The following is a 115,343-nucleotide window of genomic DNA, read 5'->3' as shown; positions in this document are numbered from 1 at the left end:
TCGTCGCCACCCGCGACATGGCCGACACCGTCCCGCCCGTCCAGGCGGTCTTCTGGCGCTGGACCATCGCCCTGCTCGCCGTCGCCCCGCTCGCCGCCCGCCCCTTCTGGCGGCAGCGCGCCCTCCTCCGCCGCCACCTCGGCTACACCGCCCTCGCCTCGCTCTTCGGCGTCGCCCTCTACAACACCCTCGTCCACCAGGCCGGCCTCACCACCTCCGCCACCAACATGGGCATGATCATGGCCGCCTCCCCGGTGATCATGGCGGTCTACGCCCGGCTCGGCGGCGAACGCCTCGGCGCCCGCCGCCTCCTCGGCCTGGCGACCGCCGTCCTCGGCGTGCTCCTCCTCGTCGGCAAGGGCTCCCTCGCGCTCGACCTCTCCGCCGGCGACCTCTGGATGTTCGCGGCCGCCCTCTCCTTCGCCTCGTACAGCGCCCTCCTCAAGCGCAGGCCCCCGGAGATCGACGGACTCGCCTTCCTCTTCACCACCTTCGTGCTCGGCGCGCTGATGCTCGCCCCCGCCTACGCCGTCTCCCTCGCCGTCCAGGGCGGCTTCCCCGCCACCCCCGGCACCGTCGGCCCCCTCCTCTACCTCGGGGTGTTCTCCTCCGCCGTCGCCTTCTTCTCCTGGAACAAGGCGATCTCCCTCGTCGGCGCCGCCCGCGCCGGAGTCGTCTACTACCTCCAGCCCGTCTGCGTCGCCCTCCTCTCGTACGCCCTCCTCGGCGAGGAACTCGGCCTCGCCGGCGGCGCCAGCATGGCCCTCATCCTCGGCGGGGTGGCGCTCGGTTCGGCCCGGTGACCGGGGGCGGATAGGTTGCGCCCATGACCGAGTGGGACATCAAGAAGCTGCACATCCTGCGCACCCTGCGCGACCGGGGCACCGTCACCGCCACCGCCGAGACGCTGCTCATGACCCCCTCGGCCGTCTCCCAGCAGCTCACCAACCTCGCCAGGCAGCTCGGCGTGCCGCTCCTGGAGGCCCACGGGCGGCGCGTCCGGCTCACCGACGCCGCCCACCTCGTCCTGCGCCACGCCGAGGCCGTCTTCGCCCAGCTGGAGCGCGCCGACGCCGAACTCGACGGCTATCTGCGCGGCGAGGCCGGCCAGGTCCGGGTCGCGGCCTTCTCCACCTCCGTGCCCGCGCTCCTCGTCCCCGCCGTACGCCGGCTCCGCACCGCCCACCCCGGGCTCGCCGTCCGGATCCGGGAGGCCGAGGCGGCGGAGGCGTACGAACTGCTCACCGCGGGCGAGGTCGACCTCGCCCTCTCGCTCGCAGCCCACGCGCCCACCGCGCGCGACCCCAAGTACACCCGGCTGCCGCTGCTCGCCGACCCCCTCGACGTCGCCCTGCCGGCTGGTCACCCGCTCGCCGACGCCCCCGGCCTCCGCCTCGCCGACCTCGCCGCCGAACCGTGGATCTTCGGCGGCTCCGGCCCCTGGTCCGAGATCACCACCGCCGCCTGCGAGGCCGCCGGCTTCGTGCCCGAGCAGGCCCACAGCGCCTCGGGCTGGACCGCGATCCTCGCCATGGTCGAGGCGGGACTCGGCATCGCCCTCGTGCCCCGGATGGCCTCCGCCGACCGGCGCGGCGGCACCGGGGTCGTCATGCGGGTGCTCTCCGCCGACCAGCCGCGCCGCCACGTCGTCGCGGCCGTCCGGCGCGGGGCCGAGGACGGACCCGCGGTCGCGCGGGTGCTCGCCGCGCTCCGCGAGGAGGCCGCCGCCCGCCGGACCGTTCAGCGGAACTGAACGACATCGTCGAAAACATTCGATGGACCCCGGGCCTCCGGCGCGCGACAGTCGAAGCATGACCGGAACCGAGGACATCCAGGACCCGCACGCCAACGACGCCGCCCCCTACGGCGGAGGCGACCCGTACGCCGACTACCGCACCGGCGACTTCCCCTTCACCGAACTGGTCGACCTCGCCGACCGCCGCCTCGGCGCCGGCGTCGTCGCCGCCAACGACGAGTTCTTCGCCGAGCGCGAGAACCTCCTCGTCCGCGAGCGGGCCGTCTTCGACCCGGAGCACTTCGGCCACAAGGGCAAGATCATGGACGGCTGGGAGACCCGCCGCCGCCGCGGCGCCGACGCCGAGAACGTCTTCCCGGCCCCCGAGGACCACGACTGGGCCATCGTCCGCCTCGGCGCCCCCGGCGTGATCCGCGGGATCATCGTCGACACCGCCCACTTCCGTGGCAACTACCCGCAGCGCGTCAGCATCCAGGCCACCTCCGTCGAAGGCTCCCCGAGCCCCGAGGACCTGCTCGACGCCACGTGGGAGGAACTCGTCCCGCCGACGCCCGTGCGCGGCCACGCCGCCAACGGCTTCGAGATCACCGCCGAGCGCCGCTACACCCACCTGCGGCTCTGCCAGCACCCCGACGGCGGCATCGCCCGCCTCCGCGTCCACGGCGAGGTCGTCCCCGACCCCGAGTGGCTCGAACTGCTCGGCACCCTCGACCTGATCTCCGTACTGAACGGCGGTTCGTACGAGGACGCGTCGGACAAGTTCTACTCCTCGCCGACCCAGATCATCCTGCCCGGCACCTCCCGCAAGATGGACGACGGCTGGGAGAACCGCCGCCGCCGCGTCCGGGGCACCAACGACTGGGTGCGATTCCGGCTCGCCGCGCAGGGCGCCGTCCGCGCCGTCGAGATCGACACCGCCTACCTCAAGGGCAACTCGGCGGGCTGGATCGCCCTCCAGGGCCGCAACGGCGAGACGGGCGAGTGGTTCGAGATCATCCCCCGGACCAAGCTCCAGCCCGACACCCTGCACCGCTTCAAGCTGCCTGCCCAGGCCGTCGTCACCCACGTCCGCCTCGACGCCTTCCCCGACGGCGGCGTCGCCCGGATGCGCCTCCACGGGGAACTGACGGAGCAGGGCGCGGCCGACCTGCGCGCCCGGTTCACGGCACTCGGCGGCTGAACCCGGCCGCCTCGCCGGATCGCCGGTACGCCGAAGGGGCCCCGGACCGACACGGTCCGGGGCCCCTTCCTCCCTACGGGGTGCGCTACTTCGCCGCGGCCGCGTCCGCGGCCTGTGCGCGCAGGGCGCGCTCGACGCCCGCGCGGCTCTCCGTCACCAGGCGCCGAAGCGCCGGGGCCGGGTTGTGCTCGGCGATCCACGCGTCCGTCGCGTCCAGGGTCTCCTGCGAGACCTGGAGGCTCGGGTAGAGACCGACCACGATCTGCTGGACGATCTCGTGGCTGCGGGTCTCCGAGACGCGCTTGATCGACGCGAAGTACTTCGCCGTGTACGGGTGGAGCAGTTCACGCTGGTCGGGCTGGACGAAGCCGCCGATGACGGCCTCCTGCACCGCGTTCGCCAGCTTGTCGTCCTCGACGACCGCGGCCCACGCCGCCTCCTTCGCCGTCGGCGTCGGAACGGCCGCGCGCGCGGTCGCCGAGTGCCGCTCGCCCGCCGCCGTGCGGTCGCGCTCCAGCTCGGCGGCGATCTCCGCCTCGCCGAAGCGGCCGGTCGCCGCGAGCCGCTGGACGAACGCCCAGCGCAGCTCGGTGTCGACGGCCAGGCCCTCGATCACCACGGAGCCGTCGAGCAGCCCGGCGAGCACGTCGAGCTCCGCGTCCGTGCGGGCGGTCGCCGAGAAGGCCCGCGCCCACGCCAGCTGGTGGTCGCCGCCCCCCTCGGCGGCACGCAGCTGCTCCTGGGCGAAGGTGCCCCAGCGGGCCAGGCCCTCGGCGCGCCACTCCGGCGCCGCGTACAGCTCCAGGGCGGCCTTGACCTGGCCCTGGAGCGACTGCACCACGCCGATGTCGGACTCCTTGGCGATGCCCGAGAGCACCAGCTCCAGGTAGTCGCGGGTGGCCAGCTCGCCGTCGCGGGTCATGTCCCAGGCCGAGGCCCAGCACAGGGCGCGCGGCAGCGACTCGGCGAAGTCGCCGAGGTGCGCGGTGACGTTCTGCAGCGACACCTCGTCGAGGCGGACCTTGGCGTACGACAGGTCGTCGTCGTTCAGCAGGACGACCGCTGGGCGGGACTTGCCGATCAGCGCCGGCACCGCGGTCAGCTCGGCCGCCTCGATGTCCAGCTCCAGGCGCTCGCCGCGGACCAGCTTGCCGGCGGCGTCGAGGTCGTAGAAGCCGATCGCGATGCGGTGCGGGCGGAGCACGGCCTCGCCCTTGGCGCCGGCGGGCAGCGCCGGGGCCTCCTGGCGCACCGCGAAGGCGGTGATCGAGCCGTTCTCGTCGGTCTCGATCTCCGGGCGCAGGATGTTGATGCCGGCCGTCTCCAGCCACGCCTTCGACCAGGTCTTCAGGTCGCGCCCGGAGGTCTCCTCCAGGGCGCCGAGCAGGTCGCCGAGGCGGGTGTTGCCGAAGGCGTGGCGCTGGAAGTACGCCTGCACGCCCTTGAAGAACTCGTCCTGGCCGACGTAGGCGACGAGCTGCTTGAGGACCGAGGCGCCCTTGGCGTACGTGATGCCGTCGAAGTTGACGAGCACGTCCTCCAGGTCGTTGATCTCGGCCATGATCGGGTGCGTCGACGGCAGCTGGTCCTGGCGGTAGGCCCAGGTCTTCTCCGCGTTGGCGAAGGTGGTCCAGGCGTTCGGCCAGCGGGTGCCCGTCACCGACGCCTGGCAGGCGACCGAGGTGTAGGTGGCGAACGACTCGTTCAGCCACAGGTCGTTCCACCACTCCATGGTCACGAGGTCGCCGAACCACATGTGGGCCAGCTCGTGGAGGATGGTCTCGGCGCGGCGCTCGTAGGCCGCGTCCGTCACCTTCGAGCGGAAGACGTACTGGTCGCGGATGGTGACCGCGCCCGCGTTCTCCATCGCGCCCGCGTTGAACTCCGGCACGAACAGCTGGTCGTACTTGGCGAAGGGGTAGGCGTAGGCGAACTTCTCCTGGAACCAGTCGAAGCCCTGCCGGGTCACGTCGAAGATGTGGTCCGCGTCGAGGAACTCGGCCAGCGACGGACGGCAGTAGATGCCCAGCGGCACGACCTGCCCGTCCGGGCCCTCGTACGTCGAGTGCACCGCGTGGTACGGGCCGACGATCAGGGCGGTGATGTACGAGGAGATCCGCGGGGTCGGCTCGAAGGCCCACACCCCGTCCTTCGGCTCCGGGGTCGGCGAGTTGGAGATGACGCTCCAGCCCTCCGGCGCCTTCACGGTGAACTGGAAGGTCGCCTTCAGGTCGGGCTGCTCGAACGAGGCGAAGACCCGGCGCGCGTCCGGCACCTCGAACTGGGTGTACAGGTACGCCTGGCCGTCGACCGGGTCGACGAAGCGGTGCAGGCCCTCACCGGTGTTGGTGTACGCGCAGTCCGCGACCACCCGCAGCTCGTTGCGGCCCTGCTTGAGGCGGGGCAGCGCGATCCGCGAGTCGCGGAAGACGGCGGCGACGTCGAGGGAGTGCCCGTTGAGCACGGCCTCGTGCACGGCGGGGGCGACGAGGTCGATGAAGCTCTCGGCGCCCTCCTCGGCGGAATCGAAGCGGACGGTGGTGACGGACCGGTAGGTGCCGCCCTCCTGCGCACCGGTGAGGTCCAGTTCGACCTCGTACGCGTCCACGGTCAGCAGCGCCGCCCGCTGCTGGGCCTCTTCACGGGTCAGGTTCGTACCAGGCACCCGGTCAACTCCTCGGTTTCGTGACGTTTGGGCCATCCTTCCACGGGGCGTGGCGGAGACGCACGGCACATTTCCCAGGGCGAACACGCAAGAACGGCGGCCGTCCACCCGGACGGCCGCCGTTCCTCGCGCGGGGGCTGGGTCAGCCCTTGAGTTCGGCCGCCACGAGCTCCGCGATCTGCACCGCGTTGAGCGCGGCGCCCTTGCGGAGGTTGTCGTTGGAGAGGAAGAGCGCGAGGCCGTTGTCGACCGTCTCGTCGACGCGGATGCGGCCCACGTACGAGGCGTCCTTGCCGGCCGCCTGGAGCGGCGTCGGGATCTCGGAGAGCTCGACGCCCTCGGCGTCCTTCAGCAGCTCGTAGGCGCGCTCGACGCTGATCGGGCGGTCGAAGCGGGCGTTCACCTGGAGCGAGTGGCCGGAGAAGACCGGGACGCGGACACAGGTGCCCGAGACCTTCAGCTCCGGGATCTCCAGGATCTTGCGGGACTCGTGGCGGAGCTTCTGCTCCTCGTCGGTCTCGAAGGAGCCGTCGTCGACGATCGAGCCGGCCAGCGGGACCACGTTGAAGGCGATCGGGCGCTTGTAGACGGCGGGCTCGGGGAACTCGACGGCCTCGCCGTCGAAGGCCAGCCGGTCGGCCTGCTCGGCCACCGCGCACGCCTGGCCGCGCAGCTCGGCGACACCGGCCACGCCCGAGCCGGAGACGGCCTGGTAGGTGGTGGCGACCAGCGCGGTGAGGCCGGCCTCCTGGTGGAGCGGCCTGAGGACCGGCATGGCGGCCATCGTGGTGCAGTTCGGGTTGGCGATGATGCCCTTGGGGCGGTCCTTGATCGCGTGCGGGTTGACCTCGGACACGACGAGGGGGACCTCGGGGTCGCGGCGCCAGGCGGAGGAGTTGTCGATCACGACGGCGCCCTGGGAGGCGACCTTCTCGGCGAGGGCCTTGGAGGTGGCGCCGCCGGCGGAGAAGAGCACGATGTCCAGGCCGGTGTAGTCGGCCGTCGAGGCGTCCTCGACGGTGACGCCGTCCACGACCGTGCCGGCGGACCGGGCGGAGGCGAAGAGCCGCAGCTCGTCGACCGGGAAGTTCCGCTCGGCCAGGATCTTGCGCATGACTGTGCCGACCTGACCGGTGGCTCCGACGATTCCGACCTTCACGGGGACTCCTCCATACGTGTGTGCAGGTGCTGCCGCCCCCCATGATGCGTGCCGCCTGCCGTTCCTTGTCCAATCCATTGTCCGAGGGGCGGGACGAAGGGTGAACGTTTCGGAGGGCCGACGCGTCGAAGGGGGACCGGACGAGGGAAGGGGGCGGGGTGGAGCAGATGGACGCGGCACTGGTGGACCGGGTGCGGGCGGTCCTGGCGCTGGGCGGGGTGCCGTACGCGGAACTCCAGGACGGCGTGCAGCAGGTGGGCCTGCGGCTGCTGGAGGCCCGGGCGAAGGGGGACCCGCCGCGCTCCCCGGCCGCCTGGTGCGCGGTGGTCGCCACCAGGGTGGCCGCCGACTGGCACCGGGCCCGCCGCCGCGACGAGCGCCTGACCGCGCTGCCGGCGTTTCGTTGTGGGCAATCGTTCCGCAGGGCGGAACGGGTGGGCACAACGGAACGGCACCGTTGCGGGTGTCTCCGCTCCCGGGCCTGGACCCGCACCCGTACGGCGCTGTACAAGGGGTGCGGGTTCAGGCTCGGAAAGCCGGGGCCCGGCACGAGGCGCCGTCCCTGTGCCCACCCGTCCCGCCCTGCGGGACGCCTGCCCACAGGAACGGAGGGCCCGCGTGCCCACAGGGACGGAAGGGCGCGCCCGCGCGGACGTGGCCCTGATCCGCGAGCAGCTGGGCGTCCTGGCGACCGCCCTGACGGCGGAGCCCGTATCCCCGGCGCCGGTCGTACGGCCCCGGCGGCGGGGCCGGACCGTGGCCTGGGTGCTCGCCGCCTGCGTGGCGCTCGGCGTGCTCGGGACCGGCGGCGCCTGGCTCGCCGCGCGGCCCTGGACGCCGGCCGACGGCGGCGTGATCGACGCCAAGCTCACCCCGGGCGGGATCGCGGCCTGCGCCACGGACGTCGCCGAGGGGACGGTCGCGCGGGTCGAGCCTCTTCCGGGGGAGGGGGAGTACCGGGTGGTGCTGCGGGTGGAGCGCACGTACAAGCCGGCCGCCGGCGGCCCGGGAGAGCTGGCCTTCACGGGCGTGGCGGCCGACGACTCGTTCTACCGCCCCGGGACGCGGATGCTGGTCGTCGTCTCCCGCTTCCCGGACGAGCCGGCGCTCACCTTCCGCCAGGACATGGAGCCGCCCGGTGACCTGGGCGAGGACGTCGGTCCGGTCCGCGACGAGCTGGAGTACGGGCGGAAGTGGACCGCGAAGGCCCTCTCGGAGGGGGTCGCGGAGTGCCCGGGCCGGGGCTGAACGCGCAAGGGGCGGGCGCCCGTACGGACGCCCGCCCCTCTTCGTGCCGGGGTGTTACGGGGTGACGCTGCCGATCAGGACGCTGCCGGTGCCGGCGACGGTGCCGCGGGCGTTGAGGAGCTGGACCTGGCCGAAGAACTGGCGTCCCTCGGGGGCCGGGCCGCCGACGACGACCTCGGCCGCGACCTCGGTGCTCGCGCCGTTGGCGAGCGGGTAGGTCTTGGCCTCGTCGACCTTCACGGTGCCGAGCGACGGGGAGAAGTACACGTCCTTGTAGTCGTAGGTCGTGCCGCCCTCCGCGTGGACCGCGTAGCCGTCGACGACGACGCTGTAGGTGCCGGCCGCCGGCTTGACGAGGGAGACGGACTCCTCCGAGTCGCCGTCGGCGGACTGGCCGACCTGCTTGCCGTTCAGCAGCACGGTCAGGTCGAGGTCGGCGGCCTTGTCGGAGGTGTTGCCGATCGCGATGTCGAGGCGCTCGACGCCCTCACCGATGGTGAGGGTCTTCGTCTGCTGCTCGTGGTGCCGGATGGTCGGGGTCTCGACCTTGGCCGAGCCGAGCGAGCCGCCCTTCAGCTTGCCGTCGAGGCCGGCGAAGCCGTTGGTGACGGTCCACTCGACGGCGGCCGGGGTGCCGACCTTCGCCTCGGCGACCGTCTGGACGGCCGGGTCGAAGGAGGCGCCGAGCACGGCGACGTCCAGCTTGAACGGGTTGTCGAGGTCCGGCGAGGTGCGGCGCGCCTCGACCTCGATCTCCCAGACGCCGGGCTGCGGGTTGGTGTACGACCGCAGGTCGGGGCGGCAGGTGTTCGCCGGGTTGTAGTGCGGGTAGCAGCCCGTGGTGGCGGTCGGGTCGACCGGGACGCCGTACGGGTGGATGGCGATGAAGCGGGTCTGGCTCTTCGCCTTCAGGCCGCCGATCGCCACCTCCAGGGAGGTCGCGCCCTGCGGCACGGTCACGAAGTACGACTTCGTGCTGTTGCGCTGGACCGAGCCGGCGGTCGAGAAGGAGTAGCCGGGGGCGACCAGGTCGCTCGCGACGACCGAGGTGGCCATGATCTGCTTGTCGACGCCCTCGGTGCGCTCGTCGTCGGCCTCCAGGAGCACGCTGTGCACACCGGCGGTGGTCGGACGGGCCTCCAGCTTGACGGTGACCGGCTTGTTCAGCGGCAGGTCGATCTCGTCGTCGCCGAGGATCCGGAAGGTGCCGTCGTTGTACTTGAGGTCCAGCTCGTGCTCGATGGCACGGTCCGGGCCGCTGGTGCGGGTGACGGTGACGTCGTAGACCTTCTTCTGGCCGACCTTGAGGCCGCCCTCGCGGTCGTACACACCGGTGCCGGTGTGCGGGGCCGGGAAGATCACGGTGTCGACCGGGGCCTCGACCTTGTAGGAGTGGGCGGTGGCCCCGTCCTTGATCGAGTCCCACGCCTCGACGACGTCGACGAGACCGGCGCCCTGCTCGTGCGCCGCGACACCCGGGATCCGCTTGGCGGTCGAGGTGAGGGCGGTGCGGAGGGTCAGCGGGGAGAGCTCGATGCCGCGCTGCTTGGCGGCGGAGAGCAGCAGCGCGCTCGCGCCGGCGACCTGCGGGGACGACATCGAGGTGCCGTTGAGCATGCCGTAGCCGGCGGGCAGCGCGTAGCCGGCCTCGGCGACGCCGGAGCCGGCCTGCCAGGTCGGGATGGTGTTCACGGCCGAGCCCGGGCCGGTGACCAGCGGGGCGGCGCCGCCGTCCTCACGCGGACCGCGCGAGGAGAACGGGAACATGGCGTACTTCTTCTCGACGGCCGAGCCGTAGTTGGCGGCCCAGGTCGACTGGGAGACCGCCGCGCCGACCGAGAGGACCTTCTCGGCCAGGCCGGGGTCGCCGATCGTGTTGGTGCCCGGGCCGGAGTTGCCGGCCGAGATCACCAGCTGCACGCCGTACTCGTCGATGAGACGGGTGTAGAGGCGGGCGCGGACGTTGTCGCCGTCGTTCAGCGCGGGCAGGCCGCCGATCGACATGTTGACGATGTCGACGCCGCGGTTGACGACGAGGTCGACCATGCCCTCGGTGAGGGCGACGTTGGTGCAGCCGCCGGTCCAGGTGCAGGCGCGCGAGGAGACGATCTTCGCGCCGGGCGCGGCGCCGTTCATCTTCCCGCCGAAGAGGCCCTTGGCGGCGGTGATGCCGGCGACGTGGGTGCCGTGCGAGGACTCGACGATGCCGATGTTGACGAAGTCGCGCTTCTGGCCGACCCAGGTGCCGCCCAGCGGGTCCATCGGGACGTCCTTGCGGATCTCCACGACGAACGGGGTGCGCTCGGCGACCTCGGTGGCCGGGTCGTCGGTACCGAAGTAGCCGATGCCGTACCCGTCCTTGTACGGCTTCATCGGCTCGTTGTCCGTGAAGTCGTTGTCCTGGTCGGTGTCGACGCGGACGGTGCCGGCGGCGGGGTCGTACAGCATGCCGAAGACGTCGGTGGTGTCGCCGTCGCGGTTGATGTCACCGGCCGGGTCGCCGCCCGCGGTGACCGACTCGCTGAAGCGGCTCCACTGGTAGGAGCCCTCGGGCGCCTTCCAGGACTGCGTGGCGGCGGTGAAGACCGGGCCCGCGACCGGGGTGATCTGGGCGCGCCACGTGCCGTCGCCCTCGGTGAGCGGGTCGGTGGCGGTCACCCAGTCGACGATCTTGCGCTCGCCGGTGGTGGTCTTCTGCAGGGCCGGGTGGCCCAGGTCGACGCCCGAGTCGAGGATGCCGATGGTCACGCCGCGGCCGTCGGCGCGCGGGTGGTCCTCGACGAACTCGACGGCGCCCGTCTCGTGGGACGGGTTGTACGGGTTCTTCGCCGGGGTGTACTTCGACGGCGCCGGGTACGTCCGGGTCACCGTGGTGCCCTCGACGGCGCCGGGGACACCGGCGTCGGGGCGCGGGTCGTCCAGCTCGATCTCGGCCTGGAGGTCGACCGACTGGACGGCGGAGAGCTTGGTGGCCGCCTTGATGGCGGCGTCGGCCTTGCCGGTCGGCAGGGTCGCGCGGACGTAGCCGAGCTCGTCGTTGCGGTTGCCGACCGAGGCGCCGGGGACGGCGTCGAGCTGGCCGGCTACCTGCTCGGTCGCGCCGGGCGCGGTGGCGACGAGGATGGTGACGTGCGACTCGCCGGCGGCCTCGGCCTCGGAGAGGCGCTGCGCGTCGATGGCGCCGAGCTTGTCGGCGGGCTCCGCGGTCTTCACCGGGGGAGTGGTGGCCGCCGGGTCGTCGGCGGCCAGGACCGGGGCGGCACCGGCCGCGACGAGCGCGGTCACCAGGCCGGCGGCGGCGGCGATCCGCGCCGCCCGTCCGGTCCCGGTCGAGCGCCCGGGTATGGAGCTCTGGGTTTCGGGGGTGGTCATTTACATCCCTGTTGTGAAAGGAGAGAGTCCGGATTCCGGTACCGGATGACCGCTCAGCCTTTCGCAAGTGACAGGGTTTTGTGGAGAGTTCCTGGAGGCCATGTTGTGTCCATGGCGTACATCCGCCACGGCGCGTCCTCCGCCACAGAGCACGAATCGCCCTCAATGAGGGCGATTCGGCGGGTGGTTGTCGGCTCTCACTGCTCCTTGGCGCGGGCGTAGTGCCGGGACGCCTTCGCGCGGTTGCCGCAGGTCGCCATCGAGTGCCAGCGCCGGGTGCCGTTCCGTGAGGTGTCCAGGAAGTGCAGGATGCACGCCTCGTGCGCGCAGACCCTGATCCGGTCCGGCACGGTCCGCAGCAGGTCCAGGTGGTCACGGGCGGCCGTCCATCCCGGCCCCCACGCCGGGTCGGCGAACTCGGCGCGCTCGCCGGGCCCGTCGGCGGTGAGCTCCACGCGGATCCGGCCGTGCTCCAGGACGGCGTCGACCCGGGCGGTCGCGTCCGGGTCCCCGGGCCGGTCGACCAGCGCCTTCAGTGCCTCGCGGGCGGTGCGGGTGTGCCGGAGCGTGTCCTCGTCGGCGGCGAACCGCCCGTCGAGCCCGTTGGCGGCGAGCCAGACCGCGAGCCCCTCGGTGTCGGCGAGGAGGTCCCGCGGCTCCCCCTCGCTCATCCACCGGGTGTTGAGCAGGTCCAGGGAGAGGGGTTCGCCGGTCAGTGGCCGCGGGTCGGTGACGGTCATGACGGGCATCCTCCTCGACCCCCGGGGCGATCTAACCCCTTAAGCGTACGTGACGGGTTGCGCCCCGAGAGTTCTAACCTCTAAAGTCGAGTTAAGCGGTTAGCCCGAAGGGGGCGACCGAAGACGAGGGGACCGTCATGTCCGCGATCGGCACGCTGAACACGGCACACATCGGCATCAACGTCACCGACCTGGACCGCTCGCTCCGCTTCTACGGGGAGGTCCTGGGCTTCGAGGTCATCGGCTCCGGCGACGCCGACGGCCGCCGCTACGCCTTCCTGGGCCAGGGCGGCCGGCTCACGCTCACCCTCTGGCAGCAGGCCGAGGGCGGGTACGAGGCGAACCGCGCCGGCCTCCACCACCTGGCCTTCGAGGCCGAGTCCATCGAGAAGGTCCGCGAGGCGGAGACCGCCCTCAAGGCCGAGGGCGTCGCCTTCGCCTACGACGGCGTCGTCGCCCTCGGCGAAGGCGCCACGGCCGCCGGCATCTTCTTCCACGACCCCGACGGCACGCGCCTGGAGATCAACGTCCCCAAGGGCGCGGAGGGCGCCCCGGCCCCCAGCGCCACGGCCCCGACCTGCGGCTTCTTCTAGCCACTCGGCGCCCGGCGCCCGGCGCCCGGAGCCCCGCGCTCGGAGTCCGCGCCCGGAGTCCGGCGCTCGGAGTCCGCGCCCGGAGTCCGGCGCTCGGAGTCCGCGCCCGGAGTCCGGCGCTCGGAGCCCGCGCCCGGAGTCCGGCGCCCGCACCCGGAGCCCGCGCACCACGCGCCCCGCGCCCGCCGCGCGCACCCCGCGCCCGCACCCACCTGGAGCCCGCCATGAGCAGCACCGCCTACCACCACGGCTCGCTCGCCGTGCAGCAGAAGCTCGGCGTCCAGGAGGCCGCCGCCCACATCGCCCCCAGCGTCCGTCCCGGCATCCGTCCGGTCGCCGCCGCCTTCCTGGAGCTCCAGCCCATGCTGGTGCTGGGGGCGGCGGCCCCGGACGGGCGCGTCTGGGCGAGCCTGCTGGCCGGCGCGCCCGGCTTCGCCCGCGCGACCGACCCGCACACCGTCTCCGTCGCGGCGGCGCTCCGTCCCGACGACCCGCTCGCGGAGGCCCTGACCGCCGAGGCCCCGGTCGGCACCCTCGCCCTGGACCCCCGCACCCGCCGCCGCATGCGCCTCAACGGCACCGCCCGCCCCAGCGCCCGCGGCCTGCTGATCGAGGCGGAGCAGGTCTTCGCCAACTGCCCCAAGTACCTCCAGAAGCGCGAGCTGTACGCCCCCGATCCCGCGGGGCCCGGCCGGGCGCCCGCCCACCGGGGCGACGCCCTCACCGAGGACCAGCTCGCCGCCGTCCGCGCGGCCGACACCTTCTTCGTCGCCACTGTCGGACCGGACGGCGCCGACGCCAGCCACCGCGGCGGCAACCCCGGCTTCGTCCACACCGAGGGCCCCCGCGAACTCCTCTGGCGGGACTACCCCGGCAACGCGATGTTCCTCACACTCGGCAACCTGGAGACCGACGAAAGGGCGGGTCTCCTCTTCCTGGACTGGGAGAAGGGCACGACCCTCCAGCTCAGCGGCCGGGCGGAAACGGTATACCGTTTGGAGGAGCGGTACGTCCGCTTCCGGGTCGACAGCGTCGTCGAGACCCCGGCCGCCAGCCCCCTGCGCTGGTCCGCGCCGGAATACTCCCCGGCCAATCCGACCACCCCCTGATCGCGCACCCCGCCGCCCGCACGCGGACTCCCGATCCCCGATCCCGAGGAACCCGTGACCACTGCCGCCCGGACGATCGAGGCCACCACGCCCGCGCCGTCCACGCCCGCACCCGCCCCTGCACCCGCCGCCGCCCCCGCCCCCGTACGCCGCCCCGGGCCCCCGCCCCGGCCCCGCCCGCTCGCGGTCCTCGTCGCCACCGGCACCAGCACCGCCGCCCTCCTCCTGCTCGTCGCCCTCGGCACCGTGCTGCACCACCCGCTGCTCATCCCGCCGCTCGCCGCGAGCATGGCGCTGGTCGCCGCCTCCCCGGACCTGCCGCTCTCCCAGCCGCGGTCGGTCGTCGGCGGGCAACTCCTCTCCGCCCTGACCGGCTTCGCCGTCCTCGCGGTCGCGGGCCCCGGCCTGTGGAGCGCGGCCGTCGCCGGCGGCCTGGCCCTCGGCGCGATGATGCTCGCCCGCGCCCCGCACTCCCCGGCCGCCGCCACCGCCGTGATCGTCGCCCTCGGCAGCCCGCCGTTCTGGACCTTCACCGGCCTGCTGCTCGCCTCCTGCGCGCTGCTCGTCGCCGCCGGCCTGCTCATGGCCAAGGCCACCCGCCGTACGTACCCCGTGTACTGGATCTAAGACGTGGTCCGCGATTCACCAAAGGGTGGGCTGCGGACTGCACGCGGTGCGGCACGTCCGACCATGACACGAGTGGAAGAACGGTCGGACAATCTTCTGACCCACCGCCGACGCACCCGAGTGAAAGCGGCATCCTGCTTCCCTGCGGGCCCCTAGCCTGCTGCCCATGAAGCAGGAGCTGCGGGTGGCGGCCTACGCCGTAGTCGTCCGGGACCATCGGATACTGCTCGCCCGCTGGGTGGCCAAGGACGGCACCAAGCGGTGGACCCTGCCCGGGGGCGGCATGGACCACGGGGAGGAACCCGTCGGGACCGTCGTCCGCGAGGTCGAGGAGGAGACCGGGTACGCGGTCGAGCCGACCGCCCTCCTCGGCATCGACTCGATCATGCGCCAGTGGATCGCCCGCATCGGCGCGCCCGGCTCCTTCCAGGGGCTCCGGATCCTCTACGAGGCCCGGATCACCGGCGGCGAACTCCGCAGCGAGACCGGCGGTTCCACCGACCTCGCGGCCTGGCACCCGCTGGACTCCGTGCCGGACCTGCCCCGGGTCGAACTCGTCGACATCGGCCTCGACCTGTGGCGGGAACGGCCCCCCGTGGGCCGCTCCCGCCTCACGGGTCCGGCGAACGGCTGAAAAGGGCTCAACCGTCCCGCGGGCGCTCAACCCTTCCGCACCCCCCGTGGTCCTCCCCGCCGACCGCACGTCCGGATCACCGGATCACCACGGAAACAGGGGAACCCGCATGGCCACCGCCCGCACCGCCCGTACCGTCGTCGCCACGGCCCTCGCCGCAGGCCTCACCGTCACCGCGCTCGCCGCCCCCGCCCTCGCGGCGGGCCCCGCCGCGCCCGCGGCCCCGGCGAAGAAGGACCACGCCGCCACCCAGGCGGCCCTCCAGGCCAACGTCGATGCCGGCGTGCCCGGCGCCGTCGCCCAGGCCCGCGTCGACGGCCGTTCCTGGACCGGCACGGCCGGCGAGCGCGGCGGCGACGACCGGTACCGCGTCGGCTCCATCACCAAGACCTTCGTCGCCACCGTCCTCCTCCAGCTCCAGGCCGAGGGCCGCATCGACCTCGACGACCCGGTCGAGAAGTGGCTCCCCGGCCTCGTCCGCGGCAACGGCCACGACGGCCGGAAGATCACCGTCCGCCAGCTCCTCAACCACACCAGCGGCGTCTACAGCTACACCGAGGACCCCGCCTTCCAGCAGAAGGTCTTCGGGGCCGGCTTCCTGGAGCACCGCTACGACACCTGGAACCCGCGCGACCTCGTCGCCGTCGCCACCGGCCACGCCCCCGAGTTCGCCCCCGGCACCTCCTGGCGCTACTCCAACACCAACTTCGTCCTCGCCGGGCTCGTCATCGAGGAGGTCACCGGCCGCCCCTACGGCAAGGCCGTCGAGAACCGGATCATCAAGCCCCTCAAGCTCCGCGCCACCAGCGTCCCCGGCACCCGGGTGAACGTCCCCCGGCCCAGCAGCCGCGCCTACTCCACCCTCGCCCCGGAGAAGACGGCCCCCGTCCACGACGTCACCGAGCTCAACCCCTCCCTCGCCCACGCCGCCGGCGAGATGATCTCCGACTCGGCCGACCTCCAGACCTTCTACCGCGCCCTCCTCAAGGGCCGGCTCCTGCCCAAGGCCGAGCTGCGCGAACTCACCACCACCGTGCCGGTCTCCGCCGAGTACCCCGACTTCCGCTACGGCCTCGGCATCTCCTGGCAGAAGCTGAGCTGCGGCACCGAGGTCTGGGGCCACGGCGGCGGCATCCACGGCTCGCTGTCGGAGGCGTACACCACCCGCGACGGCCGGCACACCCTCGCCGCCAACATCAACGCCGACTGGACCGGCGACACCCAGGCCGTCATCGACGCCGAGTTCTGCGGCACGGTCCCGGCGAAGAAGTAGCGCTCACCGGGGCAGGACGACGACGTACGCGGCGGGCTGCCGCTCCGCCGCGGCCATCAGGGCCGTACGGACCACGGTGGCCTGCTGGTCCATCGCCTCGCGCAGCTTGCGCGGGGTCAGGTGGACCACCGTGATGCCGAGCCGCTCCAGGTGCTCCCGCTTGCGGGTGTACTCGGACCACAGCGCGTCCTCGTCCTGCCGCGGCGCCCGGGTGTCCAGCTCCACCGCCACCGCCTGGTCAGGCCAGTAGGCGTCCACCCCGCCGAGGTGCGGGCCGCCCGGCAGCCGCAGGTCCACGTTCCACACCGGGTCCGGCAGCGCGAAGTCCCGCACCATCTCGTACAGCCGCTCCTCCGACAGCGCCCGCCCCTCCACGAGGAGCGAGTCCACCGCGTCCACCACGTGCGACCGGGTCAGCAGCCGCAGCCGGCTCAACTCCCGGACCAGGACGGGCGGTTCGCAGTGGCCGCCGCGCACCGCCTCGGTGAGCAGACGGCGGACGCCCTCCGCGTCCTGCATCCCCGAGACCGCGTCGGCCAGCGCCCGGGCGACCGGTGCCACCGGCAGCCCGTCCAGCTCCACCGGCTCCGGGGACTCCGGCGCCCGCACCACCCGTACGAAGCCGGTCGACCGCAGCCGCCGGGTGCGGCCCACCAGGACGTCGATCCGCTCCAGGGCGGCCGGCGGGGGAGCGGAGGAGAAGCCGTGCAGGGCGAGCGCGGCGAGCCCGGTGAGCATCGCGCCCGGGCCGTACAGGGGCGCCTCGCCGTCCCTGCGGGTGTAGAGCAGCGCGGCCCGCAGCCGGTCGTCGCTGGTCGGCGCGCCGGGGTGGAGCAGGAAGACGCCGGGCAGCAGCTGCTGCCAGTCGCCGCCGGCCGCGACCCGTCCGGCGACCTCGGCGGCGGGCACGCCCATGGCCCGCAACTGGCCGGTGGAGGCGAGTCGTCGGGCGATGCCCGCGGGGGAGGCGAGGGGGCGGGGGCTGATGGGGGTGTCGTGGTTCATGCCGGGGGTCTTCCGCACCCCGGCCCGGCCCTAACGGCCTGTTACAAGGCGGTGGCCGAACCCGGACAAGCCCGCACTAAAGTACGCGCGTTCGACTGCCGAGAGAGACCCGCGCGGGAGGGTCCGCAAACGCCCGGACCCTCCCGCCGGTGGCGGCTCAGTCCTCCAGCGCGTCGCACTCCTGCGCCCGCAGCGCGCGCGCCAGGTCGTCGCGGGACTCCAGGACGAGCCGGCGGAGCGCCGGAGCCGCGTCCGCGTGCTCCGCCAGCCAGGCGTCGGTGGCCGCCAGGGTCTCCGGACGGTCCTGGTGGGCCGGGAAGAGCCCGCGCACCACGTCCATGCCGATCTGGATCGACCGCTCGGACCAGATCCGCTCGATCACCGCGAAGTACTTCTCCGCGTACGGGGCGGTCAGCTCGCGCTGCGAGGGCTGCGCGAAACCGCCGATGACCGCGCCGACCAGCGCGTTCGACAGCGTGTCCGACTCGACGACCTGCGCCCAGGCCTGCGCCTTGACGGCCGCCGACGGCCGGGCGGCAAGGAGGCGCACCTGGTGGCGCTTGCCGCTGGCGGTGTCGTCCCTGGCCAGCTCCTCGTCGATGCGGGTCTCGTCGGCCCGGCCGTACTCGGCGAGCGGGGAGAGCAGCGCCCAGCGCAGCTCCTGGTCGACGTCGAGGCCGTCGATCCGGGCGGTGCCGGCGAGCAGCCCCTCCAGGAGCTGGAGGTCCGCGTCGGAGGAGGCGGTCGCGGCGAGGAAGCGGGCCCAGGTCAGCTGGTGCTCGCTGCCGGGCTCGGCGAGCCGCAGCTCGCGCAGCCCGCCCTCGGCGAGCCGCCGCCCGCCCTCCGCGCGCCACGCGGGGGCCGCGTAGTGGGTGACGGCGGTCCGCGCCCAGGCGTGCAGCATCTGGAGGACGCCGATGTCGGTCTCGCGGCCGGCGAAGGCGAGCACGGCGGCGACGAAGTCGCGGGCCGGCATCAGCCCGTCCCGGGTCAGGTTCCACAGCGCCGACCAGCACAGGGCGCGGGCCAGCGGGTCGGTGACGGAGCCGAGGTGCTCGCGGAGGGTGTCGAGGGAGCGCTCGTCGAAGCGGACCTTGCAGTAGGTGAGGTCGTCGTCGTTGACGAGGATCAGGTCCGGCTGCTCGCTGCCGGCCAGCTCGGCGACGACCGTGCGCGGTCCGGCGACGTCCGTCTCCATGCGCGCGTACCGCACGAGAGCGCCCTCGGTGAGCCGGTAGAGGCCGACCGCGATCCGGTGCGGGCGCAGCTCGTCGCCCTCCTGGAGGACGGCGAGCTCGGTGATCCGGCCCTCGGCGTCGTAGGTGACCTCGGGGGCGAGGACGTTGACGCCGGAGGTCTGGAGCCAGGACTTCGACCAGGCCTTCATGTCGCGGCCCGAGGTCTCCTCCAGCACGGACAGCAGGTCGTGCAGGCGGGTGTTGCCGTAGGCGTGGCGCTTGAAGTAGCGGCGGGAGCCCTCCAGGAAGGCGTCCCGGCCCGCGTAGGCGACGAGCTGCTTGAGGACGGAGGCGCCCTTGGCGTAGGTGATGCCGTCGAAGTTGAGCTTGGCGTCCTCCAGGTCGCGGATGTCGGCCGTGACCGGGTGGGTGGAGGGCAGCTGGTCGGCGCGGTAGGCCCACGCCTTGCGGTTGTTGGCGAAGGTGACCCAGCTGTCGGTGAAGCGGGTGGCCTCGGCGAGCGAGAAGGAGCCCATGAAGTCGGCGAAGGACTCCTTCAGCCACAGGTCGTCCCACCAGACCATGGTGACGAGGTCGCCGAACCACATGTGGGCCATCTCGTGCAGGATCGTGTTGGCGCGCCGCTCGTACGCCGCCCGCGTGACCTTGCCGCGGTAGATGTACTCCTCGGTGAAGGTGACCATGCCGGGGTTCTCCATGGCGCCGAGGTTGTACTCGGGCACGAAGGCCTGGTCGTACTTGCCGAAGGGGTACGGGTAGTCGAAGTTGTCGTGGAAGAAGTCGAAGCCCTGCTTGGTGATCAGGAAGACGTCGTCCGCGTCGAAGTGCTTCGCGAGCCCCTTGCGGCACATCGCGCCGAGCGGGATCTCGACGTCGCCGCGCCGGTAGGTGTCGGTGACGTAGTGGTACGGGCCGGCCACGACGCAGGTGATGTACGTGGAGATCGGCGCGGTCTCCGCGAAGCGCCACACACCGTCGGCGCCCCGCTCGCCGGCGCCGTTGCTCCACACCGTCCACGCGTCGGGCGCGGTCACCTCGAAGCGGTACGGCGCCTTCAGGTCGGGCTGCTCGAAGTTGGCGTAGACCCGTCGGGCGTCGGCCGGCTCGTACTGGGTGTACAGGTACACCTCGCCGTCCTCGGGGTCGACGAAGCGGTGCATGCCCTCGCCGGTGCGGCTGTAGGCGCACTGCGCGTCGACGACCAGGACGTTCTCGTCGGCCAGGCCGTCCAGGGCGATCCGGGCCCCGTCGAAGACGGCCGCCGGGTCGAGCTCCCGCCCGTTGAGGGTGACGGAGGTGACCGACGGCGCGACCAGGTCGGCGAAGGTCGTGTCGCCGTCGCCGGTGCGGCGGAAGCGGATCGTCGTCACCGAGCGGAAGGTGCGTACCGCCTCCGTGGACTCGCCGACCGCCGAGCGCAGGTCGAGGGCGACCTCGTAGCCGTCGACGGACAGCAGCGCCGCCCGCTCGTGGGCCTCGTCGCGGGACAGGTTCTCACCGGGCACGGTCACTCCTTCGTGGCGTGTTCGAAACAGCACCGATCCTCCCATGCGCACCTTTCACCGGGCGCACGGGAATGCCGACACGGTCCGTCGGTGTTGCGCCAAGTCGGTGCACATCCCCCCTTTCCGCCGCCCCGAGGAGTGACATGTCCGAGAGCAGGACCACCGCAGAGTTCTTCTTCGACCCGCTGTGCCCCTGGGCGTGGATGACCTCCCGGTGGATGCTGGAGGTGGAGAAGGTCCGCCCGGTGGACGTGCGCTGGAAGGTGATGAGCCTCGCGGTCCTGAACGAGGACCGCCTGGACGAGGTCCCCGCCGAGTACCGGGAGATGCTGGAGACCAAGGCCTGGGGCCCGGTCCGCGTGGTCATAGCGGCCCAGCGGCTGCACGGCGACGAGGTCGTCGGCAAGCTCTACACCGCGCTCGGCACCCGCTTCCACAACAACGGCGAGGGCCCCACCCGCGAGGCCGTCGTCGGAGCGCTGCGCGACGCCGGTCTCCCCGAGGACCTGGCGGAGTACGCCGACAAGGACACGTACGACACCGAGCTGCGCGCCTCCCACGCGGAGGGCATCGGGAAGGTCGGCCAGGACGTCGGCACCCCGGTGATCGCGGTGCCCGGCCCGGACGGCGACGAGGTCGCCTTCTTCGGCCCGGTCGTCACCCCCACCCCGCGCGGCGAGGCGGCGGCCCGGCTCTGGGACGGCACGCTGCTCGTGGCGTCCACCCCGGGCTTCTACGAGATCAAGCGCACGCGGACGGCGGCGCCGAGCTTCGAGTAGCCGCCCCGGCCGGCCGCCCCGTCCGGCCACCCCGCCCGGTCACCCGCGCATGGAAGGGCCCCCGCGATTCACGTCATCGCGGGGGCCCTTCTTTCATCCGCCTGCCCGGTGAAGGTTGAGAAGACGATCACGAGCAGGACGAGCGGGGGGTCGGGACGAGCGGGGTCAGAACGAGATCAGCGGAACGCTGGCCTTCGCGGCCTGGTAGCGCTTGTTCACGTCCTGCCAGTTGACGACCTGCCACATGGCGTCGATGAAGTCGACCTTCTGGTTCTTGTACTGGAGGTAGAAGGCGTGCTCCCAGGCGTCGAAGACCAGCACCGGGATCGAGCCCTGGCCGACGTTGCCCTGGTGGTCGTAGACCTGCTCGACGATGAGGCGGCCGCTGACCGGCTCGTAGGCGAGGACGCCCCAGCCGGAGCCCTGGGTGGTCGCCGAGGCCTTGGTCAGCTGGGCCTTGAACTTCGCGAAGGAGCCGAAGGACTCGGTGATCGCGTCGGCGAGCTCGCCCACGCCGTCGGCCGCGAGCGGCTCGCCGCCGCCCTCGCCGCCCTTCGGGCTCGCCATGTTGTTCCAGTAGATGGAGTGGAGGATGTGGCCGGAGAGGTGGAACGCGAGGTTCTTCTCCAGGCCGTTGACCGCTCCCCACTGGTCCTTGTCGCGGGCCTCCTCCAGCTGCTCCAGGGTGTCGTTCGCGCCCTTGACGTAGGCGGCGTGGTGCTTGTCGTGGTGCAGTTCGATGATCTGCGGATTGATCACCGGTTCCAGCGCCGCGTAGTCGTACGGCAGCTCCGGAAGTGTGTAGATCGCCATGTGTGCCAAGCCCTTCGACCGACTTCTTATTGCAACCTCTATGCAAGTGCAGGCTAACAGCACCTGCGGGAGAAGTTGATCAGTCCTTGGTCGTAGTCCCACCGTCCGTTGCCGTCCGCTGCCGTCCGCTTCCGTCCGCCGCGCGCCCGACTGCTTCCGCGCGCTCCGCCGATCGGCGGACACCGCCGCTGTTCCCGGCCCGTTCAAGATCCATAACGTGCGGGCATGAAGCTCCCCCTGAGACTCGCCGCCGCCGGCGCCCTCGTCGCCCTGCTCGCGGGCACCGCCCAGGCCGCCGCCCCCTGGCGCCAGGCCGGCGCCGACGCCCGGAGCGGCGTCAGCGGCCTCGCCGCCGAGGGCGCCGGTACCGGCACCGCCCTCGTCGTCCACGACAACAAGCGCCCCGGGCAGCCGCGCCTCTCCCGGCTCGCGTACGGCACCGACCCCGTCACCGTCACCCCGCTGGTCTGGGACGGGGCCGAACCCGTCGACCTGGAGGCCGTCGAGGCGATCCCCGGGATGCCGGGGGAGTACCTCGCCGTCGCCGCGCGCGGGATCGTCTACCGGCTGAGGGTCGCGGGCACCACGGCGACGGTCGTCGAGTACACCCCGCTGCCGGCGATCGGCGAGGGCGACGACGTCGAGGGCTTCGCACTGGTCGCCCGCGACGGCCGGTTCGCCGCCCTGTGGGCCGACCGCGGCGAGGGCGAGAGCCGGCCCGCCACGCTCTACGCCGCCCCGCTCGCCTTCGCCGCCTGGGGCGAGCCGAGGTTCGGCGCCGTCTCCCGGCGCCCCTTCACCGCCCCGTACCCCACGGACGCGGGGACGCGGCACGTCTCCGACATCTCCGTCACCGACTCCGGCCGGATCCTGGTGGGTTCGGCGGCGGACGCCGGCGACGACGGCCCCTTCGACTCCGCCGTCACCGACGCCGGACAGGTCGTCCTCACCGCCACCGGCCGGGTGCGGATCTCCCTCACCGCCCGGCCGGTCCCGCTCGGCACCTTCCCCGGCCACAAGGTCGAGGCCGTCGAGTGCCTCCCCGGCACCGGCGACGCGCTCCTCGGCACGGACGACGAGAACCGGGGCGGGTACGTCCGCACCGCGCCCTACTGCGGCGGCTGACCCGGCCCCGTACGCGCGAACGCCCCGCCGGGTCCGTGCCCGGCGGGGCGTTCGTACGAGGAGCGGCGGAGGGCTCAGACCTTCTCGGCCTCGGCCCCGACCGCCTTCTCGCGCGACTTCTGGAGCGCGAAGCCGACGACCGCGAGGCAGAGCGTCAGCGCGCCCGTCGCGTACAGCTGGATCCGGGTGCCCTCCTCACGGGCCATCAGGAAGAAGATCGCGGCCATGCCGGCCAGCGCCACCCAGGTCAGCACCGGGAAGGCCCACATCCGCACGACCAGCTTCTCCGGCTCCTCGCGCTCGGTGCGGCGGCGCAGCACCAGCTGGGAGGCGGCGATGAAGAACCAGACGACGAGGATGATCGCGCCGATCGTGTTGAGCAGCCAGACGAAGGCCTTGTCCGGCGACCAGTAGCTCAGCAGCACGGCGCCGAAGCCGACGACCGAGGAGAGCAGGACGGCCGGGCGCGGCACGCCGCCGGAGGTGCGGCCCAGCACCTGCGGGCCCTGGCCGCGGCCGATCAGCGAGCGGGCCATGCGGGAGGCGCCGTAGATGTTGGCGTTCATCGCGGAGAGCAGGGCGACGAGCACGACCACGTTCATGATCTGGCCGGCGGCCGGGATGCCCAGGTGGTCGAGGGTGGCGACGTACGGGCCCTTCTCGACGACCGCCTGGTCGTCCCAGGGGACGAGGGTGACGATGACCGCCATCGAGCCGATGTAGAAGAGCGCGATGCGCCACATCGCCGTGCGGACCGCCTTGGCGACGCCCTGCACGGGGTGCTCGGACTCGGCCGCCGCGATGGTGACCGTCTCCAGGCCGCCGTAGGCGAAGACGGAGGCGAGCAGGCCGATGATCAGACCCTCGGAGCCGTGCGGGAAGAAGCCGCCGTCACCGGTGAGGTTGGCGGTGCCGGGGGCGTCCGAGCCGGGCAGGACGCCGGCGATGGCGAGCACGCCGATGCCGAGGAAGAGGACGATCGCGCCGACCTTCAGCGCGGCGAACCAGAACTCGAACTCGCCGAAGTTCTTCACCGCGGCGAGGTTGGTGCCGCAGAAGACCAGCATGAAGAGCGCCACCCAGGCCCACTCGGGGGTGCCCGGGAACCAGCCGGTCATGATGTTGGCGGCGCCGATGCCCTCCAGGCCGACGGCGACGCAGAGCAGGAACCAGAAGGCCCAGCCGGCGGTGAAGCCGGCCCAGGGGCCGAAGGCGCGCTCGGCGTGGACGGAGAAGGAGCCGGAGGCGGGGTTGGCCGCCGACATCTCGCCGAGCATCCGCATCACCAGCATGACGAGCACGCCGGAGATCGCGTAGGCGACGACGATCGAGGGGCCGGCGGCGGCGATGCCGGCGCCGGAGCCGACGAAGAGGCCGGCGCCGATGACGCCGCCGAGGGCGATCATCGACAGATGGCGCTGCTTGAGGCCGTGGGAGAGGCCCTCGGCGGGAGCGGCGGCGCCGCCCTCGCGGTCGGCCTGCGCGGGCGCGGTGGTCCGGGACATGGGCAACCCTGTTCATCAGCTGAGACGGGGAGGGAAGCCCACAGTCTGGGTGTCCGCACCGCTCAGAGGGAACCGATGTCCGCTATACGGTCACGACCTTCACACAAGGTGAAGATTCAGTTCCGTTTCGTCGCGGCCGCGCGGGCCCCCCGCGACGCCCGGACCTCCCTCAGCCACGCGACGAGCAGCACCAGGGCCGTCGCCCCCGCCGACCACAGCACCTGCGGCCGCGCCCCGTCGTCGGTCAGCATCAGGACGAGGACCGCGCCCATCGCCGCCAGCGCCGTCCACGTCAGCCACGGGAAGCCCCACATCCGCAGCGTCAGCGTCTCCGGGGCCTCCCGCTCGATCCTCGGCCGCAGCCGCAGCTGCGACACCGCGATCAGCGCCCACACGAAGAGCAGCACCGCGCCGACCGCGTTGAGCATGTAGAGGAAGACGGAATCCGGCCACTTCAGATTCAGCAGCACGGAGACGAAGCCGAAGGCCACCGAGGCGAGCACCGCGCGCCGCGGCACCCCTCCCGCCGACACCTTCAGCAGCCCCTTCGGCGCCTCGCCGCGCTCGGCCAGCGAGAACACCATCCGGGAGGAGCCGTACAGATTGGCGTTGAGCGCCGAGAGCAGCGCCACGAAGACCACCACGTTCATGATCTGGCCCGCGCCCGGCACCCCGATCGCGTCGAGCACCGCCACGTACGGCGACTCGCCCGGCACCATCGACGTCCACGGCAGCAGGGTCACGATCACCAGCATCGAGCCCACGTAGAAGAGGAGGATCCGCCACACGGCGCTGCGCACCGCCCGCGCCACGTTCCGCGCCGGGTCCTCCGACTCGGCTGCGGCGATGGTGACGACCTCCAGGCCGCCGAAGGCGAAGACCACGGCGAGCACCCCGGAGATCACTCCGGACCAGCCGTTCGGCAGGAAGCCGCCCTGCCCGGTCAGGTTCGCGAGCCCCACCGGATCCGTGTCGGGGAGCCACCCGACGATCGCGAGCGTGCCGAGGGCCAGGAAGAGCACGATCGCGCCGACCTTCAGCGCGGCGAACCAGAACTCGAACTCGCCGAAGTTCTTCACCGCCGCCAGGTTGGCCAGCGTGAAGACGACCATGAAGAGCAGTACCCAGCCCCACTGCGGCACCCCCGGCACCCAGCCGTGCGCGATCCGCGCCGCGCCCGTCGCCTCCACGGCGAGGACGACCACCAGCAGGAACCAGTACAGCCACCCCACCGAGAACCCGGCCCAGCGGCCGAGGGCCCGCTCCGCGTGCACCGAGAACGCGCCGGACGCCGGCATCGCCGCCGACATCTCGCCCAGCATCCGCATCACCAGCATCGCGAGCGCGCCCGCGATCAGGTACGAGAGCACGATGCCGGGCCCGGCGACCGCGATGCCCGCGCCCGAGCCGACGAAGAGACCGGCGCCGATGACCCCGCCGAGCCCGAGCATCGTCAGATGACGCTGCTTCAGGCCGTGCGAGAGCGGCTCCGGTTCGGTGAGCGGGGTGGGCGGTGCGGCGTCGCGCATGGTGGGGGCTCGCGCTCTGGGAGAAGGACGGTGTGCGGGGGGAGCCTCGGTCGGGCTTTATGGAGACCCCACAGTCTCCCTGTTGACACGCTCCTGACGCAAAAGGGACCAGAAGTTGTCTTGCGCCAGTGACAAGCATCACGTGGCGTGTGCTGCCCTCCCGGCTCTTTGTCGGAAACCGATGAAGCCCCGGCCCGAGGCTTTGTCGGCGGCTGACGGTGATCGGCCGTTCACTCCTGGCATAGCGTCGATGAGTCCTGACACCCTCACCCCCGCGGAGTACCGATGAGCACCGCCGCCGCCCCCGTCCGCACCCTCCGTGCGGGCACCGTCCTGGCCGACCTCCTCCCGGCGAGCCGCGTCCGCGACGTCGCCCTCGTCGTCGGCGGCGCCGCCCTCACCGGCCTGGCCGCGCAGCTCACCGTCCCGGTGCCCGGCTCGCCGGTCCCGGTCTCCGGCCAGACCTTCGCCGCCCTGCTCGTCGGCACCGCCCTCGGCGCCCGCCGCGGCTTCCTCTCCCTCGCCCTGTACGCCGTCGTCGGCATGGCCGGTGTCCCGTGGTTCGCGGAGGCGGGCTCCGGCTACGCGATGCCGTCCTTCGGCTACATCCTCGGCATGCTGCTCGCCGCCACCGTCGTCGGCGCCCTCGCCCGCCGGGGCGCCGACCGCTCGGTCCTGCGCACCGCCGGCACCATGGTCCTCGGCTCGGCGATCATCTACGCGGTCGGCGTGCCCTACCTGGCCCTCGCCACCGGCATGAGCCTCGGCCAGGCGGTCGCCGCCGGCCTGACGCCCTTCCTCATCGGCGACGCCCTCAAGGCCGCCCTCGCCATGGGCGCCCTCCCGGCCGCCTGGAAGCTGCTCGGCCGCAAGGGCTGACACCCCCGGAGCCGTACGTACGCGAAGGGCCCGCCGCTCCTCCCCGGAGCGGCGGGCCCTTTCCCGTGCGGGCGCGACTAGTCGCGGGCGGCGGCGGTCTTCTTGACCCGCTCGCGGACCAGCGCGATCGCCAGCACCAGGGCGGCCACCAGCAGCGAGAGCACGACCTGCTCCCGGGCGCTGCCGCCGTCGTAGATCATGTAGCCGAGGACGAAGACGATCATGCCGATCGTCGCCCAGGTCAGGTACGGGAAGAGCCACATCCGCACGACCAGCTTCTCCGGCGACTCGCGCAGGATGATCCCGCGCATCCGCAGCTGGGTCACGCAGATGACCAGCCAGACGAAGAGCGCCACCGCGCCGGAGGAGTTCAGCAGGAAGGCGAAGACGGTGTCCGGCCACTGGTAGTTGAAGAAGACCGCGACGAAGCCGAAGACGACCGAGGAGAGGATCGCGGCCTTCGGCACGCCCCGCTTGTCGACCTTGGCGAAGCCCTTCGGCGCGTCCCCGCGCCGACCGAGCGAGAAGGCCATCCGGGAGGCGGTGTAGAGGCCCGAGTTGAGGCAGGACAGCACGGCGGTCAGGACGATCACGTTCATGATCTGGCCGGCCGCGGGGATGCCGATGGAGTCGAGGGCGGCGACGTACGAGCCCTTCTCCACGATCGACGGGTCGTTCCACGGCAGCAGCGTCAGGACGACGAAGATCGAGCCCAGGTAGAAGACGCCGATCCGCCAGATCACGCTGTTGGTCGCCTTGGTCACGGCCCGCTGCGGGTCCTCCGACTCACCGGCCGCGAGGGTCACGATCTCGCTGCCCATGAAGGAGAAGACCACCATCAGCACGCCGGTGAGGATCGCGCCCGCGCCCATCGGCATGAACCCGCCCGCGTCGGTGAGGTGCGCGAAGCCCGCGCCCGGGTTGTCCGAGCCCGGCAGCACGCCGAAGACGGCGAGCAGGCCGATCACCACGAAGGCGCCGATGGCGACGACCTTGATGCCGGCGAACCAGAACTCGAACTCGCCGTACGAGGCGACCGAGGCCAGGTTCGTCGCGGTGAGCACCACCATCACGATCAGCGCCCAGGCCCACTGGGGAACCGCCGGGATCCAGCTCTCCAGGATGACCGCGCCCGCGGTCGCCTCGACGGCCAGCACGACCACCCAGAAGAACCAGTACAGCCAGCCGATGGTGAATCCGGCCCAGCGGCCGAGCGCCTGGTCGGCGTAGGCGGAGAAAGAGCCGGAGGACGGCCGCGCGGCGGCCATCTCGCCCAGCATGCGCATCACGAACACGACCATGGCGCCGACGAGCGCGTACGAGAGGAGGATCGCGGGGCCGGCCGCGGCGATGCCGGAGCCGGAGCCGACGAAGAGGCCGGCGCCGATGACGCCGCCGATCGCGATCATCGACAGATGGCGGTTCTTGAGCCCGGCCTTGAGGCCGTCGGACTGCGGGGTCTCACCGGGGTCGCCGGTGGTGCCGCCTTCCTTGGCGAGGGTCGGCTGCGTGTTCATGAACGCTTCCTTCGAGTGTGGGGGTGGCTCGGGTCGCGAGCCTGAGATATGAAACCCGGCGACCGGCCGGTACGGAAGCTTTGACTCCGGATCGTGATTCAGGACATATTCGGGTCATAAGGTCCAGACCAGCCGGGACGGAGGTCCGTGACCCGCCGGGACCAAGGTCCCGACCCCGCTGACCCCTGCCCCGTCCCGGCCGTGCCACACTCGAAGCCATGCGCGTCTACATCGGTTCCGACCACGCCGGCTACGAACTCAAGACCCACCTCGTGGAGTGGCTCACGGCCCACGGCCACGAGCCCGTCGACTGCGGCCCCCACATCTACGACGCCCTCGACGACTACCCGCCGTTCTGCCTGCGCGCCGCCGAGAAGACGGCCGCCGACGCGGACAGCCTGGGCATCGTCATCGGCGGCTCCGGCAACGGCGAGCAGATCGCCGCCAACAAGGTCAAGGGCGTCCGTGCCGCCCTCGCCTGGAGCGAGCAGACCGCCGCCCTCGGCCGCGAGCACAACAACGCCAACGTGGTCGCGGTCGGCGCCCGCATGCACACCGAGGAGGAGGCGACCAAGTTCGTCGAGATCTTCCTCGCCACCCCGTACTCCGGCGACGAGCGCCACACCCGCCGCATCGAGATGCTGAGCGCGTACGAGACCGAGGGCGTCATGCCCCCGATCCCGGCCCACCACCCGCAGCAGGGCTGAGCCCGCGCCCGTCCGTGCCGCCGGCCGAACCCGGCGGCACGGCCGCGCCGTTCCGTCACCCAGGAGAACCGCCGTGCCCGAAGGGCATACGATCCACCGCCTCGCCCAGGACCACCGGGAGCGCTTCGGCGGCCGGCCCGTCCGCGCGAGCAGCCCGCAGGGCAAGTTCTCCGACTCCGCCGCCCTCCTCGACGGCTCCGTCCTGGAGACCACCGAGGCCCACGGCAAGCACCTCTTCCTCGGCTTCCCGCGCGACGAGTGGATCCACATCCACCTCGGCCTCTTCGGCAAGGTGAACTTCGGCGACGCCCCCGCGCCCCCGCCCACCGACACGGTCCGCCTGCGGCTCGCGAACCCGGAGTCGTACGTCGACCTCCGCGGCCCCACCACCTGCGCGCTCATCACCGACGCCGAGAAGCGGGCGATCCACGCCCGCCTGGGCCCGGACCCGCTGCGGGACGGGGACGACCCCGACACGGCGTGGCGCCGCGTCGCCAGGTCCCGCACCACGATCGCCGCCCTGCTCATGGACCAGAAGGTCATCGCGGGCGTCGGCAACGTCTACCGCGCCGAGGTCCTCTTCCGCCACGGCATCGACCCCTACCGCGCGGGCAAGGACCTGACGGCGGGGGAGTGGACCGCGATCTGGCAGGACCTGGCCGCCCTCATGCGCGAAGGCGTCCGCCACAACCGCATCGACACGGTCCGCCCGGAACACACCCCCGAGGCGATGAACCGCCCCCCGAGGGTCGACGACCACGGCGGCGAGGTCTACGTCTACCGCCGCGCGAACCAGCCCTGCCACCTCTGCGGCACCGGGATCCGCACGGCCGACCTGGCGGCGAGGAACCTCTTCTGGTGCCCCACCTGCCAGCCCGCGGGGCGCGCCTAGGAGCCGTGCGGCAATCAGGGCGCGCCCGGACCCCGTGCGGCAATCAGGGCGCGCCTAGAAGCCGTGCGGCAGCCACGGCGCGACGCCGGACCCGAACGCGAGCGACGCCTCCGCGAGGGAGCCGTCCCGCAGTTCGGTGACGCGCCCGGCGAGGGCGAGCGAGGCCAGCGACGTACCGCCCAGATACGCCGCCCCCAACTCCCGCGCGGACAGCGCGAGATCAGCCGCGTCCGACGTCCGCGTGCAGGTCGCCCCCTTCGCGTCCCCCGACAGCCGCCACCGCCCCGCGTTCCACGGACAGAACGCGTCCTCGACCTCGAACACCACGTCCACCGGCGCCCGGTACGTCCGCGCCTCCAGCGCCGCCCCCACGTCCACGAGCCGCGCGAACAGCTGCTCCCGCACGGTCGGTTCGCAGCGCCGGACGTCGGAGACCAGGTGCAGCAACGCCGAGTCCACCGGCGCGCTGTTCACCCGCACCTTCGACGTCAGGTCGACCGAGCAGAGGTACCGCCACAGCGCCGCCTCCGCCGCCGGGTCGAGCCCGTACAGCTCGTGCGCCGTCACCGCGCCGTCCGCGCCGGCCCAGCCCCACTCCGCCTTGATCGCGTAGAGGGCGTACCCGACGACCTCCCCGTCCCGCTCCGCCAGCACGCACAGCCTCGGCGAGGCGCCCTCCCTCGACCCCGGCGGGTCGAGCAGCGGCAGCCGCTCCCAGCCGGGCCGGCGGGCCAGCATCCCGGGCCGGCGCGGCACCATCCGCGCGTACACCGACTCCACCACCGCCGAGGCCTCCGCGAGCGGCACCATCCGCAGCGTCACCGCGTCCGTCCCGGCCGGCACGGAGAGCCGCACCCGCGTGGTGTCGATGACGGCCCGCTGCGCCCAGCTCGCCGCCGCGTACCCGAACCGGCCGTAGATCGCGGCCTCCGAGGCGGTGAGCACGGCCAGCGGCTCGCCCAGCTCCCGCACGTCGTCGAGCTGCCGGCGCATCATCGAGGTCAGGATCCCGCGCCGCCGATGCGTTCCGGCCACGCTCACCATCGTCACGCCCGCCGCCGGCACCGAGGCCCCGCCGGGCACGGTCACCCGGAACGAGAACGCCCCCGCCGTCGCCACCGGCGCGCCGCCGTCCCAGACCGCCAGCGAGCGCCCGCACTCGGTGAGGTCCTGCCACAGCGCCCGCTCCTCCGGCTCCTCCGGCACGCCCCCGAAGGCGAGCTCCAGCGTCGCGAACCAGCGATCCCACTCCGAAGGGTCGAGCACCCGCATCTCAGTCGTCATATGCCATCGATATCAGCGGTCTCTGCCCGAGGCGACCCGATTTCACGCACCTTGTCACGGGGGTACCCCTGCACGGGACCGGCCGGGGTGGATAGGGTCCAGGCCAATGGGTGACGGCACGGCGATCGACACGTACGCGGCCCGGCTGCGCAGGCGCGCCCGCCGGGCCCGCGTCGCGCTGCGCCGGACCGGGGTCGACTACTTCCGCGGCGGCGCCTCCGACCGCCTCGCCCTGGCCGGGCTGCTCCTCACCATCCCCGCCATCGTCTGCGGCACCGTCCTCGACCCGGTCTGGTGCTCGCCCACCGCCCTCGTCCTGCCGATCGTGGCCGGCGGGCTGCTGCTGCGCCCCGCCAGCCTCCTCGGCCTGTACGCGGCGTCCGCCGGCGGCCTGATCGTCGAGTCCGCCATCCTCGGCCCGTACGGCGAGGGTCCCGCCCGCGTCACCCCGGGCACCGTCCTCGTGGTCGCCGCCTGCGGCCTCTTCGGGCTGCTCATCGCCCAGTTCCGGGCCCGCGTCGGGGTGCCCTGGCGGCGCGGCGGCACGATGCTCTTCGACCTGCGCGAACGGCTCCGCGTACAGAGCGCGCTGCCGCGGCTGCCGCGCGGCTGGCACCGCGAGATGGCGCTGCGCCCGGCCGGCGGCCAGTCCTTCTCCGGCGACTTCGTCGTCGCCGCCCGCACCCACGGCGGCCGCACCCTGGAGGTCGTCCTCACCGACGTCTCCGGCAAGGGCATGGACGCGGCCTCCCGCTCCCTGCTGCTCTCCGGCGCCTTCGGCGGCCTCCTCGGCTCGCTCCCGCCGCACGGCTTCCTGCCCGCCGCCAACGGCTACCTGCTCCGGCAGAACTGGGACGAGGGCTTCGCCACCTCCATCCACCTCGTCCTCGACCTGGACTCCGGCGACTACGAGCTCTTCTCCGCCGGCCACCTGCCCGCGCTCCAGCTCCACGCCGGCACCGGCCGCTGGGAGGAGAAGGACGGCGACGGACCCCTCCTCGGCGTCTACGACGGCGCGGAGTTCCACCCGGTCAAGGGAACCCTGCACCAGGGCGACGTCCTGATGCTCTTCACCGACGGCCTGGTCGAGGCCGCGGACCGCGACCTCGCCGAGGGCATCGACCGCCTCACCGGCGAGGCCGACCGCTGTGTTCCGGCCGGTTTCGAGGGCGTCGCCTGGCACCTCATCGAGGCGGTGGCCAAGGACGTCAACGACGACCGCGCCCTCCTCATCCTCTCCCGCCCGGCCTGAACCTTCCGGCCCCGCCCGGCGTCCCACGATTCGTCACCCGCCGTCGGGGGCAACGGGGTTGGTGGCACGATAGAGGCGCGGGGGTGTCCGGATATACACCCCGGGGCCAGGCGGGACCGACCTAGGGTGTGATCAGTTGTGGCGATATCGCTGTCCGTGGTGCTGTTGTTGGGAATCGTCCTCGTGGTGCTGATCCGCGGAGGCAGCCTCAAGGGAGGCCCCGCCGTGATCGCCGTCCTCTTCGGCTTCTTCCTCGCCTCCACGGGCATGGCCGACGACATCGAACGCTTCCTGAACTCCGTGACCCAGACGATCAGCGCCATCAGGTTCTGACGGAAAACGGCTCCGGGCCCGGTTCCTCGTCGAGGAACCGGGCCCGGAGCCGTACACAGAGCGGGCGACGGGAATCGAACCCGCGTAGCTAGTTTGGAAGACTAGGGCTCTACCATTGAGCTACGCCCGCACAGCACGCGCCGCAGGTCGGAACCAGGGCGGCACGGGAAGCATCGTAGCCGGTCCGGAGCCGTCCGTGCACGCCCTTGAAAACGGGGGACGTCACAGCGTCCGCGTGCATGTACCCTACGTGTCGCACCGACGGGGTGTGGCGCAGCTTGGTAGCGCGTCCGCTTTGGGAGCGGAAGGCCGTGGGTTCAAATCCCGCCACCCCGACCAGCATGATCCGCGCCTCGCGCACCCGGGGCTCCGACCTCGCGGGTTCTTGATCACGTTGTGGGCCCCATCCCACGTGCGGTTACTATGCAAGCTGCGTGCCCGTGTGTCTTTCTGACCGGGCCCATCGGCCGGAACCGCATCGCGCGGCCCGTCCGGAATCCAGGAATCAGCCACCAAGGAGACCGAACCGTGAAGAGCGCCGTGGAGACCCTGAACCCGACCCGGGTTCGGCTCACTGTCGAGGTGCCCTTCGAGGAGCTCAAGGACAGCCTCGACGCGGCGTACAAGAAGATCAACCAGCAGGTCACGGTCAAGGGCTTCCGCAAGGGCAAGATCCCCGCGCGCGTCATCGACCAGCGCTTCGGCCGTGGCGCCGTGCTGGAGGAGGCCGTCAACGACGCGCTCCCGAAGTTCTACAACGAGGCCGTGACCGAGGCCGAGGTCAACCCGCTGGGTCAGCCCGAGGTCGACATCACGGAGCTGAAGGACGGCGAGCTGCTCTCCTTCACCGCCGAGGTCGACGTCCGCCCGACCATCGAGATCCCGGACTACTCCGGCATCGAGGTCGAGGTCGACGCCATCGAGGTCACCGACGAGGACATCGAGAAGTCCGTGGAGCAGCTCCGCGAGCGCTTCGCCTCGACGAACCCGGTCGAGCGCGCCGCCGTCGAGGGTGACGTCGTCACCGTCGACCTGACCGCCAAGGTCGACGGCGAGGTGCTGCCCGACGGCATCGCCGACGGTGTCTCGTACACCATCGGCTCCGGCGAGCTGCTCGACGGCATCGACGCCGCCGTCACCGGCCTGGAGGCCGGCGGCGAGGCCACCTTCACCTCCGAGCTGAAGGGCGGCTCGGCCGCGGGCAAGGAGGCCGAGGTCACCGTCAAGGTCACCGCCGTCGCCGCCCGTGAGCTCCCCGAGCTCGACGACGAGTTCGCGCAGATGGCCTCGGAGTTCGACACCCTCGACGAGCTCAAGGCCGACAGCCGCAAGCGCCTCGAGAACATGAAGCAGTTCGACCAGGCCACCCAGGCCCAGGAGCGCGTCCTGGAGAAGTTCCTGGAGCTGGCGGAGATCCCCGTCCCCGAGAAGCTGCTCGAGGACGAGGTCAACACCCGCAAGCACAACCTGGAGCACCACCAGCTCGGCCAGATGGGCCTGAGCCTGGAGAAGTACCTGGAGCTCCAGGGCAAGACGGTCGAGGAGTTCGAGGCCGAGACCAAGGAGCAGGCGGTCAAGGGCATCAAGACCCAGTTCCTCCTCGACGAGCTGGTCTCCAAGGAGGAGCTGAACGTCGAGCAGGAGGAGCTCACCGAGCACCTCTTCCGCCGTGCCGCCTCCTCCGGCATGTCCCCCGACCAGTTCGCCCAGGCCGTCGTCCAGGGCGGCCAGGTGCCGATGCTGGTCGGCGAGGTCGCCCGCGGCAAGGCCCTCGCGGTCGTCGTCGAGGCCGCCAAGGTCGTCGACACCAACGGTGAGGTCGTCGACCTCTCCGACGACGAGGACGAGGACGAGGTCGAGGCCGCCGCCGAGACGGTCGAGGCCGTCACCGGCGAGGCCGAGGTCGCCGAGGAGAAGTAGGCCCCACCAGGCCGACGCCGGGGCCCCGCCCCGCGCGCTCCGTACCGCGCCACGGGCCCGGACGCACAGCAGTGCGTCCGGGCCCGTGGACGTACGCGGGCTCTTTATGCGCCGCCAACTACCTTGCGCTCCCAGCGAACAGTTCGGGAACCGGGATGGCGTTGTCCTACCTGCGCGTTAGGGTCCATGGATACGGGGGCACTGCCCTCTGAACGAGACGCTGAGACGGCCCGGGGCCGTCGGAGACGAGCAGGTGGATACGTGACGAATCTGAAGCCTTACGCCGCGGGTGAGCCGTCCATCGGTGGCGGCCTCGGCGACCATGTCTACAACCGGCTGCTCGGCGAGCGCATCATCTTCCTCGGCCAGCAGGTCGACGACGAGATCGCCAACAAGATCACCGCCCAGATGCTCCTCCTGGCCGCCGACCCGGAGAAGGACATCTTCCTCTACATCAACAGCCCCGGTGGCTCGGTGACGGCCGGCATGGCCGTCTACGACACCATGCAGTACATCCCCAACGACGTCGTGACCATCGGTATGGGCATGGCGGCCTCGATGGGCCAGTTCCTGCTCACCGGCGGCACCCCCGGCAAGCGCTTCGCGCTGCCGAACACCGACATCCTGATGCACCAGGGCTCCGCCGGCATCGGCGGCACCGCCTCCGACATCAAGATCCAGGCCGAGTACCTCCTTCGCACGAAGAAGCGTATGGCCGAGATCACCGCGCACCACTCCGGCCAGACCGTCGAGGCGATCATCCGCGACGGCGACCGTGACCGCTGGTTCACCGCGGAGGAGGCCAAGGAGTACGGCCTCATCGACGACATCATCACGCACGCCGCGGGTGTTCCGGGCGGCGGCGGCACGGGCGCCTGAGCGTCCCAGGCCCGCCGAAGAGACCCAGCCCCCCGCCGAACGCCACCAGGACGGTGAACACCCACATGCAGAACAACCTCTCCCCGAGCGGCCTGTACACCGGCGCGCCGATGGACAACCGCTACGTCGTGCCCCGCTTCGTCGAGCGCACCTCGCAGGGCGTGCGCGAGTACGACCCGTACGCGAAGCTCTTCGAGGAGCGCGTGATCTTCCTCGGCGTGCAGATCGACGACGCCTCGGCCAACGACGTCATGGCGCAGCTGCTGTGCCTGGAGTCGATGGACCCGGACCGGGACATCTCCATCTACATCAACAGCCCCGGCGGCTCCTTCACGGCGCTCACGGCCATCTACGACACGATGCAGTTCGTGAAGCCGGACATCCAGACGGTCTGCATGGGCCAGGCGGCCTCCGCCGCGGCCGTGCTGCTCGCCGCCGGCACCCCCGGCAAGCGGATGGCCCTGCCGAACGCCCGTGTGCTGATCCACCAGCCCTCCGGCGGCACCGGCCGCGAGCAGCTCTCCGACCTGGAGATCGCGGCCAAGGAGATCCTGCGCATGCGTGACCAGCTGGAGACCATGCTGGCCAAGCACTCCACGACGCCGATCGAGAAGATCCGCGACGACATCGAGCGCGACAAGATCCTGACGGCCGAGGACGCCCTCGCGTACGGCCTGATCGACCAGATCGTCTCGACCCGCAAGAGCACGGCCGCCGCGGCGCACTGACGCCCGACCTTCCCTCGGCACGGTCCACGCGGCTCGTGTGGCCGAATCACGACCATGTGAACCGTGCCAAGGGGGGCCCGAACGGGGGGCCCGGCAAGGTACCGTCGAATATGAGGCACCAGGAGTCGCTGAACCAAGCGCTCCCAGGCGAAGGGGAAGCACCTCGTGGCACGCATCGGTGATGGCGGCGATCTGCTCAAGTGCTCGTTCTGCGGAAAGAGCCAGAAGCAGGTGAAGAAGCTCATCGCGGGACCCGGTGTGTACATCTGCGACGAGTGCATCGACCTCTGCAACGAGATCATCGAGGAGGAACTCGCGGAGACGAGCGAGGTGCGCTGGGAAGAACTTCCCAAGCCCCGCGAGATCTACGAGTTCCTCGAGGGTTACGTCGTCGGCCAGGAGCCGGCGAAGAAGGCCCTCTCGGTCGCTGTGTACAACCACTACAAGCGCGTCCAGGCCGGCGAGAACGGCGGCGCGCAGGGCCGTGACGACGCCATCGAACTGGCCAAGTCCAACATCCTGCTGCTGGGCCCCACGGGCTCCGGCAAGACGCTCCTGGCCCAGACGCTGGCCCGGATGCTCAACGTCCCGTTCGCCATCGCCGACGCGACGGCGCTGACGGAGGCCGGCTACGTCGGCGAGGACGTCGAGAACATCCTGCTCAAGCTGATCCAGGCCGCGGACTACGACGTCAAGAAGGCCGAGACCGGCATCATCTACATCGACGAGATCGACAAGGTCGCCCGTAAGAGCGAAAACCCGTCGATCACGCGCGACGTCTCCGGCGAGGGCGTGCAGCAGGCCCTCCTGAAGATCCTGGAGGGCACCACGGCCTCCGTCCCGCCGCAGGGCGGCCGGAAGCACCCGCACCAGGAGTTCATCCAGATCGACACGACGAACGTGCTCTTCATCGTGGGCGGCGCCTTCGCCGGCCTGGAGAAGATCATCGAGTCGCGGGCGGGCGCCAAGGGCATCGGCTTCGGGGCGACCATCCGCTCCAAGCGCGAGATCGAGGCGAGCGACCAGTTCCAGGAGGTCATGCCGGAGGACCTGGTGAAGTTCGGGATGATCCCCGAGTTCATCGGCCGTCTCCCCGTCATCACCTCGGTCCACAACCTGGACCGCGAGGCCCTCCTGAAGATCCTCGTCGAGCCGCGCAACGCACTGGTGAAGCAGTACCAGCGCCTCTTCGAACTCGACGGCGTGGAGCTGGACTTCGACCGCCCGGCCCTGGAGGCCATCGCCGACCAGGCCATCCTCCGCGGCACCGGCGCGCGCGGCCTGCGCGCCATCATGGAGGAGGTCCTCCAGTCGGTGATGTACGAGGTCCCGTCCCGCAAGGACGTCGCCCGCGTCGTCATCACCGCCGACGTCGTCCGCGACAACGTCAACCCGACCCTGGTCCCCAGGATCGTCAAGAACGACGGCCGCCACGAGAAGTCGGCGTAACCGCCGCACCACGCCGAAGGGGCGCCCCACCGGAATCCCGGCGGGGCGCCCCTTCGCGTTGCGCCGTGCGCGTCAGATCTTGACGCGGACTTCCTTGCGGAGCTTGGCGGCGATGGCGGCGACCTCTTCGGGCGTGCCGGCCTTGCCGGTCATCAGGTCGGCCAGATTGAAGTGCATCACGTAGCCGACGGTGCTGTGGTCGCCCCAGAGGCAGACGGGCATCGTCAGTTCCTTGGGGCCGAGGCCGCCGGAATCGGCACCCGTCGGGGCCTTGACCTCCTGGCACTTCAGCACGGCGCCGTCGAAGCCCTCGGGGGTGTACGGCTTGGGCTCGCCGACGAGCTCGCCCTTCTCCTTCTCGTCCTTCTCCGCCTCGGCCTCGGCCTTCATGTTGGCGAAGATGGCGTCGACGGTCTTCTCCGGGTCCTCGATCTCGCCGTACACGCCGCCGAACTGGAGCATCTTGCCGGCGAGCGGGTTCGACTTGTCCTCGACCTTCCAGGAGCCGTTGACCTCCTGAGGGTTCTTGACGCCGTACTTCGCGGCGTCCTTGACGAGGTCGTCGTTGCCCGAGCCGCCCCCGCTGGAGGCGTCCTTCTTGTACTCGGTCAGCACCGTCTCCGGCGTGACCAGCTTGTGGGGGCCGTCGTTCGCGACGTCGGCGCCGCCACCGCCGCCGATCAGGAAGTACGCGCCGACCGCGATCGCCGCGACGACGGCGACCGCGCCGATGACGATCGGGGTCTTGGACTTCTTCGGGGCCGGCGGGTGGGGCACGTAGCCGCCGGGGCCCTGGGGGGCGCCGTACTGCGGCTGCTGGCCGTACGGGTTCGCCTGCTGCTGGGGGTAGCCGTACGGCTGCTGCTGCGGCGGCACGCCCTGGGGGGCCTGCTGGGGGTAGCCGTAACCGGGCTGACCCTGCGGCTGGCCGTACGGGCCGGGCTGCTGGCCGTAGGGCCCGGGCTGCTGGGGCTGCTGGCCCCCGTACGGACCCGGCTGGTTGTAGCTCATCGACTGCTTCCCCTCACAGGACGTTTATGCGTAGCGAACATCCTGGCGGAAAGCTTTCGGCGATGGGGCGGCGGGGGGCACACCGTTACCGAACCATCGCGTTTCGGGACTCGACCCTCACCCCCCTAAACTGGGCCCGTGACCGAGAACACTCAGCAGCAGACAGCGCCCACCACCGAACTGCCGACCCAGTACACGCCGGCCGAGGTAGAGGGGCCGCTGTACGAGCGCTGGGTAGAGCGCGGGTACTTCGAGGCGGACGCGAAGAGCGACAAGCCGCCGTACACCATCGTCATCCCGCCGCCGAACGTCACCGGCGCCCTGCACCTGGGCCACGCCTTCCAGGTGACGCTGATGGACGCCCTGACCCGCCGCAAGCGCATGCAGGGCTTCGAGACGCTCTGGCTGCCGGGCATGGACCACGCCGGCATCGCGACCCAGAACAAGGTCGAGCAGCAGCTCGCCGAGGAGGGCAAGTCCCGCCACGACCTGGGCCGCGAGGCGTTCGTCGAGCGCGTCTGGCAGTGGAAGGAGGAGTACGGCGGCCGGATCCTCGGCCAGCTGCGCCGCCTCGGTGCCGGCCTCGACTGGTCGCGCGAGCGCTTCACCATGGACGAGGGCCTGTCCAAGGCCGTCCAGAAGATCTTCAAGGACCTCTACGAGGACGGTCTGATCTACCGCGCCGAGCGCATCATCAACTGGTGCCCGCGCTGTCTGACGGCCCTCTCCGACATCGAGGTCGAGTACCAGGAGGACGCCGGCGAGCTGGTCTCCATCCGGTACGGCGAGGGCGAGGACAGCCTGGTCGTCGCCACCACCCGCGCCGAGACGATGCTCGGCGACACCGCCGTCGCCGTCCACCCGGAGGACGAGCGGTACAAGCACCTGGTCGGCAAGCGGATCAAGCTGCCGCTGACCGACCGCACGATCCCGGTCGTCGCCGACGAGCACGTCGACCCGGAGTTCGGCACCGGCGCCGTCAAGGTGACCCCCGCACACGACCCGAACGACTTCGCCATCGGCCAGCGCCACGACCTGCCGACGCTGACGGTCATGGACGAGCACGGCATCATCACCGTCCACGGCCCCTTCCTCGGCCTGGACCGCTTCGAGGCCCGCTCGGCGATCGTCGGCGCGCTCAAGGAGCAGGGCCGGATCGTCGCCGAGAAGCGCCCGTACATGCACTCCGTCGGCCACTGCTCGCGCTGCAAGACGACCGTCGAGCCGCGCCTGTCGATGCAGTGGTGGGTCAAGGTCGGCCCGCTGGCGCAGGCCGCCGGCGACGCCGTCCGCGACGGCTCTGTCGACATCCACCCGAAGGAGCTCTCCAAGCGCTACTTCGACTGGGTCGACAACATGCACGACTGGTGCATCTCGCGCCAGCTGTGGTGGGGCCACCGCATCCCGATCTGGTACGGCCCCGAGGGCCAGGTCGTCTGCGTCGGACCCGACGACGAGGCGCCGACGGGCGAGGGCTGGACGCAGGACCCGGACGTCCTCGACACCTGGTTCTCCTCCGGCCTGTGGCCGTTCTCCACGCTCGGCTGGCCGGAGAAGACCCCGGACCTGGCGAAGTTCTACTCGACCGACGTCCTGCTCACCGGCCACGACATCATCTTCTTCTGGGTCGCCCGGATGATGATGTTCGGCCTGTACTCGATGGACGGCCAGGTCCCGTTCAAGACGGTCGCGCTCACCGGTCTCGTCCGCGACGAGTTCGGCAAGAAGATGTCGAAGTCGAACCCGAACGCGGTCGACCCGATCACCTGGATGGACGCGTACGGCTCCGACGCCGTCCGCTTCACCCTGGCCAACGGCGCCACCCCGGGTGCCGACGTCCCGATCGGCGAGGACTGGGTCAAGGCCTCCCGGAACTTCGCCAACAAGATCTGGAACGCGACCCGCTTCGCGCTGATGAACGGCGCCACGATCGAGGGTCCGCTGCCGGACGTCTCCGAGCTGTCGGCGACCGACCGCTGGATCCTGTCCCGTCTCAACGAGACGGTCGCGCGGGTCGACGCGTACTACGACGACTTCCAGTTCGCGAAGCTGAGCGAGTCGCTTTACCACTTCGCGTGGGACGAGGTCTTCGCCTGGTACGTCGAGCTGTCGAAGACGACCTTCTTCGCGGGCGGCGAGGGCGCCAAGGTCTCCGGCCGCGTCCTCGGCGAGGTGCTGGACGTCATGCTGCGCCTGCTGCACCCGATCGTCCCCTTCGTCACCGACACCCTGTGGACCACCCTCACCGGCGGGGAGTCCCTCGTCGTCGCGGAGTGGCCGAAGGACAGTGGCTTCCGCGACGAGGCGGCCGAGCAGGAGATCGAGCTGGTCCAGCGGCTCGTCACCGAGGTCCGCCGCTTCCGCAAGGAGCAGGGCCTGCAGGACGCCCAGAAGGTCCCGGCCCGTCTGGACCTGAGCGGTACGGCGCTGGCCGCGCACGAGGCGGCCATCCGCCAGATCCTGCGCCTCCAGCCGGAGGGCGACGCCTTCGAGGCGACCGCCTCCCTGCCGGTCGCCGGCTGCACCGTCTCGCTCGACCTCTCCGGCACCATCGACGTCGCCGCCGAGCGCAAGCGGCTCGCGAAGGACCTGGCCGCCGCCGAGAAGGAGAAGGCGCAGGCCGTGGCGAAGCTCGGCAACGAGGCCTTCCTCGCCAAGGCGCCCGACAACGTCGTGGACAAGATCAAGGGCCGCCTCGCCAAGGCGGACGAGGACATCGCCCGCATCCAGGCGCAGCTGGAGAAGCTGCCGCAGGCGTAGCGCGTACGGAGGAAGGGCCCGGAACCGTCACGGTTCCGGGCCCTTCCGCGTGCCGGGGAGCGTCAGGACTCCGTCGCCACCGGGCCGACGCCCGCCGTCTCCGCGTTGCGGCGGGTCTTGGCCCAGCCGGTGCGGCCGCGCAGGAGGCGGACGAAGCCGCGGGCCGAGACGAGGAACAGGTGGTAGGCGTAGAGCCAGAGGGCGAGGCCCCACAGGACGCCCTTGACGCGGGAGCGGTCGTCGGCGAACTCGCGGCGGTAGACCGGGCCCCAGAGCACGAAGGGGACGATCGACAGCAGGGCGAGGCCGAGGGCGAGGGGCCAGGCGGCGAGGACGACCTCGGCCGCGCTGCCGCCGGCGAGGAGCGCGACCAGCATGACGGCGGTCAGCAGCAGCGTCGCCAGGTGCGCGAGCGGCTGGAAGAAGGTGTAGAGGGACTCCAGGACGCCGCGGGCCCGGTAGTGCCGGGAGGAGACGATCCGGCCGGTGTAGCGGACGCAGGAGATGTTGCCCTGCGCCCAGCGGGTGCGCTGGGTGAGGAAGCGGCGGGTGTACGGCAGCGCCTCCTGGCTCACCCAGGTGTCGTGGACGTGGGTGACCCGGTAGCCGGCGAGCCGCATGTGCAGGCCGAGTTCGTAGTCCTCCAGGAGCGCGTCCCGCTGCCAGGGGCGGCGTTCGGCGGCGGCGATCCGGTCGAGCGCGGTGAGGCGGGTGAACTGGCCGTTGCCGCCGAGACCGGCCGAGCCGGTACGCACCCGCAGCAGCTGCATGGCCGTGTTGGAGACGGCGAACTCCGCGTCCTGCATGCGGATCAGGAGGCGCGCGTAGGCGTTGGCGAGCCGGCCGCGGTCGGCCAGCGGGCGCTCGTCGTCGACGTTCCGCATCCGGACGCCGATCTGCACGCCGCCCATGTCGGGGTCGCCGAAGGCGCGGGGGCCGCTGACGAGGGCGAGCGCGTCGGGCGAGACCTGCCCGTCGGCGTCGACGACGCAGACGATCACCCGGGCGCGGTCGGTGCCGGCCGGCAGGTGTCCGTTCAGCGCGTCGTAGGCGGCGTTGAGCGCCGCGCCCTTGCCGACGCGGGCGTCGGGGCGGTGGCGGGAGACCAGGTGGACGCGCGGGTCGCGGGCGCGCATCGAGGTGACGATCGGGGCGGTCAGGTCGTCGCTGGCGTCGTCGATGACCCACACGTGCCCGGCGGGGAAGTCGGCGCGCAGCCGGGCGACGGTGGTGGCGATCACCGCCTCCTCGTCGCGGCAGGGCACGAAGAAGTGCCAGTCGTACGCGCCGGGTTCGCCCGGCTCGGTGGGCCGGCGGCGGGCGTACGCGTGCCGGGCCCCCGCCCAGTACACGAGGAAGCCGCCGAGGAGGAGGAACGGGAAGACGTAGAGGAGGAGCGGGAGGCTCATGGGGACGGACTCCGGTGGGTCGGCAGGAGGTCGGGTGGGTCAGGCGGCCATCGCGTGGTCCGGGGCGCGGAGCGCGCGCTCCTTCGCGAGGTGCGCGGTGAGCTCCGCGATCCGGTGCGACGCGGTGCCGTCGCCGTACGGGCTGGGCAGCGCGGCGAGCCGGCGCAGGCCGGGCGGCCCCTCGTCGAGGCGGCGGCGGACGGCGGCGCCGATCGGCGGGCCGGGGGCGACGAGTTCGGCGAAGTCGGCCATGGCCTCGGGGCGTTCGGTGGAGCGGCGGACGACGACCAGCGGGCGGCCGAGGACCGTGGTCTCCTCCTGGACGCCGCCGGAGTCGGAGACGAGGACGGCCGCGTGCCGGGCGAGGGCCAGGAAGGTGCCGTAGCCGGCGGGCGGGAGGACGGTGACGCCGTCGAGGAGTCCGCCCAGTCCGGCCGCGTCGATCCGGGCCCGGGTGCGGGGGTGCAGCGGGAGGACCACCGGGAGCCGGTCCGCGAGGGCGGCGAGCTCGGTGAGGACGGCGCGCAGGGCCGCGTGGTCGTCGGTGTTCTCGGGGCGGTGCACGGTGGCCAGGACGTAGCCGTCGGCGGGCAGCCCGTGCGCGGCGAGCAGCCGGGCCCGCTCCCCGGCCGGCGGCAGGTGGTCGCGTACGGCTTCGACGACGGGGTTGCCGGTGACGGCGATCCGCTCCTCGGGGAGGCCCTCGGCGAGCAGCAGCGCGCGGTTGTCGGGGGTGGCGGCGCACAGCAGGTCGGCGAGGCGGTCGATGAGGACCCGGTTGTGCTCCTCGGGCATGGCCCGGTCGTGGCTGCGGAGCCCGGCCTCGACGTGGACGAGCGGAAGGTCGCGGGCGTTGGCGGCGAGGGCGCCGGCGAGGGCGGCGTTGGTGTCGCCCTGGACGATCACCGCGAGCGGCGGTTCGGCCTCGAAGAGCTCGTCGAGGGCGCCGAGCGCGGCGGAGACCTGGACGGCCCGGGGGCGGCCGCCGACGCCGGTGAGGTACTCCGGCTCGGGCAGGCCCAGCTCGGCCAGGAAGCCGCCCGACAGCTCCTCGTCGTAGTGCTGTCCGGTGTGGACGACCCGGGCGGCGGGGCCGAGGATCCGGATGAGCTCGGCGAGCTTGACCAGCTCGGGGCGGGTGCCGAGGACGAGGGCGACGCTGCGGGCGGGAAGGGTGTGCATGGCCTCGACGGTGGCCGGGGCCGGTGGCGGGGGGCGGTGGCGGATGGTTGCCGGACGGTTGCTCCGGCCGCCGCGGGCGGTTTCGTGACGGTGGGCCCGGGACCTTGGTCCCGGGCCCGGGTGTTCTCCGTCACCCGGAGTGGTAGCGGTAGCCGAGGCCGCGGACGGACTCGATCGGGTCGCGGGAGTGCGGCCCGCCCGCGTACCGCAGCTTCCGGCGCAGCCGCAGCACCCCGAACTTCACCCGGTCGCGGCCGACGGCGGAGGCGTCGTCCCACACCTGGTCGAGCAGCTGCTCCGTGGTGACGACCCGGCCGCGGTTGCGGACCAGGAGCTGCAGCAGGCGGTACTCGATGTCGCTGAGCCGGATCTCGCCGCCCAGCCAGAGCGCGGAGCGGCGCTCGGGCACCAGGCGCAGGTCCTCCTCGACGGTCTCGCCGGCCCAGGTGCCGGGCCCGGCGCGCCGGAGCAGGGCCTCGACGCGGGCGAGCAGCTCGGCCTGGGCGAACGGTTTCACCAGGTAGTCGTCGGCGCCGGAGCGCAGCCCCCTGACCCGGTCGTCGAGCTCGCCGAGGCCGGAGAGGACGAGGACCGGCAGATCGCTCATGTCCCGGGTGCGGTCGAGCACCTCCCAGCCGTCGAGGCCGGGCAGGACCAGGTCGAGCACCATCAGCGCGGGCCGCTCGGCGAAGAGCAGCCGCAGCGCCTCCCGGCCGTCGGCGGCGAGGGAGACGTCGTGGCCGCCGCGGGTGAGCAGCACGCGCAGCGCGAGGGCGAGGTCGGGGTCGTCCTCGACGACGAGGAGCCGGGTCACGGGCCCGGGTCCCGGCCGTCCGCCGCGCCGGGCAGCGGGAGGCGGAGGGTGAAGACGGCGCCGGGGCCGTCGGGGCGGTCGTGGACGGTGAGGGTGCCACCGTGCAGCCGGACCGCCTCCCGGGCGCCCGCCAGGCCGAGGCCGGTGCCGGGGTAGCCGCCGCGCCGGGCGTTGGGGGCGCGGACGTACGGGGTGAAGACCTCCTCCTGGTACTCCAGCGGGACGCCGATCCCGGTGTCCCTCACCTGGACGGTCCAGTGGCCGTCCGCCGGCCGCGCGGCCAGCTCCACCCGCCCGTCGGCGGGGGTGAACCGCAGCGCGTTGGCGACCAGCTCCTCCAGGGCGCCGGTGAGCAGCCAGCCGTCGGCGAGCAGCGGGGGACCGCCGGCCGGGGCGTCGACGGTGAGGTACGGCCCCGCTCCGCCGGTCCGCTGGAGCGCTTCCAGGGCCACCCGCTCGACCAGCTCGGGGACGAGGACCCGGCCGCGCCGGGGCTCGGCGCGGCGCGGGTCCGGCGGGTCCTCGCCGGCGGCCCGGGGGAGGTCGGCGGCGATCGAGGTCATCCGGCGGGCGTTGCGCAGGATCGCCTCCAGGTAGGAGGTCCGCTCCGGGTCGAGCGGGCCGCTCGCCGGGTCCAGGAGGAGCTCGGCGAAGCTGACGACGGTGGCGAGCGGGGTGCGCAGCTCGTGCAGGGCGCGGCCGGCGAAGGCGGTCCGCTCGTCGGTGAGCTCCGCGAGCCGGCGGACGCGCCGGTCGAGGTCGTCGCGGGCCTCGTGCTGCCGGGTGACGTCCTCGATCAGCAGCAGGTGCGCGGAGGGCGGCCGGCCGGGGGCGCCGACGGGGGAGCGGCGGCGGCGCAGGATCCGCCCGTCCGCCAGGTGGTGGTCGGCGATCCGGGTGACGGGTCCGTGGGGGAGGGCGTCGGCGAGGAAGCGCTCGCGCTCCGCCGGACCCGCGAGGAGCGCGGCCACGTGGTCGAGGAGCCGCTCGCGGCCCCCGGGGCCGGTCGGGTCGAGGTCGTCCGGCACGTGGAGCAGGGTCCGGAAGCGCCGGTTGACCCGGAGGATCCGCCGGTCGGCCGCGACGAGCGCGGCGGCCTGCGGCAGCGCGTCGAGCAGCTCGGCGGCCGGTGGTTCCATGGCCGCCGGGTCCGTGGCGGCAGGGGTGTCGGGCACGCTCCGAGTCAAACAGGAATGCGGATGAAGTGCCTGATCTCACAGCAGACGGGACTTCAGGTCCACGGCGTCGGGACCAAGGACCCTGGATGATGGAGGCATGTTCCACCTTCCCGCCGTCCCCGCGCTGCGCCGCCACGTGGACCGGTGGGGCGGCTCGCCGCAGGCCCTCGACGTCGTCGCCGCGCTGAGCGCCTTCGCGCTGATGCTCCTGGACGTGCCGGGTCTCGCCCGGGCGGACAACTCCCTCACCGGCGTCACCGCCACCCTGGTCCTCGCCGCCGGCGCCGCGACCCTGCTGCTGCGCAGGCGGGCGCCCTGGGTGCCGTACCTCGTGGCGCTCGGCCTGATGGGCTGGCTCCACGAGGTGACCATGATCCAGTTCGCGCTGTACTCGCTCGGCCGCTTCCGGGGCCGGCGGGTCGCGATCGGCGCGACCCTGCTGTACATCGCGGTGGCGTACGGGTACTTCCAGGCCGCGCCCGGCTGGTCGGGCCTGCACCACGGCGAGACGCTCAGCGACTTCCTCAGCCTCGTCGTCCCGATCGGCGTGCTCGCGGCGGGCGTCGGCATCGCCGCCCACCGCCACGACCTGGTCCGTGCCCTGGAGGCCCAGCGGCGCGAGGCCGCGGCCCGGCAGGCCGTCCAGGAGGAGCGGATCCAGGTCGGCCGGGACGTCCACGACCTGGTCGGCCGCGAGCTGACCGTCCTCGCGGTGCGGGCCGAGGTGCTCGCCGTACGGGCCCGGGGCGACGCCCACCAGAAGGACTTCGAGGAGCTCGCCGACACCGCCCGGCGCGCCCACCTCATGCTGAACGAGACGCTCGTGCGGCGCGCCGGCGGGGAGGGTGCCACGCCGGGCCTGGAGGGGCTCGCGGACCTCGCCGCGGAGAGCGAGCGGATGGGCAGCCCGGTGGAGCTGGACGTGGCCGAGGAGGTGAAGGCGCTCTCGCCGCTGCGGCAGACCGCGGTGTACCGGGTGGTGCAGGAGTGCCTCACGAACGCGGCGAAGCACGCCCCGGGCCTGCCGGTCCGGGTCGCGATCGGCGTCGCGGGGCCCGACCTGTGGATCGAGGTCCGCAACCCCCTCCCCGGGACCCCGCCCGACCGCGCCCCGGTCTCCACCGGGACGGGCCTGGTCTCGATGGACGAACGGGTCGCCAGCATGGGCGGAACCCTCACGGCCGGCGCGACGGGCACCGGCTACGAGGTCCGCGCCACCCTCCCCTCGGGCCTGCCGGGCTGAGGCGGTCCGGTCGGGCGCCGCCCGGACGCGCCGCCCGGACGCGCCGCCCGGACGCGCCGCCCGGACGCGGCGGACGGTGCGCGGCGGACGGTGCGCGCGGCCCGTACGCGGCGGGCGGTCCGAGGCGGTCCGGAGGTCTCGACAGGGGTGGGTCCACGGTCCTGTCGGTGAGGCTCCGTAGACTTGACCCCGTGAGTGACCCGAGCGACCCGCGCGACTTTGCCGACGAGCCCGCCGACGACATCGACGACGACTTCGACGACCTCGTCGGCGAAGCCACCGACCTTCCCCAAGATCTCGACTCCGCTCGGTCAGGGGAGACCCCTACCCCCGACCTGGCGGTGATCGAGGCCGGCAGCCGCACCCTGCGCGCCGTGGCCGGTCCGCCGCAGGGCGACCCCGTGCCGACCCGCCCCGAGGACCCGGAGCTGGACAAGGCGCTGCGCGAGGTCGAGACCGAGCTCTCGACCCGCTGGGGCGAGACCAAGCTGGACCCCTCGGTGCAGCGGATCGCGGCCCTGATGGACGTGCTGGGCGAGCCGCAGCGCGCGTACCCGTCGATCCACATCACGGGGACCAACGGCAAGACCTCCACCGCCCGCATGATCGAGTCCCTGCTCGCCGCCTTCGAGCTGCGCACCGGCCGCTACACCTCGCCGCACGTGCAGACCATCACCGAGCGGATCAGCCTGGACGGCGCCCCGATCTCCGCCGAGCGGTTCATCGAGACGTACCAGGACGTCAAGCCGTACGTGGAGCTGGTCGACGCCCGGGAGGAGTACCGCCTCTCCTTCTTCGAGGTCCTCACCGCCATGGCGTACGCGGCCTTCGCCGACGCCCCGGTCGACGCGGCCGTCGTCGAGGTCGGCATGGGCGGCACCTGGGACGCGACCAACGTGATCGACGGCTCCGTCGCCGTCGTCACCCCGATCGACCTCGACCACACCGACCGGCTCGGCGAGACCACCGGCGAGATCGCCGGCGAGAAGTCCGGGATCATCAAGCAGGGCGCGACCGTCATCCTGGCCCAGCAGCCGGTGGACGCCGCCCAGGTGCTCCTGAAGAAGGCCGTCGACGTCGACGCGACCGTGGCCCGCGAGGGCATGGAGTTCGGCGTGGTCTCCCGCGAGGTGGCCGTCGGCGGCCAGCTGCTGACCCTGCGCGGTCTCGGCGGCGAGTACGACGGCATCTTCCTGCCCCTGCACGGCGCCCACCAGGCGCACAACGCGGCCGTGGCGCTCGCCGCCGTCGAGGCCTTCTTCGGCATCGGCGCCGAGCACGCCCGCACCCTCGACGTCGAGACCGTCCGGCGCGCCTTCGCCCGGACGGCCTCGCCGGGCCGCCTCGAAGTCGTCCGCTCCTCCCCGACGGTCATCCTCGACGCCGCGCACAACCCGCACGGCGCCCGCGCCTCCGCCGAGGCCGTCTCCGAGGCCTTCGGCTTCTCCCGGCTCATCGGCGTCGTCTCCACCAGTGGCGAGAAGGACGCCCGCGGGCTCCTGGAGGCCTTCGAGCCGATCTTCGCCGAGGTCGTCGTCACCCAGAACTCCACCTCCCGCGCCACCGACGTCGACGCGCTCGCCGCGGTCGCCGTCGAGGTCTTCGGCGAGGACCGGGTCGTCGTCGAGCCGCGGCTGCCCGACGCCCTGGAGACGGCGATCACGCTCGCCGAGGAAGAGGCCGAGTACGGCGGCGCCGGCGTGCTGGTGACCGGTTCGATCTTCACGGTCGGCGACGCCCGGCTGCTGCTCAAGAGGGGCTGACCCGGAATGCGCACGCTCTGCTCCTCCACTCTCATCGGCGAGTTCTTCGTCATCGGCTTCGCCGGTCTCGTCGCCATGAAGGACGACTCCCTCGCCACCTCCACCGTCTGGTGGGTGTGCGGTGTCGCCATGGCCCTCTCGGTGCTGCTCTGCGGGATGATCACCCGTCCCGGTGGCGTCCAGCTCGGCTGGGCGCTCCAGATCGGGCTGGTCCTCAGCGGCTTCTTCGTCCCCGTCATGTACTTCCTCGGGGCCGTCTTCGCCGTGCTGTGGTGGTGTTCGGTGCACTACGGGCGCAAGGTGGACGAGATCAAGGCCCGCTGGGCCGCCTCGAACGCCACGGCCCAGGGCTCCGCAGGGCCTGACGCTGCGTGACGGAGGGCGGTGCGGGCCCTGTAGATTCAGAGGCCCGCACATCCCTCCCGAAGGAGTTCCCCCCGTGAGCCAGCGCACGCTCGTCCTGCTCAAGCCCGACGCGGTCCGCCGCGGCCTCGTCGGCGAGATCATCGGCCGCATCGAGCGCAAGGCCGGCTGGACCCTCGCGGCCCTGGAACTGCGCGAGCTGGACCAGGAGACGCTGGAGCAGCACTACGGCGAGCACAAGGGCAAGCCCTTCTACGAGCCGCTGATGGGCTTCATGTCCTCCGGTCCGGTCGTCGCGCTCGTCGTCGAGGGCGAGCGGGTCATCGAGGGCGTCCGCCAGCTGGCCGGCCCGACCGACCCGATCGCCGCCGCGCCGGGCTCCATCCGCGGCGACTACGGCACCATCGTCCGCGAGAACCTCATCCACGCCTCGGACTCCGAGGAGTCCGCCGCGCGCGAGCTGAAGATCTTCTTCCCCGGCCTCGTCTGAGGCCCGGGCCCGCCCGCCGGCTGACCCCCCGTCAGCCGAACGGAGCCGCTTGTGGGGCGACCGAAGGAATTCGGTCGCCCCCAGGCATATCAACGCCAATCCCGGGAACGGATCGCCGCGTCCTACCGTCACCTAGTACAGAGGTGGGCCAGCGCGCGCCATCCGCGTGAGCGGCACTACGATGAAAACTCTTCGCCGCACCACCCTCAGCCATGGGAAACAAGGGGAACTTCATGTCGTTCATCGGCCGTGACATGGCTGTCGACCTCGGGACCGCCAACACGCTGGTGTACGTCAGGGGTCGAGGCATCGTCCTCAACGAGCCGTCCGTCGTCGCGATCAACACCAACACCGGCGGAATCCTCGCGGTGGGTGCCGAGGCGAAGAAGATGATCGGCAGGACCCCCGGCAACATCGTCGCCGTCCGCCCTCTGAAGGACGGCGTCATCGCCGACTTCGAGATCACCGAGCGGATGCTCCGCTACTTCATCCTCAAGATCCACAAGCGGCGCTACCTCGCCCGCCCCCGGGTCGTGGTCTGCGTGCCCTCCGGCATCACCGGCGTCGAGCGCCGCGCCGTCATCGAGGCCTCCACCCAGGCCGGCGCCCGCCAGGTGCACATCATCGAGGAGCCCATGGCCGCCGCCATCGGTTCCGGCCTCCCCGTCCACGAGGCCACCGGCAACATGGTCGTCGACATCGGCGGCGGCACCACCGAGGTCGCGGTCATCTCCCTCGGAGGAATCGTCACGGCACAGTCCATCCGGGTCGCCGGCGACGAGCTGGACAACGCGATCATCCAGCACATCAAGAAGGAGTACTCGCTCCTCCTCGGCGAGCGCACCGCCGAACAGATCAAGATCACCATCGGTTCGGCCTACGACCTGGAGCAGGACGAGCACACCGAGATCCGCGGCCGCGACCTCGTCTCGGGCCTTCCCAAGACCGTCGTCATCTCGGCCGCCGAGGTCCGCAAGGCCATCGAGGAGCCGGTCAACGCGATCGTCGACGCGGTGAAGACCACCCTCGACAAGTGCCCGCCGGAGCTCTCCGGTGACGTCATGGACCGCGGCATCGTTCTCACCGGTGGCGGCGCCCTGCTGCGCGGCCTCGACGAGCGGCTGCGCCGCGAGACGGGCATGCCGATCCACATCGCCGAGGACCCGCTGGACTCGGTGGCCCTCGGATCCGGCAAGTGCGTCGAGGAGTTCGAGGCCCTGCAGCAGGTCCTGGACGCCCAGCCGCGCCGCTGAACCACCGGCCGGGCGTGAGCCCGTACGGTACGAACATCTGCACAACGAACCACGAGGAAGGGCACGGCCGCCGCACGTGAGGGACACACGAGAGAGCCGGCTGCTCCTGGTGCTGCTGGTCGCCATCGCGTTCGCGCTGATCACGGTGGACATCCGCGGCGGCCAGGAGTCGCCGGTCGACGGCGCCCGGCAGGCCGCCGCCGCCGTCTTCGGCCCGGTAGAGAACGGAGTCGCGGCGGCGGTCGACCCGATCGGCAACGCCATAGGCGCCGTCCGCGACTCCGGCGAGCGCAACACCCGCATCGCCGCCCTGGAGAAGGAGAACGCCGAGCTCAAGGCCGAGCTCGGCAGCGACGACCGCAACCGCAACCGGGTGCGCGAGCTCGACTCCCTGCTCAAGACCGCCGGCGCCGGCCAGTACGGCATCAAGGGCGCCCAGGTCATCGCCATAGGGTCGGCCCAGGGCTTCTCCTGGACCGTCACCATCGACGTCGGCGCCCGCGACGGCATCCAGCGCGACATGACCGTCCTCAACGGCGCCGGACTCGTCGGCCGCGTCACCACCGTCGGCCCGACGACCTCCACGGTCCTGCTGGCCAACGACCCCGACTTCACGGTCGGCACCCGCATGGAGAAGAGCGACGAACTCGGCTTCGCCACCGGCCAGGGCGACCGCCCGCTGCTCGTCCAGCTCCTCAACGGCAAGGCCAAGGTGAAGCCGGGCGACCGCCTCGTCACCTTCGGCTCGGCCGGCAACCGGCCCTTCGTGCCGGGCGTGCCGGTCGGCGAGATCGTCCGCGTCGACCCGATGGGCGGCGGACTGACCCGCAACGTCTACGTCCGCCCGTACGTCGGCTTCAGCAAGCTCGACATCGTCGGCGTCGTCGTCCAGGCCCCCCGCTCCGACCCGCGCGACACGGTGCTGCCGCAGAAGCCCAAGCCCGCGCCGACCGTCACCGTCACGGTCACCGCGAAGCCGCCGGCCGAGGGCGAGCAGGCCCAGGGGGAGAAGGCCGACCAGCCGCTCGGGAACGAGGCGCAGGACCAGAACCAGGGCCAGGACCAGAACCAGGGCCAGGACCAGGCGCAGAACCAGGACCAGGCGCAGAACCAGGATCAGGCGCAGGATCCGGCACAGGCTCAGAACCCGGACGACCAGGGGGACGCGACACCGTGAAGTTCAACCGCATCCTCCTCTCCGCGACCCTGATCGTGGTCGCCCTCGTCGTCCAGGTCTCCGTCCTCGCCCGGCTCCAGCTCCCCGGCGCCGTCCCGGACCTCGTCCTCCTCACCGTCGTCGCCCTCGCGCTCGTGCACGGGCCCGTGACCGGCTCGCTCGTCGGCTTCTCCGCCGGCCTCCTCGCCGACCTGGCCCCGCCCGCCGACCACGCCGCCGGCCGCTACGCCCTCGTGCTCTGCGTCGTCGGCTACCTGGTCGGCCTCGTCCGGCCCGAGAACGGCCGCTTCACCTCCGCCGTCGGTCCGATGGCCGCCGTCGTCGGCGCGGCCGTCGGCTCCACCCTGCTCTACGCGGGTGTCGGCGCCCTCGTCGGCGACACCGCCGCCCGTCACGTCGGCCTCGGCTCCCTGCTCTTCACCGCCGTCCTCTACGACCTGCTGCTGGCCCCCTTCACGGTGCCGCTCGTCATGGCCCTGGCCCGGCGCGCCGAGAACGACCCGGTCGCCGACGCCACGGGGACGGGCGCGGGCGACGTCGCCTCCGGCTGGCTCTCCTCCGGCACCGGCCTGAGGATCGGCACCCAGCGCGGCGGCCTGCGCGTCAAGGCCGCCCGTACCCGCGCCGGCCGCGCCGGACGCATCAAGGGAGTCAAGCGACTGTGACCGAGGGGGCAACGGCAGCATGAGCAACATCCCCGAGACCGGCAGGACCCCCCGGGTCCAGACCCGGCTCGTCGTCATCCAGGTCCTCGTCTTCTCGCTGCTGCTCACCCTGGGCGGCCGGCTCTGGTACCTCCAGATCCGCAACGGCAAGGAGTACGCCGACGAGGCCAAGAGCAACAACATCCAGCAGGTCGTCACCCCGGCCGTCCGCGGCTCCATCCTCGACGCCCGCGGCGTCCCGCTCGCCGACAACGAGACCCGGCTCGTGGTCTCCGCCTCGCGCACCGAGCTGATGAAGATGAAGGACGACGGCAAGGCCGTGCTCACCCGGCTCGCCGGGGTCCTGGGCATGAAGCCCGAGGACGTCGCCAACAAGATCCGGCTCTGCGACTCCAAGACGCCCAAGCCCTGCTGGAACGGCTCGCCCTACCAGCCGATCCCGGTCACCGACGAGGCCACCGTCCAGCAGGCGCTCACCATCCGCGAGAGCACCGAGGACTTCCCCGGCATCACCGCCGAGCTCACCGCCGTCCGCCGCTACCCGGCCCCCGGCAAGGCCCGTACCGCCCAGGTGCTCGGCTACCTCTCGCCGGTCACCGACGACGAGATCACCAAGGCCAAGGACACCGACTCCCCGTTCCTCCGCTCCGACCAGGTCGGCCGCTCGGGCATCGAGCGCACCTACGACAAGGAGCTGCGCGGCAAGGCCGGCGTGACCCGGTACGAGGTCGACAACCTCGGCCGCGTCATGGGCCAGACCAAGTCCGACCCGGGCGTGGCCGGTTCCACCCTCGTCACCAGCATCGACGCCCGCGTGCAGGCCGTCGCCGAGTACGAGCTCGCGCAGGCGATGAAGACCGTCCGCGGCGAGACCGACAAGATCACCGGCCGCAAGTACGAGGCCGACTCCGGCGCCGTCGTCGTCATGGAGACCAAGACCGGCCGGGTCGTCGCCATGGCCTCCCAGCCCGACTACGACCCCAACGTCTGGATCGGCGGCATCTCCGCCACCGACTACGCCGCCCTCACCAGCAAGAAGTCCAACTACCCGCTGCTCAACCGCGGTATCCAGGGCCAGGCCCCGGCCGGCTCCATCTTCAAGGTGATCTCCGCGAGCGCCGCCGTCCGGGCCGGATACGACTTCAACGACAAGTACAACTGCAGCGCCTCCTACAGCCTCGGCAGCCGCAGCTTCGCCAACTTCGAGTCCCAGGGGCACGGCCCCATCACCCTCGGCGACGCCCTCAAGTTCTCCTGCAACACCGTCTTCTACGCCCTCGGCCACAAGGAGTGGCAGAAGGACGGCGGCATCACGGCGAACAAGGACTCCAAGGACTGGTTCTACGTGACCGCCCGCGACTTCGGCCTCGGCTCGGAGACCGGCGTCGACCTGCCCAACGAGGTCAAGGGCCGGATCCCGGACCGCCAGTGGAAGCAGGCGTTCTGGGAGGCCAACAAGGACGCCTGGTGCAAGCAGGGCAAGAAGGGCGGCAGCTACGTCGAGCAGATCGCGTACGAGAACTGCCTCGAAGGCAACCAGCTGAAGGCCTACGACAGCATCAACTTCGCGATCGGGCAGGGCGACGTCCTCGTCACCCCCATCCAGATGGCCACCATCTACGCGGCCATCAGCAACGGCGGCACCCTCTACGACCCCTCCGTCGGCAAGGCGGTCATCAGCCCCGACGGCAAGCAGGTCCGCGAGATCGCGCCCAAGGCCCACGGCAAGCTGCCGGTCGGCGCCGAGACCATCCGCGACCTCGACAAGGGCCTGCGCTCGGTCGTCGAGCCCGGCGGCACCGCCGCCTGGCGCTTCGGCGGCTGGCCCCAGGACAAGATCCCGATGCGCGCCAAGACCGGCACCGCCCAGGTCTACGGCAAGCAGACCACCTCCTGGCTCGCGACCTACACCGACGACTTCACCATCGTCATGACCATCTCCCAGGGCGGCACCGGCTCCGGCGCCTCCGGCCCCGCCGTCCGCAACATCTACGACGCCCTCTACGGCCTCGACGACGCGGGCAACCAGAACCTCAAGCGCGCCCTGCTGCCCACGCCGCAGAAGACGCTGCCGAAGGTCGACGCCGACGGCACCATCGACGCCCCGACGATCAAGGCGTACGACCCCAAGTCCCAGCTGGTCGACCCGGCCGAGCAGAACGGCGCCGCGCCGCCGCCGCTCGCCGGCACGCCCGCCAACAGGAGGGACTGACCCGGTGCCCCAGCGCAAGAGATTCTTCGTCTCCCGGTACGCCCCCGAGCGTGGCGCGGTCGCCCGGCTGACCGCGCGCGACTCGGTGCTGCGCCGGCTCGACTGGCCGATCCTCCTGTCGGCCCTGGCGCTCTCCCTGATCGGCTCGCTGCTGGTCTGGTCGGCGACCCGGGGCCGTACCGAGCTGAACAACGGGGACCCGTACTACTTCCTCTTCCGGCACCTGCTCAACACCGGCATCGGCGTGGCGCTGATGATCGGCACCATCTGGCTCGGCCACCGCACCCTGCGCGGGGCCGTCCCGGTCCTCTACGGCCTGTCGATCGTGCTGATCCTCGCCGTCCTCACCCCGCTCGGCGCCACCATCAACGGCGCGCACGCGTGGATCGTGGTCGGCGGCGGCTTCTCGCTGCAGCCCAGCGAGTTCGTGAAGATCACCATCATCCTGGTGATGGCGATGCTGCTGGCCTCGAAGGTGGACGCCGGCGACCAGCTCCACCCGGACCACGGCACCGTCGCCAAGTCCCTGGTGCTCGCGGCCCTCCCCATGGGCATCATCATGCTCATGCCCGACCTGGGCTCGGTCATGGTGATGATCGTGATCGTGCTCGGCGTCCTGCTCGCCTCCGGCGCCTCCAACCGCTGGGTCCTCGGCCTCATCGGCTCCGGCATCGCCGGCGCGGTCCTCGTCACCACCCTCGGCATGCTCGACGAGTACCAGATCAACCGCTTCGCCGCCTTCGCCAACCCCGACCTCGACCCCTCCGGCGTCGGCTACAACACCAACCAGGCCCGCATCGCCATCGGCTCCGGCGGCCTCAAGGGCGCCGGCCTCTTCAACGGCCACCAGACCAGCGGCCAGTTCGTCCCCGAACAGCAGACCGACTTCGTCTTCACCGTCGCCGGCGAGGAGCTGGGCTTCATCGGCTCCGGCTTCATCCTGCTGCTGCTCGGCGTCATCCTGTGGCGGGCCTGCCGGATCGCCCGCGAGACCACGGAGCTGTACGGCACCGTCGTCGCGGCCGGCATCATCGCCTGGTTCGCCTTCCAGGCCTTCGAGAACATCGGCATGAACCTCGGCATCATGCCCGTCGCCGGCCTCCCGCTGCCCTTCGTCTCCTACGGCGGCTCCTCCATGTTCGCCGTCTGGGTCGCCATCGGACTCCTCCAGTCGATCCGGGTGCAACGGCCGATGACCGCCTGACGTCCGGCCGCCCCGGGGGCTAGATTCGACCTATGGCCGAGACCAAGCGCGAGATCGAGCGGAAGTACGAAGCCACCGCGGACACCCGGCTGCCGGACCTCACCCGCGCGGCCGGGGTCGCGTCCGTGACGGCCGAGGGCGTCACCGAACTCGACGCCGTCTACTACGACACGGCCGACCTCCGGCTCGCCGCCGACTCCCTCACCCTCCGGCGCCGCACCGGCGGCAAGGACGCCGGCTGGCACCTCAAGTTCCCGGTCGCCGTCGGCGTCCGCGACGAGATCAGGGCCCCGCTCACGGAGACGCTCCCGCACTCCCTGGCGGGGCTCCTGCGCTCCCGCGTCCGCCACTCCGGGGTCGTCCCCGTCGTCCGCCTCCGCTCCTCCCGCGACGTGCGGCACCTCAGGGACGAGGACGGCACGATCCTCGCCGAGCTCTCCGTGGACACCGTCCGCGCCGACCGCCTCCTCGCCGGCGGCGGGACCGCCGCCTGGACCGAGATCGAGGTCGAGCTCGCGGACGACGCCGACCCGGCGGTCCTCGACGCCGTCGAGAAGCGGCTGGGGAAGGCCGGCATCCACCCCTCCGACGCCCCCTCCAAACTGGCCCGCGCCCTCAGCGAGACCGGCCTGGAACCCGAGCGGCCCGCGGCGGCGGACGCCGACGGCACGGCGCGCGCCGCCGTCCTCGCGTACGTACGGGAGCACGTCGAGGCCCTCGTCCGCCTCGACCCCGCCGTCCGCCGCGACCTGCCCGACGCCGTCCACCAGCTCAGAGTCGCCTGCCGGCGGCTGCGCAGCGCCTTCAAGACCTACCGCAAGGTCCTCGACCGCGACGTCACCGACCCGATCGGCGACGAGCTGAAGTGGCTCGCCGGCGAGCTCGGCCACGCCCGCGACCAGGAGGTGCTGGCCGCCCGGCTCGGCGACGCCCTCGACGGCCTCGCCCGCGAACACGTCCGCGGCCCGGTCCGCGGCCGGCTGCGCACCTGGGACCGGACCCGCACCGCCGGCTCCCGCCACCGCGCCCTCGACGCCCTCGACTCGCCCCGCCACCTCGCCCTCCTCGACGCCCTCGACGGACTCCTCGCGGACCCGCCGCTGAAGCCGGCCGCCCGCAGGAAGGCCGCGAAGGTGCTGCCGAAGGCGATCCGGCGCGACTACCGGCGGCTCGCAGGGCGGATCGGCCCCGCCCTCGACCTCGACCCCGGCCACGACCGCGACCTCGCCCTCCACGAGGCCCGCAAGGCCGCCAAACGGGCCCGGTACGCCGCCGACGCGGCCGTGCCGACCCTCGGCAGGTCCGCGAAACGGTTCGCCAAGAGGATGAAGTCCGTCCAGTCCCTCCTCGGCGACCACCAGGACGCCGTCGTCGCCCGCGCGGCCCTGCTCGACCTCGCCGCCGAGGCGGAGGAGGCCCGCGAACCCTCCTTCACCTGGGGCGTCCTGTACGCGAGGCAGGAAGCGGCCGCGGCGGCCCAGGAGCGGGAACTGCCGGGCGTGTGGGAGCGGGCCTCGGCCCGGGATCTCCGCGCGGCGCTGAGCCGCTGAGCACCGGGGTACGCTTGAGAGTCGCCCCCCTGCCAGCTCACGAAGGTTCGAGATGTCTGCTGCCGAGTCTGTCTTCCCGCAGCTCGAAGCTCTGCTCCCGCACGTGCAGAAGCCGATCCAGTACGTCGGTGGAGAGCTGAACTCCACGGTCAAGCCGTGGGAGAGCGCCGACGTCCGCTGGGCTCTGATGTACCCGGACGCGTACGAGGTCGGTCTGCCCAACCAGGGCGTCATGATCCTCTACGAGGTGCTGAACGAGCGCGAGGGCGTCCTCGCCGAGCGCACCTACAGCGTGTGGCCGGACCTCGAAGAGCTGATGCGCGAGCACAAGGTGCCGCAGTTCACGGTCGACAGCCACCGCCCGGTCGGTGCCTTCGACGTGTTCGGCCTGTCCTTCTCCACGGAGCTGGGCTACACCAACATGCTCACCGCCCTCGACCTGGCGGGCATCCCGCTGGAGTCGAAGGACCGCACCGTCGACCACCCCATCGTGCTCGCCGGCGGCCACGCCGCCTTCAACCCCGAGCCGATCGCGGACTTCATCGACGCGGCGATCATCGGCGACGGCGAGCAGGCCGTCCTCGACATGACCGAGATCATCCGCCAGTGGAAGGCCGAGGGGCGTCCCGGCGGCCGCGAGGAGGTCCTCCTCCGCCTCGCCAAGACCGGCTCGGTCTACATCCCGGCGTTCTACGACGTCGAGTACCTGCCGGACGGCCGCATCGGCCGCGTCGTCCCCAACCGCTCCGGCGTGCCGTGGCGCGTGTCCAAGCACACCGTCATGGACCTCGACGAGTGGCCGTACCCCAAGCAGCCCCTCGTGCCGCTCGCGGAGACCGTCCACGAGCGCATGTCCGTCGAGATCTTCCGCGGCTGCACCCGCGGCTGCCGCTTCTGCCAGGCCGGCATGATCACGCGCCCCGTGCGGGAGCGAAGCATCACCGGCATCGGCGAGATGGTGGAGAAGGGCCTCAAGGCGACGGGCTTCGAGGAGGTCGGCCTCCTCTCGCTCTCCTCCGCCGACCACACCGAGATCGGCGAGATCGCGAAGGGCCTCGCGGACCGCTACACCGAGGACAAGGTGGGCCTGTCCCTCCCCTCGACCCGCGTCGACGCGTTCAACGTCGACCTGGCCAACGAGCTGACCCGCAACGGCCGCCGCTCGGGCCTCACCTTCGCCCCCGAGGGCGGCTCCGAGCGCATGCGCAAGGTCATCAACAAGATGGTCTCGGAGGAGGACCTGATCCGAACCGTCGCCACCGCGTACGGCAACGGCTGGCGTCAGGTGAAGCTGTACTTCATGTGCGGCCTGCCCACCGAGACCGACGAGGACGTCCTCCAGATCGCCGACATGGCGATCAACGTCATCGCCAAGGGCCGCGAGGTCTCCGGCCAGAACGACATCCGCTGCACCGTCTCCATCGGCGGCTTCGTCCCGAAGCCGCACACCCCCTTCCAGTGGGCCCCGCAGCTGTCGGCCGAGGAGACGGACGCCCGCCTCCTGAAGCTCCGCGACAAGATCCGCGGCGACAAGAAGTACGGCCGCTCGATCGGCTTCCGCTACCACGACGGCAAGCCCGGCATCGTCGAGGGCCTGCTCTCCCGCGGCGACCGCCGCATCGGCGCCGTCATCCGCGCGGTCTACGAGGACGGCGGCCGCTTCGACGGCTGGCGCGAGCACTTCTCGTACGACCGCTGGATGGAGTGCGCGGAGAAGACCCTCCCCGAGTACGGCGTGGACGTCGCCTGGTACACCACCCGCGAGCGCTCCTACGAGGAGGTCCTGCCCTGGGACCACCTGGACTCCGGCCTCGACAAGGACTGGCTGTGGGAGGACTGGCAGGACGCCCTCGACGAGACCGAGGTCGAGGACTGCCGCTGGACCCCGTGCTTCGACTGCGGCGTCTGCCCGCAGATGGACACCCACATCCAGATCGGCCCGACCGGCAAGAAGCTGCTGCCGCTCAGCGTCGTGAAGTAGCCCGCGTCCGGCGCGGGTAACGCCTTGGTGACGGCCCGGCGAAGGGGAAACCCTCCGCCGGGCCGTCGTCGTCCATCTGGGCATGAACACGGAAAACCCGGGCTGTCTCACGGGAGTGGCACGCGCCGTCGCCCTCGTGATCGTCCTGCCCTTCCGGCTGCTCTGGGACGCCCTCGCCTGGTGCGGGCGGCAGCTCTGGCGCCGGCTCCTCGCCCCGATCGGCCGAGTCCTCGGATGGCTGCTCCACCACCTCCTCGTCATTCCCCTCCGGTGGCTGTGGGAATGGGTCCTCGCCCCGATCGGCCGAGCCCTGGGGTGGCTGCTCCACCACCTCCTCGTCGTCCCCCTCCGGTGGCTCTGGGAAGGGGTGGTCGTCCCGGTCGGCAAGGCCCTGTGGTGGGTCATCGACCTGCTGCTCGTCACCCCGCTCACCTGGCTCTGGCGGTACGTGCTCGGCCCCGTCTGCCGCGTCGTCGGCGCCGCCCTCGCCTGGGCCTGGCGCGTCGCCGGCGAGATCTCCCGGGCCGTCGGCCGCGCCCTCCGCTGGGTGCTGTGGAACGCCATCGGCCGGCCCCTCGCCTGGGTGTACCGGGTGGTCCTCACCCCCGTCGGCCACTGGCTGCGCCGCTTCGTGTGGGAGCCCGTCGCCACCGTCGCCCGGGCCGTGCGCGCCGCCGCCCGCGAGGTCCGGACGGCGCTCTTCGGCGGAGCCCGCTGAACCGCCGCCGACCCCGCCGGGGAACCCGAGGTGGCCCGGGCGCGTACTCTGGGTAGTACAAGGAACGTCCCCGGCGCGGCGCCCGCCCCCGAGATCTCCCCGCTCCGAGCGGGGGTGGTCCGGGCGGGAGCCCACGGGACGTCCGAGAGCTTCCGGGCGGAGCGCCACCCGCGCCCGCCCCGCACCGAGGAGAAGAACCACTGGGCAAGCGACAGCCCGAAGGCCCGCCGCCCGCACCGGCGGTGCAGCGCATCCGTCTGCGCTACACCAAGCGCGGCCGCCTCCGGTTCACCAGCCACCGCGACTTCCAGCGCGCCTTCGAGCGCGCCCTGCGACGCGCCGAGGTGCCCATGGCGTACTCGGCCGGATTCACCCCGCACCCCAAGGTGTCGTACGCCAACGCCGCCCCCACGGGTACGGGCTCCGAGGCCGAGTTCCTGGAGATCGCCCTCACCGAGCACCGCGACCCCGAGACCCTGCGGGTCCTGCTCGACGAGTCCCTCCCGGCCGGCCTCGACATCACCGACGCCGTGGAGGCCCGCACCTCCGGCCTCGCCGACCGGCTCACCGCCTCCGTGTGGGAGCTCCGGCTCGACGGCGTCCCCGTCGACGACGCCCGGAAGGCCGTCGAGGCCTTCCTCGCGGCCGAGACGGTCGAGGTCCAGCGCAAGACCAAGAACGGCATCCGCACCTTCGACACCCGCTCCGCCGTCGCCGAGCTCGTCGCGGACCGTCCCCAGGGCGATCCCCAGGGTGATAGGCCCGCCGACGATGCCTGTGCGATACTGCGGCTGGTCGTTCGGCACGTGACACCCGCCGTGCGACCCGACGACGTCCTGTCCGGTCTCCGAGCTGTGGCCGACCTGGCGCCGCCGGTCCCCGCAGCGGTGACCAGGCTGGCGCAGGGGCTCTTCGACGAGGAGTCCGGCACGGTGACCGACCCGCTCGCGCCCGACCGCGAGGCAGTCAAGGCCGCAGCAACCACGGCCGCCGCGACCGCCCCGGCGACGGCGCCGGAGGCAGGCCCCGCGTAGGGGACGGAGTCGAGCGCAGCCCTGGCACTCGGGAGCCACCTGGGTCGGGCAGCGCACTGACCAGGAGACTTTCGCCAGGCCGTACGCATCGGGCGTACGGAACCGGCGAGCCAGACATTCAGCTCCCGTGCGGCGCCCGCGCCCCGGACGGCGGCACCGCGCACGACGCGCGTCCGTGCCGCCCATCCGGAATCCGACGCGGCGCCCGGGAGCGTGACGGGAGAACCGCCCGCATGCTCGAAAACACCAACGAGACCGCCGAGAACAACGACAACGCCCCCGGCGACAAGCTGCCGCCGCGCCGCCGGCGCCGCGCCGCCTCCCGGCCCGCCGGTCCGCCGGTGACCGCCGCCGGCGAGACCGCCGAGGCCGCCGAGGTCGTCGAGACCACCCCGGCCCCGGTCGCCGAGACCCCGGCCGCCGAGCCGGAGGCCGCCCCGGCCCGCACCCGCCGCCGCGCCACCCGCAAGACGGCCGCGCCCGCGCCGGTCGCCGAGGAGCCCGCCGCCGAGGCCGAGCCCGAGGCCGCCGTGGAGGCGCCCGCCGAGCCGGTCGTCGAGGCCGCTCCGGCGCGTACCCGCCGCCGCGCCACCCGCAAGGCCACCGCGCCGGTGACCTCCACCGCCCCGGCCGAGGAGGCCGCCGCGGAGGAGCCCGCCGCCGAGGCCCCGGCCGCCGAGCCGGTCGCGGAGGCCGCTCCGGCGCGTACCCGCCGCCGCGCCACCCGCAAGGCCACCGCGCCGGTCACCGCCCCGGCCGAGGCCGAGGAGCCCGCCGCCGAGGCCGAGCCCGAGGCCGCCGCGGAGGCGCCCGCCGAGCCGGTCGTCGAGGCCGCCCCGGCCCGCACCCGCCGCCGGGCCACCCGCCGCGCCGCCGCGCCCGAGACCACGGTCACCCCGGACGTCGCGGCCGAGCTCGCCGCGCCCACCTCCGGCGAGTCCCTGCCCGCCGACACCGTCGAGGAGATCGCCTCCCACGGTGCCGACGTCGCCGCCGCCGAGACCGCCGCCACCCGCGGCCGCGGCCGCCGCCGGGTCAGCGCCCCGCAGTTCACCTCCGAGCCGGCCACGGCCGAGGAGGCCCCGCGTCACCGTCGCGCCGAGCGCCCGGCCGTCGCCGTCTTCCAGGCCCCGGTCTTCGCCGAGCCGATGTTCCAGACGCCGGAGACCGCCGCGTTCGCCGCCGCCGTCGCTGCCGAGACCGAGGTCGAGGAGGAGGAGCCGGAGGAGACCGTCGTCGAGACGGTCGAGGCCGTCGAGCCCGCCGAGACCGAGCGCGCCGAGACCGGCTCGCGCCGTCGCCGTCGCCGCCGCGGTGAGCCCGTCGCCGTCGAGCCCGTCCCGTCGACCGTCGCCGACGAGCCCGAGGTCGAGCACGTCGCCGACGAGGCCGAGGCGGAGGAGGCCGAGGAGGCGGAGGAAGCCGACGAGTACGGCGACCGTCCGTCCCGCCGCCGCCGTCGTGGCGGCCGTCGTCGTCGCCGCGGCGAGTCCGCCGAGGCGGAGGACGCCGAGGAGACCGAGGACGCCGACGAGCTCCACGGCGAGGACGAGGCCGGTGCCGAGGAGGGCGAGGAGGGCGACGACGAGTCCGGCTTCGGCGGCTCCAGCAGCTCCCGCCGCCGTCGCCGTCGCCGTCGCCGCAGCGGTGACGCCGCCGGCGAGGCCGAGACCACCGAAGAGGACGGCGTCCGCACGGTCGTCAAGGTCCGCGAGCCCCGTCCGGCCCGCGAGAAGGCCGAGCCGTCCGACGAGGTGCAGTCCATCAAGGGCTCCACCCGACTGGAGGCCAAGAAGCAGCGCCGCCGCGAGGGCCGCGAGCAGGGCCGCCGCCGCGTCCCGATCATCACCGAGGCCGAGTTCCTCGCCCGCCGCGAGGCCGTCGAGCGCGTCATGGTCGTCCGCCAGAACGGCGAGCGCACCCAGATCGGCGTCCTGGAAGACAACGTGCTCGTCGAGCACTACGTCAACAAGGAGCAGGCCACCTCGTACGTCGGCAACGTCTACCTGGGCAAGGTCCAGAACGTGCTGCCGTCGATGGAGGCCGCCTTCGTCGACATCGGCAAGGGCCGCAACGCCGTCCTGTACGCCGGCGAGGTGAACTTCGAGGCGCTCGGCATGGGCCACGGCCCGCGCCGCATCGAGTCCGCCCTCAAGTCCGGCCAGTCGGTCCTGGTGCAGGTCACCAAGGACCCGATCGGCCACAAGGGCGCCCGTCTCACCAGCCAGGTCTCCCTCCCGGGCCGCTACCTCGTGTACGTCCCCGAGGGCTCGATGACCGGCATCAGCCGCAAGCTCCCGGACACCGAGCGCGCCCGGCTGAAGACCATCCTCAAGAAGATCGTCCCCGAGGACGCGGGCGTCATCGTGCGCACCGCCGCCGAGGGCGCGAGCGAGGACGAGCTGCGCCGTGACGTCGAGCGCCTCCAGGCGCAGTGGGCCGACATCCAGAAGAAGGCGAGCCAGATCTCGACCTCCGCGCCGAGCCTGCTCTACGGCGAGCCGGACATGACCGTCCGGGTCGTCCGCGACATCTTCAACGAGGACTTCTCCAAGGTCATCGTGAGCGGTGACGACGCCTGGGAGACCATCCACGGCTACGTCTCGCACGTCGCGCCCGACCTGGCCGACCGCCTCCAGCGGTGGACCAGCGAGGTCGACGTCTTCGCCACCTACCGGATCGACGAGCAGCTGATGAAGGCGCTCGACCGGAAGGTCTGGCTGCCGTCCGGCGGCTCGCTGGTGATCGACAAGACCGAGGCGATGGTCGTCGTCGACGTCAACACCGGCAAGTTCACCGGCCAGGGCGGCAACCTGGAGGAGACCGTCACCAGGAACAACCTGGAGGCGGCCGAGGAGATCGTGCGCCAGCTGCGGCTGCGCGACCTCGGCGGCATCGTCGTCATCGACTTCATCGACATGGTCCTGGAGTCCAACCGCGACCTGGTGCTCCGCCGCCTCCTGGAGTGCCTGGGCCGTGACCGGACCAAGCACCAGGTGGCCGAGGTCACCTCGCTCGGCCTGGTGCAGATGACCCGCAAGCGGGTCGGCCAGGGCCTCCTGGAGTCCTTCTCCGAGACCTGCGTCCACTGCAACGGCCGCGGCGTCATCGTCCACATGGAGCAGCCGGCCACCCACGGTGGCGGCGGTGGCGGCAAGCGCTCGAAGAAGCGCGGCCGCGGTGGCGACGAGCACGTGCACGAGCACGCCCACGAGGCGCACGAGGCCGAGGTCCCGGCGGAGGCCGAGACCGAGGCCGAGGTCGCGGCCGAGCTGGCCGCCCCGGTGGCCGTGCCGGTCCCGATCGCCCCGGACGAGGAGCTGTACGGCTCCGTCGCCGAGGCCGAGGCCGCCGCGACCCGTGGTCGTGGCCGTCGCCGCGTCACCCGCAAGGTGACGGCGCCGGTGGTCCCGGCCCCGGCCCCGACCCCGATCGCGGAGCCGGTCGTCGAGCCCGCGCCGGTCGCCGAGGCCCCGGTGGCCGAGCCGGTCGCGGAGGAGACGGTGGAGGCGGCGCCCGCGCCGCGCGCCCGCCGTCGTGCCACCCGCCGGGTGACCTCGCCGGTCGTCTCGACGTCCGAGGCGCCCGCCGCCGAGGCCGAGACCGTCGTCGCGGTCGCGGAGCCGGAGGCCGTACCGGCGCCGGAGCCGGTCGTGGAGGCCGCCCCGGTGGCCGAGGCCGTCGTCGAGCCCGTCGTCGAGGAGGCCCCCGTGGCCGCCGCGCCGCGGGCCCGCCGCCGGGTGGTCCGCAAGGCCACCGCGCCGGCCGGTGCCCCCGCCGGTGCCGAGGCCGCCGAGATCGTGGTGGCCGCGGCCGCCCCGGCCGAGGCCCCCGCGGCGGACGCCGAGCCGGTCGCCGAGGAGACCGAGGCCGCCCCGGCGGCCAAGAAGGCCGCCCGGAAGACCGCGAAGAAGGCCACGGCCAAGAAGGCCGCCACGAAGAAGACGGCGGCCAAGAAGACGGTGGCGAAGAAGACCACCGCCAAGAAGACGGCGGCCAAGAAGACCGCGGCCCCGGCCCAGGACTGAGGCCGGAGCCGTCCCGGTGGGCCCTCGGAAGGGGGCCCACCGGGACGGTCCGCACCCGCGCGGGCGAATTTGACCCTCTGTGGCAGGCGCCCGTAACCTAGACCGTCGGCGTGTCTATGACGCGCCGCGCCTCTGAGCATCCCCCTCCCGCCCGTCGGGAGAGGCCGCTCGTCCGATCCCGGATCGCCGTGGGCCCCAGGCCCGCGCGCGGGCGGCTGGCGTCAGAGGTCCCCATTACCGAGTGAGAGAGAGATCCGCGTGTACGCCATCGTGCGCAGCGGTGGTCGCCAGCACAAGGTTGCTGTCGGCGACATCGTTGAGGTTGACAAGATTTCCACCGCCAAGCCCGGCGACACGGTCGAGCTCTCGACCCTGCTCGTCGTCGACGGCGACGCCGTGACCAGCGACCCGTGGGTCCTGGCCGGCATCAAGGTCCAGGCCGAGGTCGTGGACCACACCAAGGGCGCCAAGATCGACATCCTGCGCTACAAGAACAAGACCGGCTACCGCCGTCGCCAGGGTCACCGTCAGCAGTACACGGCGATCAAGGTCACGTCCATCCCGACGGCCGCGAAGTAAAGAGGGACTGAGCAATGGCACACAAGAAGGGCGCATCGTCCACCCGGAACGGTCGCGATTCCAACGCCCAGCGGCTCGGCGTGAAGCGCTTCGGCGGTCAGGTCGTCAACGCCGGTGAGATCCTGGTCCGCCAGCGCGGCACCCACTTCCACCCGGGCTCGGGTGTCGGTCGCGGTGGCGACGACACGCTGTTCGCCCTGCAGGCCGGTTCGGTGCAGTTCGGCACCTTCCGTGGCCGCAAGGTCGTGAACATCGTTCCGGTCGCCTGATCGGACGCTTTGCGGAGGCGGACCTCACTTCCCGGCAGGGAAGCGGGTCCGCCTTTCGCGTGTTACTAGATAGACAATCCCGTACATAGCTTTCTGGAGGCACAGAACCATGACCACCTTCGTGGACCGCGTCGAGCTGCACGTCGCCGCGGGTAACGGAGGCCACGGCTGCGCCTCCGTCCATCGCGAGAAGTTCAAGCCGCTCGGCGGCCCCGACGGCGGCAACGGCGGTCGCGGCGGAGACGTGATCCTGGTCGTCGACCAGTCCGTCACCACGCTGCTCGAGTACCACCACTCGCCGCACCGGAAGGCCACCAACGGCAAGCCCGGCGAGGGCGACAACCGCGCGGGCAAGGACGGTCAGGACCTCGTCCTGTACGTGCCCGACGGCACGGTCATCCTCGACAAGCAGGGGAACGTCCTCGCGGACCTCGTCGGCCACGGCACGACGTACGTCGCCGCGCAGGGCGGCCGCGGCGGCCTCGGCAACGCGGCGCTGTCCTCGGCGCGCCGCAAGGCCCCCGGCTTCGCGCTGCTCGGCGAGCCCGGCGACCTCGACGACATCGTCCTGGAGCTCAAGACCGTCGCCGACGTGGCGCTGGTCGGCTACCCGAGCGCCGGCAAGTCCTCGCTGATCTCCGTCCTCTCGGCCGCCAAGCCGAAGATCGCGGACTACCCCTTCACGACGCTGGTCCCGAACCTCGGCGTGGTGACGGCCGGCTCGACCGTCTACACCATCGCCGACGTCCCCGGCCTCATCCCCGGCGCCAGCCAGGGCCGCGGCCTCGGCCTGGAGTTCCTGCGCCACGTCGAGCGCTGCTCGGTCCTGGTCCACGTCCTCGACACGGCGACCCTCGAGTCCGACCGCGACCCGGTCAGCGACCTCGACATCATCGAGGAGGAGCTGAAGCAGTACGGCGGCCTCGACGACCGTCCGCGCATCGTCGTCCTCAACAAGATCGACATCCCGGACGGCCAGGACCTCGCGGAGATGATCCGCCCGGACCTGGAGGAGCGCGGCTACCGCGTCTTCGAGGTCTCCGCGGTCGCCCGCACCGGCCTGAAGGAGCTCTCCTTCGCCCTCGCCGACATCGTCGCGCAGGCCCGCGCCGCGAAGCCGGTGGAGGAGGCGACCCGTATCGTCATCCGCCCGAAGGCGGTCGACGACGCCGGCTTCACCGTCACGTACGACGAGCAGGAAGACGTCTACCGCGTGCGCGGCGAGAAGCCCGAACGCTGGGTCCGCCAGACCGACTTCAACAACGACGAGGCCGTCGGCTACCTCGCCGACCGCCTCAACCGCCTCGGTGTCGAGGAAGCGCTGATGAAGGCGGGCGCCCGCGCCGGCGACGGCGTCGCCATCGGCTCCGAGGAGAACGCGGTCGTCTTCGACTGGGAGCCCACCCTCATGGCGGGCGCCGAGATGCTCGGCCGCCGAGGCGAGGACCACCGCTTCGACGCTCCCCGTCCGGCCGCCCAGCGTCGCCGCGACCGGCAGGCCGAGCACGACGACCCGGAGCGCGAGTACGACGAGTTCAACCCCTTCTAGGGGACCCGGGACTCCGGCCCCGAACCAGCGGGGCCTCGGCCCCTGGTCGGCGGACGGAGTCCGGCGCAGCCGCCCGAAGCCCGCTCGGCCCCCGGGGCCGGGCGGTGCGAGGGGGCGGTGTGCGGTACAGCCCACCGCTTCGACGCTCCCCGTCCGGCCGCCCGGCGTCGCCGCGACCGGCAGGCCGAGCACGACGACCCGGAGCGCGAGTACGACGAGTTCAACCCCTTCCAGGGGACCCGGGCCCGGCTCGTCGCCGGGCCCACCCACCCCTTCCGGGGACACACGCGAGAACCCCCGCCCGGCCGAGCCGGGCGGGGGTTCTCGCGTGTGCGGGTCAGGCTTGCTGGAGGTGGGAGACGATCGGGGCCGCGTTCAGGCCGGTGGCGACGACGATCGTGCTGCCGGGGGCCGTCAGGGTCGCGGGGACGCCGACCGAGACGGCGGTGTCGCGGGTGTGGAGGCCCAGCGCCTCCCGGCCGTGGACGTCGTAGACGAGGCCCTCGCCGGTGCCGCCCGACACCGCCATCAGTAGCTGGTCCGCGTTCGGCCGCCGGCCGCCGACCAGGCTGACCCGGCCGTAGGCGGGGAGGTTCACGTACGCCACCGTCGCCCAGCTCTTGGGCGCCCCGGCCGCCAGCCGCTCGACCCGCAGGCCGCCGCTGGACACGCCTCGGTAGGCGACCAGCACGGAGCCGTCCGACGCCGTCACTGCGTTCGGCACGTCGCCGGGCCGGGCGACCAGCCGGCGCGAGCCCTTGCGCAGGCCGGAGGTGGGGCCGCGCTGCGTCCAGTGCTCTATCCAGCCGGAGGACGCGGCGAAGAGGTGGATCAGGCCCTTGCCGTCGACGGTGGCCGTCAGCGCCTCCTGGACGCGGGCGCCGGGCAGCGGCCGCCAGGGCGACCACTGGGTGCCGTTGGTCAGCACCCGGGTGCTGACGCCCTTGTTGCCGTTGCGCACGAAGAGGTGGACCCGGCCGTCGCGTCCGGTGACGGCCGTGGGCGTACCGACGAGGCGGGTGCGCCGTCCGGTGGTCTCCGGGTTGCCGAGGCTGGTCCAGGCGGACTCGAAGGCACCGCCGGGCGTCTTCTGCCGCAGTACGACGATCTCGCGGACGTTGTTCGTCACGGCGCCTTCGAGCCGTGCGAAGCGCAGCGCGAAGACCATGAGGCGCCCGTCCGGGCCCTTCGTCACGGAGATCGCGGGGGCGAGGGGCCCGCCGCCGAGGTCCTCGGGGTCTCCCAGCTTCCCGGTGGCCGGGTGCGAGGTCCACCGTGCGAGCCGGGTGCCGAGGACGCCGAACACCGTGATGCCGCCGTTGTCGCCGCGTACGACCTGGGGGCCGGCGTTCGCGTACCGCCGGTGGGTGCTGCGTACCCACCCCTTCGCCGACTTCAGGGTCCGGCCCCCGCCGACCGCGTAGTCCCCGCAGCCGCCCTCGTTGCCGCACTCCCATGACGGGTCGCCGCCGTAGGCGTCGATGGTCTTGACCTTCTGCGTGACCGTCTCGGGGGGCAGGTTGTACGGCCAGCGCTGGTTGTAGTAGCCGCGGTAGGCCTCGGTCTGGAAGACCGGTATGCCGCGCGCGGACCCCGCCGCCCAGTCGGCGAGCGCGCGCCAGGTGAAGAGCGCCGTGGCCGTGTGGTCCGGGTGGTCGGAGAAGTTCGGCTGGTCGCTGCCGCGCGGGTGCTGCGCGTCGTGCAGCTGGAAGTCCGGGTCGGGGTCGAGCGTCCGCACGAGCGTCGGCCGGTAGCGGCGGAGCAGTGAGACAAGTGTCTCGATGAGCTCGGCGCGGTTGTACGAGTACGAGGTCTGCACCGGCGAGCCGGTGCCGGGCTGGGTGGGGAGCCGTACCCCCGGAGTGCCCCACAGCTCGGTCATGTTGACCAGCCGGCCCAGCTGTTCGGTGTGCATCCGTATGTTGAGGAAGACCAGCTCGGCGAGCCGTCCCTGGTGTTCGAGCCGGTTCAGCTCGGCGCGGCGGCCGTCCGGCAACAGGATCTCGGTGCGCTCCCACGGGGTGAAGAGCGGGGCGCCGAGCATGGAGGCGTACGCCTGGCGCAGCCCCTGCTGGCGGGAGGAGACGTACGCGGGGATGTCCGCCGGGGGTTCCGGCAGGCCGGGTATCGCGTTGTGCCCGAAGGAGCCGCCGTCCGTGACGTAGACGGAGACGACGGGGACGCCCTGGGTCAGGGTCTGGGCGACGTCGGGGTTCATGAAGAACAGGTCGTCGTCCGGGTGGGCGACGATCTGCATGACCCGCGTGCCCGTGGTGGAGCCGAACGAGGCACGTCGCTCCGTGCCCAGTCGGCGTACCGGCGTCGTGCTGCCCGTGGTGCCGCCGGTGGCGTCGGTGGTTCCGGTGAATCCAGGCACCGTACCGTTCGCGCATCCGGCGAGCACTCCGGTGAGTGCGGCGCCCGTCAGGCCCGCGAGCACGGTGCGTCGGCTCGTGCTGCGGCGCGGGGCTTCGCTCCGGCGGTCCATCTCTTCCCTCTCGCGTCGAAGCGACCCGTCGGAGCCGCCACACAAGTGAAGAGGGAAATCGCGCGAGAAGGTTTCAAACGATCAAGTGATGATCATCACAGCAATTGCTGAATCTTGGGTGAACTTGCCGAGGATTCCCATCCTTGGCATCATCCGAGGCTGAATTGGGTCGGATCGAATGGAAGCCGGGATCGCTGTGAGTGACTCACTGCTGCCCTATGCGGTGGGCGCTGCCAAGCGTGCTCGCAAGGCCGCTGTACGCATGCGGCGTCGCGTCGAGCGACTGCACACCGTCCCGGCCATCGGCGGTGGACTCAGGCCCCGGGCCCACATCAGCCCCGTCCACTTCTCGGTCTCCGGCGGCCGGACCCTGAACTTCGCCGTCGCGGTCGCCCGCGGCCGGGTCGGCTCCGCCGTCCTCGTCCTCACCCACGGCACCCACCGCGTCGAGCTGCCGCTGGACGTCGAGCCGCAGGCCGACGGCACGGCGCTGCTCACCGCGACCTCGCCGCTGCGGTACGAGACCCCGTCGGAGACCGGCCGCCGCGGACCGATGCTGACCAGTGGCCTGTGGAAGCCGACGCTCGTCCTCACCGACCCGCAGGGCGAGACCCACCGCGCCGCCGTCACCGCCTTCGGCGAGCCGGCCGCCGACGGTCCGACCCGCGTCTACTCGCCCTCCCCGACCAGCGGCGCGCTCTTCCGCATCGTCCGCTCCGTCGACGGTTTCGCGCTGATCAAGGTGCGCGCGCCGCGCCGGCACGCCGAGTTCACCGACTTCGAGCTGCGCTGGGACCGCGTCACCGTGCACGGCCGGGTCTACGGATTCGCCGCCGCCGAGGCGCGCGGCAAGGCCGAGATGGTGCTGCGGCGCGGCGGCGGCAGCCCCGTCACCGTCACCCCCGAGTGGGACGGCGACCGCTTCCGTTTCGACGTCCCCTTCGACCGGATGGGTGGTGTCGACCACGCCCGGGTCTGGGAACTCTTCGTCCACGTCGGCGGACAGCGACTGAAGATCGCCCGACAGTTCACCGACGTCCGTTATCCCCGGCGGGTCTTCCGCACGCCGATTCGCATCATCGCGCTCGACAACGGCTCCCTCATGCGGGTGCACGCTTATGTCGCGGGGGCCGGCGCCCTGGTCGTCAGCTGCGTCGATGTCATACCCGCGTCCCCCAGCACAGAGGAAGTCGCATGAAGATCACGTTTCTGCTCACCTGGGGTGACGAGATGGGCGGAACGGAGATGGCCGCCTACACCCAGGCGATCCATCTCGCGCCCCGGCACGAGGTCGAGGTCCTCAGCGTCTTCAAGACCCGCGACGAGCCCTTCTTCGGCGCGGCCAAGAAGGTCAAGCGGCGCTACCTCATCGACCGCACGGGTGCCGTCGAGCGCCCGGTCCGCGAGTCGGCCCTGGACACCGCCGCGTGCCGCACCCTGGCCTCCCTGCCGAGCGAGATCATCAAGCCGTCCTGGGAGAGCACCTTCGACCGGCTCTCCGACATCGAGATGTCCCGGGAGCTCGGCTCCCTGGACACCGACGTGCTCGTGACGACCACCCCCGCGCTCATGGCGGCCGCCGCCGAGCTCGCGCCGTCCCGGGTCGTCACCGTCCACCAGGAGCACCGCGCCTCCCAGCTGCGCGGCGTCTCCGGCGAACCGCTGCTCGTCCACGGCCCGGAGATCGACGCCCTCGTCTCCCTCACCGAGCGCACCAACGACTGGTTCGCCGACTCCCTCGGCGCGGCGGCCCCCGAGCTGGTGGCCATCCCCAACGCCGTGCCGGACGGCTACCGCCCGCGTGCCGACCTGGAGAGCAAGACCATCGTCCTGGCTGCCCGGATGACCCCGGAGAAGCAGCTGGACCACGCGATCCACGCCTTCCACCGGGTCTCCGAGGAGTTCCCCGACTGGACGCTGCGCATCTTCGGCGACGGCCCCCAGCAGGTCCGCCTGCGCCACCTGGTCGAGGGCCTCGGCCTCCACGCGCGCGTGGAGTTCATGGGCCGCACCGACCAGATGGAGGCCGAGTGGGCCAAGGCCGCCCTGGCCCTGCTGCCCTCGCGCAACGAGGCCTTCCCGCTGGTCCTCCTGGAGGTCTTCGCGGCCGGTGTCCCCGTCGTCGCGTACGACATCGTCACCGGGCCCGCCGAGATCATCCGCCACGACGTGGACGGCCTCCTTGTCCCCTCCAAGGACATCGACTCCCTCGCCGAGGCCATGTCCCGCCTGATGGGTGACGACGACACCCGCCTCGCCTTCGGGCAGGCGGCCAGGACCGGCGTCTACGAGCGCTTCAACGGTGAGACGATCACCGCGCAGTGGGAGGAGCTCTTCGAGCGCCTCGTCGCGCGCCGCGACTCGCCCGAGCGCCTCGCCTCGCGCGCCGACCGTGCCGCGCTGCGCCTCGCCCAGGGCGGCACCAAGAACTTCAGCGTCGCCGCGCCCGTCACCCTGCTCCCGAACTCCGCCGACGAGCAGAAGGCGCGGGAGGTGCTCATCCAGGCGCAGAACCGCACCCTCATCCGCTCCGCGGGCCGGCTCTCCCAGGTGAGCGACGAGATCGACGCGCCGTCGATGGCGCGGACGAACCTGGAAGTCACGGCCAAGGTCTTCGAGGCCGCCGGCGTCCCCTACGTCTACCTGCGCACCGACAGCGTCGCCCACTTCCTCGCCGTCCCGGTCGAGGCGCGGGAGCGCGCCCTGCGCGCCCTGGCGAGCGAGCTGCACGGCCGGCCCGTCTACGGCGAGCTGATCACCCCGCGCGGTGCCGCCCCCGGCGCGATCCTGGCCGAGCGGCTCGACACCGTCGGCGAGGTCGCCGGTGTGAAGATCTTCACCCCGGTGACCAGCGAGAGCCGTACCCTGCGGTACGGCCCCGCCTACGGCTGCACCGTCGAGTTCTGGGAAGAGGACGAGGACGGCTGGCGCAACAGCCCCCGCTCCACCACCCTGCTCGGCCGGCGCCTGCCGTCCCTGGAGCCGACGGCGAAGCTGGAGGTCGCCGGCCGCGACTACCCGACGCTGAGCCAGTTCACCAAGAACCTGATGTGGGACATCGACTTCCCCATCGACGTCGTCTACACGTGGGTCGACGACACCGACCCCGCGTGGCGGGAGCGCCGCGACGGCGTGCGCCGCCGGATGGACATGCCGGTCGACGACGCCGACAGCGGTGACGTCCGCTTCCGCAACCGCGACGAACTGCGCTACTCGCTGCGGTCGCTGGAGATGTTCGCGCCCTGGGTGCGGAACATCTACCTCGTCACCGACGACCAGGCCCCCGAGTGGCTCGACACCGACCAGCCGGGCATCAAGGTCGTGTCCCACAAGGACATCTTCCCGGACGAGTCGTGGCTGCCCACGTTCAACTCGCACGCGATCGAGTCGCAGCTGCACCGCATCGAGGGGCTCTCCGAGCACTTCCTGTACTTCAACGACGACGTGTTCGTCGGACGTCCGCTGCAGCCCGGCTCCTTCTTCCTCAGCAACGGCCTGGCGAAGATGTTCCGTTCGCCGACCACCGTCCCGCCGAGCGAGCCGTCGCCGGACGACGAGGGCTACTTCGCCGCGGCCAAGAACAACCGGGCGCTGCTCGAGAAGGCCTTCGGCCGGGTCGCCACGCACAGCTTCCTGCACGCGCCGCACCCGCTGCGCCGCAGTGTGCTCCAGGAGATCACCGAGCGGTTCCCCGAGGAGATCGCGACGACGGCCCGCAACCCGTTCCGCGCGAACACGGACCTGTCGATCACCTCGTCGCTGCACCACCACTACGGCTACCTGACGGGCAACTCGGTGCCGTCGGCCATCTCCTGCAGCTATGTGAACGTGGGCAACTACGCCCACCACTCGGTGCTCAGCCGGCTGCTGGCCTCCCGGAGCCACGACGTGTTCTGCATCGGGGAGTCCGCGGACGCGGAGGTGCCGGTCGACGAGCAGGACCGCGTGCTGAGCGCCTTCCTGCGGGCGTACTTCCCGGTCCGCTCCCGCTTCGAGCGCGACTGACGCCCACGGGACCACGCGCCCACCGGCTCACGCACCCACGAGAGAGGGGCGCCCGGACCTTCCGGTCCGGGCGCCCCTCTCTCGCGTTCGCGGTGCTCGCCCCGCAGGGCCACCTCTCGTACGGGCTACTTCTCGTACGGGCTCGGGACCGGGAAGTACGCCTCCAGGAAGGGGGTGATCAGGTCCTTCTGCTCGCCCACCTCCTGCTCCGTGGACACCGTGTCGTTGACGCAGAAGACCGTCTTGTCCCGGGCGGCGAGGAGCCGGCCGAGCCGGGTCTCCGTCCACGGGTGGGTCAGGTCCAGGTAGGAGTACGGCAGCTGGGAGGGGACCGCGCGGCCCGTGTGGAACGCGTAGTAGTGGTGCAGCGAGGACGAGATGGAGATGTCGTCGATGCTGCGGAACCTGCTCGCCTCCGTGTGGCGGTACTCGGCGGCGAACTCCGACTCGATCTCGGTCAGCACGGTCCGGCTCAGCGGATGCGGCATGTGCTTCATCTTCTGGACGAGCACCGCGCCGTACCGCTCCTCGATCAGGCGGCGGTTGTTCTTGCCGGCGGCGGCCACCGGCGGGTCGTCGGCGGTCCGCTCGCCGAGCGGCACCAGCGCGGGCGACGGGAAGAACTTGGTGATGCCGTTGGCGTGGAAGAAGTCGCCCGGCGTCACCTCGTTCCCGAGCATCACGTCGTCGTTGAAGTAGAGGAAGTGCTCCGAGAGCCCCTCGATGTGGTGCAGCTGCGACTCGATCGCGTGCGAGTTGAAGGTCGGCAGCAGGTCGGGGGAGCGGAAGACGTCCTTGTGGGACACGACCTCGATGCCCGGCCGGTCGGTGTCCAGCCACTCGGGCACCTGGTCGGCGGTCACCAGGTAGATGTTCCGCACCCAGGGGGCGTACATGTGGAGCGAGCGCAGCGAGTAGCGGAGCTCGTCGCGGCTCAGGTAGCGGGCCGCGTTCGCCGCCTCCGCGTGGTAGCCCTCGCCGGAGAACTCGGCGCGCCGGCGCAGCCAGGCCGGGTCCGACCCGTCCACCCAGGTGTAGACGACGTCGATCGGGAAGGTGACCTCGCCGGTCGGGACGACGGCCGTCTCCGCGCGGGCGGGGACGAGCGGAGCGCCCTCGGTCGCCCGGGGCGCGAGGCTGGTGAAGTACGGCTCCGGGACCGGGACGATCTCCCCGGCCGGCGGCAGCGCCGTGGCGATCCGGCCGGCGCGGGGCGCGGTCAGCTCGCCCTCCTCCAGGGTCCAGAACTCGACGTCGCAGCCGTAGGTGTCGCCGAGCGTCAGCTGGTGGGTCGGGTCCGTGTGGTACCAGGTGAGGCGCAGGACGGGGGAGTTGCGCAGCCGCTGCCAGGTCGCCGGCTCGAAGCCGGGCTCGGACGCGCGGGTGACGGGGCCGTTGGCGCTGAGCGGCGTCACATACCCGGGCAGGGTCTTGCAGGCCTCCGCCAGGGCGGCGAGGACGGCGGTACGGTCCTCCGCGCGGACGGCCACGGCGGCGGCGGTCTCCGACTGGCCGCGGACGGCGAAGTGCTCGACGCCGGCGCCGGCGAGCGCCGCGAGGACGGTCTCCAGATTTGCCCGGCGGGCCTGGAGCGGGGTGATGCCCTCGGTGACCAGCGCCACCTTCGGCTCCTTGCCCACCGTGATCACGGCACGGTCGCCACCCGCGGTGTACGCGCCGTAACGCTTGGCGAGACGGCCGCCGCGACGCCGTTCGGCGGCCGCCGTGCCGCTGGCGATGCGCATCTTCACCCGACGGCGCATGTCGGCGTCGACCTGCGAAACGATGGCCCGCCTCACGCGTTCCGGTACGGCTCGGCGGTAGACCCCAAGCAGCCTGGGTGCCTCGGGATTTCGCACTGCGGTCGACTCCTTGAACGGGACCGGACGGAAGAATGAACTCCTCCAGTATGCCGCCTGGGGCCGTTGCCCCCGGGGCCCGGTGCGGGCAGCCGGTACCGTGTACCGACGAGCTTCTCAGTGAAAGGGACCAGGGGCGCATGACTTATCTGATCACCGGTGGTGCCGGGTACATCGGCTCGCACGTCGTGCGCGCCATGACGGCGGCGGGCGAGCGGGTCGTGGTCCTGGACGACCTCTCCACGGGGTACACCCACCGGGTCCCCGAAGGCGTGCCGCTGGTGGTCGGTTCCGTCCTCGACCGCGAGCTGCTCGACCGGACGCTCGCCGAGCACGGCGTCACCGGTGTCGTCCACCTCGCCGGGAAGAAGCAGGTCGGCGAGTCGGTCGAGCTGCCGCTGCACTACTACCAGGAGAACGTCGGCGGGCTCACCGTCCTCCTGGAGGCGGTCGCCGCCGCGGGCGTGCGCAGCTTCCTCTTCTCCTCCTCCGCCTCCGTGTACGGCATGCCGGACGTCGACCTCGTCACCGAGGAGACCCCCTGCCTTCCGCTGAGCCCGTACGGCGAGACCAAGCTCGCCGGCGAGTGGCTGGTCCGCGCGACCGGCAAGGCGCACGGCATCGCCACCGCCTGCCTGCGGTACTTCAACGTGGCCGGCGCGGCCGCCCCGGAGCTCGCCGACACCGGGGTCTTCAACCTGGTGCCGATGGTCTTCGAGCGGCTCGACGCCGACGAGGCCCCCCGGATCTTCGGCGACGACTACGCCACCCCGGACGGCACGTGCGTCCGCGACTACATCCACGTCGAGGACCTCGCGGACGCCCACCTCGTGGCCGCCCGCAAGCTCGCCGAGTGGGCCGGCGCCGGCGCGCCGCGCGACCTCACCGTCAACATCGGCCGCGGCGAGGGCGTCTCCGTCACCGAGATGGTCGAGCTGATCAACGAGATCACCGGGCACGCCACCGAGCCCGTCGTCACCCCGCGCCGCCCCGGCGACCCGGCCCGCGTCGTCGCCTCCGCCGACCGCATCGCCGCGGAGCTGGGCTGGAAGGCACGGCACGACGTCCGCGACATGATCGGTTCCGCCTGGGCCGGCTGGACCGCCCGCCGCGGCGCGGCCGTCTAGGACCGCCATCGCCCCACGACACGGCCCCCGCGTACGCGGGGGCCGTTCGTCGTGCGGGCGTCGCCCCCCGGGCATGCCCCGTTCATCTCACGGCGATCTGATGGGCCCATGCGAGACCAGCTCGGCCAGATCATCCGCTTCGGCGTGGTGGGCGGGATCAACACCGGCACCTTCTTCGGCTGCTACCTGCTGCTCCACCCCTGGATGCCGTACTTCGCCGCGTACACCCTCGCCTTCCTGCTCAGCATGGTGGGCTCCTTCTTCCTCAACACGTACTTCACCTACCGCACCCGCCCCACCTGGAAGAAGTTCGCCCTCTTCCCGCTCACCAACGTCACCAACTACGTGGTGCAGAGCGCCGGCCTGTACGCGCTCGTCACCTGGGCCGGAATGGACGACAGGATCGCGCCACTCGTGGCCGCCGTCGTCGCCATCCCCTTCACGTACGTGATCTCCCGCCGGATCCTCGTCAGCCGGGGCCCCGGTCCGGAGGGCTCGGGTCCGAACGGCTCCGGTCCGGAGGGCGAAACGGAGGAGCGGCAGCCGTCCCGGCTCGCGTAGATTGCCCCTCGCGACCGTGCCGGGAGCGCACGGCGCCAGAACAGCGAGTGAGGACGGCGCAGGTGGCGACGGATATGGCGGCGGTGCAGCAGGACATGAACCGACAGGACGTGACCCCGCAGAGCCCGAACCCGCAGGCCCCCTCGCACTCCCCGAACCCGCAGGCCGCGGCGTCCGTGGTCCGTCCCTTCGTCACCGAGGCGCGCCGGATCGTCGTCAAGGTCGGCTCCTCCTCCCTCACCACGGCCGCGGGCGGCCTCGACGCCGACCGGGTCGACGCCCTCGTCGACGTCCTCGCCAAGGTCCGCAGCGGCGGCGAGAAGGAGATCGTCCTGGTCTCCTCCGGTGCCATCGCCGCCGGCCTGGCCCCGCTCGGCCTCACCCGCCGGCCCAAGGACCTGGCGCGCCAGCAGGCCGCCGCCAGCGTCGGCCAGGGCCTCCTCGTCGCCCGGTACACCGCCTCCTTCGCCCGCTACGGCGTCCGCGTCGGCCAGGTGCTGCTCACCACCGACGACACCAGCCGCCGCGCCCACTACCGCAACGCCTACCGCACCCTCGACCAGCTCCTCGCCATGGGCGCGCTGCCGGTCGTCAACGAGAACGACACCGTCGCCACCGACGAGATCCGCTTCGGCGACAACGACCGGCTCGCCGCCCTCGTCGCCCACCTCGTCCGCGCCGACCTCCTCGTCCTCCTCTCCGACGTCGACGGCCTCTACGACGGAGACCCCGCCAAGCCCGGCACCTCCCGGATCGCCGAGGTGGCGGGCCCGCAGGACATCGCCCATGTCGAGATCGGCTCCGCGGGCAAGGCGGGCGTCGGCACCGGCGGCATGGTCACCAAGGTGGAGGCCGCCCGGATCGCCGCCGCCGCCGGCATCCCCGTCGTCCTCACCTCCGCCAGCCGCGCCGCCGACGCCCTCGCCGGCCGCGACACCGGCACCTGCTTCCGGCGGACCGGCCGCCGCTCCGCCGACCGCCTCCTCTGGCTCGCCCACGCCTCCACCCCGCAGGGCTCCCTCGGGCTCGACGACGGAGCCGTCAGGGCCGTCGTCGAGGGCAAGAAGTCGCTGCTCGCCGCCGGTATCGCCACCGTCGAGGGCGACTTCGTCGCCGGGGACCCGGTCGAGCTCCGCGACGCCGGCGGCCACCCCGTCGCCCGCGGCCTCGTCAACTTCGACGCCAAGGAGCTCCCCCGGATGCTGGGCCGGTCCACGCACGAACTCGCCAGGGAACTCGGCCCCGAGTACGAGCGCGAGGTCGTCCACCGCGACGACCTCGTCGTCCTGGGCTGAGACGGGGCGGGCGCCCGGCCGGAAACGGGCCCGGAAGCCCTTGCGAAAGCGCCGCCGAAACGGCTGAAACTCCTGCCATCCGGAAGGGACCTTTACCAAAACCGCCCCATGCGGCGGCTCGGGCTGGTCAACTTTGTCTCGGGGGCAACGAACAACGCGGGGTACAGCACCACACGCATCACACAGGAGGCCGCCGGTGAGACGAGCGCGCCCAGGGGCCATGCCCCGCGGGACGGCCGAACGCGCCCTGACGAGTGTCGAGGCCGGAGCCGACTTCGACGCGGCACGGGACAGGGCCACGGAGGGCAGGAGCACAGCAGCCGGGACGGACACAGGCGACGGCGGCGCGGGGGAGCGCCCGCTGTCCAAGCTGTGGCACGTCACGCTCAGCGTGTCCGGCGTCGAGTCACCGCTGAAGGAGGTACGGCGCGGGCTCGAACAGCTCGCCCACGACCACCCCTTCCTGCTGACCAGCCGGTACGCCAACGACCACGCCGAGATCCGGTACTGGGAGGAGGCCCGCGACCTGCACGACGCGGCCGCCGTCGCCCTCCGGCTCTGGGGCGAGCACCGGCAGACCGCGAAGCTCCCGCCGTGGGAGATCGTCGGCCTGGAGGTCATCGACCGGGAGACCTACCACCAGCGGATCGCGGAGGGCTACGGCCCGCCGCCCGCCGCCCCGGTCGGAGTCCACCCCTACTGACCCGCCGGGGGCCCGGGTCCTGACGGGCCGGGCCCCCGAGGTCCGTACGGTGGCACGGGCGCGTCTCGCACTGCGGGATGCGCCCGTCGTACGTACGGGGTCGGACCGCCCGTACCAGTACCCTGCGGGCATGACCTCGCTCACGCCCCTCGACAACCTGACCCCGGTCACCCGGGCCGCCTACCGGGCCCGTGGCGCCGCCGCACAGATCGCGCCACTGCCGCGCTCGGCCAAGGACGAAGCCCTCCTCGCCATCGCGGACGCCCTCGAAGTCCGCACCGCGGAGATCGTCGAGGCCAACGCCGAGGACATCGCCAAGGCCCGCGAGGCCGGCACCAGCGAGTCGATCGTCGACCGGCTCACCCTCACCCCCGAGCGGATCCGCGCCATCGCCGCCGACGTCCGCCACGTCGCCGCCCTGCCCGACCCGGTCGGCGAGGTCGTCCGCGGCTCCACCCTCCCCAACGGCCTCGACCTCCGCCAGGTCCGCGTCCCGCTCGGCGTCGTCGGCATCATCTACGAGGCCCGTCCCAACGTCACGGTCGACGCCGCCGCCCTCTGCCTCAAGGCCGGCAACGCGGTCCTGCTCCGCGGCTCCTCCTCCGCGTACGCCTCCAACACCGCCCTCGTCACCGTCCTCCGCGACGCCGTCGGCGGCGCCGGACTGCCCGCCGACGCCGTCCAGCTCGTCCCCGGCGAGTCCCGCGACTCCGTCCGCGAGCTGATGCGCGCCCGCGGCCTCGTCGACGTCCTCATCCCGCGCGGCGGTGCCTCCCTGATCAAGACGGTCGTCGAGGAGTCCACCGTCCCGGTCATCGAGACCGGCACCGGCAACTGCCACGTCTACGTCGACGCCGAGGCCGACCTCGACATGGCCGTCGACATCCTGGTCAACTCCAAGGCCCAGCGGGTCAGCGTCTGCAACGCCGCCGAGACGCTCCTCGTCCACCGGGACATCGCCGCCGCCTTCCTGCCCCGCGCCCTCGACGCGCTGGCCGAGGCCGGCGTCACCGTCCACGCCGACGAGCGGGTCCTCGCCCACGCCGAGGGCACCAAGGCCACCGTCGTCCCGGCCACCGCCGAGGACTGGGAGACCGAGTACCTCTCCTACGACATCGCCGCCGCCGTCGTCGACTCCCTCGACAAGGCCGTCGAGCACATCCGCATGTGGACCTCCGGCCACACCGAGGCCATCGTCACCACCTCGCAGGCCGCCGCCCGCCGCTTCACCCAGCTGGTCGACTCCACCACGGTCGCCGTGAACGCCTCCACCCGCTTCACGGACGGCGGACAGTTCGGCTTCGGCGCGGAGATCGGCATCTCCACCCAGAAGCTCCACGCCCGCGGCCCCATGGGCCTCCCGGAGCTCACCTCCACCAAGTACATCGTGACCGGCGACGGTCACATCCGGTAACACCACCCCGCACCCCTCCTTTCGGCCTTTCGGTACGGGCGGGGAGACTTCGCCTTCTCCCTGCCCAAAACCACATCCCCGGTCTACTCTGAATCCGTGCCGGACGACGTGGGGGGCAGGCCGTCCCCGAACGGCTGGGAGCCCGACGACGAGCGCGGAGGCGCCGCCGAGGGCCGCTGGGACGTGGTTCTGGACGAGGAGTTCATCCGGGCCGCCACCCTCCACGAGCCGACGGCCGTCGAACGCCTCCTCGCCGCCGCCCAGGCCCGTGCCGAGGCCGAATCCGCCCGCGCCCGCGCCCTCCGGGCCGCCGGCGACGACGACCTCTACGACGAGGGCCCCGAGCCCGTCGGCCTCACCTACGAGCCCGACGACATCGGCGACGACGCCAGCCCCTACGGCCGCCACGGCGGCGCCCTGCGCCCCTACCGGGGCAGCGCCCGCTGGCACCGGCCCGTCGCCTGGCTCCTCGCCCTCCTCATGGGCATCGGCATGGTGGCCCTCGCCTTCACCGCCGTCTACCGCGGTGCCGCCGCCAACCGGCAGGACCAGGTTCCCCCGGCCTCCACCGGCGTCGACGCGCCGAACCCGGCCCCGCCCGCCGCCTCACCGGCCGCCGGGCCCCCGGTCCCCGTCCTCACCGGCACCCCGGCCACGGCCGCCGCACCGGCCGCCGGCGGTCAGGCGACCGACGAGCGGACGCCCCCGCGGGCCTCCGTCGCGCCCGGCACACCCTGACACCACCCGGACGGCCGCACCGCCCGCCGGTACGGTCACCCCGACGGCGGAAAACTTCCGAACTTGTCGTGTACCTGGGCGTTTACCGAGGCCCCCGCCGACCTACCCTGAAGGTATGGCAGGGCGTGGCGACCCGCCTGAGGGGACTCCCGAGGGGCTCCCCGGCGGTGACGACGAGTACCGAGCCGTCGTCTTCGACGAGGCGTTCGTCCGCGCTGCCCACCTCCAGGAGTACTCCGCCCAGGAACGGATGGGCGAGCACGCGCTCGCCGTCCACAGCCGCCCCGGCCCCACCGGCCGCCGCGGCGGCTCCGGCCAGGCCCTCCTGCTGGTCCTGCTGGTCCTCCTCGCCTTCGGCACGGCCATCTACCTCGGCCTGCGCAACCCCTACCAGCCGCCGCTCGACCAGCGTGCCGAGCCACTGCGCACCACCGTCGTCCCCCTCGCTCCCCAGGGCCCCGTCCCCGGCGGCGACCCGGCCCGGCTCCTCGCCCGCAGCCCCGCCGCCGAGTACCGCACCGGCGCGGCCGGCATCAACCTCCCCGTCGCCGCCCGCACCACCCACTTCTCCGAGGGCCAGGTCGTCACCGCCCTCAGCATCGCCAAGGACTACCTCGTCGCCTCCTCCCTGGAGCCCGACGTCCTCGCGGGCCAGACCGTGCGCCCCGCCCGCCTGCTGCTCGACCCCGACCAGCTCGCCCAGTTCGACCGCAGCGTCGAATCGCCCGCCGACGACGGCCGGCACGCCCTCGCCGCCTGGGTGGTCCGCTTCGACCCCCGTCAGGTCTCCGTCGCCGAGCCCGCGCCCCGCGTCCAGGGCACCCTCCGCTTCGCCGAGAGCACCGCCGACACCCTGGACGTCACCGCCGACCACACCTTCACCTACGCGCTGCGCCCCGCCGTCCAGGGTCCGGGCGAGCCCGCCGCGGCCTCCCTCTTCACGGTCCACCGCACCCTGCACCTCCGCTTCGACCGCGAGGACCTGCGCATGCACCGGGCCGAGCTGCTGACCAGTACCGTCGAGGCCGGACCGCAGGCCTGCGGGGCGGACACCGGCGGCGGCCTCAGGCCGCTCCTGGCCGGAGCCGAGGCCCCGGCGACGTCCGGCCCGGCCCTCACCGACCCCTACGCCGCCGACCGGCCGGCCGCGCCGGCCCTCTGCGGAGCCCTCGCCCCGGCCGCCCAGCCCCGGCCCTGACGCCCCCGGCCCTGACGCCCAGGCTGCCGTCTAGCTCCAGGCCCCCTCGTCCGGCTCCCCGCCGGTCTCCTTGCCCGATTCCTTGTGCGATTCCTTGTCCGAATCGCCGCCGGTCTCCTTGCCGGTCTCCTTCGGGGCGCCGCCCCCGAACACGGTCCGGAGCCGTCCGCCCAGATCGCCCGCGAGGTCGCCGGCCCCGCCGGCTATGTCGCCGACGAGCTTGATCAGCGGATCCTTGCTGTCCTTGACCGTCTGCGCGTAGTGGCCCGCCGACTCGCGGAAGGAGTCCGTGACCGAGGTGTCCTTGTCCTCCGAGCGCTTCGGGTAGTGGCCGTCCATCAGCCGCTGGTAGTCCCGGCTCTCCGACCACTTCTTCAGCTCCGCCGCCCGCACCGTGGTGAAGGGGTGCGAGCGCGGCAGCACATTGAGGATCTTCAGAACCGAATCCCGCAGGTCACCGGCCTTCTCGTACTCGTCCGCCTGGGCGAGGAAGGCATCCACGTTCATCTCGTGCAGGTGGTTGCCGCCGGCGATCTTCATCAGGCCCCGCATCGAGGCCCGCAGGTCCTGCCCCACGAGGAGCCCCGCGCGGTCGGCCGACAGCTCCGACTTGCGGAACCACTCGCGCAGCGCGGTCACGATCGCCATCACCGCCACGTTCCCCAGCGGGATCCAGGCGACCTTCAGCGCCACGTTCGTCAGGAAGAGCAGCACCGTCCGGTAGACCGCGTGGCCGGACAGGGCGTGACCGACCTCGTGGCCGATCACCGCCCGCATCTCCTCCTCGTCGAGCAGCTCGACGAGCCCCGTCGTCAGCACGATCACCGGCTCGTCCAGGCCCACGCACATCGCGTTCGGCACCGGGTCCTGCGTCACGTACATCGGCGGGACCCTGTCCAGGTCCAGGACGTAACAGGCGTCCCGCAGCATGTCGTTGAGGTGCGAGAACTGCGCGTCGCTCACCCGGACGGAGTCCGAGAGGTAGAGCAGTCTGAGGCTGCGCTCGGGCAGCAGCCCGCTCAGTGCCTTGAACACCGTGTCGAAACCGCTGAGCTTCCTCAGCGCCACCAGCGCCGAACGGTCCGCCGGATGCTCGTAGGCCCGCGAGGAGATGCCGGGGAACCGCCTGCGCTGCCTGCTCGGCACGCCGCCGTGCGGCTCTCCGCCGTGGCCCCTGTCGTGGTTCTCGGTCATGAACGCCCCCTGTCCATCCGTACGAGTCGGTGCTCGTCCCCCTGACACGACCCACCCTAGGCGAGGGCGCTACCGTGAGCGGAGGGCCTGTGGACAACTCGGGCCCTGTGGACAACGAGGGAGCACGACCCGCATGCCCGACATCGCCGAGGCCACCGCCGCCCTCACCGGGATCGCCGCAGCGCAGCAGGGCCCGGGCGACACGCTCCGCATCGTCCTGCTGGTCTCCATGGTCGGCGGCGCCCTCCTCGCCTGGTTCCTGCTGCGCGGATGCGGCCGCGACGACACCGCGGAGCAGCCCGGGGAACGCCCCGCGGAGCAGCCCGGGGACACCTCCGCCCGAGGGGCGTCCGGGGACGCCGAGGACGCCAACGCCTGAGTCGGCGTGAGCGGGCCGCGACCGCCCGCATACGATGTGCGCGAAGTCTCCGCTCCCACCCCCGATCGGATAGGTCCCGCCGAAGATGAGCCTCCACAGCACCGCCGCCAACCTCGTCACGCTTGCCTCCGAGGGCGCCGAGCACGGTGGCAACCACGACAGCCTCAACCCGTACGTCACGGGCGGTGGCGCCTTCCTCGCGCTGATGCTGCTGCTCTGGATCACCACCCGCTTCAACCGCGACCGCTGAGCCGGACGCCGACCGGGAGGCCGCTGAGCCGGCGCCCACCGCCGTGCCAGTAGGCTCTGCACGCATGGGAGAGCAGGAAGTGCCTACTGGCGGCAGCGGCAAGCGCCGCCTCGGCGTGATGGGCGGGACGTTCGACCCGATCCACCACGGACACCTGGTGGCGGCCAGCGAGGTCGCCGCCCTGTTCCACCTGGACGAGGTGGTGTTCGTACCGACCGGTGAACCGTGGCAGAAGAGCCACAAGGCCGTGTCGCCCGCCGAGGACCGGTACCTCATGACGGTCATCGCCACCGCGTCCAACCCGCAGTTCTCGGTCAGCCGCATCGACATCGACCGCGGCGGCGCCACCTACACCATCGACACCCTGCGCGAGCTCCACTCGCTCAACGCCGACGCCGACCTCTTCTTCATCACCGGCGCCGACGCGCTCTCGCAGATCCTCACCTGGCGCGACGCGGACGAGTTCTTCTCCCTCGCCCACTTCATCGGCGTGACCCGGCCGGGCCACGACCTCACCGACGACGGACTGCCCAAGGGCGGTGTCTCCCTCGTCGAGATCCCCGCCCTCGCCATCTCGTCCACCGACTGCCGCGCACGGGTGGCCTCGGGCGACCCCGTCTGGTATCTCGTCCCGGACGGCGTGGTGCGCTACATCGACAAGCGCCAGCTGTACCGCGGCGAGTGAGTCCCGGGAAGGGGCACCGGTGAACGACCAGCAGAACCCGTACGACCCGTACTACCCGCAGCCGCAGATCATCGGCTACGACGCGTACGGGCAGCCGGTGTACCAGCAGCCGGCCCAGGCCCCCCAGCAGCCCGCGTACGACCCGTACGCCGGGCAGCAGCAGTCGTACGGCTACGACCCCTACGCCCAGCCCCAGGCGCCCCAGCAGCCCCAGCAGCCCCAGGGACCCCAGCCGTCCTCGTACGACGCCTATGCCGGGCGGCAGCAGGGTCAGGGCTACGCCCCGCAGCAGCCCGCCTACGACCCGTACGAGACCTACGGTGGCGGCGGGCAGCACGGCGGGCAGCAGTGGCAGGCCGCCGAGCCCCCGGCGCCCGTCGCCGCCGCCCCGGCCGGCGTCCCCGGCCAGCGGCCCGCCCCCGAACCGCCCGCCCCGCCCTTCGTGCCCGCCGCGCCCGCGGCCCCCCGGCGGGCGGAGGCCGGCGACGACCGGGACTACCGCACCGAGCAGTTCTCCTTCATCGAGGAGCCCGACGAGGACTCCGAGGACGTCATCGACTGGCTCAAGTTCACCGAGAGCCGGTCGGAGCGCCGCGAGGAGGCCCGCCGCCGCGGCCGCAACCGCGTGATCGCCCTCGTCGTCGTCCTGGCCCTCGCCGTCATCGGCGGCGTCGGCTACCTCTGGTCCGCCGGCCTGCTCCCCGGCACCGGGGACTCCGCGCAGAAGGACCAGGCGGCCGCCACGGGCCCGCAGCGGCGCGACACGATCGTCCTCCACCTCCACGACATCCAGGGCGGCGGCACCTCCACGGCCCTCCTCGTGGACAACTCCACCACCAAGCAGGGCACCACCGTCCTGCTGCCCAACGCCCTCGCCGTCGCCGACTCCGAAGGCTCCGCCACCACCCTCGGCAAGTCCGTCGAGGAGGACGGCTCCAGCGGCACCCGCGAGGCCCTCGACACCCTCCTCGGCGCCAAGATCGCCGGAACCTGGCGCCTCGACACCCCGTACCTGGAGAACCTCGTCGAGTACCTCGGCGGCATCGAGGTCGACACCGACACCGCCGTCCCGGACCCCAAGGGCAAGAAGGGCGCGGACCCGCTCGTCGCCCAGGGCGAGAAGCAGACCCTCACCGGCCGCGGAGCCGTCGCCTACGCCACCTACCGCGCCTCCGGCGAGGCCGAGGCCAAGCAGCTCCAGCGCTTCGGCCAGGTGGTGAACGGCATGCTGCGCAAGATGCCCAGCGACGCCGCCAACGCCACCTCGGCCGTCGAGTTCCTCCAGCAGATCGCCGATCCCTCCCTCCCCGAGAAGGACCTCGGCGCCTCCCTCGCCAAGCTCGCCGACCACGCCAAGACCGGCGCCTACAAGACCGCGCTGCTCCCCGTGGGCGAGGACGGGACGCTCGCCGAGGGCACCGGCGACAGCGTCGTCAAGGACATCCTCGGCGGCAAGGTCTCCGCCGTCGAAGCCGGCGGAGTGCCGCGGGTCTCGGTCAAGGACGCCACCGGCGAGGACGCCGTCGAGGCGGCCAAGGTCGCGCTGATCAACGGCGGCTACGCGTTCGTCGGCGGCAGCAAGACCGACGGCCAGGCGAAGTCCCAGGTCGTCTACGGCGACGACGCCCAGAAGGCCACCGCGGCCGAGGTCGCCAAGACCCTCGGACTGCCGGCCGGATCCGTCGTCAAGGGCAAGCCCGCGGGCAACGCCGCCGTCACCGTCGTCCTCGGCCGGGACTACGAGATTCCGGGCGCCTCGTAATCGTTTGCGGGGTCGTCGGCGGTCCGTGAGACCCTGGAGGGGTACTGGACCGCCGACGAAAGCCTGCTTGTGACCGCCACGGATCGCTCCATCGAGCTCGTCAACGCCGCCGCCCAGGCGGCGGCCGACCGGCTCGCTCACGACATCATCGCGTACGACGTCAGCGACGTGCTGTCGATCACCGACGCCTTCCTGCTCGCCTCCGCGCCCAACGACCGCCAGGTCAAGTCGATCGCCGAGGAGATCGAGGAGCGGCTCCAGAAGGAACTCGGCGCCAAGCCGGTCCGCCGCGAGGGCGACCGCGACGCCCGCTGGATCCTCCTCGACTACGTCGACATCGTCGTCCACGTGCAGCACAGCGAGGAGCGGGTCTTCTACGCCCTCGAGCGGCTGTGGAAGGACTGCCCCGAGCTGCCCCTGCCCGAGGACGCCGTCAAGACCCGCGGCAAGGCGGCCGAGCACGCCGCCCTGACCGGCGCCGACCTCGACAGGGCGGACGGTGAGCTGAGCTGAGCACCGCCAAGGGCGGCACCGGCCGCCGCATCGTCCTGTGGCGCCACGGCCAGACCTCCTGGAACCTGGAGCGTCGCTTCCAGGGCTCGACCGACATCGAGCTCACCGAGGCCGGCGTCCACCAGGCGCGCCGCGCCGCCCGGCTGCTCGCCGCCCTCCGCCCCGACGCGATCGTCGCCTCCGACCTGAAGCGGACGGCGGCCACCGCCGCCGAGCTGGCCGCGCTCACCGGACTCCCGGTCGCCCACGACGCCGCGCTGCGCGAGACGTACGCGGGGGAGTGGCAGGGCCTCACGCACGAGGAGATCGTCGCGAGGTTCGGCGATCAGTACGCCGCGTGGAAGCGCGGCGAGCCGGTGCGCCGGGGCGGCGGCGAGCTGGAGACCGAGGTGGCCGAGCGGGCCGCCCCGGTGATCCTGGAGCACGCCGACAAGCTCCCGGCGGACGGCACGCTGGTCGTGGTCAGCCACGGCGGCACCATCCGCACCGCCATCGGCCGGCTCCTCGGCCTGGAGCCGCACCACTGGGAGGGCCTGGGCGGCCTCTCGAACTGCTCCTGGTCCGTCCTCGGCGAGGGCGCGCGCGGCTGGCGCCTCCTGGAGCACAACGCGGGCTCGCTGCCCGAGCCGGTCCTCGGCGACGACACCTGACGTCCCGGACCGGTTCCCAGGCCCCCGCGCAGCCCGGATTTCACTTTCCGGCAGGTCACAGGCTAAAGTTCTTCTTGTTCGCGGCGCTGAGCGCTGAGAACGTGAGGGGCTATAGCTCAGTTGGTAGAGCGCCTGCATGGCATGCAGGAGGTCAGGAGTTCAATTCTCCTTAGCTCCACAGTCACCGGATCCCGTTCCCCATCAGGGGGGCGGGATCTGTCGTTTTGTCACTTCTGGGGGCCGCCCGGCCATGGCAGAATCGGACGGCCGGAGGGGGATCAGGTCCGGACGGGAGGGTGGCCTTTGGGTGCGCACAGGCGGAAGTGCGACTGGTGCGGCAGCGGCACGCCCATCGTGCGGGACATGGACCCCGTCAACCCCGAGTACCAGTACTGGTGCGAGGAGTGCGCGCGGGCGCTGATCATAAAGGGCGACCCCATCGAGACCTACCGCGAGCTCGAAGGGGAGCCGATCTACGGCCGGCTCCTCGACGAACACTGCACCCTCAAGCGGTTCTACTCCTTCGCCACGGCCTGACGCTCGCGGACCGCCACCCGCTGCCGGGGAACCTCCGGGGTCGCCGTCCGCCGGGACCTCCGCAGCGCCAGGGCGTACCCGGCGAAGACCGCCAGGGCCGTCAGCGGGTAGACCGCCGACAGCAGCATCTGCCCCGCGTTCTGGTCCAGTTCGGGACGGCCCGGGTCGTGCGGCACCCACCACAGGGCGAACGAGGCGAAGGCCAGCGCCACCGCGCCCGTCACCCGCCACGCGCGCGTGCGGTCGTACAGCAGGACCAGCAGCGGCACGCACCAGACCCAGTGGTGGGACCAGGAGATCGGCGAGACCATCAGCGCCGCGAAGGCGGTGACGACCACGGCCACGGCCTTGTCGCCGCGCACCGCCGCCCGCACCGCGAGCGCCATCGCCGCGCCGCCCAGCAGGACCGCGGCCGCCAGCCACCACAGCCCGGGCGCGTCCGTGTGCATCAGCCGGGCGAGGACTCCGCTGAGGGACTGGTTCGCGGTCTCCTCGGCGTGCCCGACCCGGCCCGTCTCGAACAGCGTCCGCGTCCAGAAGGTCTTCGAGTCCGCCGGCAGCGCCACCGCCATGGCCAGCGTCGTGACCAGGAAGGTCCCGGTCGCGGTCAGCGCGGTGCGCAGCCACTGGTTCATCCCCCGGTCCCGCCGCCACAGCAGCAGCCCCGCGGCGAGGAGCAGCACCACGAAGAGACCCGGTGTGAGTTTCACCGCGGTCGCCAGGCCGATGCCCAGCCCGGCCCAGCGGCTGCCCTCGCGGCGGGTGAAGTCCCACAGCACGGCCACCGCGACCAGCAGGTTGATCTGCCCGTACCGGAGGGTCGTCCACACCGGCTCGCACCAGACCACGACCGCCGCGACCCACAGGGTCGTACGCCACAGATCGGCCCGTCGCGCGGGCGAGGCGAGCGCCGGGCGGACCAGCTGGAGCGAGAGCCGCACCAGGGCCACCACCAGCAGCAGATTCCCCGCCGTGGAGAGCGTCCGCATCAGCGGGACGCCCACCAGGGGCAGCGGCAGGAACAGCACGGCGGCGAACGGCGGATAGGTCATCGCCAGGTTCGCCGAGGTGGCGCGCATCGCGTACAGGTCGCCGCCGGCCCGCAGGGTCTCGGCCTCGGCCCGGTAGACCATGACGTCGAGCATGTTCACGTGGGCGACGCGCTGCGCCACCCAGAAGGCCGCGAACGAGATCAGGCAGGCCGCCGCGGCGGCGAGCAGGGGCCAGGACCGGGCGCGGGACGGGGAAGGGGTGGAGGGGGACACAGGGGGCGACCCTACCCGGAGCCTCCGACAGTGCCGGAGAAACGGATTTGGAGTTCTGCCCGGCGGCCGGTTAATGTTCTGTCCGTCGCCGCGAGGAAGACCCGAGAGGGAGCCGGACGGACGATCACGAGGGGCTATAGCTCAGTTGGTAGAGCGCCTGCATGGCATGCAGGAGGTCAGGAGTTCAATTCTCCTTAGCTCCACAGAAGGCAGACGGGCCATCCATACCGGATGGCTCTCCGCACTTCTGCGGTAAGCTGAACGCCGCATATGAGGGGCTATAGCTCAGTTGGTAGAGCGCCTGCATGGCATGCAGGAGGTCAGGAGTTCAATTCTCCTTAGCTCCACAAGAAGAAGCGGGTCATCCGGATCGGATGGCCCGCTTCGTCGTTCCCGCCCGGCCCGTGGACGTCGCTGCGGCCTGTGGACATCGATGCGGCCCGTGTGAACGCTGCGGTACCCTGGCGCCATGCGTGCCGTACGCCTCCTGCTTATCGAGCCGCGCTGACCAGTCCCGACGGGCGGAAGACACCCCGTCGGAGTCGGCGCGGCGTCCCCTCCTGTGCGAGGGGATTTTTCATTTCGTGGCAGTTCGTGGCAGTGGGCAGAGACGATCGATGGAGCTTCTAGGACCATGACCGAGATCAACACGGCCGCCGAGACGGCGGCCCCGCATCGCTACACGGCGGCCATGGCCGCCGACATCGAGGCACGCTGGCAGGACGTCTGGGACGCCGAGGGCACCTACGAGGCGCCGAACCCCTCCGGCGACCTGGCGGGCGACCCCGAGGTCGCCGCCCGCCCCAAGAAGTTCATCATGGACATGTTCCCGTACCCCTCCGGTGCGGGCCTCCACGTCGGCCACCCGCTCGGCTACATCGCCACGGACGTCTTCGCCCGCCACGCGCGCATGACCGGCCACAACGTGCTCCACACCCTCGGCTTCGACGCCTTCGGCCTGCCCGCCGAGCAGTACGCCGTGCAGACCGGCACGCACCCGCGCGTGTCCACCGAGGCCAACATGGAGAACATGAAGGTCCAGCTGCGCCGGCTGGGCCTGGGCCACGACAAGCGCCGGTCGTTCGCCACGATCGACCCGGAGTACTACAAGTGGACCCAGTGGATCTTCCTGCAGATCTACAACTCCTGGTACGACACCGAGGCCGCCAAGGCCCGCCCGATCGCCGAGCTGATCGAGCAGTTCGAGAACGGCACGCGTGAGGTCCCCGGCTCCACGCGCGCGTGGTCCGAGCTGTCCCCCGCCGAACGCACCGAGGTCCTGGGCGAGTACCGCCTGGCGTACGCCTCCGAGGCGCCGGTCAACTGGTGCCCCGGCCTGGGCACCGTCCTCGCCAACGAGGAGGTCACCGCCGACGGACGCTCCGAGCGCGGCAACTTCCCCGTCTTCAAGTCGAAGCTGCGCCAGTGGAACATGCGCATCACCGCCTACGCGGACCGCCTGCTGGACGACCTCGACGGCCTGGACTGGCCCGAGGCCATCAAGCTGCAGCAGCGCAACTGGATCGGCCGCTCCGAGGGCGCCCGCGTCGACTTCCAGGTCGGCGACACCGGCGCCATCACCGTCTTCACCACCCGCCAGGACACCCTCTTCGGCGCCACCTACATGGTCCTGGCCCCCGAGCACGACCTGGTCGAGAAGATCGTCCCGGGCGCCTGGCCCGAGGGCACCCACGACGTGTGGACCGGCGGTCACGCCACCCCCGCCGAGGCCGTCGACGCCTACCGCAAGCAGGCCGCGTCCAAGTCCGACGTCGAGCGCCAGGCCGACGCCAAGGAGAAGACCGGCGTCTTCACCGGCGCGTACGCGACCAACCCGGTCAGCGGCGAGCAGGTCCCCGTCTTCATCGCCGACTACGTCCTCATGGGCTACGGCACCGGCGCCATCATGGCCGTCCCCGCCCACGACGGGCGCGACTTCGCCTTCGCCCGCGCCTTCGAGCTGCCGATGCGCTGCGTCGTCGAGCCGAGCGACGACCGCGGCACCGACCCGTCGACCTGGGACGACGCCTTCTCCTCGTACGAGGCGAAGCTGGTCGGCTCCGCCAACGACGAGATCTCCCTGGACGGCCTGGGCGTCGTCGAGGCCAAGGCGAAGATCACCGACTGGCTGGCCGACCGCGGCATCGGCGAGGGCACCGTCAACTTCCGCCTCCGCGACTGGCTGTTCAGCCGCCAGCGGTACTGGGGCGAGCCCTTCCCGATCGTCTACGACGAGGACGGCGTCGCCCACGCGCTGCCCGAGTCGATGCTCCCGCTGGAGCTGCCCGAGGTCGAGGACTACTCGCCGCGGACCTTCGACCCGGAGGACGCCGACACCCGGCCCGAGACCCCGCTCTCCCGCAACGAGGAGTGGGTCGACGTCACCCTCGACCTGGGCGACGGGCCGAAGAAGTACCGCCGCGAGACCAACACCATGCCCAACTGGGCGGGTTCCTGCTGGTACGAGCTGCGCTACCTCGACCCGCACAACGACCAGAAGCTGGTCGACCCGGCCGTCGAGCAGTACTGGATGGGCCCGCGCGAGGGTATGCCCACCGGCGGCGTCGACCTGTACGTCGGCGGTGCCGAGCACGCCGTGCTCCACCTGCTGTACGCCCGTTTCTGGTCCAAGATCCTCTTCGACCTGGGGCACATCTCCTCGGCCGAGCCCTTCCACAAGCTCTACAACCAGGGCATGATCCAGGCCTTCGTCTACCGCGACGCCCGCGGCATCGCCGTGCCGGCCGCCGAGGTCGAGGAGCGCGACGGCGCCTACTGGTACGAGGGCGAGAAGGTCAGCCGCGTCCTCGGCAAGATGGGCAAGTCCCTGAAGAACGCCGTCACGCCGGACGAGATCTGCGTCGAGTACGGTGCCGACACCCTGCGCCTGTACGAGATGGCGATGGGCCCGCTGGACGTCTCCCGCCCGTGGGACACCCGCGCCGTGGTCGGCCAGTACCGGCTGCTGCAGCGGCTGTGGCGCAACATCGTCGACGAGGCGACCGGCGAGGCCACCGTCGTCGACACCGCGCCCGACGAGGACACGCTGCGCGCCCTGCACAAGGCCATCGACGGCGTCGCCCAGGACATGGCCGCGATGCGCTTCAACACGGCGATCGCCAAGATCACCGAGCTGAACAACCACCTGACCAAGGCCGGCGGCGCGGTCTCCCGCCCGGTCGCCGAGCAGCTGGTGCTGCTGGTCGCCCCGCTCGCCCCGCACATCGCGGAGGAGCTGTGGCGCCGCCTCGGTCACACGGACTCGGTCGTCCACCAGGACTTCCCGGTCGCCGACCCGGCCTACGTGGTCGACGAGACCGTGACCTGCGTCGTGCAGATCAAGGGCAAGGTCAAGGCCCGCCTGGAGGTCTCGCCGTCCATCACCGACGCCGAGCTGGAGGCGCTGGCGCTGGCCGACGCGCACGTCGTCGCGGCCCTCGGCGGCGCCGAGATCCGCAAGGTGATCGTGCGCGCGCCGAAGCTGGTGAACATCGTGGCCTGAGCGGCCGCGGTGCTCCGAACGTCCGGTGCGGACCGAGTGGTCCGAGCCGTCCGGGTCGTTCGACGGGGCTAGGGGTTTCCCCTACGGGCAGGTTGGGGGTTCCGATGGAACCCTCCGCCTGCCCGTTCCGTTTACCGTGGAAGAACCACAGCCGTGGGACGCCGACGGAGCCGAGGAGCGACACACCATGGAAGCCGCGATTGTCACGATCCTGGCGCTGCTCTTCCTCTCGTTCGTGGCGCTCGGGGTCTACGCCACGGTGAAGGTGGCCAAGGCGGCCAAGAGGGGTGTCGACCGGACCCTCGGCCAGGCCAGGCGCACCGTCGAGGACACCACGCTGCGGGCCAAGAGCTTCGGGCAGGTCGGCGTCGCCGCCGAGCTGGCGAAGCTGCGGCTCGCGCTGCGCACCTCGATGCGCGCCACCCAGGACGCGCTCCAGGCGGGGGCCGTCGAGGACGCCTCGCTGCGGGAGTCGCTCGACCTCTTCGCCCGGCTCAGCGCGCACGGGCGCGAGCTGGACGAGGACCTCAAGCGGCTGGAGCGGGAGCCCGACAAGGCGTACGTGGCCGGGCAGCTGTCCGCCCTCACCGAGCGGACCGAGCGGATCACCGGCTCGGCCGACGCGCTGCGGCAGGCCGCCCATGACCGGGCCCGCCGGTTCGCCGAGGACGACCTGGAGACGCTGAGCGCCCAGATCGACGTGGAGACGGGCGCGCTGCGCCACTGGACCACCGTCGACCGGGAGCCGAACGGGACGGAGGCGTCGCAGGCTGCCTGGTACGAGTCGGCCCCCGGGACGCCGGAGCAGCCCCGGCCGCAGGCCGGGGAGACGCCGCAGGCGATCACGGCGCCCGACCCCCGGACGACCGCGTACCCGTGGGAGAAGACGGCCCGGCCGGAGTCCGCGGGCTGACCCCCGGGGGACGGGGAAGGCCGGTCCGCGGTACCGCGGGAGCGGCCGCGACCGGGGCCGGGCTGCCGAGCGGCGGTCGTGGCGGGTAACCTCCCGCTCATGTCCCGGCATGTCGCGATCGTCACCGATTCAACGGCCTACCTGCCACCCCAGACGATGGAGCGGCACGCCATCACCGCGGTCCCGCTGACCGTCGTCATCGGCGACCGCGCCCTCCTGGAGGGCACCGAGATCTCGGCCAGATCGCTCGCCGAGGCGCTGCAGAAACGGCGGCCCGTCACGACCTCCCGGCCCAGCCCCGAGGTCTTCGCCGCCACCTACCGCGAGGCCGCGGAGGCGGGCGCGCGCGGGATCGTCTCGCTCCACCTCTCCGCCGAGGTCTCCGGCACCTACGACGCCGCCGTGCTCGCGGCGAAGGACGCGCCCGTCCCCGTACGGGTCGTCGACACCCGCATGATCGGCATGGCCCTCGGCTTCTGCGCGCTCGCGGCGGCGGAGGTCGTGGAGGGCGGGGGCTCGCTGGAGGAGGCGGTCGCGGCGGCCGAGAAGCGTGCCGGGGACACCTCCGCCTACTTCTACGTCGACACCCTGGACTACCTGCGCCGGGGCGGGCGGATCGGGACCGCGCAGGCGCTGCTCGGTTCCGCCCTCGCGGTGAAGCCGCTCCTCGAACTCGACGGCGGCCGCATCGAGCTGCGGGAGAAGGTGCGGACCGCGTCCAAGGCGATCGCGAGGCTGGAGGAGCTGGCCGTCGAGCAGGCCGGCTCCGGACCGGTCGACATCGCCGTCCACCACCTCTCCGCGCCGGAGCGGGCCGACGCGCTGGCCGAACGCCTGAGGGCCCGCGTTCCCGGGATCGGGGAGCTGCACGTCAGCGAGGTCGGTGCGGTGATCGGCGCACACACCGGGCCGGGGCTGCTCGCGGTGGTCGTCTCACCGCGCTGAGACGGCCTCTTTCACCCTTGTGGGTGAGGGAGTTATCCCCAGAGTCGTCGCTGTCCACGGAAGTCTGAGGGCGACGGCACAGGGCCGCGGCGGACCCTACCGTCGCAGACATGGATCTTCGTACGGCTTCTTCGGTCTCCGTCTCTTCTTCGGCCCCGTCCCGTTCCGCCAGGGGCGGGCCCGGTCCTGTGGGGCCCCGGCGGGGTGCGCCGCCCGGGAGGGCGCGGCGCCGGGCCCGGGTGCGCCGGGTACTGGCACGGCCCGGCCCGGCCGGGGGCGTGGCGGGGGTCGTACGGGAGCGGGGTGACGCGCTGTTTCCGCCGCCGCCCCCGCCGCCCCCGGCACCACCACCGCTGCCACCGCCGTCGTCGCCTTCGTCGGCAGTCGTGGAGCCGGTGGTGGTCGAGGAGCCCGCGGTCGATGCCGTGGGGGAGCGGCGGTGGCGGGCGGCGGTGCGGGAGCGGCTGCCGCTATGGGTGCAGACGCGGTGCGGGCTGGAGCCGAGGTCGCTGGCGGCGCTCGCCGTGGTCCTCGTGGTGGCGGCCTGTGCGGCGGGCGGATTCTTCTGGGCGGGGCGGCCGGAGCAGGTGCGGGCGCCGGAGCTCGTGAGGGTCGCGCCGGTGGCGGCCGCGCCCGCGCCGGCGCCCGGGTCGGGGCCCGCGTCGGGGCCGGCCGTGTCCGGTGGAGGTGCCGGTTTCGGCGGGGGTACGGCCGCGGCGGAGGTCGTCGTCGACGTGGGAGGGAAGGTGCGCAGGCCGGGGGTGCTGACGCTGCCGGCCGGGTCGCGGGTCGCGGACGCGCTGCGGGCCGCGGGGGGTGTGCGGGCGGGGGCGGATCTGACGGGGCTGAATCGGGCCAGGGTTCTCCTCGACGGTGAGCAGGTGCTCGTCGGGGTGCCGGGAGCGCCGGCCGGTGGGAGTGCGGCACCGGGCGTGGGGCCGGGTGCGGGGCCGGGCGGGAGCGGGGCGCCGTTGAACCTCAACACGGCGACGGCCGAGCAGTTCGACGGGCTGCCGGGCGTGGGGCCCGTGCTCGCGCGGCGGATCGTCGACCACCGGACGGAGCGGGGCGGGTTCCGCTCGGTCGAGGAGTTGCGCGAGGTCGACGGGATCGGCGAGCGGCGCTTCGCGGACCTTCAGCCCTTGGTGCGGCCATGACGCGGGCCGGGGGCGGGTGGAGCGAGGAGCCGGTCGACCTGCGGCTCGTCCCGCCGGCGTTGGCCGCGTGGGCGGCGGCCGCGGTGGCACTGGGGGTGGCGGGCTGGTGGGCGGTGGCCGGGGTGGGGCTGTGCCTGGCCGGAGCGGCGGCGTCGCTGATCCCGGCGGTGGCGCGGTGGCTGACCAAGGGGCGGGACGCGGCCGTGGGTGTCGGTCGGGAAGGAGGGGGTCGGGGTGGTGCGTCGCCGGGGTGGCGGCTGCGGGCGACGGCGTGGGCGGGGGTGTTGCTGTGCGCCGCGGCGGGGGCCGCTTCGGCGGGGCTGCACGCGGCGGACCTGAGGCGGGGGCCGGTTCCGGTCCTGGCGGGGGAGTACGGGCGGGCCTGGGCGGAGGTGACGGTCACCTCGGATCCCCGGCTCACCCGGCCCCGGGTGAGCGGGCGGGCGATGGTGCCGGTGTCGGTGGTGATGGACGCCGAGGTGGTCCGGGTGGAGCGGACGGACGGGACGGTCGTGCGGACCCGTGCGCCGGTGCTGCTGATCGTGCCTCCGGGGGAGGGGCGGGACGCCTGGCTGCGGCTGCTGCCGTCCACGCGGCTGTGGGTCGGTGCCCGTTTCGCGCCGCCCAGGGAACCCGGGGACCCGTACGCGGCGGTGCTGAAGTCCCGGGCCGGGCCGCCGCGGATCGTGGGGCCGCCGAGCGCGGCCCAGCGGACGGCCGGCGAGCTGCGGGCCGGGCTGCGCACGGCGACCGACGGGTTGGCGCCGGACCCGCGGGCGCTGCTCCCGGGCCTGGTCGTCGGGGACACCTCGCGGATCGGCTCCGATGTGCGGGACGCCTTCGAGGCCACGGACCTCACGCATCTCCTGGCGGTCTCGGGGAGCAACCTCTCGATCGTGCTGCTCCTGCTCGTCGGGCGTCCGGGGCGGGCGCGGCAGGTGGAGCGGGGCGGGCTGGCTCCCCGGATCGGGCTCTCGCTGCGCGGCACCGCGCTGGCGGGGGCGGGGCTGACGGTGGCGTTCGTGGTCGTGTGCCGGCCCGATCCGAGCGTGCTGCGGGCGGCGGCCTGCGGGCTGGTCGCGCTGCTCGCGATCGCCACCGGGCGCAGGAGGTCGCTGATCCCGGCGCTGGCCGCGGTGGTGCTGGTCCTGGTGCTGTACGACCCCTGGCTGGCGCGGAGTTACGGGTTCCTGCTGTCGGTGCTCGCGACCGGGGCGCTGCTGGTGGTGGCGCCGGGGTGGAGCGAGGCGCTGCGGCGGCGCGGGGTGCCGGGGCGGCTCGCGGAGGCGCTGGCCGCCGCGCTGGCGGCGCAGGCGGTGAGCGCGCCGGTCGTGGTGGTCTTCGCGGGCCGGACGAGTCTGGTGGCGATTCCGGCGAACCTTCTCGCGGAGCCGGCGGTGGCGCTTGCGACGGTGTTCGGCTTCGGGGCGCTCGCGGTGGCGCCGGTGTGGGCGCCGGGGGCGGAGGGCCTGGCGTGGGTGGCGGGGTGGCCGGCCGGGTGGATCGCCCGGGTGGCGAGGACGGGCGCGGCGCTGCCGGGTGCGGAGCTGGCGTGGCCCGGCGGCTGGTGGGGAGGGGCGGCGCTCGCGCTCGTGACGGTCGCGGTGGTGGCCGGGGTGCGGCGGCTGCGGCACCGGACGTGGCCGGTGGTCGGCGTGGTCGTGCTGCTGGTGCTCGTGGTGGCGCGGCCGGTGCCGCTCGTGCGCTGGGTCAGCGGCTGGCCGCCGCCGGGATGGTTGTACGCGATGTGCCAGGTCGGCCAGGGGGACGCCACGGTGCTCGCGGCCGGCGGGGGTGCGGGGGTGGTGGTGGACGCGGGGCCGGACCCGGTGGCGGTGGACCGCTGCCTGCGCGAGCTGGAGGTGAGACAGGTGCCGTTGCTGGTGCTGACGCACTTCCACGCCGACCATGTGGCCGGGCTTCCGGGGGTGCTGAAGGGGCGGAAGGTCGGGGCGATCCAGACCACGGGGCTCGAAGAGCCGCGGGGGCAGGCGGAGTTCGTGCGGAGGGAGGCGCGTGCCGCCGGGGTGCCGGTGGTGCGGGCGGAGCCGGGGGAGCGACGGAGGGCCGGGGGGTTGGAGTGGCGGGTGCTGTGGCCGCCGGCCGGGCCGGCGCCACCGGACGGCGGGCCGAACGACGCCAGCGTCACGCTGCTGGTCCGGGGGCCGGGCGGGGTGAGCGTGCTGCTGCTCGGCGATCTGGAGCCGCCGGCGCAGCGGGCCCTGTGGCGGGCGCATCCGGAGCTGGGGGCGGTGGACGTGCTGAAGGTCGCCCATCACGGGTCCGCGCACCAGGACCCGGGGCTGACCGGTGTGGTGCGGCCGCGCCTTGCGCTGGTGTCCGCCGGCAGGGACAACCCCTACGGGCATCCGTCGCCCCGGACGCTGGCGGCGTTGCGGGCGGGCGGGGCGCGGGTGCTGCGGACGGACCGGGACGGGGCGATCGCGGTGGCGGGTGCGGGGAGGGGGCTGGTGGCGGTGGCGCGCGGCTGGTGACCCGCGAGGAAGGACATGATTGTAAAGACATGCTTGTAAAGAAGTCTTTCTATAGATAGCTTTACATCATGACGGAGAACAGCGCGTCGCACCCCGAGGGCGAGAAGCGGCACAGCATCAAGCTGACCGACCCCCGGGCACTGCGGGCCTACGCCCACCCCCTGCGGATGACCCTGGTCGGGCAGCTGCGCCGGCACGGGCCGTTCACCGCCACCCGGGCCGCCGAGCTGACCGGCGAATCGGTGGCCAGCTGCTCGTACCACCTGCGGATACTCGCCAAGTACGGGCTCGTGGAGGAGGCGCCGGGCGGGCGCGGCAGGGAGAAGCCCTGGCGGGCCACCGCCCGGTACACCGAGTGGCCCGGCTACAGCGAGGACCCCTCGGTCGCGCAGGCGACCGACGAGCTCAACGTGGCCGTCGCCGAGCGCTACTTCGGACGGTTCGCCCAAGTCCTGGAGAGCCGGACGGGCGTCACGAAGGAGTGGCGGGAGGCCGAGCTGTTCGGGGACGCCCTGGTGTACCTCACCCCCGACGAGCTCCGGGGCCTCGGCGAGCGGATCGACGAGCTGCTCCAGGCCTACGTCGACCGTGAGGACGACCCGGCCGTGCGGCCCGAGGGCGCGCGGGCCGTCAGCTTCCTGAAGATCGCCTATCTGGATCCCGACATCGACGACGACAAGGAGTGACGAGGATGGGCCTCACCGCACGGGTTCCGGCGCTGCTGCGCGAGCGGACCTTCCGCCGCTACTGGACGGGGCAGACCGTCTCGCTGGTCGGGGACCAGATCTCCCTGATGGCGCTGCCGCTCGCCGCCGTGCTCGTGCTCGGGGCCGACGCCGCCCAGATGGGCTGGCTCAAGACCCTCGAACTCCTCCCGGCCCTGCTGCTCAACCTCCCCTTCGGGGCCTGGGCCGACCGGCGGTCCGACCGCCGCCGGATCATGATCGCCACGGACCTGGGGCGGGCCGCGCTGCTGCTCACCCTGCCCGTCGCCTACGCCCTCGACCTGCTGACGCTCGGCCAGCTCTACCTCGTCGCCTTCGGGGTGGGCGCGCTGTCGGTGCTCTTCGAGGTCTGCAACTCCACGCTGTTCGCGTCCCTCGTCCCGACCGATCGCTATGTGCAGGCCAACTCGCTGGTGAACGGCAGCCGTTCGATGGCCTGGCTGGCGGGGCCCAGCATCGGCGGCGTCCTCGTCCAGGTGCTGACCGCTCCCGTGGCGCTGCTCGCGGACGCCCTCACCTATCTGGCGTCGGCGGGATACCTCGCGAAGATACGGCCGGCCGAGCCCGCCCCCGCGCCCGTGGCCAAGGGGCACTTCACGGAGGGGATGCGGTGGGTGCTGCGGGAGCCGTCGATGCGGGCGCTCTTCGCCGCCTCCGGCACCGTCCAGTTCTTCAACTACATGTTCCACACCCTCTTCGTGCTCTACGTCACCCAGGACCTCGGACTCGGCGCGGGCCTGCTCGGCCTGATCCTCGGCACCGGCGCGGTCGGCGGTCTGCTCGGCGCCATGTGGAGCGGGGCGGTCGTCCGCCGGCTCGGCATCGGCGGCTCCCTCGTCACCGGCTTCATCGGCTTCACCCTGCCGCTGGTCCTCATACCCGCGGCGGACGGACCGCTGCCGCTCGTCGTGGGCGTGCTGTTCGCCGCCGAGTTCCTGTCCTGCGTCGGCGTGATGATCGTCGACGTGGCCGCCGGCTCTTTCCAGATGGCGCTCATCCCGGAGACCATGCGCGCCAGGGTCATGGGGGCCTTCCGCACCCTCAACCACGGCTTCCGGCCCCTCGGGGCGCTCGCCGGAGGCGTGCTGGGCACCGCGCTCGGCCTCCGGCCCACCCTCTGGATCGCCACGGTGGGCGGCGTCTTCGCCGTCCTGTGGCTGCTGCCCTCGCCCCTGGCGCGCATGCGCGAACTGCCGACCCAGGAGCGGGAATCGGCCGCCGCCACCCCGTGACAGCGGTGAACCGGCAGACTGCCCCCATGACTGATCATGAAAAGTCCGGGGGACTGCCGGACGCTGCCGTGGGGCGTTACCTGGAGCGCATCGGAGCCGCACGGCCGGAGCGGGCGGATGCCGGGGCGCTGCGGGAGCTGCACCTGAGGCATCTGCGGGCCGTGCCCTTCGAGAACCTCTCGATCCACCTCGGGGAGGAGATCGTCCTCGACGAGAAGGCGCTCGTCGACAAGGTGGCCGTGGCCCGGCGGGGCGGGTTCTGTTACGAGCTGAACACCGCGTTCGCCGCGCTGCTCCGGGCGCTCGGCTACCGGGCCGAGCCGCTCCAGGCGCGGGTCCTCGGACCGGACGGGCGGGTGGGGATCCCGTACGACCACATGGCGCTGCTCGTGGAGGACGCGGACGGGGGGCGCTGGCTGGCCGACGTGGGCTTCGGGGACCACAGCCACCTGCCGCTCGCCTTCGACGAGCGCGGGGAACAGGCCGACGCCTCCGGGGTCTTCGTGATCCGGGACGTCCCCGGGGCGGACGGGGACCTCGACGTGGTGCGGGACGGGACGCCGCGGTACCGGCTGGAGCCGCGGCCACGGGTGCTCGCGGACTTCGAGGCCGGTGCCTGGTACCACCGGACCTCGCCCGTGTCGCACTTCACGCGCGGGGTGATCTGCTCGCTGCTCACCGAGGAGGGCCGGGTCAGCATCGGCGGCCGGACGCTGTACCGGACCGTGGCCGGGGAGCGTACGGAGCGGGAGCTCGGGACGGACGAGGAGCTGCGGGAGGCGTACCGGGAGCTTTTCGGGATCGTGCTCGACAAGCTGCCGGCCGCACCCGCGGCGAGGGAGGAGGGGGAGCGGAATCCATAATTCGGACTCGTCGGTAACAAGGTCGCGTTTGCCTCGAACGCCCCATCGGTGATCGAATGCGAACTCGTTGCATAGTGAACGAGTCGCACGGGGGTGCGTGAAGAATGTTCGGTGGCCTCTTCGGCAAGCGGGGGAACGGTGGCGGAGGCCGGGGAGGCGCGCTCGCCGGGTACGCCGTACCCGCCTCGGCGGGAGTGCTGAGCTGCCGGGTCCTCGACCCCGTGCACGAGCCGCTGCGGCAGGCCGAGTTCGCGCTCACGGACGCGGCCGGCCGCAAGGTGCTGGGCGGCGAGACCGATCCGTACGGCACCCTCCTCGCGACCGTGCCGGCCGGGGAGTACCGGCTCGCCGTCACCTCCGACGGGTACACGCCGCACCACGCCACCGCTGTGATCGACCAGGGCGTCCACGCGGACCTCGGGGACGTCCTGCTCCAGGTCGCCCCGCAGCCGCCGCTGCCCGAGCCCGGCGACTGGGAGATCGACCCCGCGCACTCCCAGATCGGGTTCACCGCCCGGCACATCGGGCTGGCGCGGATCCACGGGCGGTTCAACAGCTTCGCCGGCGCGATACGGATCGCCGAGCGCATGGAGCAGTCGGCGATGCACGTCGTCATCGACGCGGCCTCGATCGACACCGGGGTGCAGATGCGCGACGACCACCTGCGCTCCGGGGACTTTTTGGACGTCGGCGTCCACCCGACCATCGAGTTCTTCAGCGAACGCTTCACCCACCGCGGCGGCAGCCGCTGGAGCGTCACGGGTGCGCTCAGCCTCCACGGCGTGAGCCGCACCGTCACGCTGGACACCCAGTACCTCGGCCTCGGCAGCGGCCTGGAGGGGGAGACCCGGGGCGCCTGCCGGGCCCGCACCGAACTCCACCGCGAGGACTTCACCCTCACCTGGCAGACGCTGCTCGCGCGCGGGATCGCGGCGGTCGGCTCCAGCATCGCGATCGACCTGGACGTGCAGATCGTGCCGAAGGCGGCGGACCGGGCCCGCTAGGCCCGGTGGGTCAGGCCGGGTGCGCCAGGCCGGGCGTGCCAGGCCTAGCGGGCCGGTCCGGGACCGGTCACGGGGCCTCCAGCCAGCCCTCGTACTCGGCGGCGAGGCCGTCCAGGGCCGTCGGGTCGAGGCGGCCGTCCGGGTCCTCGACGACCACCAGCCACTGCGCGTCCTCGGCGTCGTCCTCGCCGGCCAGCGCGTCGCGGACCAGCTGCGGTTCCTCGGTCACCCCGAAGCGGGCGGACAGCTCCTCGGTGAGCTCCTCGGCGGCGTCGCGGTCGGGGAGCACCAGTACGTGTCGTTCACTCACCCGGTCATTCTCGCGCGGGGCGCCGGCGGAGCCGTGGCGGGGTTCGCTGTCGGTGGGGCGTGGGATGCTGGATCGCGATGGCCACCAGAAAGACTTCCAGCGACGACCTCCTCGGCCCCGTCACGCTCGCCGTGGGCCAGGAGGACCTGCTCCTCGACCGTGCCGTCCGGGAGGTGGTGGCGGCCGCGCGGGCCGCCGACGCCGACACGGACGTACGGGACCTCACCCCCGACCAGCTCCAGCCGGGTGCCCTCGCCGAGCTCACCAGCCCCTCGCTCTTCGCCGAGCGGAAGGTGCTGGTCGTGCGGAACGCGCAGGACCTCTCGGCGGAGAGCGTCAAGGACGTGAAGGGGTACCTCGACGCGCCCGTCGAGGACATCACGCTCGTCCTGCTGCACGCGGGCGGAGCCAAGGGCAAGGGGCTCCTCGACGCGGCGCGCAAGGCGGGGGCGCGGGAGGTGGCCTGTCCCAAGACCACGAAGCCGGCGGAGCGGCTGACCTTCGTGCGGCAGGAGTTCCGGGCGCTCGGGCGGTCCGCCACGCCCGAGGCGTGCCAGGCGCTCGTCGACTCCATCGGCAGCGACCTGCGGGAGCTGGCCTCCGCGGTCGCGCAGCTGACGGCGGACGTCGACGGGACGATCGACGAGGCGGTCGTCGGGCGGTACTACACCGGGCGGGCGGAGGCCTCGTCCTTCAACGTCGCCGACCGGGCGGTGGAGGGAAGGGCGGCGGAGGCGCTGGAGGCGTTGCGCTGGTCGCTGTCGACCGGGGTCGCGCCCGTGCTCATCACGAGCGCGCTCGCGCAGGGGGTGCGGGCCATCGGCAAGCTCTCCTCCGCGCGGGGCGGGCGGCCCGCCGATCTCGCGCGCGAGCTGGGCATGCCGCCGTGGAAGATCGACCGGGTGCGGCAGCAGATGCGGGGCTGGACCCCGGACGGCGTCGCGATGGCCCTGCGGGCCGTGGCGGAGGCGGACGCGGGGGTGAAGGGCGGCGGCGACGACCCCGAGTACGCCCTGGAGAAGGCGGTCGTCGCGGTGGCCCGGGCCGCGAGGGCGCGCGGCGGCGCCTGACGCGCGTGGCGGCGACGCGGGGCCTGGTGCGGTGCCCTGGCCGGCCCACGCGGCGCGGGCCTCGGCGCGCGGCGCCTGACACGTGGTGCGGTGAGGGCGGCGGGCGTCCTTCCCCGGCGTGCGGTCTGTGGTGCGGGGTCCGGTGTCGTGCCCTGGCGTGCGGCTGTGGAGTGCGGCGCGTGCTGCGCGGGGCTGGCTGCGTGGGGCCGGCTGCGCGGGCCGATGGGCCCGCTTGCCCGCGCCCTGGCCAGGCCTGCTCTCTCCCCGGAGGGAGACACGCCAAAAGGCCCCCCACCCTCCTGGGGAAGGAGGGTGCGGGGCCTTTTGGGTGGTGCTGGGATGTCCCGTACACGCGTGGCGAACGCGTCTCGCGTACGGGGCGGGTGGCCGGGCGGGAGCGGTAGAGAGGGTCCGCTGGGTCCCGGCGGCCGGTGGAGCCTGGATCAGGAGATCCGGTCTCAGCCCTGGAGGGAGGCGACCTTGACAGCCAGCGCCGACTTCTTGTTGGCGGCGGCGTTCTTGTGGATGACACCCTTCGAGACAGCCTTGTCGAGCTGACGCGAGGCGGCACGGGTGGCCACGGTGGCCTTCTCGAGGTCGCCGGCGGCGACAGCCTCACGGGCCTTGCGGATCGCGGTCTTGAGCGACGACTTGACGGCCTTGTTGCGCAGGCGCGCCTTCTCGTTGGTCTTGTTCCGCTTGATCTGGGACTTGATGTTCGCCACTGAAAGAGCCTTTACAGGTTCGATGTTTCTTCAGGATGTGTCGCGCAGCTGAGAGGGCACACGAGACACAGCTGTCCACGGTATCAGGCGCTCTCCCGGCCGCCCAAACGAGGGCCGGGAGGGGGTGTGGAACGCCCGAACCGGACGCCCGGCCGTGGGGCATGGGACGATGGGGGCTACGTATCCGTTCCGAACACCGCCCCGAGACGAGAACCCTGCGTGCCCGCGACTCCTACCAACGTGCCCGAGCCGAGCCGTACCGACCCGGCTCTGATCCGCAACTTCTGCATCATCGCGCACATCGACCACGGCAAGTCCACGCTCGCCGACCGGATGCTCCAGCTGACCGGTGTGGTCGACCAGCGGCAGATGCGCGCCCAGTACCTCGACCGGATGGACATCGAGCGTGAGCGCGGCATCACGATCAAGTCCCAGGCGGTCCGGCTGCCCTGGGCCCCGACCGAGGGGCCGGAGCAGGGGCGTACGCACATCCTCAACATGATCGACACCCCCGGGCACGTCGACTTCACCTACGAGGTGTCGCGATCGCTGGCCGCCTGCGAGGGCACGATCCTGCTGGTCGACGCGGCCCAGGGCATCGAGGCGCAGACCCTCGCGAACCTCTACCTCGCGATGGAGAACGACCTCACCATCGTTCCCGTGCTCAACAAGATCGACCTGCCGGCCGCCCAGCCGGAGAAGTTCGCCGACGAGCTGGCCAATCTCATCGGCTGCCAGCCGGAGGACGTCCTCAAGGTCTCCGCGAAGACCGGCATGGGCGTCGAGGCACTGCTCGACCGGGTCGTCCAGGACATCCCGGCGCCGGTCGGCGTCGCCGACGCGCCCGCCCGCGCGATGATCTTCGACTCCGTGTACGACTCGTACCGGGGCGTCGTCACGTACGTCCGCGTCATCGACGGGCAGCTCAACAAGCGCGAGCGCATCAGGATGATGTCGACCGGCGCCACCCACGAGCTCCTGGAGATCGGCGTCTCCTCCCCGGAGATGACGCCGTCCGACGGTCTCGGCGTCGGCGAGGTGGGCTACCTCATCACCGGTGTGAAGGACGTCCGCCAGTCCAAGGTCGGTGACACGATCACCTCCCTGCACAACGGCGCCACCGAGGCCCTCGGCGGCTACAAGGACCCGAAGCCGATGGTCTTCTCGGGTCTCTACCCGCTGGACGGCTCCGAGTACCCGGACCTCCGCGAGGCCCTCGACAAGCTGCAGCTCAACGACGCCGCGCTGGTCTACGAGCCGGAGACCTCCGCCGCGCTCGGCTTCGGCTTCCGCGTCGGTTTCCTCGGCCTCCTGCACCTCGACGTGATCCGTGAGCGGCTGGAGCGCGAGTTCGGGCTCGACCTCATCGCCACCGCTCCCAACGTGGTCTACCGCGTGGTCATGGAGGACGGCAGCGAGCACACGGTCACCAACCCGAGCGAGTTCCCCGAGGGCAAGATCGACGACGTGTACGAGCCCGTCGTGCGCGCCACGATCCTCGCGCCCAGCGAGTTCATCGGCGCGATCATGGAGCTCTGCCAGACCCGTCGCGGCACGCTGATCGGCATGGACTACCTCTCCGAGGACCGGGTGGAGATCCGCTACACCCTGCCCCTCGCCGAGATCGTCTTCGACTTCTTCGACCAGCTGAAGTCCAAGACCCGCGGCTACGCCTCCCTCGACTACGAGCCCACCGGCGAGCAGGCCTCCAGCCTGGTCAAGGTCGACATCCTGCTGCACGGCGACAAGGTCGACGCCTTCTCCGCCGTCACCCACAAGGACGCCGCGTACGCGTACGGCGTGCGGCTCGTCGCCAAGCTGCGCGAGCTCATCCCGCGCCAGGCCTTCGAGGTGCCGATCCAGGCGGCCATCGGCTCCCGGGTCATCGCCCGCGAGACCATCCGCGCCATCCGCAAGGACGTCCTCGCCAAGTGCTACGGCGGTGACATCTCCCGTAAGCGGAAGCTGCTGGAGAAGCAGAAGGAAGGCAAGAAGCGCATGAAGATGGTCGGCTCGGTGGAGGTGCCCCAGGAGGCCTTCATCGCCGTCCTGTCGAGCGACGAATCCGGCGGTAAGTCGAAGAAGTAGCAGGAATCGGCCACCCCGTCGTGGTCGGAACGGGTCCGCGTGCCTCCGGCGCGCGGGCCCGTTCGTTATCCACCGTTATCCACAGGCCCTTACGTACCGGACGTCGGCGCTCTAATCTGAAGCCCCCCGCAGGTTACTCGCGAGTTAGTTACGCGTCCGTAGCCGCACATCCGTAGTTGTATGACCACCGCACCGCCAACAGGCATCGCCGCCGCCCGGAGGACGACGTGAGCGACAACCAGATCCAGATCGACGACCGGCTGCCCTCCGTCGCGGCACTCTTCCTCGAACGGGTCGAGCGCACACCTGACGCGGAGGCCTACCGCTACCCGGTGCCCGCCGCCTCCGGCACCGGACCGGACGACTGGAAGTCGCTCAGCTGGGGCCAGGCCGCACAGCGCGTCTTCTCCATCGCCGCCGGTCTGATCGACCTCGGCGTCCAGCCCGAGGAGCGCGTCGCCCTCGCCTCCGCCACCCGCGTCGAGTGGATCCTCGCCGACCTCGGCGTGATGTGCGCCGGCGCGGCCACCACCACGGTCTACCCGCAGACCAACGCCGAGGAGTCCGCCTTCATCCTCTCGGACTCCGAGTCGAAGGTGCTCATCGCCGAGAACGCCGCCCAGCTCGCCAAGGCCGTGGAGCGCCGCGCCGAGCTGCCCGGCCTCCACCACGTGGTGGTCGTCGACCCCGAGGGCGCCGACACCTCCGAGGAGTGGGTGCTCACCCTCGCCGACCTGGAGGCGCGCGGAGCCGCGTACCTGGAGAAGCACCCCGAGGCGGTCAAGGAGCGGGTCGGCGCGATCACCCGTGAGCAGCTCGCCACCCTCATCTACACCTCCGGCACCACCGGCCGCCCCAAGGGCGTCCGCCTCCCGCACGACAACTGGTCGTACATGGCCAAGGCGATCGCCGCCACCGGCCTCGTCACCCGGGCCGACGTCCAGTACCTGTGGCTTCCGCTCGCCCACGTCTTCGGCAAGGTCCTCACCTCCGGCCAGATCGAGGTCGGCCACGTCACCGCCGTCGACGGCCGCGTCGACAAGATCATCGAGAACCTGCCGGTGGTCCAGCCGACCTACATGGCGGCCGTCCCCCGCATCTTCGAGAAGGTCTACAACGGCGTCGCCGCCAAGGCCCGGGCCGGCGGCGGAGCCAAGTACAAGATCTTCCAGTGGGCCGCCGGCGTCGGCCGCGAGTACGCCAAGGTCACCCAGGACAACTTCCGCCGCACCGGCACCGCCTCCGCGCCCTTCGGCCTCACCGCCAAGCACAAGGTGGCCGACGCCCTCGTCTTCGCCAAGATCCGCGAGGCCTTCGGCGGCCGGCTGCGCGCCTGCATCTCCGGCTCCGCCGCCCTCGCCCCCGAGATCGGCTACTTCTTCGCCGGCGCGGGCGTCCACATCCTGGAGGGATACGGCCTGACGGAGTCCTCCGCCGCCTCCTTCGTCAACCCCGGCGAGGCCTACCGCACCGGCACCGTCGGCAAGCCGCTCCCCGGCACCGAGGTCCGCATCGCCGACGACGGCGAGATCCTGCTCCGCGGCCCCGGCATCATGGAGGGCTACCACGGCCTCCCCGAGAAGACCGCCGAGGTGCTGGAGGCCGACGGCTGGTTCCACACCGGCGACATCGGCGAGCTCTCCGCCGACGGCTACCTGCGGATCACCGACCGCAAGAAGGACCTCATCAAGACCTCCGGCGGCAAGTACATCGCCCCGGCCGAGGTCGAGGGCCAGTTCAAGGCCGTCTGCCCCTTCGTCTCCAACATCCTCGTCCACGGCGCGGACCGGAACTACTGCACCGCCCTCATCGCCCTCGACGAGCCCGCCCTCCTCGGCTGGGCCGGCGAGCACGGCCTGGGCGGCAAGTCGTACGCGGAGATCGTCGCCGCCCCGGAGACCGTCAAGCTCGTCCAGGGCTACGTCGACCGCCTCAACGAGGGCCTCCAGCGCTGGCAGACGATCAAGAAGTTCCGCCTGCTGCCCCGCGACCTCGACATCGAGCACGGCGAACTCACCCCGTCCCTGAAGCTCAAGCGCCCGGTCGTCGAGCGCGAGTACAAGGACCTGATCGACGACATGTACGCGGGCTCGCGCGAGGCCTGACCGGCCGCGTGCCGCCACCCGGGCCGTACGGGCGGGCAGTACGGGACAATGGGTCCCATGCCTTCCGTACTGCCCGATGGTGAGCCCATGCCCGAGGACGGGGCGCTGCCCCCGCACGCCCTGGAGAGGGCGGGGGAGCGGCCGCTCGGGTTCTATCTGCACGTGCCGTACTGCGCCACGCGGTGCGGCTACTGCGACTTCAACACGTACACCGCGAGCGAGCTGCGCGGTGCCGGCGGGGTGCTCGCCTCGCGGGACAACTACGCGGGGCAGGTCGTCGAGGAGATCCGGCTCGCGCGCAAGGTGCTCGGGGACGACCCGCGGCCGGTGCGGACGGTCTTCGTCGGCGGCGGTACGCCCACCCTGCTCGCCGCCGGGGACCTCGTACGGATGCTGGGGGCGATCCGGGACGAGTTCGGGCTCGCGGACGACGCCGAGGTGACGACCGAGGCGAACCCTGAGTCCGTGAACCCGGAGTACCTCGCCGAGCTGCGGGCCGGGGGGTTCAACCGGATCTCCTTCGGCATGCAGAGCGCGCGGCCGCACGTGCTGAAGGTCCTCGACCGGACCCATACGCCCGGGCGGCCCGAGGAGTGCGTCGCGGAGGCGCGGGCGGCCGGGTTCGAGCACGTCAACCTCGACCTGATCTACGGGACGCCGGGCGAGTCCGACGACGACTGGCGGGCCTCGCTCGACGCGGCCATCGGAGCCGGGCCCGACCACGTCAGCGCGTACGCCCTGATCGTCGAGGAGGGGACGCAGCTGGCGCGGCGGATCCGGCGCGGCGAGGTGCCGATGACCGACGACGACGTGCACGCGGACCGCTACCTGATCGCCGACGCGGCCTTCGAGGCGGCCGGGTACTCCTGGTACGAGGTGTCCAACTGGGCGACCTCCGAGGCCGGGCGCTGCCTGCACAACGAGCTGTACTGGCGCGGCGCGGACTGGTGGGGGGCCGGGCCCGGCGCCCACTCGCACGTCGGCGGGGTGCGGTGGTGGAACGTCAAGCATCCCGGCGCGTACGCGGCGGCGCTCGGGGCCGGGAAGTCGCCCGGTGCCGGGCGGGAGGTGCTGGCGGAGGAGGACCGGCGGGTCGAGCGGATCCTGCTGGAGCTGCGGCTCCGGGAGGGGATCGAGCTGTCGGTGCTCAAGCCCGCGGGGCGCGCGGCAGCGGAGCGGGCGCTGGCCGAGGGGCTGCTCGATGCGGAGCCGTACGCCGCCGGGCGGGCCGTGCTGACCCTGCGGGGGCGGCTGCTCGCGGATGCGGTGGTGCGGGACCTGGTGGACTAGGCCGCCCCTTCCCGGATCATGCCGGGCTCGCGCCTGCCCCGGCTACCGCTGGGAGGTGCCCCCGTACGCACGCGCGCCCGCCGTCCCGTGTGCCCGCACGGGGGAGAAGGGTCCGCCTACCCCACCGTCACGAAGTCGATCAGGTGCTCCACCCTGCCCAGGAGGGCCGGCTCCAGGTCCTTGTAGGAGGTGACGCGCTTCAGGATGGCCTGCCAGACCGCGCCGGTGTTGTCCGACGGCCAGCCGAGGGCCTGGCAGGTGCCCGTCTTCCAGTCCTGGCCCCGGGGGATTTCCGGCCATGATCGGATGCCCAGGGCGGAGGGCTTCACCGCCTGCCAGATGTCGATGTAGGGGTGGCCGACCACCAGGACGTGCTCCGAGGCGACCTCGGCGGCGATGCGGGACTCCTTGGAACCGGGGACCAGGTGGTCCACGAGGACGCCGAGACGGGCGTCGGGGCCCGGGGCGAAGTCGGCGACGACGGCCGGGAGGTGGTCGACGCCTTCGAGGTACTCCACCACCACGCCCTCGACGCGGAGGTCGTCGCCCCAGACGCGTTCCACCAGCTCCGCGTCGTGGCGGCCCTCGACGTAGATGCGGCTCGCCCGCGCCACACGCGCGCGTGCCCCCGGGACGGCGACCGAGCCGGACGCCGTACGGGCCGTACGGGCCGGGCCGGGGGAGGCGGGGCGCACCAGGGTCACCACGCGGCCGTCCAGGAGGAAGCCGCGCGGGTCGAGCGGGAAGACCCGGTGCTTGCCGAAGCGGTCCTCCAGCGTCACCGTGCCCGCCTCGCAGCGGATCACCGCCCCGCAGAAGCCCGTGGAGACCTCCTCGACCACCAGGTCCGGGTCGGCCGGCACCTCGGGGGCGGGGGCCTGCTTCTTCCACGGGGGCGTCAGGTCCGGGTCGTAACTGCGCAAGGGGTTCGGTCCTCCGGGGGCGCGGACGGGTCCTCCGCGCGGCCGGGGAGGCGTCGGATTCCGCCCGTGGCCGCGCGCTCCGTGACGCTACGACACCCCGAAGCGGCGTGCCAGTTCATCGCGCTGGCGTCGGACGAAGGCCGCGTCCACGACGGCGCCGTGGCCCGGGACGTACCGGGCGTCCTCGCCGCCGAGGGCGAGGAGACGGTCGAGGGCGTCGGGCCAGCGGGCACCGGTCGCGTCGGGGCCCGCCTGGGGCTCGCCGGACTCCTCGACGAGGTCGCCGCAGAACACGGTCTCGCGCTCGCCGGGGACGAAGACGGCGAGGTCGTGGCCGGAATGGGCCGGTCCCAGATTGGCCAGGAGGACCTGGCGGCCGCCGAGGTCGAGGGTCCACTCGCCGGTGACCGTGTGGCGCGGGGCCACCAGGGCCTCCGCCGCCTCCGACGCGGCCCGCTCGTCGACCCCCTGGCGCACCGCGTCCACGTACAGCTCCTCGCGGGTGCGGGCGGAGCCGAGGAGCACGTCCGTGCCGACCGCGCCGAAGACCTCCGCGCCGGCGAAGGCGGCGGTGCCCAGGACGTGGTCGAAGTGGGGGTGGCCGAGTGCGATGTGCGTCACGCGCCGCCCGCCGGTGATCGCCTCCGCCTGGGCCCGGATCGCGGCGCCCTCGGCGAGCGTGGAGCCGGTGTCGTAGAGCAGGACGGCCTTGTCCCCCACCACCAGTCCGGTGGTCGCGTCCCAGCCGGGGAGCCGCCGCCGGCCCACTCCGGACGCGAGCCGTTCCCACCCCTGAGCCGCCCAGACCGCTTCGTCGATGTCCATGGTCGAGACGCTAGCGGGTCCGCCTCCTTGCCAGGAGCGACGGCCCCGGCCGTACACTGGCCGGGGGATTCCTGGCACTCGGGCAGGGCGAGTGCCAAAAGCGGAGCAACCGGAACGGCCGGAACGGGAGGTGTGCGCGTGCTCAGCGAACGCAGACTCGAGGTACTGCGCGCCATCGTCCAGGACTACGTCGGGACGGAGGAGCCGGTCGGCTCCAAGGCGCTCACCGAGCGCCACAAGCTGGGCGTGTCGCCCGCCACCGTGCGCAACGACATGGCGGTGCTGGAGGAGGAGGGGTACATCGCCCAGCCCCACACCAGCGCCGGACGGATCCCCACCGACAAGGGCTACCGCCTCTTCGTGGACCGGCTGGCGGGCGTCAAGCCGCTGTCGACCCCCGAGCGGCGCGCCATCCACAACTTCCTCGACGGCGCCGTGGACCTCGACGACGTCGTGGGCCGCACGGTGCGGCTGCTCGCGCAGCTGACCCGGCAGGTCGCCGTCGTGCAGTACCCGTCGCTGACCCGCTCCTCGATCCGTCACGTCGAGCTGCTGTCGCTGGCCCCGGCCCGGCTGATGCTCGTCCTGATCACGGACACCGGACGGGTCGAGCAGCGGGTGATCGACTGCCCCGCGCCCTTCGGCGAGACCTCCCTCGCCGATCTGCGGGCCCGGCTCAACAGCCGGGTCGGCGGCCGTCGCTTCGCCGACGTGCCGCAGCTGGTGCAGGACCTCCCCGAGTCCTTCGAGGAGGCCGAGGAGCGCGCCACGGTCTCGACCGTGCTCGCGACGCTCCTGGAGACGCTCGTGGAGGAGCACGAGGAGCGGCTGATGATCGGCGGCACCGCCAATCTCACCCGCTTCGGACACGACTTCCCGCTGACGATCCGGCCCGTCCTGGAGGCCCTTGAGGAGCAGGTCGTGCTCCTCAAGCTGCTCGGCGAGGTCAAGGAGTCGGGCATGACCGTACGCATCGGGCACGAGAACGCCTACGAGGGGTTGAACTCCACGTCGGTCGTCTCGGTCGGCTACGGTTCGGGCGGCGAGGCAGTCGCCAAACTCGGCGTGGTCGGACCGACCCGCATGGACTACCCCGGAACGATGGGAGCGGTACGCGCAGTGGCACGTTACGTCGGACAGATCCTGGCGGAGTCGTAAGTGGCCACGGACTACTACGCCACACTCGGCGTGCGCCGCGACGCTTCCCAGGACGAGATCAAGAAGGCCTTCCGCCGCCTCGCCCGCGAGCTTCACCCGGACGTCAATCCGGACCCGAAGACGCAGGAGCGGTTCAAGGAGATCAACGCCGCCTACGAGGTCCTCTCGGACCCGCAGAAGAAGCAGGTCTACGACCTCGGCGGCGACCCGCTCTCCTCCTCCGGCGGCATGGGCGGCGGGGGCGGCTTCGGAGCGGGCGGCTTCGGCAACTTCTCCGACATCATGGACGCCTTCTTCGGCACGGCCGGGCAGCGCGGGCCGCGCTCGCGGACCCGCCGCGGCCAGGACGCCATGATCCGTCTGGAGATCGACCTCAACGAGGCGGCCTTCGGCACGACCAAGGACCTCCAGGTCGACACGGCCGTCGTCTGCGGCACCTGTTCGGGTGAGGGCGCCGCCCCCGGCACCGCCGCGCAGACCTGCGACATGTGTCACGGCCGCGGCGAGGTCTCCCAGGTCACCCGGTCGTTCCTCGGCCAGGTCATGACCTCCCGGCCCTGCCCCCAGTGCCAGGGCTTCGGCACCGTCGTCCCGACCCCGTGCCCCGAGTGCGCGGGCGACGGCCGGGTGCGGTCCCGCCGCACCCTGACCGTGAAGATCCCGGCCGGTGTCGACAACGGCACCCGCATCCAGCTCGCGGGCGAGGGCGAGGTCGGCCCCGGCGGCGGCCCCGCCGGCGACCTGTACGTCGAGATCCAGGAGACCCCGCACGAGGTCTTCCAGCGGCGCGGCGACGACCTGCACTGCACGGTCACCCTCCCGATGACGGCGGCGTCGCTCGGCACCAAGGTGCAGCTGCAGACGCTCGACGGCCTGGAGGAGATCGACATCCGCCCGGGCACCCAGTCCGGGCAGTCGGTCCCGCTGCACGGCCGGGGCGTCACCCACCTGCGGGGCAACGGCCGCGGCGACCTCATCGTCCACGTCGAGGTCCAGACCCCGACCAAGCTCGACCCCGAGCAGGAGCGCCTGCTGCGCGAGCTCGCCAAGCTGCGCGGCGAGGAACGGCCCACGGGCCAGTTCCAGCCGGGCCAGCAGGGCCTGTTCTCGCGGCTGAAGGACGCCTTCAACGGGCGCTGAGCGGCCGGGCCCGTGCTGCTGGGGGTCCGGGGGGCGTCCCCCGGGTGAGCACAGTCAGCCGGGCCGGCAGGGCCTGTTCTCGCGGCTGAAGGACGCCTTCAACGGGCGCTGAGCGGCCGGGCCCGTGCTGCTGGGGGTCCGGGGGGCGTCCCCCGGGTGAGC

At 72.5% G+C, this 115,343-nt stretch carries 93 protein-coding genes, 5 tRNA genes and 1 pseudogene (1 of these 99 running past the window's edge); 74 read left to right on the top strand and 25 right to left on the bottom strand.

All coding sequences use genetic code 11. The annotated features are described in order from the left end of the window. The 3 genes in view from AB0E19_RS09155 to alc are tightly spaced (at most 58 nt apart) and all read left to right on the top strand, a layout consistent with a single transcriptional unit that may run on beyond the window. Nucleotides 1-803: the 3' portion of a DMT family transporter gene (locus tag AB0E19_RS09155; protein WP_362175641.1), read on the top strand. Its footprint begins 127 nt before the window's first position; only the last 803 of its 930 coding nucleotides appear in the window; its start codon lies off the left edge, out of view; the stop codon is at nucleotides 801-803. 23 nt (nucleotides 804-826) lie between these two features. After that, on the top strand, nucleotides 827-1,753 hold the full coding sequence (locus AB0E19_RS09150) for a LysR family transcriptional regulator (RefSeq protein ID WP_362175638.1): 927 nt from the start codon (nucleotides 827-829) through the stop codon (nucleotides 1,751-1,753). A 58-nt stretch (nucleotides 1,754-1,811) separates the two neighbouring features. Beyond that, entirely contained in the window at nucleotides 1,812-2,936 is a 1,125-nt protein-coding gene (gene alc / locus AB0E19_RS09145; RefSeq protein ID WP_362175635.1) for an allantoicase, read from the top strand. An 85-nt stretch (nucleotides 2,937-3,021) separates the two neighbouring features. Here the strand turns inward: alc and pepN (AB0E19_RS09140) are convergent, their stop codons facing one another. Next, nucleotides 3,022-5,601, bottom strand: a complete 2,580-nt coding sequence (gene pepN, locus AB0E19_RS09140; RefSeq protein ID WP_362175632.1) for an aminopeptidase N — start codon at nucleotides 5,599-5,601, stop codon at nucleotides 3,022-3,024. A gap of 142 nt (nucleotides 5,602-5,743) precedes the next feature. Further along, nucleotides 5,744-6,760, bottom strand: a complete 1,017-nt coding sequence (locus tag AB0E19_RS09135) for an aspartate-semialdehyde dehydrogenase (protein ID WP_362175629.1) — start codon at nucleotides 6,758-6,760, stop codon at nucleotides 5,744-5,746. A 167-nt stretch (nucleotides 6,761-6,927) separates the two neighbouring features. On the opposite strand from AB0E19_RS09135, the pseudogene AB0E19_RS09130 reads away from it, so the two are divergent. Next, nucleotides 6,928-7,143, top strand: a pseudogene (locus AB0E19_RS09130) (sigma factor); the annotation flags it as partial. Nucleotides 7,144-7,378: 235 nt separating this feature from the next. Beyond that, on the top strand, nucleotides 7,379-8,008 hold the full coding sequence (locus AB0E19_RS09125; RefSeq protein ID WP_362175626.1) for a hypothetical protein: 630 nt from the start codon (nucleotides 7,379-7,381) through the stop codon (nucleotides 8,006-8,008). A 54-nt stretch (nucleotides 8,009-8,062) separates the two neighbouring features. Here AB0E19_RS09125 and AB0E19_RS09120 read toward each other — a convergent pair whose 3' ends face one another. Further along, nucleotides 8,063-11,380 carry a S8 family serine peptidase gene (locus AB0E19_RS09120; protein WP_362175623.1) on the bottom strand — a complete coding sequence of 1,106 codons (3,318 nt, stop codon included), beginning with the start codon at nucleotides 11,378-11,380 and terminating at the stop codon, nucleotides 8,063-8,065. A 197-nt stretch (nucleotides 11,381-11,577) separates the two neighbouring features. Continuing rightward, entirely contained in the window at nucleotides 11,578-12,120 is a 543-nt protein-coding gene (locus AB0E19_RS09115; RefSeq protein ID WP_362175620.1) for a CGNR zinc finger domain-containing protein, read from the bottom strand. 137 nt (nucleotides 12,121-12,257) lie between these two features. Between AB0E19_RS09115 and AB0E19_RS09110 the strand changes: the two genes are divergently transcribed. The 5 genes from AB0E19_RS09110 to AB0E19_RS09090 all read left to right on the top strand — a co-directional run bounded on the left by AB0E19_RS09110 (nucleotide 12,258) and on the right by AB0E19_RS09090 (nucleotide 16,356). Next, nucleotides 12,258-12,713, top strand: coding sequence for a VOC family protein (locus AB0E19_RS09110; RefSeq protein WP_362175617.1), 456 nt, complete (start codon nucleotides 12,258-12,260; stop codon nucleotides 12,711-12,713). A gap of 224 nt (nucleotides 12,714-12,937) precedes the next feature. Beyond that, nucleotides 12,938-13,822, top strand: a complete 885-nt coding sequence (locus tag AB0E19_RS09105) for a pyridoxamine 5'-phosphate oxidase family protein (RefSeq protein WP_362175614.1) — start codon at nucleotides 12,938-12,940, stop codon at nucleotides 13,820-13,822. Nucleotides 13,823-13,876: 54 nt separating this feature from the next. Continuing rightward, entirely contained in the window at nucleotides 13,877-14,449 is a 573-nt protein-coding gene (locus AB0E19_RS09100; RefSeq protein ID WP_362175611.1) for an HPP family protein, read from the top strand. Between the two features lie 166 nt (nucleotides 14,450-14,615). Continuing rightward, the gene (locus tag AB0E19_RS09095) at nucleotides 14,616-15,083 is read left to right on the top strand and encodes an NUDIX hydrolase (RefSeq protein ID WP_362175608.1); all 468 of its coding nucleotides are present in this window, start codon (nucleotides 14,616-14,618) and stop codon (nucleotides 15,081-15,083) included. A 109-nt stretch (nucleotides 15,084-15,192) separates the two neighbouring features. Next, nucleotides 15,193-16,356 carry a serine hydrolase domain-containing protein gene (locus AB0E19_RS09090; RefSeq protein WP_362175605.1) on the top strand — a complete coding sequence of 388 codons (1,164 nt, stop codon included), beginning with the start codon at nucleotides 15,193-15,195 and terminating at the stop codon, nucleotides 16,354-16,356. A gap of 3 nt (nucleotides 16,357-16,359) precedes the next feature. Here AB0E19_RS09090 and AB0E19_RS09085 read toward each other — a convergent pair whose 3' ends face one another. Together AB0E19_RS09085 and pepN (AB0E19_RS09080) are read right to left on the bottom strand one after the other, a co-directional pair. Continuing rightward, complete coding sequence (locus AB0E19_RS09085) at nucleotides 16,360-17,361, bottom strand: hypothetical protein (RefSeq protein WP_362175602.1); 1,002 nt, start codon at nucleotides 17,359-17,361, stop codon at nucleotides 16,360-16,362. A gap of 157 nt (nucleotides 17,362-17,518) precedes the next feature. Further along, a complete protein-coding gene (pepN, locus tag AB0E19_RS09080; protein ID WP_362175599.1) occupies nucleotides 17,519-20,065 on the bottom strand; it encodes an aminopeptidase N in 2,547 nt (848 codons plus the stop codon). A 143-nt stretch (nucleotides 20,066-20,208) separates the two neighbouring features. Between pepN (AB0E19_RS09080) and AB0E19_RS09075 the strand changes: the two genes are divergently transcribed. Then, nucleotides 20,209-20,844 carry a DsbA family protein gene (locus AB0E19_RS09075; RefSeq protein ID WP_362175596.1) on the top strand — a complete coding sequence of 212 codons (636 nt, stop codon included), beginning with the start codon at nucleotides 20,209-20,211 and terminating at the stop codon, nucleotides 20,842-20,844. A gap of 165 nt (nucleotides 20,845-21,009) precedes the next feature. On the opposite strand, the gene AB0E19_RS09070 is transcribed toward AB0E19_RS09075, so the two are convergent. Next, nucleotides 21,010-21,657, bottom strand: coding sequence for a superoxide dismutase (locus AB0E19_RS09070; protein WP_360603093.1), 648 nt, complete (start codon nucleotides 21,655-21,657; stop codon nucleotides 21,010-21,012). Nucleotides 21,658-21,882: 225 nt separating this feature from the next. On the opposite strand from AB0E19_RS09070, the gene AB0E19_RS09065 reads away from it, so the two are divergent. After that, nucleotides 21,883-22,782, top strand: coding sequence for a hypothetical protein (locus AB0E19_RS09065; RefSeq protein ID WP_362175592.1), 900 nt, complete (start codon nucleotides 21,883-21,885; stop codon nucleotides 22,780-22,782). Nucleotides 22,783-22,856: 74 nt separating this feature from the next. Here the strand turns inward: AB0E19_RS09065 and AB0E19_RS09060 are convergent, their stop codons facing one another. Next, the gene (locus AB0E19_RS09060; RefSeq protein WP_362175589.1) at nucleotides 22,857-24,287 is read right to left on the bottom strand and encodes an amino acid permease; all 1,431 of its coding nucleotides are present in this window, start codon (nucleotides 24,285-24,287) and stop codon (nucleotides 22,857-22,859) included. A 116-nt stretch (nucleotides 24,288-24,403) separates the two neighbouring features. After that, on the bottom strand, nucleotides 24,404-25,816 hold the full coding sequence (locus tag AB0E19_RS09055; RefSeq protein WP_362175586.1) for an amino acid permease: 1,413 nt from the start codon (nucleotides 25,814-25,816) through the stop codon (nucleotides 24,404-24,406). A gap of 285 nt (nucleotides 25,817-26,101) precedes the next feature. On the opposite strand from AB0E19_RS09055, the gene AB0E19_RS09050 reads away from it, so the two are divergent. Next, entirely contained in the window at nucleotides 26,102-26,695 is a 594-nt protein-coding gene (locus AB0E19_RS09050) for a biotin transporter BioY (protein WP_362175583.1), read from the top strand. Between the two features lie 77 nt (nucleotides 26,696-26,772). On the opposite strand, the gene AB0E19_RS09045 is transcribed toward AB0E19_RS09050, so the two are convergent. Beyond that, nucleotides 26,773-28,212: an amino acid permease gene (locus AB0E19_RS09045; protein ID WP_362175580.1), complete on the bottom strand. Its 1,440-nt coding sequence runs from the start codon at nucleotides 28,210-28,212 to the stop codon at nucleotides 26,773-26,775. A 218-nt stretch (nucleotides 28,213-28,430) separates the two neighbouring features. On the opposite strand from AB0E19_RS09045, the gene AB0E19_RS09040 reads away from it, so the two are divergent. Next, nucleotides 28,431-28,919 (top strand): ribose-5-phosphate isomerase, encoded by a 489-nt coding sequence (locus tag AB0E19_RS09040; RefSeq protein ID WP_360603081.1) that lies wholly within the window; start codon nucleotides 28,431-28,433, stop codon nucleotides 28,917-28,919. Nucleotides 28,920-28,992: 73 nt separating this feature from the next. Beyond that, complete coding sequence (locus AB0E19_RS09035; RefSeq protein ID WP_362175576.1) at nucleotides 28,993-29,811, top strand: DNA-formamidopyrimidine glycosylase family protein; 819 nt, start codon at nucleotides 28,993-28,995, stop codon at nucleotides 29,809-29,811. A gap of 54 nt (nucleotides 29,812-29,865) precedes the next feature. On the opposite strand, the gene AB0E19_RS09030 is transcribed toward AB0E19_RS09035, so the two are convergent. Then, nucleotides 29,866-31,095 carry a GNAT family N-acetyltransferase gene (locus AB0E19_RS09030; protein ID WP_362175573.1) on the bottom strand — a complete coding sequence of 410 codons (1,230 nt, stop codon included), beginning with the start codon at nucleotides 31,093-31,095 and terminating at the stop codon, nucleotides 29,866-29,868. A 106-nt stretch (nucleotides 31,096-31,201) separates the two neighbouring features. Here AB0E19_RS09030 and AB0E19_RS09025 point away from each other — a divergent pair, with 106 nt between their 5' ends. Together AB0E19_RS09025 and AB0E19_RS09020 are read left to right on the top strand one after the other, a co-directional pair. Next, nucleotides 31,202-32,347, top strand: coding sequence for a PP2C family protein-serine/threonine phosphatase (locus AB0E19_RS09025; protein WP_362175570.1), 1,146 nt, complete (start codon nucleotides 31,202-31,204; stop codon nucleotides 32,345-32,347). Nucleotides 32,348-32,485: 138 nt separating this feature from the next. After that, nucleotides 32,486-32,680 carry a hypothetical protein gene (locus AB0E19_RS09020; RefSeq protein ID WP_362175567.1) on the top strand — a complete coding sequence of 65 codons (195 nt, stop codon included), beginning with the start codon at nucleotides 32,486-32,488 and terminating at the stop codon, nucleotides 32,678-32,680. Nucleotides 32,681-32,739: 59 nt separating this feature from the next. Here the strand turns inward: AB0E19_RS09020 and AB0E19_RS09015 are convergent. Next, nucleotides 32,740-32,810, bottom strand: a tRNA-Gly gene (locus AB0E19_RS09015). Nucleotides 32,811-32,942: 132 nt separating this feature from the next. Between AB0E19_RS09015 and AB0E19_RS09010 the strand changes: the two genes are divergently transcribed. The 5 genes from AB0E19_RS09010 (at nucleotide 32,943) to clpX (ending at nucleotide 37,656) form a co-directional block, all read left to right on the top strand. Next, nucleotides 32,943-33,019: transfer RNA gene (locus AB0E19_RS09010), tRNA-Pro, on the top strand. 189 nt (nucleotides 33,020-33,208) lie between these two features. Further along, nucleotides 33,209-34,600: a trigger factor gene (gene tig, locus AB0E19_RS09005; protein ID WP_362175564.1), complete on the top strand. Its 1,392-nt coding sequence runs from the start codon at nucleotides 33,209-33,211 to the stop codon at nucleotides 34,598-34,600. A gap of 261 nt (nucleotides 34,601-34,861) precedes the next feature. Then, the gene (locus AB0E19_RS09000) at nucleotides 34,862-35,479 is read left to right on the top strand and encodes an ATP-dependent Clp protease proteolytic subunit (protein ID WP_360603070.1); all 618 of its coding nucleotides are present in this window, start codon (nucleotides 34,862-34,864) and stop codon (nucleotides 35,477-35,479) included. 65 nt (nucleotides 35,480-35,544) lie between these two features. Beyond that, nucleotides 35,545-36,207, top strand: coding sequence for an ATP-dependent Clp protease proteolytic subunit (locus AB0E19_RS08995; RefSeq protein WP_031011927.1), 663 nt, complete (start codon nucleotides 35,545-35,547; stop codon nucleotides 36,205-36,207). A 165-nt stretch (nucleotides 36,208-36,372) separates the two neighbouring features. Further along, complete coding sequence (gene clpX / locus AB0E19_RS08990) at nucleotides 36,373-37,656, top strand: ATP-dependent Clp protease ATP-binding subunit ClpX (RefSeq protein ID WP_128980430.1); 1,284 nt, start codon at nucleotides 36,373-36,375, stop codon at nucleotides 37,654-37,656. A gap of 72 nt (nucleotides 37,657-37,728) precedes the next feature. Here the strand turns inward: clpX and AB0E19_RS08985 are convergent, their stop codons facing one another. Next, on the bottom strand, nucleotides 37,729-38,667 hold the full coding sequence (locus AB0E19_RS08985) for a hypothetical protein (RefSeq protein WP_362175559.1): 939 nt from the start codon (nucleotides 38,665-38,667) through the stop codon (nucleotides 37,729-37,731). 138 nt (nucleotides 38,668-38,805) lie between these two features. Between AB0E19_RS08985 and AB0E19_RS08980 the strand changes: the two genes are divergently transcribed. Continuing rightward, the gene (locus tag AB0E19_RS08980) at nucleotides 38,806-41,427 is read left to right on the top strand and encodes a valine--tRNA ligase (protein WP_362175556.1); all 2,622 of its coding nucleotides are present in this window, start codon (nucleotides 38,806-38,808) and stop codon (nucleotides 41,425-41,427) included. Between the two features lie 62 nt (nucleotides 41,428-41,489). Here AB0E19_RS08980 and AB0E19_RS08975 read toward each other — a convergent pair whose 3' ends face one another. From AB0E19_RS08975 to AB0E19_RS08960, 4 genes are all read right to left on the bottom strand, one after another. Continuing rightward, entirely contained in the window at nucleotides 41,490-42,836 is a 1,347-nt protein-coding gene (locus AB0E19_RS08975; RefSeq protein ID WP_362175553.1) for a glycosyltransferase family 2 protein, read from the bottom strand. Between the two features lie 39 nt (nucleotides 42,837-42,875). Beyond that, nucleotides 42,876-44,018 carry a UDP-N-acetylglucosamine 2-epimerase (non-hydrolyzing) gene (gene wecB, locus AB0E19_RS08970; protein ID WP_362175550.1) on the bottom strand — a complete coding sequence of 381 codons (1,143 nt, stop codon included), beginning with the start codon at nucleotides 44,016-44,018 and terminating at the stop codon, nucleotides 42,876-42,878. Nucleotides 44,019-44,148: 130 nt separating this feature from the next. Next, on the bottom strand, nucleotides 44,149-44,832 hold the full coding sequence (locus AB0E19_RS08965) for a response regulator transcription factor (protein WP_362175547.1): 684 nt from the start codon (nucleotides 44,830-44,832) through the stop codon (nucleotides 44,149-44,151). After that, complete coding sequence (locus tag AB0E19_RS08960) at nucleotides 44,829-46,007, bottom strand: ATP-binding protein (protein ID WP_362175544.1); 1,179 nt, start codon at nucleotides 46,005-46,007, stop codon at nucleotides 44,829-44,831. The genes AB0E19_RS08965 and AB0E19_RS08960 overlap by 4 nt, the downstream gene beginning before the upstream one ends. Before the next feature lie 100 nt (nucleotides 46,008-46,107). Between AB0E19_RS08960 and AB0E19_RS08955 the strand changes: the two genes are divergently transcribed. From AB0E19_RS08955 to obgE, 17 genes are all read left to right on the top strand, one after another. Then, nucleotides 46,108-47,253 carry an ATP-binding protein gene (locus tag AB0E19_RS08955; RefSeq protein ID WP_362175541.1) on the top strand — a complete coding sequence of 382 codons (1,146 nt, stop codon included), beginning with the start codon at nucleotides 46,108-46,110 and terminating at the stop codon, nucleotides 47,251-47,253. A gap of 191 nt (nucleotides 47,254-47,444) precedes the next feature. Beyond that, nucleotides 47,445-49,016 (top strand): folylpolyglutamate synthase/dihydrofolate synthase family protein, encoded by a 1,572-nt coding sequence (locus AB0E19_RS08950; RefSeq protein WP_362175538.1) that lies wholly within the window; start codon nucleotides 47,445-47,447, stop codon nucleotides 49,014-49,016. Nucleotides 49,017-49,022: 6 nt separating this feature from the next. Continuing rightward, entirely contained in the window at nucleotides 49,023-49,391 is a 369-nt protein-coding gene (locus AB0E19_RS08945) for a DUF4233 domain-containing protein (protein WP_362175535.1), read from the top strand. 64 nt (nucleotides 49,392-49,455) lie between these two features. After that, nucleotides 49,456-49,869 (top strand): nucleoside-diphosphate kinase, encoded by a 414-nt coding sequence (gene ndk / locus AB0E19_RS08940; RefSeq protein WP_360603049.1) that lies wholly within the window; start codon nucleotides 49,456-49,458, stop codon nucleotides 49,867-49,869. Nucleotides 49,870-50,102: 233 nt separating this feature from the next. After that, nucleotides 50,103-51,122, top strand: coding sequence for a rod shape-determining protein (locus tag AB0E19_RS08935; RefSeq protein ID WP_019886273.1), 1,020 nt, complete (start codon nucleotides 50,103-50,105; stop codon nucleotides 51,120-51,122). A gap of 76 nt (nucleotides 51,123-51,198) precedes the next feature. Then, nucleotides 51,199-52,299 (top strand): rod shape-determining protein MreC, encoded by a 1,101-nt coding sequence (mreC, locus tag AB0E19_RS08930; protein ID WP_362175531.1) that lies wholly within the window; start codon nucleotides 51,199-51,201, stop codon nucleotides 52,297-52,299. Beyond that, nucleotides 52,296-52,964, top strand: a complete 669-nt coding sequence (gene mreD, locus AB0E19_RS08925) for a rod shape-determining protein MreD (protein WP_362175528.1) — start codon at nucleotides 52,296-52,298, stop codon at nucleotides 52,962-52,964. Before mreC ends, mreD begins: the two co-directional genes overlap by 4 nt. Before the next feature lie 19 nt (nucleotides 52,965-52,983). Next, nucleotides 52,984-55,176: a penicillin-binding protein 2 gene (mrdA, locus tag AB0E19_RS08920; RefSeq protein ID WP_362175525.1), complete on the top strand. Its 2,193-nt coding sequence runs from the start codon at nucleotides 52,984-52,986 to the stop codon at nucleotides 55,174-55,176. A gap of 4 nt (nucleotides 55,177-55,180) precedes the next feature. Beyond that, on the top strand, nucleotides 55,181-56,380 hold the full coding sequence (gene rodA / locus AB0E19_RS08915) for a rod shape-determining protein RodA (RefSeq protein WP_362175522.1): 1,200 nt from the start codon (nucleotides 55,181-55,183) through the stop codon (nucleotides 56,378-56,380). Between the two features lie 32 nt (nucleotides 56,381-56,412). After that, nucleotides 56,413-57,930 (top strand): CYTH and CHAD domain-containing protein, encoded by a 1,518-nt coding sequence (locus AB0E19_RS08910; RefSeq protein ID WP_362175519.1) that lies wholly within the window; start codon nucleotides 56,413-56,415, stop codon nucleotides 57,928-57,930. A gap of 52 nt (nucleotides 57,931-57,982) precedes the next feature. Beyond that, on the top strand, nucleotides 57,983-59,911 hold the full coding sequence (locus AB0E19_RS08905) for a TIGR03960 family B12-binding radical SAM protein (protein WP_362175516.1): 1,929 nt from the start codon (nucleotides 57,983-57,985) through the stop codon (nucleotides 59,909-59,911). 82 nt (nucleotides 59,912-59,993) lie between these two features. Beyond that, on the top strand, nucleotides 59,994-60,629 hold the full coding sequence (locus tag AB0E19_RS08900; RefSeq protein ID WP_362175513.1) for a hypothetical protein: 636 nt from the start codon (nucleotides 59,994-59,996) through the stop codon (nucleotides 60,627-60,629). A gap of 242 nt (nucleotides 60,630-60,871) precedes the next feature. After that, nucleotides 60,872-61,663 carry a TIGR03936 family radical SAM-associated protein gene (locus AB0E19_RS08895; protein WP_360603033.1) on the top strand — a complete coding sequence of 264 codons (792 nt, stop codon included), beginning with the start codon at nucleotides 60,872-60,874 and terminating at the stop codon, nucleotides 61,661-61,663. A gap of 233 nt (nucleotides 61,664-61,896) precedes the next feature. Then, entirely contained in the window at nucleotides 61,897-65,691 is a 3,795-nt protein-coding gene (locus AB0E19_RS08890; protein ID WP_362175510.1) for an Rne/Rng family ribonuclease, read from the top strand. Between the two features lie 258 nt (nucleotides 65,692-65,949). Further along, the gene (rplU, locus tag AB0E19_RS08885) at nucleotides 65,950-66,270 is read left to right on the top strand and encodes a 50S ribosomal protein L21 (RefSeq protein ID WP_030494089.1); all 321 of its coding nucleotides are present in this window, start codon (nucleotides 65,950-65,952) and stop codon (nucleotides 66,268-66,270) included. Between the two features lie 14 nt (nucleotides 66,271-66,284). Beyond that, a complete protein-coding gene (rpmA, locus tag AB0E19_RS08880; RefSeq protein WP_030494090.1) occupies nucleotides 66,285-66,539 on the top strand; it encodes a 50S ribosomal protein L27 in 255 nt (84 codons plus the stop codon). A gap of 109 nt (nucleotides 66,540-66,648) precedes the next feature. Continuing rightward, nucleotides 66,649-68,088, top strand: a complete 1,440-nt coding sequence (obgE, locus tag AB0E19_RS08875; protein WP_362175506.1) for a GTPase ObgE — start codon at nucleotides 66,649-66,651, stop codon at nucleotides 68,086-68,088. A gap of 337 nt (nucleotides 68,089-68,425) precedes the next feature. Here the strand turns inward: obgE and AB0E19_RS08870 are convergent, their stop codons facing one another. Further along, nucleotides 68,426-70,576, bottom strand: coding sequence for a PIG-L family deacetylase (locus tag AB0E19_RS08870; protein WP_362175503.1), 2,151 nt, complete (start codon nucleotides 70,574-70,576; stop codon nucleotides 68,426-68,428). 262 nt (nucleotides 70,577-70,838) lie between these two features. Here AB0E19_RS08870 and AB0E19_RS08865 point away from each other — a divergent pair, with 262 nt between their 5' ends. Further along, the gene (locus tag AB0E19_RS08865) at nucleotides 70,839-71,774 is read left to right on the top strand and encodes a hypothetical protein (protein ID WP_362175500.1); all 936 of its coding nucleotides are present in this window, start codon (nucleotides 70,839-70,841) and stop codon (nucleotides 71,772-71,774) included. Further along, nucleotides 71,771-74,581 (top strand): stealth conserved region 3 domain-containing protein, encoded by a 2,811-nt coding sequence (locus AB0E19_RS08860; RefSeq protein ID WP_362175497.1) that lies wholly within the window; start codon nucleotides 71,771-71,773, stop codon nucleotides 74,579-74,581. Before AB0E19_RS08865 ends, AB0E19_RS08860 begins: the two co-directional genes overlap by 4 nt. A 125-nt stretch (nucleotides 74,582-74,706) precedes the next feature. Here the strand turns inward: AB0E19_RS08860 and AB0E19_RS08855 are convergent, their stop codons facing one another. Further along, a complete protein-coding gene (locus AB0E19_RS08855; RefSeq protein ID WP_362175494.1) occupies nucleotides 74,707-76,440 on the bottom strand; it encodes a stealth family protein in 1,734 nt (577 codons plus the stop codon). A gap of 140 nt (nucleotides 76,441-76,580) precedes the next feature. On the opposite strand from AB0E19_RS08855, the gene galE reads away from it, so the two are divergent. The 7 genes from galE to AB0E19_RS08820 all read left to right on the top strand — a co-directional run bounded on the left by galE (nucleotide 76,581) and on the right by AB0E19_RS08820 (nucleotide 83,476). Beyond that, entirely contained in the window at nucleotides 76,581-77,567 is a 987-nt protein-coding gene (gene galE, locus AB0E19_RS08850; RefSeq protein ID WP_362175491.1) for a UDP-glucose 4-epimerase GalE, read from the top strand. A 108-nt stretch (nucleotides 77,568-77,675) separates the two neighbouring features. Continuing rightward, on the top strand, nucleotides 77,676-78,128 hold the full coding sequence (locus AB0E19_RS08845; RefSeq protein ID WP_362175488.1) for a GtrA family protein: 453 nt from the start codon (nucleotides 77,676-77,678) through the stop codon (nucleotides 78,126-78,128). A 95-nt stretch (nucleotides 78,129-78,223) separates the two neighbouring features. Beyond that, nucleotides 78,224-79,423, top strand: coding sequence for a glutamate 5-kinase (proB, locus tag AB0E19_RS08840; protein WP_362175485.1), 1,200 nt, complete (start codon nucleotides 78,224-78,226; stop codon nucleotides 79,421-79,423). A gap of 196 nt (nucleotides 79,424-79,619) precedes the next feature. Next, entirely contained in the window at nucleotides 79,620-80,126 is a 507-nt protein-coding gene (locus AB0E19_RS08835; protein WP_189946725.1) for a hypothetical protein, read from the top strand. A gap of 130 nt (nucleotides 80,127-80,256) precedes the next feature. Further along, nucleotides 80,257-81,540 (top strand): glutamate-5-semialdehyde dehydrogenase, encoded by a 1,284-nt coding sequence (locus AB0E19_RS08830; RefSeq protein WP_362175482.1) that lies wholly within the window; start codon nucleotides 80,257-80,259, stop codon nucleotides 81,538-81,540. A 96-nt stretch (nucleotides 81,541-81,636) separates the two neighbouring features. After that, nucleotides 81,637-82,278 carry a hypothetical protein gene (locus tag AB0E19_RS08825; protein ID WP_362175479.1) on the top strand — a complete coding sequence of 214 codons (642 nt, stop codon included), beginning with the start codon at nucleotides 81,637-81,639 and terminating at the stop codon, nucleotides 82,276-82,278. A 115-nt stretch (nucleotides 82,279-82,393) separates the two neighbouring features. Next, nucleotides 82,394-83,476, top strand: coding sequence for a hypothetical protein (locus AB0E19_RS08820; protein ID WP_362175476.1), 1,083 nt, complete (start codon nucleotides 82,394-82,396; stop codon nucleotides 83,474-83,476). 30 nt (nucleotides 83,477-83,506) lie between these two features. Here the strand turns inward: AB0E19_RS08820 and AB0E19_RS08815 are convergent, their stop codons facing one another. Continuing rightward, nucleotides 83,507-84,670 carry a M48 family metallopeptidase gene (locus AB0E19_RS08815; protein WP_362175473.1) on the bottom strand — a complete coding sequence of 388 codons (1,164 nt, stop codon included), beginning with the start codon at nucleotides 84,668-84,670 and terminating at the stop codon, nucleotides 83,507-83,509. Between the two features lie 133 nt (nucleotides 84,671-84,803). On the opposite strand from AB0E19_RS08815, the gene AB0E19_RS08810 reads away from it, so the two are divergent. From AB0E19_RS08810 to AB0E19_RS08775, 8 genes are all read left to right on the top strand, one after another. Continuing rightward, complete coding sequence (locus AB0E19_RS08810; RefSeq protein ID WP_362175778.1) at nucleotides 84,804-85,049, top strand: hypothetical protein; 246 nt, start codon at nucleotides 84,804-84,806, stop codon at nucleotides 85,047-85,049. A gap of 85 nt (nucleotides 85,050-85,134) precedes the next feature. Further along, a complete protein-coding gene (locus tag AB0E19_RS08805) occupies nucleotides 85,135-85,299 on the top strand; it encodes a hypothetical protein (RefSeq protein ID WP_030494103.1) in 165 nt (54 codons plus the stop codon). Between the two features lie 64 nt (nucleotides 85,300-85,363). Continuing rightward, the gene (gene nadD / locus AB0E19_RS08800; protein WP_362175470.1) at nucleotides 85,364-85,984 is read left to right on the top strand and encodes a nicotinate-nucleotide adenylyltransferase; all 621 of its coding nucleotides are present in this window, start codon (nucleotides 85,364-85,366) and stop codon (nucleotides 85,982-85,984) included. A 19-nt stretch (nucleotides 85,985-86,003) separates the two neighbouring features. Then, nucleotides 86,004-87,746, top strand: a complete 1,743-nt coding sequence (locus AB0E19_RS08795; protein ID WP_362175467.1) for an LCP family protein — start codon at nucleotides 86,004-86,006, stop codon at nucleotides 87,744-87,746. A 69-nt stretch (nucleotides 87,747-87,815) separates the two neighbouring features. Continuing rightward, entirely contained in the window at nucleotides 87,816-88,259 is a 444-nt protein-coding gene (gene rsfS / locus AB0E19_RS08790; RefSeq protein WP_169084890.1) for a ribosome silencing factor, read from the top strand. Further along, nucleotides 88,256-88,909 carry a histidine phosphatase family protein gene (locus tag AB0E19_RS08785; RefSeq protein WP_362175755.1) on the top strand — a complete coding sequence of 218 codons (654 nt, stop codon included), beginning with the start codon at nucleotides 88,256-88,258 and terminating at the stop codon, nucleotides 88,907-88,909. The genes rsfS and AB0E19_RS08785 overlap by 4 nt, the downstream gene beginning before the upstream one ends. Nucleotides 88,910-89,014: 105 nt before the next feature. Next, nucleotides 89,015-89,087: transfer RNA gene (locus AB0E19_RS08780), tRNA-Ala, on the top strand. Between the two features lie 185 nt (nucleotides 89,088-89,272). Further along, nucleotides 89,273-89,446, top strand: coding sequence for a hypothetical protein (locus tag AB0E19_RS08775; protein ID WP_018846673.1), 174 nt, complete (start codon nucleotides 89,273-89,275; stop codon nucleotides 89,444-89,446). On the opposite strand, the gene AB0E19_RS08770 is transcribed toward AB0E19_RS08775, so the two are convergent. Next, nucleotides 89,425-90,711, bottom strand: a complete 1,287-nt coding sequence (locus AB0E19_RS08770; protein WP_362175463.1) for a glycosyltransferase 87 family protein — start codon at nucleotides 90,709-90,711, stop codon at nucleotides 89,425-89,427. The genes AB0E19_RS08775 and AB0E19_RS08770 overlap by 22 nt on opposite strands. A gap of 130 nt (nucleotides 90,712-90,841) precedes the next feature. Here AB0E19_RS08770 and AB0E19_RS08765 point away from each other — a divergent pair. The 11 genes from AB0E19_RS08765 (at nucleotide 90,842) to AB0E19_RS08715 (ending at nucleotide 103,547) form a co-directional block, all read left to right on the top strand. Then, a tRNA-Ala gene (locus AB0E19_RS08765) sits at nucleotides 90,842-90,914 on the top strand. A 71-nt stretch (nucleotides 90,915-90,985) separates the two neighbouring features. After that, nucleotides 90,986-91,058 (top strand) — tRNA-Ala (locus AB0E19_RS08760). 287 nt (nucleotides 91,059-91,345) lie between these two features. Next, a complete protein-coding gene (leuS, locus tag AB0E19_RS08755) occupies nucleotides 91,346-94,213 on the top strand; it encodes a leucine--tRNA ligase (protein WP_362175460.1) in 2,868 nt (955 codons plus the stop codon). 187 nt (nucleotides 94,214-94,400) lie between these two features. Further along, the gene (locus AB0E19_RS08750; RefSeq protein WP_362175457.1) at nucleotides 94,401-95,126 is read left to right on the top strand and encodes a hypothetical protein; all 726 of its coding nucleotides are present in this window, start codon (nucleotides 94,401-94,403) and stop codon (nucleotides 95,124-95,126) included. A gap of 99 nt (nucleotides 95,127-95,225) precedes the next feature. Then, entirely contained in the window at nucleotides 95,226-96,071 is an 846-nt protein-coding gene (locus tag AB0E19_RS08745) for a DegV family protein (protein ID WP_362175454.1), read from the top strand. Nucleotides 96,072-96,181: 110 nt separating this feature from the next. After that, nucleotides 96,182-97,228 (top strand): ComEA family DNA-binding protein, encoded by a 1,047-nt coding sequence (locus tag AB0E19_RS08740; RefSeq protein WP_362175451.1) that lies wholly within the window; start codon nucleotides 96,182-96,184, stop codon nucleotides 97,226-97,228. Then, complete coding sequence (locus AB0E19_RS08735) at nucleotides 97,225-99,723, top strand: ComEC/Rec2 family competence protein (protein ID WP_362175448.1); 2,499 nt, start codon at nucleotides 97,225-97,227, stop codon at nucleotides 99,721-99,723. Before AB0E19_RS08740 ends, AB0E19_RS08735 begins: the two co-directional genes overlap by 4 nt. A gap of 68 nt (nucleotides 99,724-99,791) precedes the next feature. After that, entirely contained in the window at nucleotides 99,792-100,409 is a 618-nt protein-coding gene (locus AB0E19_RS08730; protein WP_362175446.1) for a helix-turn-helix domain-containing protein, read from the top strand. A 5-nt stretch (nucleotides 100,410-100,414) separates the two neighbouring features. Next, nucleotides 100,415-101,680, top strand: coding sequence for an MFS transporter (locus AB0E19_RS08725; RefSeq protein ID WP_362175444.1), 1,266 nt, complete (start codon nucleotides 100,415-100,417; stop codon nucleotides 101,678-101,680). 26 nt (nucleotides 101,681-101,706) lie between these two features. Continuing rightward, complete coding sequence (locus AB0E19_RS08720) at nucleotides 101,707-102,543, top strand: arylamine N-acetyltransferase (RefSeq protein WP_362175441.1); 837 nt, start codon at nucleotides 101,707-101,709, stop codon at nucleotides 102,541-102,543. 104 nt (nucleotides 102,544-102,647) lie between these two features. Then, entirely contained in the window at nucleotides 102,648-103,547 is a 900-nt protein-coding gene (locus AB0E19_RS08715) for a YceI family protein (protein WP_362175438.1), read from the top strand. A 67-nt stretch (nucleotides 103,548-103,614) separates the two neighbouring features. On the opposite strand, the gene AB0E19_RS08710 is transcribed toward AB0E19_RS08715, so the two are convergent. Further along, entirely contained in the window at nucleotides 103,615-103,857 is a 243-nt protein-coding gene (locus AB0E19_RS08710; RefSeq protein ID WP_362175435.1) for a hypothetical protein, read from the bottom strand. 77 nt (nucleotides 103,858-103,934) lie between these two features. Here AB0E19_RS08710 and holA point away from each other — a divergent pair, with 77 nt between their 5' ends. Then, entirely contained in the window at nucleotides 103,935-104,927 is a 993-nt protein-coding gene (gene holA, locus AB0E19_RS08705; protein ID WP_362175432.1) for a DNA polymerase III subunit delta, read from the top strand. Between the two features lie 458 nt (nucleotides 104,928-105,385). Here holA and rpsT read toward each other — a convergent pair whose 3' ends face one another. Beyond that, on the bottom strand, nucleotides 105,386-105,652 hold the full coding sequence (rpsT, locus tag AB0E19_RS08700; protein WP_362175429.1) for a 30S ribosomal protein S20: 267 nt from the start codon (nucleotides 105,650-105,652) through the stop codon (nucleotides 105,386-105,388). A 219-nt stretch (nucleotides 105,653-105,871) separates the two neighbouring features. On the opposite strand from rpsT, the gene lepA reads away from it, so the two are divergent. The 3 genes from lepA to hemW all read left to right on the top strand — a co-directional run bounded on the left by lepA (nucleotide 105,872) and on the right by hemW (nucleotide 111,135). Then, nucleotides 105,872-107,740, top strand: coding sequence for a translation elongation factor 4 (gene lepA / locus AB0E19_RS08695; protein WP_360606176.1), 1,869 nt, complete (start codon nucleotides 105,872-105,874; stop codon nucleotides 107,738-107,740). 227 nt (nucleotides 107,741-107,967) lie between these two features. Beyond that, nucleotides 107,968-109,845, top strand: coding sequence for a long-chain fatty acid--CoA ligase (locus AB0E19_RS08690; RefSeq protein WP_362175425.1), 1,878 nt, complete (start codon nucleotides 107,968-107,970; stop codon nucleotides 109,843-109,845). A 48-nt stretch (nucleotides 109,846-109,893) separates the two neighbouring features. Next, nucleotides 109,894-111,135 (top strand): radical SAM family heme chaperone HemW, encoded by a 1,242-nt coding sequence (hemW, locus tag AB0E19_RS08685; RefSeq protein ID WP_362175422.1) that lies wholly within the window; start codon nucleotides 109,894-109,896, stop codon nucleotides 111,133-111,135. 116 nt (nucleotides 111,136-111,251) lie between these two features. Here the strand turns inward: hemW and AB0E19_RS08680 are convergent, their stop codons facing one another. Beyond that, nucleotides 111,252-112,058 (bottom strand): DUF3097 domain-containing protein, encoded by an 807-nt coding sequence (locus tag AB0E19_RS08680; RefSeq protein WP_362175419.1) that lies wholly within the window; start codon nucleotides 112,056-112,058, stop codon nucleotides 111,252-111,254. Between the two features lie 87 nt (nucleotides 112,059-112,145). After that, nucleotides 112,146-112,883 (bottom strand): MBL fold metallo-hydrolase, encoded by a 738-nt coding sequence (locus AB0E19_RS08675; protein ID WP_362175416.1) that lies wholly within the window; start codon nucleotides 112,881-112,883, stop codon nucleotides 112,146-112,148. A 138-nt stretch (nucleotides 112,884-113,021) separates the two neighbouring features. On the opposite strand from AB0E19_RS08675, the gene hrcA reads away from it, so the two are divergent. Together hrcA and dnaJ are read left to right on the top strand one after the other, a co-directional pair. Beyond that, entirely contained in the window at nucleotides 113,022-114,041 is a 1,020-nt protein-coding gene (hrcA, locus tag AB0E19_RS08670) for a heat-inducible transcriptional repressor HrcA (protein ID WP_189946748.1), read from the top strand. Next, a complete protein-coding gene (gene dnaJ / locus AB0E19_RS08665) occupies nucleotides 114,042-115,181 on the top strand; it encodes a molecular chaperone DnaJ (protein WP_362175412.1) in 1,140 nt (379 codons plus the stop codon). It abuts the gene before it with no gap. Nucleotides 115,182-115,343 lie beyond the last annotated feature (162 nt).

The organism is Streptomyces sp. NPDC047974 (genome assembly GCF_040653375.1).
GTDB lineage: Bacteria > Actinomycetota > Actinomycetes > Streptomycetales > Streptomycetaceae > Streptomyces.
This window is presented reverse-complemented; position numbering and strand designations above follow the sequence as displayed.

Coding starts and splice junctions, on each gene's coding strand:
- AB0E19_RS09075 (WP_362175596.1), top strand. CDS start 20,209: ATGTCCGAGAGCAGGACCACCGCAGAGTTCTTCTTCGACCCGCTGTGC.
- AB0E19_RS08805 (WP_030494103.1), top strand. CDS start 85,135: ATGAGCCTCCACAGCACCGCCGCCAACCTCGTCACGCTTGCCTCCGAG.
- AB0E19_RS09050 (WP_362175583.1), top strand. CDS start 26,102: ATGAGCACCGCCGCCGCCCCCGTCCGCACCCTCCGTGCGGGCACCGTC.
- AB0E19_RS09150 (WP_362175638.1), top strand. CDS start 827: ATGACCGAGTGGGACATCAAGAAGCTGCACATCCTGCGCACCCTGCGC.
- AB0E19_RS08720 (WP_362175441.1), top strand. CDS start 101,707: ATGACTGATCATGAAAAGTCCGGGGGACTGCCGGACGCTGCCGTGGGG.
- AB0E19_RS09105 (WP_362175614.1), top strand. CDS start 12,938: ATGAGCAGCACCGCCTACCACCACGGCTCGCTCGCCGTGCAGCAGAAG.
- rpmA (WP_030494090.1), top strand. CDS start 66,285: ATGGCACACAAGAAGGGCGCATCGTCCACCCGGAACGGTCGCGATTCC.
- AB0E19_RS08935 (WP_019886273.1), top strand. CDS start 50,103: ATGTCGTTCATCGGCCGTGACATGGCTGTCGACCTCGGGACCGCCAAC.
- AB0E19_RS09115 (WP_362175620.1), bottom strand. CDS start 12,120: ATGACCGTCACCGACCCGCGGCCACTGACCGGCGAACCCCTCTCCCTG.
- obgE (WP_362175506.1), top strand. CDS start 66,649: ATGACCACCTTCGTGGACCGCGTCGAGCTGCACGTCGCCGCGGGTAAC.
- AB0E19_RS08675 (WP_362175416.1), bottom strand. CDS start 112,883: ATGGACATCGACGAAGCGGTCTGGGCGGCTCAGGGGTGGGAACGGCTC.
- AB0E19_RS08900 (WP_362175513.1), top strand. CDS start 59,994: ATGAACACGGAAAACCCGGGCTGTCTCACGGGAGTGGCACGCGCCGTC.
- AB0E19_RS09025 (WP_362175570.1), top strand. CDS start 31,202: ATGGGTGACGGCACGGCGATCGACACGTACGCGGCCCGGCTGCGCAGG.
- AB0E19_RS08750 (WP_362175457.1), top strand. CDS start 94,401: ATGGAAGCCGCGATTGTCACGATCCTGGCGCTGCTCTTCCTCTCGTTC.
- AB0E19_RS08810 (WP_362175778.1), top strand. CDS start 84,804: ATGCCCGACATCGCCGAGGCCACCGCCGCCCTCACCGGGATCGCCGCA.
- AB0E19_RS08830 (WP_362175482.1), top strand. CDS start 80,257: ATGACCTCGCTCACGCCCCTCGACAACCTGACCCCGGTCACCCGGGCC.
- AB0E19_RS08910 (WP_362175519.1), top strand. CDS start 56,413: ATGGCCGAGACCAAGCGCGAGATCGAGCGGAAGTACGAAGCCACCGCG.
- nadD (WP_362175470.1), top strand. CDS start 85,364: ATGGGAGAGCAGGAAGTGCCTACTGGCGGCAGCGGCAAGCGCCGCCTC.
- AB0E19_RS09070 (WP_360603093.1), bottom strand. CDS start 21,657: ATGGCGATCTACACACTTCCGGAGCTGCCGTACGACTACGCGGCGCTG.
- AB0E19_RS08995 (WP_031011927.1), top strand. CDS start 35,545: ATGCAGAACAACCTCTCCCCGAGCGGCCTGTACACCGGCGCGCCGATG.
- AB0E19_RS08715 (WP_362175438.1), top strand. CDS start 102,648: ATGTTCGGTGGCCTCTTCGGCAAGCGGGGGAACGGTGGCGGAGGCCGG.
- AB0E19_RS08945 (WP_362175535.1), top strand. CDS start 49,023: ATGCGCACGCTCTGCTCCTCCACTCTCATCGGCGAGTTCTTCGTCATC.
- AB0E19_RS08740 (WP_362175451.1), top strand. CDS start 96,182: ATGGATCTTCGTACGGCTTCTTCGGTCTCCGTCTCTTCTTCGGCCCCG.
- AB0E19_RS08955 (WP_362175541.1), top strand. CDS start 46,108: ATGTTCCACCTTCCCGCCGTCCCCGCGCTGCGCCGCCACGTGGACCGG.
- AB0E19_RS09055 (WP_362175586.1), bottom strand. CDS start 25,816: ATGCGCGACGCCGCACCGCCCACCCCGCTCACCGAACCGGAGCCGCTC.
- AB0E19_RS08890 (WP_362175510.1), top strand. CDS start 61,897: ATGCTCGAAAACACCAACGAGACCGCCGAGAACAACGACAACGCCCCC.
- alc (WP_362175635.1), top strand. CDS start 1,812: ATGACCGGAACCGAGGACATCCAGGACCCGCACGCCAACGACGCCGCC.
- AB0E19_RS09030 (WP_362175573.1), bottom strand. CDS start 31,095: ATGACGACTGAGATGCGGGTGCTCGACCCTTCGGAGTGGGATCGCTGG.
- AB0E19_RS08775 (WP_018846673.1), top strand. CDS start 89,273: ATGGACCCCGTCAACCCCGAGTACCAGTACTGGTGCGAGGAGTGCGCG.
- hemW (WP_362175422.1), top strand. CDS start 109,894: ATGGGTCCCATGCCTTCCGTACTGCCCGATGGTGAGCCCATGCCCGAG.
- AB0E19_RS08845 (WP_362175488.1), top strand. CDS start 77,676: ATGCGAGACCAGCTCGGCCAGATCATCCGCTTCGGCGTGGTGGGCGGG.
- mrdA (WP_362175525.1), top strand. CDS start 52,984: ATGAGCAACATCCCCGAGACCGGCAGGACCCCCCGGGTCCAGACCCGG.
- AB0E19_RS08975 (WP_362175553.1), bottom strand. CDS start 42,836: ATGAGCCTCCCGCTCCTCCTCTACGTCTTCCCGTTCCTCCTCCTCGGC.
- AB0E19_RS08870 (WP_362175503.1), bottom strand. CDS start 70,576: ATGGACCGCCGGAGCGAAGCCCCGCGCCGCAGCACGAGCCGACGCACC.
- AB0E19_RS08730 (WP_362175446.1), top strand. CDS start 99,792: ATGACGGAGAACAGCGCGTCGCACCCCGAGGGCGAGAAGCGGCACAGC.
- leuS (WP_362175460.1), top strand. CDS start 91,346: ATGACCGAGATCAACACGGCCGCCGAGACGGCGGCCCCGCATCGCTAC.
- AB0E19_RS08735 (WP_362175448.1), top strand. CDS start 97,225: ATGACGCGGGCCGGGGGCGGGTGGAGCGAGGAGCCGGTCGACCTGCGG.
- AB0E19_RS09040 (WP_360603081.1), top strand. CDS start 28,431: ATGCGCGTCTACATCGGTTCCGACCACGCCGGCTACGAACTCAAGACC.
- AB0E19_RS09120 (WP_362175623.1), bottom strand. CDS start 11,380: ATGACCACCCCCGAAACCCAGAGCTCCATACCCGGGCGCTCGACCGGG.
- AB0E19_RS09060 (WP_362175589.1), bottom strand. CDS start 24,287: ATGTCCCGGACCACCGCGCCCGCGCAGGCCGACCGCGAGGGCGGCGCC.
- AB0E19_RS08860 (WP_362175497.1), top strand. CDS start 71,771: ATGAAGATCACGTTTCTGCTCACCTGGGGTGACGAGATGGGCGGAACG.
- wecB (WP_362175550.1), bottom strand. CDS start 44,018: ATGCACACCCTTCCCGCCCGCAGCGTCGCCCTCGTCCTCGGCACCCGC.
- galE (WP_362175491.1), top strand. CDS start 76,581: ATGACTTATCTGATCACCGGTGGTGCCGGGTACATCGGCTCGCACGTC.
- AB0E19_RS09095 (WP_362175608.1), top strand. CDS start 14,616: ATGAAGCAGGAGCTGCGGGTGGCGGCCTACGCCGTAGTCGTCCGGGAC.
- AB0E19_RS08725 (WP_362175444.1), top strand. CDS start 100,415: ATGGGCCTCACCGCACGGGTTCCGGCGCTGCTGCGCGAGCGGACCTTC.
- AB0E19_RS08745 (WP_362175454.1), top strand. CDS start 95,226: ATGTCCCGGCATGTCGCGATCGTCACCGATTCAACGGCCTACCTGCCA.
- proB (WP_362175485.1), top strand. CDS start 78,224: ATGAACCGACAGGACGTGACCCCGCAGAGCCCGAACCCGCAGGCCCCC.
- AB0E19_RS08985 (WP_362175559.1), bottom strand. CDS start 38,667: ATGAGCTACAACCAGCCGGGTCCGTACGGGGGCCAGCAGCCCCAGCAG.
- AB0E19_RS08865 (WP_362175500.1), top strand. CDS start 70,839: ATGCGGCGTCGCGTCGAGCGACTGCACACCGTCCCGGCCATCGGCGGT.
- AB0E19_RS09065 (WP_362175592.1), top strand. CDS start 21,883: ATGAAGCTCCCCCTGAGACTCGCCGCCGCCGGCGCCCTCGTCGCCCTG.
- AB0E19_RS09045 (WP_362175580.1), bottom strand. CDS start 28,212: ATGAACACGCAGCCGACCCTCGCCAAGGAAGGCGGCACCACCGGCGAC.
- AB0E19_RS09090 (WP_362175605.1), top strand. CDS start 15,193: ATGGCCACCGCCCGCACCGCCCGTACCGTCGTCGCCACGGCCCTCGCC.
- holA (WP_362175432.1), top strand. CDS start 103,935: ATGGCCACCAGAAAGACTTCCAGCGACGACCTCCTCGGCCCCGTCACG.
- AB0E19_RS08815 (WP_362175473.1), bottom strand. CDS start 84,670: ATGACCGAGAACCACGACAGGGGCCACGGCGGAGAGCCGCACGGCGGC.
- AB0E19_RS08905 (WP_362175516.1), top strand. CDS start 57,983: ATGTCTGCTGCCGAGTCTGTCTTCCCGCAGCTCGAAGCTCTGCTCCCG.
- AB0E19_RS09110 (WP_362175617.1), top strand. CDS start 12,258: ATGTCCGCGATCGGCACGCTGAACACGGCACACATCGGCATCAACGTC.
- AB0E19_RS09085 (WP_362175602.1), bottom strand. CDS start 17,361: ATGAACCACGACACCCCCATCAGCCCCCGCCCCCTCGCCTCCCCCGCG.
- AB0E19_RS08820 (WP_362175476.1), top strand. CDS start 82,394: ATGGCAGGGCGTGGCGACCCGCCTGAGGGGACTCCCGAGGGGCTCCCC.